Here is a 113502-nt window from a genome sequence, read left to right as displayed (position 1 = left end):
GCAACCGCCTCGGCCTCATCTCGCCGCTGACCGAGAATTTCTGTGCCGGCTGCAACCGCGTGCGCCTGACGACCGAGGGCAAGCTCTACCTCTGTCTTGGCCATGACGATCATGTCGACCTCAAGGATGCGCTGCGCACCGGCGGCATCGACGCGCTCGACGCCGCGCTCGACGCCGCGTTGCCCAGGAAACCCGCCGCGCACGACTTCCGTATCGAGGCCGGCGCTGCCCCCGCCGTCACCCGCCACATGAGCGTGACCGGCGGATGACCCGCCTCGCCTTGCTCGCCTCGCCCACCCCGCAAGCCCGCGCCGCCGAGGATATGCTGCGCGAACGCTACGAGTGGTGTGGGATCGAGGATGCCGACCTGATCGTCGCGCTGGGTGGTGACGGGTTTTTGTTGCAGGTGTTGCACACCCTGCTCGAACGACGGCGGACGGTGCCGGTGTTCGGCATGAATCTGGGCACCATCGGCTTTCTGATGAACGAATGGCGGCTCGACGATCTCGAGCGGCGGCTGAGCCGCGCCAAGCCGTTCCGCGTCTCGCCGCTCACCATGACCGCGACGACGATGGACGGCGAGGTCCGCGTGCTGCCGGCGATCAACGAAGTCTCGCTGCTGCGCGAAACCCGCCAGACCGCGAAGCTCGAAGTCGCGGTCAACGACCGCGTCGTGATGCCCGAACTGGTGTGCGACGGCATCCTCGCCGCCACGCCGGCCGGCTCGACCGCCTACAATCTGTCCGCCAACGGCCCGATCCTGCCGATGGGGTCGGCGATGCTGGCGCTGACCCCGATCAGCCCGTTCCGCCCGCGTCGCTGGCGCGGCGCGATCCTGCCCGACAAGGCGCGCATCTCGCTGCGTGTCCTCGAACCGGACAAGCGCCCCGTCTCGGCGGTCGCCGACCAGCGCGAGGTGCGCGACGTGGCGCAGGTCGACATCGTGATCGACCGGGTGCGCGACCTGACGCTGCTGTTCGACCCCGAACACGCGCTCGACGACCGCATCACCATGGAGCAGTTCGCCGGCTGATGCGTAAAAAGCAAAATTAGGCGTTGCAAAGCCTGATTCGGCTGCTAAAGACCCGGCCTCGCAGTTGTTCCCTGATAGCTCAGCGGTAGAGCTCTCGACTGTTAATCGAGCGGCCGTAGGTTCGAATCCTACTCAGGGAGCCAGCGACACCCCGGAAGACGCGATCTGTTCTTCCTTCCGGGCACAGCCGCACGACGGCGTTGTTACTCAATCCATGATATTGTCTGCGATTGCTTCGCCCGAACCTTCGGGATGCAGTCAAACGCCGGTATCGCGGACCTGCGCTCGCGCGAGTGCGACGAACAGTTCGTTGCAGGCCGCGTTGCCGACCCGGATACGGTCGCTGACATTCGGATGAACCGCGAAAAATTGCGGGCGAGGATCGTCCCGATCGTCAGCCGGTCTACCGGCCCTGCCGCCACGACCGGTGCCGACGCGGCGCGATGGCGGGCGAAAAGCTGCACGTCGAAATCATCATCCTCGATCGCGATCAGCCCCGAACTCGGGCCGATCTGCCGCTGGATTTCCTCGCGCAGCCGGCGCGCGGCTTCCCGGTCGCAGGGTTCGACCGTTACCGGTGTCTCTGCCATCGTTATGCGTCCCGCTCCCGTCGCCTGCCTCGCGACTCCCATAGACCGCGTCGGTTATCACGACGTTAACCATGAACAGCACCGTAGTTGAAGCAATTCGAACGCTGCAACGGATGCCGTTCAGCCACCGCTAATCTCATATCCTGCACGGTCCGCCGGTCCGGCCTACGGACCCGAACCGGCGACCATTCGTTTAAACGATCAGGATACTCGCCATCGGTCGGGAACCATGGCGGCATTGGAGAAACTGATGTTGCTGCACCCTACCCCCCGTGCCCGCCTCCGGGCGATCGGCATGACCTTTGCCGGAGCGCTGGCCCTTGCCGCCTGCGCCACGCCGACACCCTATCAGCCAGCGACCGGCACCGGCTTCTATCGCAACGGCTACAGCGATCAGCAGGTCGAGGCGAACCGCTTTCAGATCAGCTTTTCGGGCAACAGCCTGACGTCGCGCGAGACGGTCGAGCGTTATCTGCTCTATCGCGCGGCGCAACTGACGCTGGAGCGCGGCTTCGACAACTTCATCCTGGCCGACCGCGATACCAACCTGCGCAGCCGTACCTATTCGACGCCGGGCTTTGGCGGTGGCGGGTTCGGCCCCGGATGGGGCGCGGGCTTCGGCTGGGGTGGCTGGGGTCCGGCATGGCGCTATCGCAGCCGCGCGTTTGGCTGGCGGAGCTGGGACCCGTTCTGGGGCGATCCGTTCTTCGACCGCTCGGTCGATATTCGTACGGTCGACAAATATGAAGCGGTGGCCGAGATCGTGCTGGGCCGTGGTCCGAAACCCGCCGACAACATCCGCGCGTTCGACGCCCGCGATGTGTTGCGCAGCCTCGGTCCGACGGTGACGGCGCCGGTCGAACGGCGCTGATCTCCTTTCCCGATCGATAAATAAAAGGCCGCTGTCCATCGGGACAGCGGCCTTTTTTACGTCATAACGGGACGTTGTCGCCCCGCCCCCGTCCTCACGCCACCAGCGCGCCGTGGCAATGCTTGTACTTGCGCCCCGATCCGCACGGGCACGGCGCGTTGCGGCTGACCCGCCCTTCCCAGCTTGCCGGATCGTCGCCCAATGCTTCCGCGTCGCCGATCGGCATCTGCAGCGTCGGCACATGGGTGGAAATCAGTCCGCGCGTCGCCGCATCGATGTCCCAGGTGTCGTCCTCGCCGGTCAGCGGATCGATGTGCATCGTCAGGAAATCGGGCAGCTCGGGCAGTTCGGGCGGGGCGGAGAAATTGAAGTTCGCATGCGCCATCGTTCGCGTCACGTCCTCGCGAATGCCCGACAGCATCCGCTCGAACAGCGCGAACGCCTCCTGCTTATATTCGTTGATCGGCGTCTTCTGCGCATAGGCGCGCAGATGGATCACCGCCCGCAGCGCGTCGAGCATCGCCAGATGCTCCTTCCAGTGATGGTCGAGCGTCTGGAGCAGGATCGACTTCTCGATCTGCGTCCAGCCCTCGGGATCGAGTTCGGCCGCCTTCTGGTCGACCAGCGCGTCGGCCTCGACGCGGACCCGCTCCTCGATCGTCTCGGCGTCGAGCCCGTCCTCGTTGGCGACCCAGTCGGCGACCGGCGCGTCGACGCCCAGCAGTTCCTGCGCCTGCTCGCGCAGACCCTCGACATTCCACTGTTCGGGATAGCTGTCGGGCGGCACCGCCGCGCCGACCACCGAATTGACGACCGCATGGCGCATGTCGATCACCACGTCGCCCACTGCATCGGCATCCATGATGTCGGCGCGCTGTTCGTAGATGACCTTGCGCTGGTCGTTCATCACGTCGTCGTATTCGACGACCTGTTTGCGCACGTCGTAGTTGCGCGCCTCGACCTTGCGCTGCGCCGTCTCGATCGCGCGGCTCAGCCACTTGCTGCCAATCGCCTCGCCGTCCTCGATGTTGTTGCGCATCATCTTGGCGAACAGCGTGTCCGGCCCGAAGATGCGCAATAGATCGTCGTCGAGGCAGAGGTAGAAGCGCGACAGCCCCGGATCGCCCTGACGGCCCGAGCGGCCGCGCAACTGGTTGTCGATGCGGCGGCTCTCGTGCCGTTCGGTGCCGAGCACGAACAGGCCGCCGGCGGCGAGCACCGCCTGTTTTTCCTCGATGATCTCGGCACGGATACGCGCGGCGACCGCGTCATATTCGCTGGTGCCCTCGACCAGATCGGGATGCTCGTCGAGCATGCGGAATTCGAGGTTGCCGCCCAACTGGATGTCGGTGCCGCGCCCGGCCATGTTGGTCGCGATCGTCACCGCGCCCAGCCGCCCGGCCTGTGCCACGATATGCGCTTCCATCTCGTGATAGCGCGCGTTCAGGACCTTGTGATCCACCTGCTCCTGCGTAAGAAAGTCGGAGAGCAGTTCGGACTTCTCGATCGAGACGGTGCCGACCAGCACCGGCTGCCCCTGCGAGGCATGGTCGCGGATCTTCTTGGCGATCGCCCGGAACTTGTCCTCGAGCGTCTTGTAGAACTCGTCCTCCTCGTCGACGCGGCGGACGGGAACGTTGGTCGGAATCGACACGACGTTCATCTTGTAGATGTCGAAGAATTCGGGCGCCTCGGTCGCCGCCGTGCCGGTCATGCCCGACAGCTTGGGATACATGCGGAAATAATTCTGGAAGGTGATCGATGCCAGCGTCTGGTTCTCCGGCTCGATCGTCACGCCTTCCTTGGCCTCGGTCGCCTGGTGCAGACCATCGGACCAGCGGCGGCCGTCCATCATGCGGCCAGTGAACTCGTCGATGATGACGACCTTGCCGTCCTTGACGATATAATCGGTGTCGCGCTTGAACATGATGTTGGCGCGCAACGCCTGGTTGACGTGATGCACGACCTGCGTGTTCTCGAAATCATACAGGTTCGCGCCGATCAGCAGCCCGGCGTCCTCCAGCATCCGTTCGACCTTTTCGGTGCCGTCCTCGGTCAGCACGATCGACTTCTGCTTTTCGTCCTTCTCGTAATCGTCGGCCGACAGCCGCTGCACGACCTCGTTGACCGAGCGGTACAGGTCCGACTTGTCGTCGGTCGGACCCGAGATGATGAGCGGAGTGCGCGCCTCGTCGATCAGGATCGAATCGACCTCGTCAACGATCGCGAAGGCGAACGGCCGCTGCGTCATCGACGCGCGGTCGAACTTCATATTGTCGCGCAGGTAGTCGAAGCCGAACTCGTTGTTCGTGCCATAGGTGATGTCGCTGCCATAGGCGGCACGACGTTCGCCATCGCTCAGGTTCGGCACGATGACGCCGGTGGTGAGCCCCAGGAAGCCATAGACCCGGCCCATCTGCTCGGCATCGCGCCGCGCCAGATAGTCGTTGACCGTGACGACATGGACGCCGTCGCCGGGCAGCGCGTTGAGGTAACAGGCCAGCGTCGCGACCAGCGTCTTGCCCTCGCCGGTGCGCATCTCGGCGATCTCGCCACGGTGGAGCACGATGCCGCCGACCATCTGCACGTCGAAATGGCGCATGCCGAGCACCCGGCGCGACGCCTCGCGGACCGTCGCGAACGCTTCGGGCAGCAGCGAGTCGATCTTTTCGCCGTTCGCCAGTCGTTCGCGCAACTTCGGCGTCTGCGCCGCCAGATCCTCATCGGACAATGCGGTCAACCGCGCTTCGAACTCGTTGATCTTGGTGACGATCGATCCGAGCGACTTGACGTACCGGTCGTTGGATGACCCGAACAGGGATTTGGCGAGACCACCGAACATGGGCTGGTATTCCTTGAAATGGCGAGCGCGCACCGCAACGGGTTCGGCGGCTGCGCGGAAATAACGGGAGGACGAAAGGCGCCGGGTACGCGCTATTCGTGGGTGCGCAGCGTCCGCGCGCGCACCGCGACATGCGGCGCGGGCGTCAGGAACAGCGGTTGTGGATTGCGCAGCAATGGCTGATCGGGACGCGCGACGGCCATCGACGGTGCCTCGACGATCGCGACCGCGATCTGTCCGGCCACTGCCTGCGCCTCGGCTACCTGCCGCGCCTGAAGCGCGCCCACGCCCGGCAACAGGCCGGTCAGGCCCGTCAGCAGCGCAGAGAGAAACAGCAGCAAACGCAAGCAGGTCGTCCAGACGTTGTCGTTTCGCGACGGATGACCGGTCGCATAGGTTCGAGACATAGGGAAGCGGTGGCCCCGCGTCCAGCCGGGGCGCGTCACTTCGCGGGCTGGAAGGCCCAGCGGGTTTCGTAGGAAACCCGGTGCGGGCGGCCGTCCAGTGGCGGCGCATAGCTCCGCCCTGTCTCGCAGGGCACGATTCCCTTGCCTGACTCCCGCTGGGAACAATCGGCGACGACCCCGTCCGGTTGCAACGTGAAGCTGCGCTCAACCGTCCAGTTCGGTGGCACGTCGCTCGTGGGCGCGTTCAGCGGCATCGTGTCGCCTTCCACGATCTGCGTCACCATGCGCGTCGCCACCCCGTTACGGTATCGGCCGGTCATGAACTGGCTGACGGCCAATGAGTCGCCCACCCGCAGGCAAGCCGGCATTTCGGCACCGATGTCGCCGGACGCACGACCGGTACAGCCGACGATCTTGCCATCGCCATCGAACGTCAGTTGTTCGATCAGTGCAAAGGAGTGTGCCGGCGCCGGACTGGCGACAGTCGATGGCAGGGTCCATCGAACCCGCCGTGGCGAGGTGCCGGCAACCGCCTTGCCGCTCGCGTCCCTTGCCGGTTCAAAGCGGGCGCGGGGGATCATGGCGTTGCATGCGGCATCATCCAATATCGTGCTGCCGCTGGATATGACGATCGAGCAACCCGTTGCCCGGCCTGCCGGATCGACCGAAAAGGCAAGCTCGACCGTGCCGGCCAGATTTTTCGTCAGTGCCTCGGCCGGATAATCGTCGTGCGTTATCCACGACGCCGGATCGATCGGCACCGGCGCGCTTTGTCCCAAAGCCCCGCCACCCCAACAAAGCGTTGCAACCGCCGCGCCCATGCGTAGGAACCGCCGCATATCCATCCCCTGCCCCATATCCGGTGCAGGCTAGACCGGGACCCACGCCCATGTCGACTGCCACCTCCCCGCTCGCCACGCCGTTTCCCGCGCTGCCGCCGATCGGCGGGGTGACGCTGCGGGTCGCGCGCGCGCGCTACAAGACATGGGACCGCACCGACCTGACCTTCGCGACGCTGGCCGAGGGGACGGCAGTGGCCGGCGTGCTGACCAACAGCAAATGCCCCTCGCCCGAGGTCGAATGGTGCCGCCGGGCGCTGGTGCTGGGCCGCGCACGCGCGCTGGTGGTCAATGCCGGCAATTCGAACGCCTTCACCGGCGACCGCGGCCGTGCCGCCGTGGAGGCGATCGCCGCGCGCACCGCGCAGGCGGTCGGCTGCCAGCCGTCCGACGTGTTCGTCGCCTCGACCGGGGTGATCGGGGTGCCGTTGCCGATCGACAAGGCGGAGGCGGGACTCGACGCCGCCTTCGTCGCCAATCCGTGCGACTGGGAAGCGGCGGCCGAGACGATCGGCACCACCGACACCTTCACCAAGGGCGCGTTCGTCACCGCCAAGGTCGGCGACCGCACGGTGAAGCTGGCCGGCATCATCAAGGGGTCGGGGATGATCGCGCCCGACATGGCGACGATGCTCGGCTTCATTTTCACCGATGCGGCGGTCGATCCCGCCTTCCTGCAATCGGCGCTGGAAGCCGCCAATCGCCAGACCTTCTCGTGCATCACGGTCGACGGCGATACCTCGACCAGCGACACCGTGCTCGCCTTCGCAACCGGTGCGGCGGGCGGCGATCCGATCGCGTCGTTCGACGATGACGGCGCGGACGCGTTTGCCGCCGCACTGCACGACCTGTGCCGTCAACTCGCGCATCTGGTGGTCCGCGACGGCGAAGGCGCATCGAAGTTCATCGCCGTGACCGTCGAGGGGGCGAGCAGCGATGGCAGCGCCCACCGCATCGCGATGAGCATCGCCAACTCACCCTTGGTCAAGACCGCCATCGCCGGCGAGGACGCCAACTGGGGCCGCGTGGTGATGGCGGTCGGCAAGGCGGGCGAGCCGGCCGAACGTGACAAGCTCGCCATCCGCTTCGGCACGACGCAGGTGGCCGAAGGCGGTCTTGCTGTCACCGGCTACGACGAAGCCCCGGTCGCCGCGCATCTCAAGGGGCAGGACATCGAGATCGGTGTGAACCTGAACCTCGGCGAAGGCCATGCGACGGTATGGACCTGCGACCTGACGCATGGCTACATCTCGATCAACGCCGATTACCGGAGTTGATCGTGCGTAGGTCGAAGGCATCGGGTAGATAGCCGTCGTAGGTCGCGAGCTGATCGGCCGATACCAGTCGATCGATCAGCACCATCCGACGGCTCATGCCCATATGGCCATAGCGTCCCGTTCGTTTGGGTTCCCGACCAACAAAGCGAACACGCCAGACCCGGGTCCGGCCATCGCCTTTGTCCGTCCGCTGCATTCCGACGAGCGGTTCGATGCGAAGGTCAGACCGTTCATCCATGCTGAACCAGATTCGGGGAACCTGGTCATATCGTCCGTTCAGCCTTTCCTGCGGCACAAACCGCTGGCCCTCGAACTCGTCGATATAGATGCCATCATAGGATTTGGGCGGCGCGAAGTCGTAGCAGCGACGGGCACCGATGAAGGCGTCAAATTCGAATGAGCCGTCTCGTTCGCGTTTCCAACATCTGGTGAGAGGATCGTTCCCGGTCAGGAACAGGACGCTTCGGTCGTACAGCGCTTTGACCGAAGGCCTTTGGGTTCGTGACGCCAACGCCACGACCAGACACGCCAAAACCAGAAGGGCGAAGATCGCGGAACCGATCTTCGCCCTTCGTGTCATCAGCCCAGTTCACCCTCGAGCCACGCCTTCAACTGGCTCTTGGGCCGCGCGCCGAGCAGGTCGGCGACCGGCTGGCCGTTCTTGAAGAGCTTGAGCAGCGGAATCGACTGGACGCCCATCGACCCGGCAATTTCGGGGTTGGCCATGATGTCGACCTTGGCGATCGTCACCTTGTCGCCCAGTTCGTCGGCGATCTCTTCGAGCGCCGGGGCGATCATCTTGCACGGCCCGCACCAGTCCGCCCAGAAATCGACCAGCACCGGCTTGTCGGATTGCAGCACGTCGGCGGAAAAGCTGGTGTCGGTCACGGTCTTGGTCGGCATGGGAAATTCTCCTTCTTGACCCCGTATCTATGGGCGGCGGCGTGCGACCTCAAGCTTCGCCCGCGTAGCTTTGTTCCCCCGCGCGATAGCCCGGCTTGTGACGGGCAAGCAGCGCGTCGGGCAACACGAACATCGTCGGCCCGGCGGTGTAGAGCAGCGCCGCCTCGATCGCATGGTCGGGAAAGATCACCGTCAGCGCGGCGGCATAGGCCGCCATCTGCTTGAGATGATAGACCGGAATGTCCTCGATCGACGCGGGCACCCGCCGCCCGGTCTTGAAATCGACCACGCGGACCCGCGTGTCGCCGATGCACAGCCGGTCGACGGTGCCGGCAACCACGTCGCCGCCGGGCAACGCGGCGGCGATCGGCGCTTCGGCCAGCGCATCGGGGCCGAACAGGTCGGCGAACTGCGGATCGTCGAGGATCGCCATCGCGTCGCGCGTCATCCGTCGGCGCAGGCCGGCATCGCTCACCCCCGCCGCCCCGGCCAGCCAGCGCTCGGCCGCATCGGCACGCGCGTCGCGCGGCAGGTCGGGCAGGCGTTCGAACAACTGGTGGAGCAGCCGCCCGCGCTCCGCCGCCGCGCGCATCGTCGCCGATGGCGGCGGATCGGCCACCTCATCCTCGCCCAGCGCTGACGGGGCCAGCGGGCGCGATGGCCGCGCCTCGCGCGGGGCGGGCACATGCAGCCAGTCGGGAACGGCAGCCATGCCGGGCCGGCTCGCGGCACGCCGCAGCCGCGCGGGGGCTGGCGCTTCGTCGCGCGTGCCGGTGAACACCCGCTCGCCGTCCTGCTCCGCCGCGCCCAGCGAATCGAATGCCGCCGCCGCCGCGCTGTACCAACTGAGCGCCGGCGGAATGCCGGCGCATTGGGCCGAGGGTGCGCCGGCGATCACCAGCCGTTCCTCGGCACGAGTCGCCGCGACATAGAACAGCCGCCAATGTTCCTGAAGCTCGCGCGCGTCGACCGCCGCAGCGGCATCGTCGACCGGCGTGCCGAGTTCGGCGGGACGCGGACGAAACACCGGAAACGCCTCGCCATCGTGACCATCAGGGCGCCAACGGATGATGTCGCGCCGACTTTTGGCGGGATCGATCGCGGCATCCGCCAGCAACACCAGCGGTGCCTGCAACCCCTTGGAGCCATGCGCGGTCATTACCCGCACCGCGCCGCCCGCCGCACCTGCGTCGCGCTTGATCTCCACCTCGCCCCGGTCGAACCATTCGACGAAGCGTTGCAGCGACGGCGTCGCCACCGCCTCGAATGACAGCGCGGCATTGAGCAATTCGTCGATCGGGTCGTGCGCTTCCGCGCCCAGCCGCGCGACCAGCCGCCGCCGCCCGTCCAGCTCGCCCGACAGGATTTCCTCGAGGAAGCGATAGGGCGTGGTGAAATCGGCACGGCGCAGGATGCGCGACAACGGCTCGACCGCCTCGCTGTCGCGCTGGCGCAGGTGCCGCCACAGGCTCCCGCCCTCGCGCAGCGCGCCGGCCAGCAACTGCTCCTGCGTCCAGCCGATCAGCGGCGACACCAGCAAATTGGCGAGACTAAGGTCGTCGTCGGGCTGGAGCGCGAAGCGGATCGCCGCCAGCAGATCCTGCACCGCCAGCGGCGCGTCGAGCCGCAGCCGGTCGACGCCCGCCACCGGCACTCCCTCGGCATACAGGCGCGCGACGATCAGCGAGGCGAGGTCGCCGCGGCGCTTCACCAGCACCATCACGTCGCCCGCCTCCAGCATCCGCCCTTTCGACGCCAGCGGCAGCGTGCCGATCCAGCCCTTGATCGCCCGCGCGATGTCGCGGGCAATGACGCGGGTCGAATCGTCGATCCAGCCTTCCTCGTCGTCTCCCGCCGCCTCGACCACGGTCGGCGCCCACAGCGTTACGCTGCCCGGCCCCGGCACTTCGCTGGCGTGCGCCTCTGGCCGGTCGATCCCCATGCCGTTGCCCGGCAAGGCGGCAATCGCCGCGTCGACGAATTCCAGCACCGGCCGCGTCGTGCGGAAGCTGTGCGTCAGCGACAGCGTATCCAGCTCGCGGGCAGCGCCATGATAGCCCGGCGGCAGTTCGGCACGGCGGGTGAAGTCGCGGTGCGCCGCCTCGAAGAAGATCGGGTCGGTGCCCTGGAAACCGAAGATCGCCTGTTTGTAATCGCCGACGACGAATAGCGTCCGCATCCCCGCCGCGCGCACCGCGTCGCCGCTGAAATATTCCTCCACCAGCGACCGGACGATCGCCCATTGCTGGGGATTGGTGTCCTGCGCCTCGTCGATCAGGACATGTTCGGTCGTCTGGTCGAGCTTGAAGCGCACCCACTCGCCGATGCCGGGTTGCGCCAGCAGCTTCAACGTCTCGCGGATAAGGTCGTCGAAATCGACCCCGCCGACCCGGCGCTTGGCGCGGGCATAGGCATCGGCATAGGCCCGCCCCGCCTCCAGCGCGCCGGCCAGCGCATCGGCATAGCCCGCCTGGCCCCGCAGCGCGATCAGTTCGGCGGCGCGCGTCCCCACCCCGGTCGCCAGTTCGTTGTGATCGGGTTCGGCGGCCAGCACCTTGGGCTTGGCGACTTTCAGCGTATCCTTCTGGGTGAAGAACATCGCGCGGACCTCGTCCAGTCGCCGCGAACGGTCGTGCGGCGTCGACGCCAGCCAGCCCAGGATCGCGCCGGACAGTTTCGTCCCGGTCGGCGTTCCCCATGCCCGGTTGGCGGCGGCAAGCCGTTCGAGCGCATCGGTATCGAAGGCGTCGTCGCTGCATTCGCTCGCGATCACCTGCTCGATGTCGCCCATCGGCAGGTCGAACGCGCGGCGCAGGAACGGCTGGATGCCGCTCGGCAGTTCCGCCATCGCCTGCGGTTGCCTCGCACATTCGCGTAAGTACGTCTCGGCCGCGCCCTCGCCCATGCGCAGGCTCATCGCGGCGATCGCATCGCCGATCCGCGTCGATCCGCCGCGCTGTTCGGCGACCAGCAGTTCGGCCAGCGCCTCGCGCGCCATGCCCGCTTCCTCGCGCGCCTCCAGCGGACGGAAGCCCGGCACCAGCCCCGCCTCGACCGGGAAGCCGGCGAGCAGGCTCTGGCAGAAGCCGTGGATCGTCTGGATCCGCACGCCGCCGCCCGGCGCATCGAGCACCCGCGCGAACAGCGTCCGCGCGCGCGCGATCAGCGCGTCGTCGTTCACATCCTCGCCCAGCGCGAACAGATCGAACTTCAATTCCTCGCGCGGCAACCGTACCCAGCGGGCGAGGCGCGAGGAAATCCGCTCGGCCATCTCGGCCGCGCCCGCCTTGGTAAAGGTCAGACACAGGATCGCGGCGGGATCGACGCCGCGCAACAGCAGCCGGAACACCCGCGCCGACAGGACGTGCGTCTTGCCGGTCCCCGCCGAGGCGGAGAGCCACACATGGCGATGCGGATCGCTCGCCGCCGCCTGATCGTCCTTCAGACGCTGGAGCGCCTTTACCTCACTCACGGCCATACCATTCGTCACGACGCATCAACTGGTCATACTCGGCATAGGGGGCGTGTTCGGGGACCAGCTTGGCGACGAACGCCTCGTCACCGGTCAGGAAACGGCCGACCGCTTCCTCGAAATGGCGTTTGGCGAGGGCAACGAAGTCCGCGGTCGCCACCTTCCTGCCGCCCGATCCATCGGCCGATACCGGGGTCGCCATCTTGCCGAACCGGTCCTTGTCCTTGGTCAGCGACCAATATTCGAACGCCGCCGCCGTGCCCGTGATCCGCGGAAACGCCCCGCGCTCGGCCATCAACCCCAACAGCCCCAGTTGCAGGCTGTATCCTGCCGCTACTGCCTTCGCGCTCGGGGCCTTGCCGGTCTTGTAGTCGATGATCGCCAGCGTTCCGTCCGCCGCCCGGTCGATCCGGTCGGCCTTGCCGGTCAGCTCCACCCCGGCGATCTCCAGCCGGCCCGCCGCCTCGACACCGATGACGCTGCGCCCCTCGGCCAGCTTCTCGTGGGTGAACGCCGCCACCCAGTCGATCGCTTCGCGCAACCGTGGCACCCACAAGGCACGCAACAGCGGATGGGTGCGCGGATCGTCGCGCAGCGCGTCCAGCCTGCGCCCCAGCTTCACCGGGTCCAGCCCGTCCTCGACCGCCCAATGCTCCAGCACGCCATGCACCGCCGTGCCGCGCCACGCCGCGCTCGGATCGGCATCGACCGCGTCTAGCGGCACCAGCCGCAACATCCGCCGCGCATAAAAGGCGTACGGATCGGCCTTCAGCCGGTCCACTTCCGTCACCGAAATCCGCCGGGGCCTCAGCGCCACCGGCGGCCGTGGCGCCGGCCGGAGAGCGGCGGCGAACGCCGCCGGCGTATCGATCGCCCGCGCCCAGTCGCGCAACGCGGCCGCACGCTCCAGCCCGTCGTCGAGCGCCTGCAACCGCAGCCACAGCCGCGACGCGATCGTCGGCGCAGTCGCATCGCGCGCCGCCCGCGTCAGCACCACCTCGCGCCCGCCCAGCGCCGCCGCGAAATCGAACGCCGACAGCCCGATCCGCCGATCGAGGCCGGCCAGCCCCAGTTCCTGGCGGATACGCGGTGCCAGCCACGGATCGGGCGCGGGCAGCGCGGGCCACACCCCTTCGTTCAACCCGCCCAGGATCATCAGGTCGGCGCTCTGCAACCGCGCTTCGAGCAGCCCGAGGATCGCCAGCCGGGGATGCGCGCCCTGCGCCGGCCGTACCGCCACCTCGTCCAGCAACAGTCGCAGCAACATCGGCAACGCCGCCGGATCGATCACCGGCGGCCCGAGCGACGCCTGCGCCTCCAGCTCGGCGATGCGTTCCGCCGCGCCGCGCCCTTCGGGCCGCCGCCACGCCGCATCGCCCGCCAGCGCGGTCGCGCTCTCGCGCACCAGCGCCAGCAGATCGGCCAGCGGCTGCGGACCACCGGCAAAGGCGCGCGCCAAGGGCGTCAGCAACACCCGCGCCTCTTCCCAGAACGGCAGCGCCGCCGCGCGGATCGCCGCGTCGCGCGGATCGCCCTCGCTCAGATGCCGGTCGATGCCCGCCAGTCCCGCCGCCGGGCGCGGCCCCCTGAGTGCCCGGTCGAGCCGTCGCACCCCGTCGAGCCAGCCGATCCGGTCGCCGTCCTGCCGCACCAGCGGATGCTTGAGCAGCGCCAGCAGCGCGACCGGCGCGAACCCCTGCGTCGCCGCCTCGACCAGCGCCAGCAGCAGCGTGCCCGGCGCCATCAGCGACAGCGGCTGCCCCGCCGAATCGTCGATCGCGATGTCCCACCGCGCCATATGCGCCGCCACCCGGCGCGCCAGCGTCCGGTCGGGCGTCACCAGCGCGGCGGTGCGCGCCGGCGTCTCCAATGCCTCGCGCAGCGCGATGGCAATCGCCTGTGCTTCCTCGGCCGGGGTGGCGAGTTCGACCATCCGCACCCCCGACAGCCGCCGGTCGGCGGGCGGTACGTCGATCCAGTGGTGGGTACGATCGGCCGGGGCCAGCGCGGTGGCGATCGCCCGGCTGCGCGTCGGTGTCGCGTCATGCTCGCTCGCCGCCTGCCAGCGCAGGAATTCGTGCCGGCCGACCCGCATCCGGTCGAGCAGCAGCTTCAGGTGAAACTGCGGATGCGTCTCGATCGATCGCTTGCGCCGCCCCGTCACCGGATCGGGTTCATGCGGCCCGAGCGACGCCCATTCGCCGTCGTCCATCGCGGTATCGAGGCCGGGCAGCACCACCATGCCGCGCTCCATCCCCGCGATACAGCGCAGCAACTGCGCCACGGCGGGGGCATTGGTGGTGATGCCCGCCGAACACACGAACCCGCGCGGCGGCGTGGCGGTCCAGCGGGCGCACAACCGCCGCAAGAGCAGCGTGCGCCGCTCGGCCATGTCGATCTGCCCCAGCGCCGCCAGTTCGTGCGGCCAGCGATCGAGCACGATGCGGAACAGTTCGAGCGAGCGTTCCCAATGCGCCGACAGCGATTCATCGACGTCGAGCGTGGCCAGCCGCGCCGGATCGACTTCCTCGACCAGCAACTGGTCGAGCGTGTTGGCGAGATCGCCCGCCAGCCGCATCGCCTCCGCCCCGTCGACCGGGCGACCGGCGCGCGTCCGCTCCTCGCTGACCAGCCGGGCGAGGATCATCCGCCGTGCCAGCGGATCGACGGCGGGCGGCACCGGTTCGGGCGCGTCGGCCGGATCGGCGAAGGCCCCGGCGGCTTCCTCGACTTCGGGGTCGCCGATCGCGACCAGTCGGGGGAGCAGCAACCCGCCGCCACTGGCGCGGACGAATGCTTCCTGCACCGTCCGCTTGGCACGGTTGGTCGGCACCAGCACCACGCCCTGCGCCAGCCGCATCCGGTCGCCGCCGAACCGCCGGATCAGCCCGACCGCCAGCGCATCGGCGAATGCCCGGTGGATCGGGATGGTATAGAGGTTGAGGCGCTTCGCCTCAGCCATCAGCCAACACCGCTTCGGTGTACGGGATCGCCGCCGGCGTACCGACGTCGAACCACAGCCCCTGATGCACCGCGCCGAACGCGCGGCCCGCCTCGATTGCGCGGTTCCAGAACAGGTTGGTCGAGAACGCCCCTTCGGGCCAGTCGGCGATCACCCGCGGCGACAATATCTGCACGCCCGTGAACACGAACGGCGCCAGCCGCCCCGGCTTGCGCCGCCCGGTGATCCGCCCCAGCGCGTCGAGGTGAAAATCGCCCTGCCCGCGATGGCTCTGCGCCTGCGCCAGCGGCACCAACAGCAGCAGCGCATCCATCGTCGCGTCGTCCCACAGCGCGCTCAACAGCCGGATCGAATCGATCGGCCCGTCGACCCACAAATTGTCGCTGTTGACGCAGACGAACGGCTTGTCCCCGATGAGGTCCCGCGCCTGCACCAGCCCGCCGCCGGTTTCCAGCAATCGGCCCCGCTCGTCGGACACCGCGATGTCGATGCCCTTCACCCGGTGCTTCAGGTGCGCTTCCATCGCATCGGCAAGGTAATGGACGTTCACCACCGCACGCTTCACGCCCGCCCCGCGCAGCCGGTCGAACACATGATCAATCAGCGGCTTGCCCGCCACCTCGACCAGCGGCTTGGGTCGCATCGCGGTGAGCGGGCGCATGCGCTTGCCCAGCCCCGCCGCCATCACCATCGCGGTTTCGGGCACCGCTGCCTGCGGATTGGGGCGGATCGAACGAAGGGTAGTCATGCGATTTCCTGTGGGTTCCCGCGCCGGTCTGCCGGGATATTGTCGTCGAACCAGCGCGTGAGGTCTGCCAGCGCCGGATGCCGCAGATCGCGCTCCAGATACGCCCAGACGCGCGGGCACAGCACGCCATAGCGCAGCTTGCCGTCGCGCCGCCACAACCGGGTGAAGATGCCGAGAATCTTGGCGTTCCGCTGCGCGCCGAACAGGTGATAGGCCACGTCGAACCCCTCGCCCGCCCCGGTCGCGGCGCGATAGCGCGCGAGCATCGCCGTCTCGATTTCCGGGCTCACGTCGCGCCGTGCGTCCTGCAACAACGACATCAGATCATAGGCGGGATGCCCCGCCAGCGCGTCCTGAAAATCGAGCAGACCGAGCCGATCGTCGGCGAGCAGCATCAGATTTTCGGCATGATAGTCGCGCAGGACCGTCGTGACCGGCATCGGCTCGATCGCGTCGAACGCGCGGTCCCATGCCGCGCGATACCCCGCCGCATCGACGGTCAGGTTCAGCGCGCCGCAATACCATTCGATCATCAGATCGGCTTCGCGCAGAATGAAGGCACGGTCGTAGGGCGGAACCGGCGCGGCCTCATGCTGCTGCAACCGCAGCAACTGATCGACCGCCGCCGCATAGAGTTCGCCCCCACGCTCGGGGGCCACGTCGAGCGCCTCGCGCATCCGGTCGTCGCCGAAATCCTCGACCAGCATGAAGCCGGCGTCGGGATCGTCGGCGAGGATAGCGGGGGCAGGAAAATCCCGGTCGGTCAGCCATGCCGCCATGGTGGCGAACTTGCGCGTATCCTCGGGTGGCGGCGCATCCATCAGCACCGCGCTACGGGCACCGTCCTCGACTCGGTAATAGCGCCGGAACGACGCATCGACCGCCAGCGGCACGACGCGCGCGTCGCCCCAGCCAGCGGCGGTCAGGAAAGCGGATGCCGCGTCGCGCGGGTTCAGGTCAGCGGCCATCGGTGTTCCCAAGCGGGCGGCACCCGCGCTGTCAAGCTACGCCCGCCGCCATCGGCGAACGCCAGCGTCAGCCACAGCGCATCGTCCCATTCGGCATCGGGCAATCGTTCGGGCCATTCGACCAGCAGCACTGCATCGTCGCGCGCATCGTCGAGGCCCAGTTCGACGACCTCGCCGGGCGATTCGATCCGATACAGGTCGACATGCAGCACGCTGATAGCGACTTCGGGCGGATCATAGGGCTGCACGATCGCGAAACTGGGCGACGGCGCCTCACCCTCCAGCCCCAGCCCGGCAAGCACGCCGCGCGCGATGCTGGTCTTGCCCGCCCCCAGCGGCCCCGACAGCGCGACGACATCACCGGCACGCACCACCCGCGCCAGTCTGCCGCCCAGCGCCAGCGCCGCAGTCTCGTCCGGCAGAATCATGGTTCGCGCGGCAGGTCGATCGTGACCAGCGTCCCCACGCCCTTCTCCGACACCAGTTCGATCGTTCCGCCATGCGCCTCGACCGCCTGCCGGGCGAGCGGCAGGTCGACGCTCAGCGCGCGTTCGCCGACCCGCGACGCGCCGGCCTGCGCGAACCGGTCGAACGCGCGGGCCACCGCCTCGGGCGACATGCCGGGGCCATCGTCGGACACCACGATCCGCACCCGCGCCGCATCGCCGTCGATATGCAGCAGCACGCGCCCACCGGGCCTAAGCCCGGTGATCGCATGGTCGAGCAGATGCCCCATCGCCTGCCGCAACCGCCGCGCATCGCCCAGCATCACGCCGGCCGACGGCGCGATCTCGCTGACCAGTTCGATGCCCCGCGCCTGCGCATCGCCCTGCACCGCCTCGACCGCATGCCCCGCGATCAGCTTCAACGGCACCGTCGCCCGCGCGATCGGCGCGGTTTCGTTGGCGGTCAGGTCGAGCGTGTCGTCGATCAGCCCACTCAACCGCTCGACCGATTCGAGGATCGCGTCGGTATAACGCCCACCATCCTCGCTCAGCTTCCCCGCATAGCCGCCCTGCAACATCTCGGCGAACCCCTTGATCGAGGTGAGCGGGGTGCGCAGTTCATAGCTCATCGATGCCACGAACGCGGTCTTGACCCGGTCTGCCGCCTCCAGCGCCTCGTTGCGGTCGCGCAGCGCCTGTTCGACGCGGCGGCTGTCGGAAATGTCGAGCATCGTCAGCAACGCGTTGCCATCGGGCAGCGGCACCGCGCCGAATTCATAATGCCGCCCGTCGGCCATCGCGAACCGGCCCGATCGCTGCATTCGCTGTTGCGTGGCGAAGCGCACCAGTTCGGGAATCAGCGTCGCCCGCCCCGGATTGGCAAGGCTGTCCGCCACTCGTTCGGCCAGCGCGTCGACGCGCGGATGGCTGTCGAGAAACGCATCGTCCAGCCCCCATACCTGCCGGAACTTGGCATTCCAGATCTGCAACCGCCCATCGGCGGCGAACACGCCCAGCGCCTCGAACAGATTGTCGAACGTCGCGGTCCGCACGCGCAGCAGCGTGTCGCGCGCGCTGGCCAGTTGCACCTGTTCGGTGCGGTCCTCGAAGATCAGCAACAACCCTCCCTCGGGCAGCGGCTGCGCCACGACGCGCAGGTGCGTGCCGCCGGGCAGGTGCCATTGTTCCTCGATCGCGCCTTCGGCCGCGCGGAACCAGTCGCGCCGCTCGGCCTTCCAGCCGGGAAAATCGCGGACTTCGGGCAGGCGCTTGGCCTCGCGCATCCGCTCGAGCACCCGGTCGAACTCGGGCCGGTCGGCGAGCCATTCGGGGCGCATCGCAAACGTCCGCCGGAACGGCTGGTTGCAGAATTCCAGCGTCCGGTCGGCGGAGAATTGCGCGACCCCCGCCGATAGCCGATCGAGCATCGATCGCTGCGCATCGCGCGCGCGCTTCAATCCGCCGCGCGCCTCCTCGATCTCGTGGACGTCGATCGCGAAGCCGCCGGTGCCGCCATCGCGCAAGGGGGTATCGTGAACGCGCAGCATCCGCCGCGCACCACCGATCGTCGCCGGCATCGCCGCCGCCTGCGGCTGACCGGTATCGCGCGCGATCGACGCACTGGCCAGCGGCCCGCCCAGTCCGACACCCTCGACCAGCTCGACCTGCCGCCCGATCACCTCCGACGCATCGGCGGCGTCGACCGCGCGGACATAGGCGGTGTTGACCATCGCAAGGCGCAGCGTGTCGTCGCGATACCACATCGGGATCGGCGCGGCTTCGATCAGGCTGGAGAGCGCCTCGAACGCCGCGCGATATTCCTCCGCCTCATGGCCCAGCGTCGCGATCTCGTCGTGAAATTCGGTCGCGTCGAAGAACCACACCAGCACCCCACCGGGCGCATGGAGTTCGTCGGGCGCGCGGTCGCCGATCGCGAACAGCGAGCGCGCGGATCCGGTCGCGCGGACGACGGTGCGGAACGGCCGCCCCCCGCGCTGCGCGGAAGTGATCGCCTCGACCAGCCGGTCGGCGCTGCCCGGCTCCAGCCCATCCTCGCCGCCCGACAGGTCGCCGAGCATCGCCGGCATGGCCGCATGGCCCAGCCGGTCGGCCAAGGGCTGCGACAGATACAGCCGCCCGTCGGCGCGCACGATCATCGACAGCGCGGGCGACGCCGCCAACGTGGCCTGAAGCGAATCGAACAGCGCCGCCTGCGCCCGGCCCGCGCGGGCGGCGGCCAGCCCGCGCCACAACGCCCAGCCGGCGACCGCGACCAACACCGCCAGCACGACGCCGCACAGGATATTGACGAGCAGGGGCGTCATGACGGGTTCGTTCGCAAGGGCATGGCAACGATGCCTAGTCGAGCCGGTCGTCGGGAGAAAGGGGCGGCGTCACATCGGACGTCGCGCCTGTCGCCCTTCCGAGCGATCCGCGCGGTCGGGCGCAACGAAAAAGGGCCGGCCACCCGATATGGTGGCCGGCCCCTTCGATACTCGACGCGATGCCGCGCCGGATCAGTAGCGGTAGTGATCCGGCTTGAACGGCCCTTCGACCGGCACGCCGATGTAGCCCGCCTGCTTCGGCGTCAGCTTGCTGAGCTTCACGCCCAGCTTTTCGAGGTGGAGCGCCGCGACCTTTTCGTCGAGGTGCTTGGGCAGGACATACACTTCGTTGTTGTACTGCTCGCCCTTGGTCCACAGCTCGATCTGCGCCAGCACCTGGTTGGTGAACGACGACGACATGACGAACGACGGGTGGCCGGTCGCGCAGCCGAGGTTCACCAGACGGCCCTTGGCGAGCACGATGATCTGCTTGCCATCGGGGAACTTCACCAGATCGGTGCCCGGCTTCACTTCGTCCCACTCATAGTTGCTGAGCGCGGCGATCTGGATCTCGCTGTCGAAGTGGCCGATGTTGCACACGATGCTCATCGGCTTCATCGCCGCCATATGCTCGGCGGTGATGACGTCGGCGTTGCCGGTCGCGGTGCAGAAGATGTCGGCGCGGGTCACGGCCTCTTCCATCGTCACGACCTCGAAGCCCTCCATCGCCGCCTGCAACGCGCAGATCGGATCGACTTCCGTGACCATCACGCGCGCGCCGCCGTTGCGCAGCGACTGCGCCGAACCCTTGCCGACGTCACCGAAGCCCGCGACGCAGGCGACCTTGCCCGCCAGCATCACGTCGGTCGCGCGACGGATCGCGTCGACCAGCGATTCCTTGCAGCCGTACAGATTGTCGAACTTCGACTTGGTGACGCTGTCGTTGACGTTGATCGCCGGGAACGGCAGCTCGCCCTTCTTCGCGATCTCGTACAGGCGATGCACGCCGGTCGTCGTCTCTTCCGACACGCCCTTCAGGTTCTTGACCGTTTCGGTCAGATAGCCCGGACGCTTGGCGATATAGGCCTTGAGCGCGCGCTGGAACTCGACTTCCTCTTCGTTCTCCGGCTCGCCGAGCGTCGCGCCGGCTTCGAGCTTCGCGCCCCACAGCGCGAACATCGTGGCGTCGCCACCGTCGTCGAGGATGATGTTGGCGGTCTCGTCGCCCCAGTTGAAGATGTCGCCGACATAATCCCAGTAATCGGCAAGGCTCTCGCCCTTGATCGCGAACACCGGAATGCCCTTGGCGGCGATCGCGGCGGCGGCATGATCCTGCGTCGAGAAGATGTTGCACGTCGCCCAGCGGACGTCGGCACCGAGCGCGGTCAGCGTCTCGATCAGCACGGCGGTCTGGATCGTCATGTGCAGCGAACCGGTGATCCGCGCGCCTTTCAGCGGCTGCGACGCGCCGAATTCCTCGCGCAGCGCCATCAGGCCCGGCATCTCGGTTTCGGCGATCTCGATTTCCTTGCGACCGAAATCGGCGAGGCCGATGTCCTTGATGACGTAATCGGTCTGCTTGTCAGCGATGGCGGTGGCCATGGGAACTCCTGCGCGTGGGGCCATGGGCACGCCCATGGCGAATGCGCGGCCTCTACTAAGCCAATGGTCGAAACGCAAACCCTATATAAAGATTTCTTTATATCCGCTGCGCGGCCACCGGCCGCTCGACGTTCCGGCCGACCGCGCGATCGTAATAGGCCGGCAGCATCACCCAGTCGCGCAGGGTTCGCGGCTGATCGACCTCGGCGATGCCGGTATCGGGCCACTCGTCGCGCGCCGGCATCCATGCCGTGCCGAACAGCCGGTCCCACAATGTCGTGAACGCGCCGAAATTGCGGTCGAAATGTCGCTCCTCGACCGAATGGTGGATGCGGTGGAACCGGTTGTCGACCAGCACCGCCGCCGCCGGGCCGAAATGCCAGCGGGTCGGCGAATGGATGAACTGCGACTGGAGCTGCATCAGCATCAGCGCGACCGGCACGACCGGTGCCGCCTCGCTGGCGATCAGGCTGGTCGGGATGGCGATCAGCAGCACCTGGAGCAGCGGTTCAACCGGATGATGCCACGCATTGACCGCCGACATTTCGCGGATCGAATGATGCACCGCATGATAGCGCCACAGCCATCGATGCTGGGCACGGTGGCACCAGTAGAAGAAGAAGTCGTACACCAGCGCGCCGAGGATCGGCGCGACGACCACCGCGAGCGGTCCCGCCCACCGCGCGCCGGTCGGCAGGACGACCAGCGGCGGAACGCCGATCGTCGCCCAGATGCCGCGAAACAGCGCATAGGTCAGCGAACTGATCGCCAGCCAGATCGTCCAGAACAACAGCCCGTGCAGACGGCCGCCGACCGGGTAGCGGCTGCGCGGCGCGAGGAGTTCGATCGCGGTGACGATCGCGAAGCTGACGCCCCAGACGTGGAGCGATGCGACGAACGCGGTACGGGCCTGGTCGAGCAACGGTAGCACGCCCGGCGGCGTAGCACCGGAGCGTTGACGAAAACTGAAAGGATCAGGCCGTCCCGCCCTCGGGTGCCAGCAATTTCGGGTCGATTCCTGCGCGGGTGAAGCCCGCCTTCCAGCGGCCCTGCGTCGGCACGTCGAACAACAGCGCGGCATCGCCCGCGACGTTCATCCAGCCATGGCGCGACAGTTCGGATTCGAGTTGTCCTTCGCTCCAGCCGGCATAGCCGAGCGCGATCAGGAAGCGGCCCGGCCCGTTCCCTTCGGCGATCGCGCGCAGTACGTCGACCGATCCCGATAGCGCCCAGCGCCCGGCGACGTCGATCGTGTCCTGCCCGCCCCAGTCGGCATCGTGCAGCACGAAGCCACGCCGCGGCTCGACCGGCCCGCCCATATGCACCGCGACGTCGGGGGCCGCGCCCGGTTCGATGTCAAGCTGGTCGAGCAGCGTGTGCAGCGTCAACCCGTCGATCGTATCGCCGATGCCGACCCCCATCGCGCCGTCCGTGTCGTGGCTGCAAATGGCGATGGCAGCGTGATCGAACCGGCGGTCGCCGATACCGGGCATCGCCAGCAATATCTGTCCGGCTAGGAATCGCGTCTGGTCCATGGTCCGTGCGACGCTACCGTGCGGCACGACCGAGCGCCATGCTTGAAAACGGCGCGCGCCGCACCCAAGCTGCCTGTATCCCCCGTACCCGGAGACACGCATGACCATCCAGACCGGCGACCGCCTGCCCCATGCCACGCTCGCCAAGGTAACGCCCGACGGCCCCGATCAGGTGACGACCGGGGATTTCTTCGCGGGCCGCACGGTCGCGCTGTTCGCCGTGCCCGGTGCCTTCACCCCTACCTGCTCGGCCAAGCATCTGCCGGGCTTCGTCGGACAGGCGGCGGCGTTTCGCGCCAAAGGCGTCGACGAAATCGCCTGCACCGCGGTCAACGACGCCTTCGTGCTCGCCGCATGGGGCAAGGCGAACGACGTCGACGCCCGCGTGACGATGCTGGCCGACGGCAACGGCGATTTCGCCCGCGCGCTCGGGCTGGAGGTCGATTCGTCGGCCTATGGCATGGGCGTGCGGTCGAAACGCTATGCGATGCTGGTCGACGATGGCGTCGTTCGCCTGCTCCATGTCGAACAACCCGGCGCGTTCGAGGTCAGTTCGGCGGAGCATCTGCTCGCGTCGCTGTGACCCTGTCCGACGATCGGTACGGAACCGTACGACGACGATCGAGTTACGGAATGGTTACGCAACCATATCGAAGCGACAAGGAGCCATCATGACCAAAGTGCCCCCGGCCGATCCGCTGGCCCCGACCGAAAAGACGCTGGGCGAAAAGGCGTCCGAAGCGCTCGCCTCCACCAAGGAAAGCGTGAGCGACGCCGCCGCCCGGTCGCGCGACGCGGTGGCCGGTGCCGCCAAGTCGACTGCCGAGACGGTCAAGGCGCATCCCGGTGCCACCGCCGCGATCGTCGCCGGTGCCGCCGCCGCCATCGCCGGTGCCGCCTTCGGCGCATCGAAGCTGATGGAAAAGAAGCGCGAAGCGGATGCCGAACCGACGGTTCCGCCCCCGGCCATCTGATCCCCGGCCCCGGCACGCGCCCATCGCGTGCCGGGGCTTGCGTCGCACCGCGCGACGCCTTAGCCACGGTCGATGACGCAGGCTTCCCAGATCGTCGCCGAACTCGATCGGCTCTACACCGCTTCCGTCGCGCGGCTGCGCGCGGCACTCGACCGCTACCTGACCGATGGCACGCCGCCATCGTCGTCGGCGCGGATCGACGGATCGTTCGCCTATCCCGAAATCCGCCTGACCTATCGCGGCGGCAGCGACCGCCCGACGCCGTCGCGCGCCTATGGCCGGCTGACGACGCCTGGCGACTATCGCATCAGCGTGACCAAGCCGGCGATGTTCGCCGCCTATCTGACCGAACAGCTCGACCTGCTGATCGCCAACCATGACGTCAGCGTCGAAGCGGCACCGGGGCGGCAGGAAATCCCCTTCCCCTATGTGCTCGACGCCGGTCATGCGCTCAGCCTCGACGCGGTGTCCGCCACCGAACTGGCGCGCCATTTCCCCGCGACCGAACTGGCGCATATCGGCGACGAGATCGCCGATGGCCTGTGGGCGACGCAGGACGATCACCGCCCGCTGGCACTGTTCGACGGGTTGCGCACCGACTTCTCGCTCGCCCGCCTGCGCCACTATACCGGCACCCCGCCCGAACATATCCAGCGCTATGTGCTGTTCACCAACTATCACCGCTATGTCGACGAATTCGTCCGCTGGGCCGGCGAACAGTTGAAACCCGCCGCCGATGGCACGCCCAGCCGCTATACCGCGCTGTCGGGGGCGGGCGGTGTGCTGGCGACCGCCGACGACGATGCCGAACGCATGGTCAGCGACAGCGCGTGGCGGCGGCACCAGATGCCGGCCTATCACCTGATCGCGCCCGACGGCACCGGCATTACCCTGGTCAACATCGGCGTGGGGCCATCAAACGCCAAGACGATCTGCGATCACCTCGCGGTGATGCGTCCCGAGGCATGGCTCATGATCGGCCATTGTGGCGGCCTGCGTCCCAGCCAGCGGATCGGCGACTATGTCCTCGCCCACGCCTATCTGCGCGACGACCATGTGCTCGACGACGTGCTGCCGCCGGAAATTCCGGTCCCCGCCATTGCCGAGGTGCAGGTGGCGATGGCCCGCGCGGCGGAGATCGTGTCGGGCCAGTCGGGCGACGAGCTGAAACAACGCCTGCGCACCGGCACCATCGTCACCACCGACGATCGCAACTGGGAATTGCGTTTCAGCCGCTCGGCGCTGCGCTTCTCGCTGTCACGCGCGGTCGGCATCGACATGGAATCGGCGACGATCGCCGCGCAGGGTTATCGCTTCCGCGTCCCCTACGGCACGCTGCTGTGCGTCTCCGACAAGCCGCTGCACGGCGAACTTAAACTGCCAGGCCAGGCCAACCGTTTCTACGAACGCGCGATCAACGAACATATGCGCATCGGCATCGAGGCGTGCGAACAACTGCGACTGGAAGGCGCACGGCTCCACAGCCGCAAGCTGCGCGCGTTCAACGAACCGCCGTTCCGGTAAGCCGCTTCAATAATTCCACTGCAACTGGGTGCGCAGGAGGCTGCCCTCCGCGCGCCCGGTACGCCGCTCGTCGGCCTCGGCGCGGTCCATCTCGGCATAGGCGATCGTCAGTTCGAGCGGCGCGAACGGCTGGAATTCGATGCCCAGTTCGACTTCCTCGGTATCGAGCGGTGGGGCATTGAGCGCGGCTTTCCACCCGCCGCGATAGCGCTGCCAGCGGGCATAGGGCATGAACGGTCCGAGCGGGGAATGCTTCACCCGCGCCATCGCCTGGACATAGCCACCGCTCAGGTCCCGGTCGACGATGCGGCGCAGGCTGCGATCATATTCCGCCCCTCGCCCCCAGTTCCACTCGGCCTGCAACCCGAACGGCTTGGGGTACAGGATGGCATGAAGCGCCACGCGCTCCTCGGTGAACGGCGTGGCGCTGACCCCGCCGCTGCGCACTTCGGGCTGCACCCGGTTGTGCAGCGCCGATCCGCCCAACTCGACCACCTGTCCGCCGACCGCGAACGGCCATGTCGCCATCGCCGTCACCATCACCGCATCGTTGGTTTCCTCGCGATTGACCCCCTGCCCGTTGAACAGCCCCAGGCCAAAAGCCCCGTAATTGCCGAACAGTTTCTGACCATCGGCGTTCAGTGCGTCCCAGATCGCCTGGGTCCGCGCCGGGGTGTAATAAGCGATGACGCCAATATCGCGCTCGCTCGGCACCGCGCTGTTGATCGCATCCGCCCGGTCGAGCGTCAGGCGGTTGCCCGACGATTGCAGGTTTTCCCAGCCATAAGGAATTTTCGACTGGCCGAAGCGCAGCCGGAAACGCTTATCCTTGTCGAGAAACACATCGGCATAGGCGTCGCGCAACTGCACGAAGCTTTCGCGCCGCTCGCTGACCGACTGGTTGGCGACGTTCTGCGCGAAATCGGGCTGGAGGTAGAAGGATACCCGGTCGTTGAGATCGCCCTGCAACACCAGCCGGATGCGGCGGAAGGTGAAGCCGGTGTCGTCGCCGATCCCGCCGTCATGCACCGACCGCAGCCGGGCGATGCCGTCGGGCGCGGTGCGATCGCCGGAAATGATCTCGTTCAGCCGCAACTGGGTATAGCCGCGAACGCTGATCCGCTCATACCATGGCTTGCGCTTCGGTGCGGCGGGCGCGGCGGCAAGCTGTGGCGGGGGGGCAGAAACCACCGCCGGTGCTACAGTCGGAACGACGGCGACCGGTGCCGTGATCCGTGCCTGCTGCGCCTTCATTTCGGCGATGACCGCCTTCAACTCGTCGATCTGGCGCTGGAGTTCCTGCACCGTCTGCGCAGCGGCAGGCGGAGTGGCCATGAGCGATACGGCCAGGGTCGCCGGGAACAGATGCTTCATGGACCCGCGCCATGCCGTTGGGCACCGGCGCGGGTCAAGCGGTCAATATGACGTTGGCGTTACAGTTACATGTGCAGCGTGCGGCCGTAGGCGCCCAGCACCGATTCGTGCATCGATTCCGAAATCGTCGGATGCGCGAACACCGTCTCGGTCAGCTCCTTCTCGGTCGTCTCGAGCTGGCGGGCGATGACATAGCCCTGAATCATCTCGGTCACTTCCGCGCCGACCATGTGCGCGCCGAGCAGTTCGCCGGTCTTGGCATCGAACACCGTCTTGACGAAGCCTTCCGCCTCGCCGAGCGCGATCGCCTTGCCGTTGCCGATGAACGGGAATTTGCCGACCTTGACGGTGTAGCCGGCTTCCTTGGCCTTCGCCTCGGTGAAGCCGACGCTCGCCACCTGCGGACGGGCATAGGTGCAGCCGGGGATGTTGTTCTTGTCCATCGCGTGCGGATGAACGTCCTTGTTGCCCAGCGCCTTGGCGATCGCCTCGGCGGCGATCACGCCCTCATGGCTCGCCTTGTGCGCCAGCCACGGGGCACCGGTCACGTCGCCGATCGCCCAGATGCCGTCGACGTTCGTCTTGCCATAGCCATCGGTCTTGATGTGGCCGCGCTCGGTTTCGATCTTGAGCGCTTCCAGCCCGATATTCTCGGTATTGGGAACGATGCCGATCGCGACGATCGCATGGCTGAACTCGGCCTGTTCGACCTTGCCGTCCGGCCCCTTGATCGCGGCCTTGACGCCCAATGCGGTCGCTTCGAGTTTTTCGAGGCCCGACTTGGTCCTGATCGTCATGCCCTGCTTGGTCAGCGCCTTGTGCATGAACTCGCTGACCTCGGCGTCCTCGACCGGCATGATCCGGTCGAGCATCTCGACGATGGTCACGTCCGCGCCCATGTCGTTATAGAAGCTGGCGAATTCGACACCGATTGCGCCCGATCCGATGACGAGCAGCTTGGTCGGCATTTCGGGCGGCACCATCGCGTGGCGATAGGTCCATATCTTGGAACCGTCGGCCTTCGCGAACGGCAGATCGCGGGCGCGGGCACCGGTCGCGACGATGATGTGCTTGGCTTCGAGATCGGTCTTCTTGTCGCCCTGCGCGACGGTCAGCTTGCCCTTGGCCGTAATGGTGCCGATGCCCTCATGCACCGTCACCTTGTTCTTCTTCATCAGCCCCTTGACGCCGGCATTGAGCTGGCCCGCCACTTTGCGGCTGCGGTCGACCACCTTGTTCAGATCGAACGCCGGCTTCTCATTCGACAGGCCGTATTGCGCGGCGTGCATCATGTAATGATAGATTTCGGCCGAGCGCAGCAGCGCCTTGGTCGGGATACAGCCCCAGTTGAGGCAGATGCCGCCCAGCCGCTCGCGCTCGACGATCGCGACTTTCAGGCCCAACTGGCTCGCACGGATCGCCGCGACATAGCCGCCGGGGCCGGACCCGAGCACGATGAGGTCGTAAGATTCAGCCATCACTTTGCCTTTATGCTCGATGCTGCCCGGTCGAGCAGCGTGATCCAAGAAATGAAATTCAGGCGTCGATCGGCCTGGGTTTGCGGTCCGCGTCGATCGCGACGAACACGAATCGCGCCTGCGTCACCCGGTCAAGCGCCTCGCCGAAGCGGTCGCGACGCCATGCCTCGACCTCGATCGTCATCGACGACCGGCCGACCTTTATCAGATCGGCATAGACCGACACTTCGTCGCCGACCGCCACGGGGGCGTAGAACTGCATCGCGTCGACCGCGATCGTCACCGCCCGCCCCTTTGAATGGCGCGCGGCAACGAGGCCGGCGGCCATGTCCATCTGCGACATGATCCAGCCGCCGAAGATGTCGCCATAGGGATTGGTGTCCGCCGGCATCGCGGTGACGCGGAGCGCGGGCTGGCCGGTCGGCGGCGTGGCGCTGTTCTCAACCATCGCGGTCCGCTCCCTTCGCCCGTTCCTCGGCGATCGCGCGCTGCACCTGCCGCATGCCCAGCAGCGCGACGACCGCCATCGATACCCATGTCACCAGCCAGATGTCGCGCCGACCCAGCGGATAGGACCACGCCGACAGCGACCCGATCGCCCATGCCGCCGCGAGTCCCGCGACGGCAGCGACGATCTCGGTCAGCAGCCGGGCGCGCACGGTCAGGCGATCAGGCCCAGCGGCGATTCCACCAGTGCCTTGAACAGCTTCAGCATCTCGGCACCGTCGGCACCATCGATCGCCCGGTGATCGAAGCTGCCGGTCGCGGTCATCACCGTCGCGACGCCCAGCGCGTCGTCGACGATGTACGGCCGCTTCTCACCGGCACCGACCGCGAGGATCATGCCCTGCGGCGGGTTGATGACCGCTTCGAACTGCTTGATGCCGAACATGCCCATGTTCGAGAGCGACGCGGTGCCGCCCTGATATTCCTCGGGCTTCAGCTTGCCTTCCTTGGCGCGACGGCCAAGGTCCTTCATCTCGGTGCTGATCTTCGCCACGCCCTTGTTGGCGGCGTCGCGGATGATCGGGGTGATGAGGCCGGTCGGCGTCGACACCGCCACCGACACGTCGGCGCGGCTGTACTGCACCATTTCGTTGCCGAGGAAGGTAACGTTGCACTTCGGGCTGTTTTCCAGCGCGACGCCCAGCGCCTTGATAAGCAGGTCGTTGACCGACAGCTTCACGCCGCGCGCATCGAGCGACTTGTTCAGATCGCCACGCAGCTTGAGCAACGCATCCAGACGGATGTCGACCGTCAGATAGATGTGCGGCACCTGCTGCTTCGATTCGGTCAGGCGACGCGCGATCGTCTTGCGGATGTTCGACAGCTTCTCGACCGTGTGCGGGATCGAATCGTCGAACCACACGGCGGCGGGCTTGGGCGCTTCGGCGGCGGGCGCCGGTGCGGCTGCGGCGCTCGGCGCGGGAGCGGACACGGCGGCTTCGGCCTTGGGCGCGGTCTTTTCGCCGGGCTTGGCGCTTTCGACATCGGCCTTGACGATACGGCCGTTCGGGCCGCTGCCGGTCACGTCGGACAGGTCGAGGCCCTTGTTGGCGGCGATCCGGCGGGCGAGCGGGCTGGCCTTCACGCGACCGCCATCGCCCTGCGCCGCGCCGGCACCGGCGGGACGGCCATGATCCGACGTGCCGGCGGGCGCGGGCTGCGCCTCGCTGCCGGTCTTGTTGGGATCGGTGGCGTCGGGCTTGCCCTTGAACTGGTCATCGGCGGGCTGCGGCGTTGCCGACTTGGCGGGAGCGGCGTCGACTGCCGAAGCGTCCTCGCCCTCTTCGAGCAGGATGGCGATCACCGCGCCAACCTTCACATTGTCGGTCCCTTCGGCGATCAGCACCTTGCCGATCACGCCTTCGTCGACCGCCTCGAACTCCATCGTCGCCTTGTCGGTTTCGATTTCCGCCATGATGTCGCCGGATTTGACGGTATCGCCTTCCTTCACCAGCCATTTGGCCAGCGTCCCCTCTTCCATCGTGGGGGACAGGGCGGGCATCTTGATCTCGATCGGCATGGGGCAGATTGGTCCTCTCAGGCTCGTCGCGCCTCTTCGCCGCCGGGCGCGTCCGGGTCAAGCCCTGCGCGCCGTCTTGCGTGAGCGGCAGGGTCGTGCGCATGAATATCGGCTTAAGGGGAGCGATGGATGCGGACCTATCTGGTGGTGGTCGACGAGAACCCGGAAAGCGCGGTCGCGCTGCGCTTCGCCGCCCGCCGCGCGGTGAAGACCAACGGCGGCGTCGAGGTGCTGGCGCTGGTCGAACCGCAGGAGTTCGCGCCGTGGGGCGGCGTGCAGGCGACGATCGAGGAGGAAGCCAAGGAACGCGCCGAGGCATTGTTGCAGGCGGCGGCGGGAACGCTGATCGCCGAATCGGGGCTGCAACCGCATCTGACCGTACGGATCGGTGATGGCGCGCGAATCGTGCGCGAGATGATCGCCGCCAATCCCGAGATCGCCGCGCTGGTGCTGGGCGCCGCCGCGACCGGTGCGCCCGGACCACTGGTCAGTCATTTTTCGGGCACCGATGCCGGCGCGCTGCCGGTGCCGGTGATGATCGTCCCCGGCAGCCTCGACAGCGACGCGATCGACCGGCTGAGCTGATTCGTTCGGGCGGGGTTCAGGTAGAACCGCTGAAGATGAATGGTGGGAGATGCCGTGCGGGGGAGAGCCGCGGAACGCCATTCGCGCTCGATCCCCCGCAAGCTGCTGCTGTTTGCCGGAATTTCCGGCCGCATCCTCTATTATTATCAGCGCAGCGCTGGCGAGAGGTCCGTTAGCGCCACGCGCGCACAAAAAAAAGGGCCGGCGAAGCCGACCCTGAAAGTTTTTAGGAGAGGATGCCTGAAAGGCACAGTCGTTGTGCATCGCACGCGGTCCGTTAGCAATTGCAAAAAACGAAACCAAACATTCTATTTCTGCATCAACCCTAGTTCGATAGTAGGTTTTGGCATGCCATGGGTATCGCATGAAACCGGTTGAGCTTCGCGACGCGCGGCGGCATCCTGTTCAAATGCGCCACTTTCTCCTGCTGCCCGCCCTTGCCCTTTCGTTCCCTGCGATCGCCCGCGATGCCCCCCGCCCCGAACGGCTCCGTGCCGATGTGGCAACGCTCGTCGGATTCGGCACGCGGCACACCGCGTCGGACCCCGATCATGCGACCCGCGGGATCGGCGCGGCGCGGCGCTGGTTCGCCGATGCGCTGACCCGGATTGGCAGCACCTGCGGCAATTGCATCACCGTCGCCAATATCGCGCGGGGCTTTTCGGGACCGCGCGCGCCGAACGGGGTAAACGTCGTCGACGTGCTGGGCTTTCAGCAGGGTCGCGATCCGAAACGAGTCGTGATCGTGATGGGCCATATCGACAGCCGCGTCAGCGACGTGATGAATGCGACCAGCGACGCGCCCGGTGCCAACGACGATGCGTCGGGCGTGGCGCTGGTGCTGGAGACGGCACGCATCCTGTCGAGGGAAAAGTTCGACGCGACGATCGTCTATGCCGCGCTGTCGGGCGAGGAACAGGGGCTGTGGGGCGCGCAACTCCTTGCCGACACCGCGAAGGAACGTGGCTGGACCGTTACCGCGGTGCTCAACAACGACATTGTCGGCAATACGATCGGGCAGGACGGCCGCCGGATCGCCGACCGGGTGCGGGTCTTTTCCGAAGGGATTCGCGCGTCCGAATCGATCGAGCAGCAGATCGCGCGGCGTGCCGCCGGCGGCGAGGATGACGGCCCGTCGCGGGCGCTGGCCAAGACGGTGGATACGGTCGCCGCCACGTTGCCCGGCGGGCTCGATGCGTTTCTCGACCGGCGGCCCGACCGGTTCGGGCGGGGCGGCGATCATGAACCGTTCCTCAAACTCGGCTATCCGGCGGTCCGCTTCTCGGTCGGGGTCGAGAATTACGATGCCCAGCATCAGGACCTGCGCCGCGACGGCACCCGTATTTATGGCGATACGATCGACCGGATGGACTTTCCCTATCTGGCGAAAGTGACCGCGCTGAACGTCGCGACGATCGCCCGGCTGGCCGCCGCCCCGGCGGCACCGGCCACCGCGTCGATCGAGGGGGCGCTGGCGACCGATACGACGGTGCGCTGGGCCGCGGTGCCGGGTGCGGCGGGCTATCGCATCCGCTGGCGGCGCAACGACGCGCAGGACTGGCGCGAAAGCCACGACGTCACCGGCACCGAGGCGGTGCTCAAGGGCGTGATCGTCGACGATCATTTCGTCGCAGTATCCGCGCTGTCCGCATTGGGTGCGGAGAGCATCGCGACCTTCGCCGGGCGGGGCAGCCGCTGAACGGCCGCCCCGCCCGCCCGGTCAGCAGCGGCAGAGCGTCTTGGACGGCCGCGCGCGATAGGTCGCGCGGCGCTTGACGGTGCGTGGGCTCGAATAGGTCACGATCTCTTCGGTCGTGGTCGTCGTGGTGACGGTGGGCGAACCGACCGTGACCGTCGTCACCGTCGCCGGCGGATAATAATAGCCGTTTGCGACATAGCCGCCCGCCGCGCCATAGCTGCTGGTCGTGGTGGTATAGCCACCGACCTGCGGATGCGTTTCGACATAGCCGCCGCGCACCGGGCCGCGTTCGACATAGCGGCGCTCGACCCGGCGGTCGTACGACCGGCCGATTGGCTGCACCTGTTCGCGTGGGGGCGCATAGACAACGTCGGGCGCGCCGCGATCGTCGTAATAGCCGTCGTCGGGGGCAACCGGCACGTCGTCGCCCAGCACGGCATAGGGCGCGCCATATTCGGGCGGCGGCGGGGGCATGCGGCGGCCGCGATCTTCCGCGCGGTCGATCGCGGTGCCGGCCAGCGCCCCTACCCCCGCGCCGAGGATCGTGCCGCCCAGCCGGTTGCCGCGTCCAGCGATGACGTTGCCCGCCACCCCGCCGACGACCCCGCCGATCACCGCACCGCCGACGCCGTTGTCGCGGCGGGTGACGACGCGCTCACCCTCGTACCGGTCGTCGTAATAGCGATCGTCGCGGACATAGCGTCCGTCGTCGCGTGCATCCCAGTCGATGCCGCCGCGATAGTCGTACACCCGGCCATCGCGATCGGCGAGCACGGCGTCGTCATAATAGCGATACCAGCCATAGCCCGCCTGCGGCTGGGCGAGGCCGTAGGTCGACCAGTCCTGGACATAAAAGCTCGGCGCGACCCAGTAGCGCGGCATGATCCAGCCGCGCGCCGGCTGGCGATAGGCGTTCCAGCCGCCCGGCGCGTAATGGCCGCCGTACCAGCGCCCGCGCACCTTGCCGCCCCAGCGCGGACCGGGCAGATTCACGCGCGGATGGCCGCCGGGCACCATGCGGGGCGCATGCCCCCGCTGGCCATGGGCGACGACCTGCGCATCGGCCACGCCGGTCGGCAGGGCGGTCGCGGCGGCAAAGGCTATGGTGGCGGCGATCAACGGCGTGCGCATCGGCCAAACGGCTCCCTGATTGGCTGCGGGCTGGAACCGCCCGCGAATATGGTTGCCGAAACCTTACCACGCGCGCCGGTTCCCCGCCAACGCGGCAAACGTCGCGGCGATCGTCCCGCCTTGGAGCAATCAGGCGATGCGCGGGGCCAGCATCGCTATCAGCGCCTCGCACCCCGCCTGATCGGCCGCATCGAACCGGCCAGCGACCGGGCTGTCGAGGTCGAGCACGCCGACCAGCCGGTCGCCGACCACGATCGGCACGACCAGTTCGGCGCGGCTGTCGGCGTCGCAGGCGATATGGCCGGGGAAGGCGTGGACGTCGGGCACCAGTTGCGTCGTGCGGTTGGCGGCGGCGGTGCCGCACACCCCCTTGCCCAGCGCGATGCGGATGCACGCCGCCTTGCCCTGAAACGGCCCCAGCACCAGTTCGTCGTCGACCAACCGGTAGAAGCCCGACCAGTTGAGGTCGGGCAGATACTGCATCAGCAACGCCGAGGCATTGGCCATGTTGGCGATCGCGTCGCCCTCGTCGGCGGTCAGCGAATCGAGCGCCGACAGGAGATCGCGGTAGAGGTCGGCCTTGTCGGCGGCGGAGATGTCGAACTGGTACATGGCCGCGATGTAGGGGTGCGGGGTGGCGGGGCCAATGGTGTCAGTTGTCGCGGCTGCGATCGAAACGCCATTTGCGGATGGCTTGCACCAATGCCGTAACGACAAGACCTCCGGCGAAGATCGTCCACCATGAGTCCATGCCTTTCGATATTAAGATCAACGCGGCGCCTATCAGGCCCAGAACCAGTTGACCGTAGGTCATCTCTTCCAGGGCCCGGCGGCGCATCTCCGCTTTCGACCGGGGCAATCCCATGACGAGGCGGCGCTCCAACGCCCGTGCCGGGGCTGCCCATGCCAAATAGCCGGCCCCAAGGCAGAGCGTCAGGATGCCACCGACGCCGATGCCGATAACAGTCTTTTGGATTCCTTCATCAGTATCCGGGGCGATCAGCACAGGAACGACGCATAACAGGACCGTCGCGACCAGCAGCGCCCAAACGATATGTTTCACGCGCCGCACGAAATCCGCCGCGAACGCATCGCGTTCGATCGCGGTGACGCGGATCGGCGGCTCCTTCATGTTCTTGCGGAAAAGATAATCGCGACCCTCCACCTCGAACTGGTCGAGGAACAGCGATCGCATCCGCTCCAGATGGCGTTTGAAGAACATCGCTGACGCATATCGGGTTCGCGCCTTGCAGGACAGCGCCGTTCCGCCGTCCCTCAATCCATCCGCACCTTGCCGCGCCCGGCCTTCACCTGTGCCCGGCCCTTCTTGCCCTCCACCCGGCGGACCTGCGAGGCCTTGGTCGGTTTGGTCGGGCGGCGTTTCTTGGGTACGATCGTCGCTTCGCGGATCAGCGCGAACAGGCGTTCGCGCGCCTCGCGCCGGTTCAGCTCCTGCGAGCGCGAGGCGTCGGCGCGCAACGTCAGCACGCCGTCCTTGCTCAGCCGCGATCCGGCGAGCGTGGCGAGACGCAGCTTCACCGCGTCGGGCAGGCCGGGCGAGGCCATGACGTCGAAGCGCAGCAGCACCGCGCTGTCGGTGGTATTGACGTGCTGCCCGCCCGGCCCGGAGGCGCGGGTAAAGCTTTCCTCCAGCTCGCCGCTGTCGATCGCGATGGCGCGGGTGATCGCGATGCGCGGCACCTACCCCTCGTCGAAGCCGGCGGCGACGAAGCTTTGCGGCCATGGCGCGGTCACGTCGATCGCGGGCTTGTTGTCGCGCGGCACGACCAGCCCGGCGGCGTGGAGCAGCATGAGCCCCTCGCCCCGGCCATAGACCGGGTCGCCCGCGACCGGGCAGCCCAGCCCTTCGGCCATATGCACGCGGATCTGGTGGGTGCGCCCGGTTTCGGGGAACAGCGCCACCAGCGCGCGCCCGTCGATGGTGCGCAGCAGCCGCCAGTTGGTCCGCGCCGCCTTGCCCCGCGGATCGCCGACCATGCGCCAGCCGTCCTCGACGCTGCTGACCTTGGCCAGCGGCAGGTCGATCTCGCCGGATTCGGCGTCAGGCACGCCGTCCAGCACGGCGAGATAGCGTTTCGTCACCCGGCCCTGTTCGAACGCCTGCTGGAAGCGGGCATGCGCCTTCGGGTTGCGCGCCAGCAGCAGGCAACCGCTGGTATCGCGGTCGAGGCGGTGGACCGGCGTGGGTTCGCGCTGGAAGGTGAAGCGCAGTTCATCGGCGCGCCCGGCGATGCTGGGCGAACCGTCGCGCGGGGGATCGACCGGCAGGCCGGCGGGTTTATCGAGGACGATCGCTTCGCCATCGATGAACAGGACAAGGTCATCGAGCATTTCGTCTCCTTGCCATCCTTGGCCGTACCATGCCAGTGGTTGCCCGAGGCGAGAGGATGCGACCCGGGAGAAACTTGTGCGTCGTTCGCTGCCTGTCCTCGCCTGCTTGATGCCCATTGCCTGTACGCCGGTGGCGACGCCGCCTGCCGTACCGCCGGTCGTGGTGCCCATAGCGACGCCGACCCCGGTCGTGCCGCCGGTGGTGATGGTGCCACGCCAAGTGGTGCAACCGGTCGCGCTGTGCGGGCGGGGCATGGTGCAGCCGGGTGCCGACGGGCGGCTGTTCAACCACTTCGCCTATCCCGACACGCCGGCGAGCGCGCTGGTCGACGCGCCGGCGTCGCTCGGCGGCGGCAGTTGCAAGGTGCATCCGGCGATGCTGGTTGACCTTGGGCGGCTGCTGGCGGCGGCCGACGCCGATCCGGCGGTGCGCGGCACGCTGCGCGCGGTATCGTGCCACCGGTCGGAGGCGCTCCAGCGGCAGACCTTCTGCGGCGGAATCGGCCGTGACGGATCGGGCAGTTTTACCGAGCGGGCATGGGCCTCCGCGCCGCCGGGGCATAGCGAGCATGCCACCGGCTATGTCATCGATTTCGGGACCAGCACCTCGCGGGCATGCGATGCCGAGGCGTGTTTCGCCGCGACCCCGGCGGGGCGGTGGCTGCGCGCCAATGCGGCAAGCTTCGGCTTCGAAATGTCGTTTCCCGCGGGAAACCACCAGCAGGTGAAGTGGGAGCCGTGGCACTGGCGCTGGGTCGGCACGGCGGCGGCGCAAGCGGGTGCGCCGGTGGCGCGCGGCCTGTTCGCCGAAGCGCGGACGCGGTTTCCGGCCGAGCCGGGGGTGCGGTAGCGGGGCGTTTACCGAAGGTTGCGCTTCGGTTTTTCGGGCGGGCAGTTGGTTCGCGCGGAAACGCGGAGGGGGTGCGTTTCGGGGTTCGGTTGGTTCTTCTCCCGGGCGGTCGTAATGCCTGTGGCGCTGGCACGCGGAATCTGGATTCAGGATGAAACCGGGCGGGACGTACCCATGGCCTGAACCGTATCAGCATGCAGCGATGCCGTTGCCAAACCCGTCACCCCGGACCCGCAGCGCCGCAATCGACACCGCTGGACGGGCGAACGCCATTGCCGGTGGAACGGTAGCCCCCGGAACAGGTCCGGGGTGACGACGGATAGAGATTGGAAAGATCCTCCGGGATCGTTGCATGTAGATCTTGGCCTGACATTTCGGCCCGGTCGCAGGACAGTGCTTGCCGGGGTGAGCGGCGGGTGCGAGCATGTCTTTCAACCTCAGGAGAAAACCGGTTGATCGGGGCTGCACTGTCGCTGATCCTTGGCGCGCAGGCCGCCGCCCCTGTCCCGCCCCGGCCGGTCGCTCCGGTGATTCGCCTGCCGCCGGCGGCTGCGCGCCGGCCGGTCGTATATGAGGACGTCGGCGGGCTGGTGGTGTTCCGCGTGCGGATCGCCGGGCGCGAGGCGTGGGCGCTGCTCGACAACCGGGCGGAACGCAGTTTCGTCGATCTGGGCTTCGCGCGCGCGGCGGGGCTGACGATCGATCCGCGCGCGTCGGTACGGGTCGATGCCGGCACCGCGCTCAATGGACAGCGGGTCGAGCGGGTGGCCGTGGCGGTCGCCGGGCAGTTCGCGGTGACGCTGCCGTCGATGACCGGAATCGATCTGGTGCCGATGTCGCGATCGATCGGGCGGCCGATCGCGCTGGTCGTCGGAGCCGATTTCTATCGCCGGTTCGCAGTCGCGACACGGCCGGGCGCGCGCACGATTGCGTTCCTGCCGGGCGGGACGGTCGAGCGCACGGCGCGCGCGGTCGATCTGCTCGACGCGCGGCCGCGTATCGCCATCACGCTGGGCGGCAAGCGGATGATCGTGACGGTCGATACCGGGCTGAGCGGCGCGCTGATCCTGACGCCGGCGGCATGGGCGCGGCTGGGTATGGCCGATGCCGCATGCGAGGACAGCAGCTTCCGCACCGGCGACGGCCGCGCGCGAACCGGGCGGCTGTGTACCGGACCGGCAGTGAGCGTCGGGCCGCTGGCGCTGCCCTCGACCCGGGTGTTCATCGACGCGGTCGACGGCGCGAACGGCGACGGGCTGATCGGCATGGGTCTGCTCGGGCTGGCCGGGGGGATGACGCTCGATGTCTCGGCGCGGAAACTATGGCTGGTGCCGCCGGGGGAGATGGTACGGTAGCGGGCTTGCCCGGACGGGTCGTTTGGCTGACGCTGAACGCGACGACATCTGGCCCGGATATGGGATGCACGACGATTCTTCCGGCACGATCCCCAGGGTCGTCATGGACACCTCCGTCTTACCGGTGGCCGAACAATTTGCCTATTGGGCGGCGCATACGCGCGGTGCGCGGCTGTCTCAGCCCGAACCCGGCCCGTTTCTATGCCGGGGCGACATGTGGAACCTCGGCGCGTTGCAGATGACGCTGGTCGACGTCGATCCGTTCGTCGCGGTGCGCGACCGTGCGCTCGTCAACGCGGTCGACGCCGATTACATTCAATATTGCCAGTTGCTCGACGGTACGATGACCTTCGAGGCCGATGGCGCGACGGCGGTGCTGACCGCCCCCGCCGCCTTCCTGCGCGACTCCAGCCGGCCAAGCACCGTGACGGCGACCCGCACCCGCTGCCTCATCCTGTATTTTGCGCGGGGGTTTCTTGAGGAAGTGACCGGTCCGATCGATTTCCAGGGGCCGCTGCCTCCCGTTGCCGAGCTGACGCTGCTGCGCGATGTCGGTGTCGGGCTGGTCGGCTTTTTCCCCAACGCGGCGGCGAGCGCCGCGCCGCTCTATGCGGCGATCCTGCGCGATCTTGCCGCCGCCGCGATGCTGCGCGCCGGGGCGATCCAGCGTACCGGAACGTCGTCGCTGCTGGCCGCCGCGAAGGATCATGTCGCGACGCAGCCGCCCGGAACCCTGTCGATCGAGGGCATCACCGCCGCGCTGGGGGTGTCGCGATCGGTGGTGTATCGCCTGTTCGAGCGCGATGGCGGCGTGCTTGCCTATGATCGCATGCGCCGGCTGCGCGCGCTCCACCGGGCGGTGTCCAACCCGCGCAACACCAGCACGCTGGCCGAGCTTGCCCGGCGCTATGGGTTTCGCGACCCGGCGGCGCTGTCGCGCAGTTTCCGCAAGGCGTTCGGGGCGACGCCGGAAGCGGTGCGGCGGCGACACGCCGATTTCGTGCCGGGGTCGGCGAGTTCGGCGCCGTTCGAGATTCGACGGGCATTCGATAGCTTCGAGTAGTATCGGCTGGTTGTCGGTGACGCCGGAATTATCGGCGCGGGGTTTGCGGACGTTGAGTGGATCGCCGCTTCGTGGCAACCTTCGCAAACGGCAATCGGACCAGCATCAACCCTATTGGACGGCGAAACTGCGCTTCGCGCGATGTGCGCTTAACGATCCCGCCACGCCTGACGATTGGGCCGATGCGGTTCGGCAAGCCGTCCGCTAACGCTCAATTTCGGACATGAGGCTACCTCTCGCTCGAAGGTGGCTCGGCGGCAAACCCCACATCTTTGAAACCCGCCATCTGTAGCGTGTATATCGCGCCACCCAAGCATCGGTAAGGCGTTTCCGTTATATTGGCATCGATATGGGCTCGCCGCCCTAACCTCGCTTCCGGTCGCGCGATCGCCAGTAACTCGTCCGTGGTGACTTTGCGTCTGTTTACTTCGATGCTGCACGCCGTTGCAGGACCTCGAACGATCACATTGAACGGCACTGTCGTCGTGCGGCTTGCGCATCCCGCTCCGGCCATCAGAAAAGCGGCCGCCGTTGTTCGCCAGAATGATAGCTTCATACCCCAACGATGCCGAAGCAGTGTCCGTGGTGCAACACCGCTACCCACCAAACTCCGCCGTTCGCACGACAGCGGCACGGTCGGTCGCGCCAAGAAATTCCTGTGGCGCACCACCGGTGTAGCGCTTTGACGCGGCTACGCGATGCCGTGGAACCAGCCTGGTTCGATCGGGACCGACCCCCTTACTCGAACAAGGGCCGCTCACGCGATCAGGCGTAGCGGCACTTCGACCGGCAGCATCGGGGTCGGCAGCGTTCGGAACCCCGGGCGGGCGAACAGATAGCCCTGCATGTAGCGCACGCCCATGGCGCGCAGCGCGCCATATTCCTCGCGGGTTTCGATGCCTTCGGCGACTACAGTGATGCCGAGGCGGTGGAGCATCGCGACCAGATATTCGGCGATGATCCGGCGCGGCTGGCTGGTATCGATGTCGCGGATCAATTCCATGTCGAGCTTGATGACATCGGTTTGCAGCCGGGCCAGCAGCGCGAGGCCGGCGTGGCCCGCCCCGAAATCGTCGAGCGCGGTGGCGAAGCCCATCCGGCGATAGGTATCGATGATATTGCCCAGATGCCCGGTGTCGCGGATTTCCTCATTCTCGGTGAATTCGAAGATCAGGCGATCGGTCGGGAAGCCCGCCGCAGCGGCGGTCTGCAACGTCAACTGGATACAGGCGACCGGCGAATAGACCGCGTTCGGCAGGAAGTTGATCGACAGTCGGGCACCGGTCGGCACGATGCCGGCGGCGACGGCCTGGGTGATCGCCGCCACCCGGCATTGCTGGTCGAACGCATAGCGGTTGGCGTCGGTGACGGTCGCGAGCACCGTTGCCGCCCCCTCGCCGTTCGGGCCGCGTACCAGCGCTTCATAGGCCCATGGCGTGCCGGTTTCGACATCGACGATCGGCTGAAACGCCATCGCCAGATCGAACTGGTCGGCGGCGTTTCGGCAGCCCTCGCAGCGGTTCATCGCAGGGTATCCATCCGGCGGTTCTGCGACGCCAATTCCTAATTTCCGGTATTTAACATATGTTATGCTTGCTATTGTCGCGCAGGGCGACCCGCGCGATCGGGGGGCAGGGGGCGGCCCGGCGGAGCGCCCCCTGCCCTGTCTTACCCGAAGACCTTGGTCGCGAGTTCGGCAATGCGCTTGCCCTGATGGCGGGCGCCGCCCAGCTCGATCTCAGTCGGCTGGCGGCTGCCGTCGCCCGCCGCGATGGTCGAGGCGCCATAGGGCGTCGAGCCGTTCACTTCGTCCAGTCCGCCATGGCCGTCATAACCATAGTCGAGGCCGACGATCGTCAGCCCATGGTGCAGCAGGTTGGTGATGATCGAGAACAGCGTCGTCTCCTGCCCGCCATGCTGGGTCGCGGTGGAGGTGAACGCGCCGCCGATCTTGCCGACGAGCCCGCCCTTGGCCCACACGCCGCCGGTCGTGTCCCAGAAGGCGGCCATCTGGCTCGACATCCGACCATAGCGGGTGCCGGTGCCGACGATAATCGCATCGTAGTGGGTCAGTTCGTTGGGATCGGTCAGCAACGCGTGATGATCGGCGACGACGAAGCCCGCCGACTTGGCGACCTCGTCGGGCGCGGTTTCACGCACGCGGCGCACATCCACCTCGGCCCCGCCGGCGCGGGCACCCTCGGCGATGGCGTCGGCCATCTTCGCGATATGACCGTAGGACGAATAATAGAGGACCAGAACCTTCGACATGCAGGCATACTCCCTTGGGAAAGACGTTGCTTATTCGGCGTCGACGAGAACGAGTTCGCTGTCCTCGATCGCGGTGATGGTAACGGTCTGCCCGCCCGAGAGCGCCGCCCCGTCGCGTGCCTGAAAGGCGACGCCGTCGATGGTGAACGCGCCGGTCGCGGCGACCAGATAAGCGTGACGCCCCGCCCCCACGCTATGTTCCACACTCTCGCCGGCACGCAGCGTGGCGCCGAGCACGCGGGCGTCGGCGCGGATGCGCAGCGCATCCTCGTCGTCCGCACCGCTGGCCAGCGTCACGAACTTGCCCGAGCGCTCGCCCTTGGGGAACGGCTTGGCTCCCCATGACGGGGTGCCGCCCTTCTGGCGCGGTTCGATCCATATCTGGAAGATGCGGGTCGTTTCGGGTTCGAGGTTGTATTCGGCGTGGCGCACGCCCGAACCGGCGCTCATCACCTGCACGTCGCCAGCCGACGTGCGGCCCTTGTTGCCCATCGAATCCTGATGGGTGATCGCGCCCGAGCGGACATAGGTGATGATCTCCATGTCCTTGTGCGGGTGCGGCGGGAAACCCGAATTGGCGGCGATCTCGTCGTCGTTCCACACCCGGATCGCGCCCCAGCCCATGCGGGCGGGATCATAATAGTTCGCGAAGCTGAAATGATGGCGGGCGTTCAGCCAGCCGTGGTCGGCGTGGCCGAGGCTGGCGAAGTCACGTTTGTCGATCATTCGAAGTCTCCTTGCTTGACGATCAAGATAGGCGGCGTGACAGTCGCGTAAACGGAAACGTCGGAAACCGATCGTTTCGGGAACGAGGAACATCCATGCGGCTGCCGGATTTCGAGGCGTGGGCGATGTTCGCCTGCGTGGTGGAGCATCGCTCGTTCAGCGCGGCGGCGGCATCGATCGGCGTGTCGAAGGCGACGGTGTCGAAGGCGGTCGCCCGGCTGGAGGTGTCGCTCGGCACCACCTTGTTCCACCGGACGTCGCGGCGGCTCGCGTTGACCGATGCCGGCCAGTCGCTGAGCGAGCGGGCGGCGCGGATATTGGCCGAGGCGCAGGGGGCGGAGGAACAGGCGCGCGATGCCGCCGCCGCGCCGACCGGTCTGGTGCGGGTGGCGGCGCCGATGTCGTTCGGCCTCGCCCATGTCGCCCCGGCGATCGCCGATTTCCTTGCGGCGCATCCCGGCGTCGAGATCGACCTGACGCTGTCCGATGCCAAGGTCGACATCGTGGCCGACGGGATCGACGTGGCGCTGCGCATCGCCGACCTGCCCGACAGTTCGCTGCGCGCGCGGCGGCTGGCCCCGGTGGCGATACGGATCGTCGCCGCGCCGGCCTATTGGGAGAAACACGGCCGACCGACGCATCCCGCCGACCTCGGCCATCATGCCTGTTTCGGCTATACCAACCTGCCCAACGCGATCTGGCATTTCCGGCAGGGCGCAGAGGAAGTGGCGGTCCGCCCGGCGGGGCCGCTGGCGACGAACAACGGCGAGGCGATGCTGCCGGCGCTGCGCGCGGGACTGGGCGTGGCGCGGCTGCCCGATTTTCTGGTCGATGCCGACATCGCCGCCGGGCGGCTGGAGCCGGTGCTGGAGGCATGGACCGGGGCCGGGGTGGCGTTGCACCTGCTGACCCCGCCCGGCACGCTCAGGCCCGCGCGGGTCGAGGCGCTGATCGAGTTTTTGTCCGAACGATTCCGGCGCTTATGCCAGTCACGTTAACCGCTCATCCTAACGAATCGTTCTGGCTTAAGCGGAAATTAACCTTTTGCCTTCAGAAAGGTTTACAGTAATTGTTCTCGCTTGCGCGCCGACAGGGAAGAGCGTGCCGCGAAACGGGGGACTGCCGGATGCGCGTGCTGCTGATCGAGGACGAGCCGACGACCGCCAAGGCGATCGAGCTCATGCTGACCACCGAGGGTTTCAATATCTATACGACCGATCTGGGCGAAGAAGGCCTCGATCTGGGCAAGCTGTACGATTACGACATCATCCTGCTCGACCTGAACCTGCCCGACATGCACGGCTATGACGTGCTGAAGAAGCTGCGCGTGGCGCGGGTGCAGACGCCGGTCCTGATCCTGTCGGGCATCGACGAGATGGACAGCAAGGTACGCTCGTTCGGCTTCGGCGCCGACGATTACGTGACCAAGCCGTTCCACCGCGAGGAACTGATCGCGCGCATCCATGCGGTGGTGCGCCGGTCGAAGGGCCATTCGCAGTCGGTGATCCGCACCGGCAAGCTGGCGGTGAACCTCGATGCCAAGACGGTCGAGGTCGACGGGTCGCGCGTCCACCTGACCGGCAAGGAATATGCGATGCTCGAGCTGCTTTCGCTGCGCAAGGGCACGACGCTGACCAAGGAAATGTTCCTGAACCACCTGTACGGCGGCATGGACGAGCCCGAGCTGAAGATCATCGACGTCTTCATCTGCAAGCTGCGCAAGAAGCTCAGCACCGCCTGCGATGGCGAGAATTACATCGAAACGGTGTGGGGCCGCGGCTACGTGCTGCGCGAGCCCGACGAGATGGGTGAGGCGGCGGTCGCCTGAGACGGCAACCGCCGGCCGCGCCGCCGATCACCGTTTGCCGGTAATCTGGCCAATGAGCGAAAAGGAGTGTTTTTCGGGAGTCTGGCCCGTGATCGAAAACAGCACCGCGGTTTCGGCGAACATGGGCCCGAAGAAAGTGCCGGATACCTGGAGCTGACCGGTGGAGCCGCTCGGTACGTCGCGGTAGAAGGCGTCTTCATACAGCGGGATCGTCTGGCTGAAGGTTCCCAGCGACAACTCGGGCAGGTTTGTGTCACGCGTCGGCGTTCCCTTGAGCGTCACGCTGACCGTGACCTGCCGCTGGACCGGATCGAAAGCGATCGAACTCTCGCTGATCGACATATTGTATCCGCGCGATACCGTAGGGCTTTCCGTGACCGAGGCAATACCCGTCACCCGCCCCGTAATCTGGATCACCGACGTGGGCTGGTCCGTCGTCAGAGTCGGGGCACCGTACAGGCAGCCGTAGGAATAACCGTCGCTTCCTCCGGTAGAGCGCCGATAGAGATCGAGCCGGCCGACATAATCGTACAGCTGCTGGTTGATGCGTAATGGGCGCAGCGACAGGACCGTCCGCTCGGTTCCGTCGAATGGCAGCGAATATTCCCGTACCGGAAGGTCGATGCCGGGCGTGCGGTCGGCCGCTCCGAAGGTCAGACGACCACTCCAAGGGCTTTCGACAATCTGAACATCGTTGACCAGATCGCCAAGCAGTCGGACGCCGTCGCCCAGACCGAGTAGCCTAAGCCCGACACGCGGATCGTTGCAGATGGCGGAATACTTCGTCGGCACGGCGGCTTCCGCGATCTTGGTGTAGAGCGCGGCGGGCGATGGCGAGGGTGACGGCGTAGGGGTCGGCGTAGGCGATGGCGGCGGACCCGACACCGTCCCGCCCCCGCTGCTACCGCCCGCACCGCCGCAGCCGACAACGAGCAATGCCGCCGCCGCAACCATCATCATTCGCATTGCAACCCCCGGTCCTCGTTTGGTTCGGCGTACCAGAAACTGCCCGCGTCGGCCACCGCCGGTCCGCCGGGCACTAAACGTCAGCGGCGGGCGATCGCCGCGCCCATCGCCAGCCGTTTGCCGTTGGTGATGATGACGCGGTCGCCGAGTTTCACCGCCGCGAACAGCTTGCGGGCGAAGGCGGTGGGGACACCGATGCAGCCATGGGTCGCGCCGCCGGGCTGCACGTCGCTGCCGTGGATCGAGATGCCGTCGTTGGTCAGCCGGAGCATGTACGGCATCGGCGCGCCGTAGAGGTTGCTGACATGGTCGGCGTCCTTCTGAGTGATCTTGAGCGCGCCGAGCGGCGTGGGTTTCCAGTCGGCGCCGTACAGCACGACCGCCGTGCCAATCTCATAGCCGTCACGGAAGATCGAGAGGACTTGTGCGTCCAGATCGACGGTGATGACGATCGGGCCGGTTTTGGGCGCGGCGCTTTCGTCCCACAGCCAGCGGCCGTGGGTGAACGGACCGTCGATGGTCAGGATGTGGCGGACGACCATCGCCTCGGGCGCGGGAGTCGCGGCGGGGGTCGGCGTCGGGCGGATGGTCGCCGGAGTCGGGCGGGCGGACGGCGTGGGCGTGACGCGGATGACCGGCAGCGGCGGGGCGGCCGGTGCGGCGGGGTGCGCGCCAATCAGCATCAACGCTCCCCCCGCCGTCGCGCCGATCGCGCCCAGCAGCAGCGTCACTCCCAATGCGGTTCGCAGCTTCGCGGCCATGGGCAGGTCCTACCCCGGATCGGGCGCGGGTACACCCGTGGATTCGGGGGCGTTCCGCGATGGGACAGAGTCGGCGTTGGCCAAGTCGAGCCTGACGTCATCCCGGCGACAAAGCGTGGCAGGAAGCGCTTGAGGCTCCAGCTTTCGCCAAAGGGACGATTGGCTGCGCAGAGAGGCCGGACGGCGACCCCTTACCGCCCCGCCGCCACCTCCGGCTTGTCCTTGAGCGGCCATGCCCTGTAGCCGCCGACCCAGGTTTCGAGCACCTTCGTCGCGCGGAGTTCGGCCGGGGTCGCCGCCACCGGATCGCGGTCGACGACGAGGAAATCGGCCTTTTGTCCGGGCAGCAGCGAACCGAAGCGTTGTTCGGCGAAGCCGGCATAGGCCGCGTCCTGGGTAAAGGCCTTCCACGCCTGTTCGCGCGTCACCCGCTCTTCGGGGCGCCATCCGCCCGGCGGCTGGCCGTTGGCATCCTCGCGGGTGAAGGCGGCGGCCCAGCCGACGAACGGGTTCGGGCTCTCGACCGGATAGTCCGAGCCGAACGCCAGCCGCCCGCCGCCCCGCAGCACGGTCGCCCACGCATAGGCCCCTTTGAGCCGCGCCTCGCCCAGCCGTGCCTCGGCCATGGTGCGGTCGCCGGTAGCATGGACCGGCTGCATCGAGGCGATGGTGCCGTTGCGCCCCAGCGCGGGGAGGTCGGCGGGGTCGATGACCTGCGCATGTTCAATCCGCCAGCGGCGATCGTCCTTGTACGACGAGGCGATCTCGGCGATCGCGTCGAGCACCTGCCGGTTCGCCTGATCGCCGATCGCGTGGATCGCGAGCTGGAAATTGTCCATCGTCGCGCGGCTCATGACGTTGAGCAACGTGGTATCGCCGATGAACGAAAGGCCCCGCTGGCCCGGCGCGTCGCTGTACGGCGCTTTCAGCCATGCCCCGCGCGAGCCCAATGCGCCATCGGCGTAGAGCTTGATCCCGCCCATGCGCAACCGGTCGCCGTAAAGCCACGGCGTCGGTCCCGATCCGGCCACGCTCAGCGCGGTGTCGAGCCCCATGCCATAGCTCATGATCCGCACGCGCAACTGGCCGATGTCGCCCATGCGGCGGAACACCTGCCAGTCGTCGACGGTGGTGCCCATGTCGGCGGTGGCGGTGATGCCGTTCGACAGCAGCGTGTCCTGTGCTTTCAGAAACGCGGCGTTGCGTTCGCGCGGCGACGGTTTGGGCTTCGCGGCGTCGAACAGCGTCGCGGCGGAATCGACGAACACGCCCGAGGGCTGGCCATTCGCCAGCTCGATCCGGCCGCCGGGGGGCGACTTGGTCTGGGCGGTGATACCCGCCGCCTTGATCGCCGCGCTGTTGGCCCACACCGCATGGCCGTCGGCGCGTTCGAGCAGCACCGGCTTGTCACCGACCGCCGCGTCGAGTTCGGCGGCGGTCGGGAAGCGGCCGAGGCCCCATGCCTCCTGATTCCACCCGCCGCCGACGATCCACGGCCGGTTGCCGTTGGCACGCGCATAGGCGCGGATCGTCGTCTGCGCGTCGGCGAGCGAGCGGGTGGCCGACAGGTCGATCTCCAGCCCGCGATAGCCGAGCGCCATGACGTGGCCGTGCGCGTCGATCATCCCAGGCATAACAGTGCGCCCGCCCATGTCGGTGCGCCAGTCGGGGCGCTTGGGCGGCTTCTCGCCCTTGGGCACCAGCCGGACGACCTTGCCTTCCTTGTCGATGACGATCGCCGAGAAGCGGACGACCTGCCCCCGCGAATCGAGCGCGACGCCGTTGACGTTGTCGACGAGGCCGTCGGCCAGCGCAGGGGCGGCGGCGAGGAGCGCGGGGATCAGGAGCAGGCGCTTCACTTGGCCAGTCTCCGCACCAGCGCGCTGGTATCCTGTCGCCCGCCGTCCATCGCCTGTACCTCCGCATAGAATTGGTCGACCAGCGCGGTAACGGGCAGCGTCGCCCCCTGCCGCCGTGCCTCGTCGAGCGCCAGCCCGAGGTCCTTGCGCATCCAGTCGATCGCGAAGCCGAAGTCGAACCGGTCCTGTGCCATCGTCGGCCAGCGGTTGACCATCTGCCAGCTTTGCGCCGCGCCGCCGGAGACGGCGTCGAGGACCTTGTCCAGATCGAGATCGGCCTTTTGCGCGAAGCGCAGCGCTTCGGCGAGGCCGCCCAGGACGCCGGCGATGCAGATCTGGTTGACCATCTTGGTCGTCTGCCCCGCGCCCGCCTCACCGACATGGACGATGCGCTGGGCATAGGCGGCCATGATCGGCTCGGCGGCGGCGAAGGCCTGGCTGGAGCCGCCGCACATGATCGAGAGCTTGCCGTTCTCGGCCCCTGCCTGTCCGCCCGAAACCGGGGCATCGAGGACGAGCAGGCCGCTTGCCGTGCCGGCATCGGCCAGTTCACGGGCGATCGCGGCGGAGACGGTGGTGTGGTCGGCGAACAGCGCACCCGACGCCATCGCGGCGAACGCGCCGTCGTCGCCCAGCGTTACGGCGCGCAGATCGTCGTCGTTGCCGACGCAGGCGAACACCGCATCCGCGCCCTTCGCAGCGGCGGCGGGTGTGTCGGCGACGGTGCCGCCGTGCCGTTCCGCCCAAGCGTCCGCCTTGGCGCGGGTGCGGTTGTAGACGACCACCCGGTGCCCGGCGGTGACGAGATGCCCGGCCATGGGCGCGCCCATGACGCCGGTGCCGATGAATGCGATGGTTGCCATGGCGGGGGTTTAGGGGGTGTCGCGGATTCGCGAAAGGGGCCGTACGCCCAACCACAGCAACCTTTGCTATTGATAACGACTCGCATTGTCCTTAGAGGCAGCGCCGACCGTAGCGGCACGATGCCGACCGACGCAGGCAAGGATGCGCGGGCAGGAGGAACGGCACGAAATCGCGATACGGGGGCAGGGATTTGACGAGGCGTTTGGTTGCATGGGGTTTCGTCGCGCTGGCCGGACCGCTGCCCGCCGCCGCACAGGACGCCACGTTGATCGACGAGCTGCTGGTCGTCGGACGGCGCCATAGCATCCGCCCCGAAGTCGCGACCGGCGCGACGCGGACGCAGACCGCGATCGAGGACATTCCGCAGGCGATACAGGTCGTCCCGCGCGAGACGATCGACGAGCAGCAACTGCTGCGGCTGGCCGATGTGGTCGCCAATGTGTCGAACGTGCAGCCCGGCGGCACGCAGGGCAACCGGACCGAATTGTTCGTCGTGCGCGGGTTCGAGCTGTCGTCCTATGCGATCGACGGCATTCTTGCCAACCCGGCGCAGAACTTCACCGAAACGGTCCGCGACCTCGCCAATGTCGCGCAGGTCGAGGTGCTGAAGGGACCGGCGTCGGTCCTGTACGGGCGCGGCGAACCGGGGGGCACGATCAACATCGTCACCCGTCGCCCGGCCTTCACCTTCGGCATGGAAGGTCAGGTGCAGGGCGACGGCAACGGGCTGCGCCGGGTGCAGGCGACCGTGACCGGCCCGGCGAGCGAGGTGCTGGCGGCCCGGTTCAGCATCGCCGCGCAACGCAGCGGCAGCTTCCGCGATTTCCAGATCGACGGCAGCCGCGTGTTCTTCTCGCCCTCGATCGCATGGCGGCCCGATGCCGCGACCCGCGCCGATGTGGATTACGACTATACCGATCAGGTGACGCCGGGGGATCGCGGCCTGCTGGTCGTGAACGGCGCGGTGCGGGGGCCCGCGTCGCGCAGCTATGGCGAGCCATGGTCGCGCAATTTCGGGCGGCAGCACGGGGTACGCGGGCGGATCGAGCATGACCTGACCGACTGGCTGACGCTGCGCCAGATCCTGTCGCATCAACGCGGCGAGAGCGGGCGGACCGTCGCCGATTTCACCGGCTTCAACACCGCGCGCACGCTGTTGCAGCGGCGCGGCGTCCGCCAGTCGCAGACGGTGGCGACGACGACCAGCCAGAGCGAGGCGCTGTTCCGCTTCGATACCGGGCCGCTCACCCACCTGCTGCTCGCCGGGTTCGAGGCGGTCGATGCGCGCCGCACGACCAGCGAATGGCGCGCGCCGCTGGCATCGATCCGCGTCGCCGATCCGGTGCAGGGGGCGCTGCCCGGCACCTTCGCCTTCTTCCGCACGGTCGACGTGCGCGCGCGGTTCCTTGCCCCCTATGTCCAGGACCAGATCGGCATCGGCGACCACGTCGACATCGTCGCGGGCGTCCGCTGGGACGATGTCGACCAGACGACGACCACCGCCGGGATCGCCACCGCCGAGGACGGACGGCGCGCATCGCCCCGGCTGGGGATCGTGTGGCATGCCGTGCCGTCGGTCGCGCTCTATGCCAACTGGTCGACGTCGTTCCGCCCGCGCACCGCCGCGCAGGCCGACGGCGGCACCGCGCCCCCCGAAACCGGACGGCAGTATGAGGCGGGGATCAAGTTCACCCCCGTCGGCGGCCGCCTGATCGCCAGTGCCGCGATCTTCGACATCGTGAAGAACAACGTGGCCAGCGCCGATCCGGTCAACAACGGCTTCGTGATCGTCACCGGCCAGCAACGATCGCGCGGAGCCGAGGTCGACCTGAGCGGCGAGGTGCTGCCCGGATGGCGCTGGATCGTCGGGGCGGGCTATCTGGATGCCACGTTGACGCGCGATACGGTGATCCCGGTCGGCAACCGGTTGCGCGGGGTGCCGGAATGGAGCGGCAATCTGTGGACCACCTATCGCATCCCCGCCGGGCCGCTGGGCGGCGCGATGCTGGGCGGCGGCGCGATCCGCGTCGGCGCGCGGGCGGGTGATCTGGCCAACAGCTACTCGGTCCCCGGCTATACCCGCTTCGACTTGACGGCGGGCTATACCATCGCCGATCGATACCGGCTGGGCGTAGTGGTGCGCAACGTCACCGACCGCTTCTATGTCGAACAGCCGGTCGCGCTGACCACCAATTATCCCGGCAGCCCGCGCACCGTGTCCGCCACGCTGTCGATCGAATGGTGAGCCGGTTTGTCCGCCGCCTTTCCCCGCTGCGTCTAATCGGCTAGGCGCGGAACCCTATGGCTACCAACCCGATCGCTTCGCCCGCCCTGCCCCTTTCGCTCGACGATGTACGCGGCGCGGCGATGCGGATTTCGGGGTCGATCGTGCGCACGCCGACGCTCATCAGCCGCACCCTGTCCGAACTGACCGGGGCAACCGTCTATCTGAAGTTCGAGAATCTCCAGTTCACCGCCGCCTACAAGGAGCGCGGCGCGCTCAACACGTTGCTGCAACTGGACGAGGCGACCCGCGCCAAGGGCGTGATCGCGGCATCGGCGGGCAATCACGCGCAGGGCCTCGCCTATCACGGCAACCGGTTGGGGGTGCCCGTCACCATCGTGATGCCCAAGCCGACGCCGACCGTGAAGGTGATGCAGACGCAGAGCCACGGCGCGACCGTGGTGCTGGAGGGCGAGACGTTCGACGCGGCATACGACCATGCCCGCAAGCTGGAAGCCGAACAGGGGCTGACCTTCGTTCATCCGTTCGACGATGCGCGGATCATGGCGGGCCAGGGCACGGTCGCGCTGGAGATGCTGGAGGACGTGCCCGCCATCGACACGCTGGTCGTGCCGATCGGCGGCGGCGGGCTCATCAGCGGCATGGCGACCGTCGCCCGCGCGTCGGGCCGCGCCATCGAGGTGATCGGCGTGCAGGCCGAGCTGTTCCCGTCGATGTACAACCGGCTGCACGGCACGACGATGGACTGTGCCGGCGATACGCTGGCCGAGGGGATCGCGGTCAAGCAGCCCGGCGGCCTGACCGCGCAGGTGGTCGAGGCGCTGGTCGACGACATCGTGCTGGTCAGCGAACGCCAGTTGGAGGAGGCGGTCAGCCTGCTCGTCCAGATCGAGAAGACCGTGGTGGAGGGCGCGGGCGCGGCGGGGCTAGCCGCGCTGCTGGGGCACGGGGACCGGTTCAAGGGCAAGACCGTCGGCATCGTGCTGTGCGGCGGCAATATCGACACGCGGCTGCTCGCCAACGTGCTGCTGCGCGATCTGGCGCGGTCGGGACGGCTGGCGCGGCTGCGCATCCGGTTGCAGGACCGGCCAGGCGCGTTGTTCCACGTCGCCAAGATCTTTCACGAACAGGCGGTCAACATCATCGAGGTGTATCACCAGCGCGTGTTCACCACCCTGCCCGCCAAGGGGCTCATCACCGACATCGAATGCGAGACGCGCGACCGCGCCCATCTCGACCGGCTGGTCGAGGGACTGCGCGATGGCGGGTACGAGGTCAGCACGGTGGAACTGGCATAGCGGGCGGGGCGATGTTTGCTTCTCCCCTCCCTGACAAGGGAGGGGTTGGGGGTGGGTCGGTTCGAGGAAGGCGCGACGTTCCCTCGCGTGCCTACCCACCCCCGACCCCTCCCTTGTCAGGGAGGGGAGAAACGGGACTGACGGCGCGCCGCATCATCCAAAGGGACCACCGGCGTGACGATTAACCGTCATTGATGCTCAAGCCGCTTTTCACGATGCGGCTTCCGCGCCATATCGGCGTTCGACACCATTAGCTGGACCGCTGGACGAAGGATCGCCGGGTGACTGCGCCGTTTCGTTTTCCCCGTTTCTTCGTCACCGCCCCCTCGCCCTGCCCGTATCTGCCCGGGCGGCAGGAGCGCAAGGTGTTCACCGAGCTGAACGGCCCCAATGCCGACGAGCTGAACGATGCGCTCGGCCGGATCGGGTTTCGTCGCAGCCAGTCGGTCGCGTACCGGCCGAGCTGCGTAGGGTGCAGTGCCTGCATCTCGGTGCGCGTGGTCGCGGGGGCGTTCGCGCCCAACGCCACGCAGCGCAAGCTGCTGCGCCGCCACGGCGACCTCGAAATCCGCACCTGCAAGCCATGGGCGACCGACGAGCAGTTCCGCCTGCTGCGCCGCTATCTGACCGCGCGGCATCCCGGCGGCGGCATGTCGGCGATGGACGAGAGCGACTTCGCCGACATGGTCGAACATTCGCCGGTGACGTCGTGGATCGTCGAATATCGCGAACCGACGCTCGACGGGCGGCCGGGCAAGCTGGTCGCGGCGTGCATCACCGACGAACAGGCCGACGGGCTGTCGATGGTCTACAGCTTCTTCGAAACCGAGGACGACAGCCGGCAGGGGCTGGGCACCTTCGTCGTGCTCGACCATATCCGCCGCGCGCGGGCGGCGGGGCTGCCGCACGTCTATCTCGGCTATTGGGTGAAGGGGTCGCCGCGCATGGCGTACAAGACCCGGTTTCGCCCGATGGAGGCGCTGGGGCCGGCCGGCTGGGCGGTGCTGGGCGACGTGCCGCCGATCGACACGACGGTCGCCGCCTGAGATTCATGCGAAAGGGCGCGGCCGCCATGCCGGCAACCGCGCCCTTTCGTGCGACCGGCCGGGGACGATGCCCCGGCCGCCGTGCATCAGCCCTGGCGGGCCTTGAAGCGACGGTTGGTCTTGTTGATGACGTAGATGCGGCCGCGACGGCGGATCACGCGGTTGTCCCGGTGGCGATCCTTGAGCGACTTCAGCGAATTGACGATCTTCATGGTTTCGGCTCTCAACACGGCAAAAGGGCCGCTCGCACGGCCGGAAACGAAGCGTCGCCTATCGGCCGGTATCGGATTCGTCAAGCGTCCGGGCAAATTTGACCACCGAAACGCTACCGCAATGAACCCAATCGCCCGCTCTGCACGTTGAACCGCACGAAAAGCGCTGAAAACGGGACGAATGGACATGAAGCGGACGATCGGACTGGGCCTTGCCGCACTGGCGGCCATCGCGACTTCGGGTTGCGCCACCACCGGATCGGGTATCGCCCCGGTCGATGTGACGCGGTTCCACCTGAACCAGCCGATCGCGCGCGGCAGCTTCTCGGTCGAGCCGCTGTCGACCAACGCCGTCGTCAGTCCCGAATTCCAGACCTATGGCGAAGCAGTGGCCCGCGAGATGACGAAGCTGGGCTTTGCGCGTGGGGCCTCGGGCAGCGGCGACATGATCGTCGCGGTGGCGTTCACCCGCGCGTCGCGCGGTTTCGTCGAGCAGCGCCCGCCGGTGTCGATCGGCGTCGGCGCGGGCGGCGGCGGGGGCGGCTGGCGCGGCGGTGGCCTGGGCGTCGGTGGCGGCGTGGGCTTCGGCCTTGGCGGCGGGGGCCAGCGCGAGGTCGTCGGTTCCGAACTGGCGGTGCAGATCCGCCGGCGCAGCGACGGCACCACTATCTGGGAAGGCCGCGCGCTGACCAGCTCGCTCGAACGGACGGCGGGGGCGCAACCGGTATTTCAGGCCGACCGGTTGGCGAATGCGTTGTTCCGCAACTTCCCAGGCGAGTCGGGAATCACTACCACGGTGAAATGAGCATCAGCATCAGCATCAACGCCGCGTTCGACAGCGGCAACATCCGTGTGGTCGCTTGCCAAGGCGACGTGATCGACCTCGAGATCGTCGCCGACCATCTGTCGGACTTCTATCAGTGGTTCCACTTCCGCATCGCCGGGGCGCGGGGGCGGACTCTCACCTTCCGCATCGTGAATGCCGGGGGTGCCGCCTATGCGTTTGGCTGGCCGGGCTATCGCGCCCGGATGAGCACTGATCTTCATGCGTGGCGGCAGGTCGAAACCGGCTATGCCGATGGCGTGCTGACCTTCACCGCTACGATCGACAGTGAACTGGCATGGTTCGCCTATTTCGCGCCCTACACCCTCGAACGGCACGACGATCTGGTCGCGCGGATCGCCGCGAAGCCGGGGGTCGCGCACCGCGAATTGGGGCAAAGCCTCGACGGGCGGGCGATCGATTATCTGACGCTCGGCACCGGCCCCCGCCAGGTGTGGGCCTATGCCCGGCAGCACCCCGGCGAATCGATGTGCGAATGGTTCATGGAAGGGCTGCTCGAACGGCTGACCGATCCGGGCGATGCGATCGCCGCCGATCTGCGCGAGCGGTTTACCTTTCACTGCGTGCCGAACATGAACCCCGACGGGTCGTATCGCGGACATCTGCGCACCAATGCGGCCGGCGTGAACCTCAACCGCGAATGGCATGCGCCCACGGCGGAGCGCAGCCCCGAGGTGCTGTGCGTGCTGGGCCGGATGGACGAAACCGGGGTCGACATCGCGATCGACGTGCATGGCGACGAGGCGATCCCCGCCAATTTCATCGCCGGTTACGAGGGGATTCCCAACTGGACCAATGAACATGGCGCACGCTTCACCGCGTTCGGCGCGGCATGGGCGGCGGCCACCCCCGATTTCCAGACGAAGCTCGGCTATCCGGTCGCAGCGGCAGGGCGCGCCAATCTGGCGATGTCGACCAACCAGGTCGCCAACCGCTTCGGCGCGCTCGCCATGACGCTGGAGATGCCGTTCAAGGATCATGACGAGAACGCCGATCCCGAATTCGGCTGGTCGCCCGAACGCTCGAAGGCGCTGGCGCATGACTGGCTGGAGGTTCTGGCAGAATTCGAGCAGGCGGGCTGATCGGGCGTCCCTCCGCTTCTTGACAACGGAGAAGAGCAAGCCGACGCGACCGACTTCAACCGGTTCCTCTGCCGGACGCTTTAGGCTAGGCGGACGGCCGACAACTGCAACGGAGGTTCCATGCCCACGCTCGTCCTGATCCGCCATGGCCAGTCGGCCTGGAACCTCGAGAACCGCTTCACCGGATGGTGGGACGTGAACCTGACCGAACAGGGCGAGGCGGAAGCCAAGGCGGCGGGCGAGTTGCTTAGCGCCAAGGGCCACGACTTCGACCAGTGTTTCACCAGTTTCCAGACGCGGGCTATCAAGACGCTGAACCTCGCGCTAGAGGCGATGGGCCGGTTGTGGCTGCCGGTGGAGAAGGACTGGCGGCTGAACGAGCGGCATTATGGCGGTCTCACCGGGCTGGACAAGGCCGAGACAGCGGCGCTGCACGGCGATGCGCAGGTCAAGGTATGGCGCCGCAGCTTCGACGTGCCGCCGCCGTTGCCCGAAGCCGACAGCCCGTGGGACCTGTCGGCCGATCGCCGCTATGCCGGAATCGACATTCCGCAGACCGAGAGCCTGAAGGACACGATCGACCGCGTGCTCCCCTATTGGGACAGCCGGATCGCGCCCGAACTGAAGGCGGGCAAGCGGGTGCTGATCTCGGCGCACGGCAATTCGCTGCGCGCGCTGGTGAAGCATCTTTCGGGCATTCCCGACGACGAGATCACGGGCCTCGAAATCCCGACCGGGCAGCCGATCGTGTACGAGCTGGCCGACGATCTGACGCCGACCGACCGCTATTATCTGAACGAGCGGTAAGTCTCGTTTTTCGTCATTCCCGCGCAGGCGGGAATCCATAGACGCAACGTCGGTGGCTTGAACCGCAGCGTCAGTGTGTATGGATTCTCGCCTGCGCGGGAATGACGATGGATGGGAGGACGCCTTACCGACCCAATACGCGGAACGTTGTACGCTCCCCGCTTGCCCTGCCCCGCCCCCTTGCCTAAGCAGCGCGCTTCTCCAAGCGCTACGGGCCAAGCAATGAACGACGCACCGCTGGTCGGCATCATCATGGGCAGCACTTCCGATTGGGAGACGATGGCCCATGCCGCCGAGATTCTCGGCAAACTGGGCGTGGCGCATGAGACGAAAGTGGTGTCGGCGCACCGCACTCCCGCCCGGCTGGTCGACTATGCCACCACGGCGGTATCGCGCGGGCTGAAGGTCGTGATCGCGGGCGCGGGCGGCGCGGCGCATCTGCCGGGCATGGTCGCGTCGATGACGCGGTTGCCGGTGCTGGGCGTGCCGGTGGAATCCAAGGCGTTGAAGGGCATGGATAGCCTGTTGTCGATCGTGCAGATGCCCGGCGGGGTGCCGGTGGGGACGCTGGCGATCGGCAAGGCCGGGGCGATCAATGCCGGGCTGCTCGCCGCCTCGATCCTCGCGACCGCCGATCCGGCGCTGGCCGAGCGGCTGGATGCGTGGCGCGCGGCGCAGACCGATGGCGTGGCGATCGACCCGCGATGAGCGTGCTGCCCCCCGGTGCCACGATCGGCATCATCGGTTCGGGCCAGCTCGGCCGGATGATCGGCATGGCGGCGGCGCAGCTCGGCTATCGCATCCATGTCTATGCGCCCGAGACGGGGCCGGCGAACGACGTGGCGTTCACCCATAGCCGTGGGGCGTATGACGACATCGACGCGCTGCGGGCGTTTGCGCGCCAAGTCGACGTCGTCACCTATGAGTTCGAGAATATCGCCGCCGCGCCGATCGCGGCACTGGGCGACAAGGTGCGTCCCTCCGCGCAGTCGCTGGAGATCGCGCAGGACCGGGTGCGCGAGAAGCGCTTCGTCGAGGCACTGGGCGGCACCCCGGCGCGCTGGGCCGAGGTAGCGGATCGCGCCGCGCTGGACGCGGCGATCGCCAGCGTCGGATGCCCGGCGGTGCTCAAGACCACGCGCTTCGGCTATGACGGCAAGGGGCAGGCGCGGTTGATGGCGGCGGGCGATGCCGATGCGGCGTGGGACGCGATCGGCGGCGGGCCGGCGGTGCTGGAAGCGTTCGTCGATTTTTCCGCCGAGTTTTCGGTAGTGCTGGCGCGGGGGAGCGATGGCGCGATCGCGATGTATCCTTCACCGGCGAACGTCCACAAGGACGGCATTCTCGACACCTCGACCGTGCCCGCCCCGGCGATCGAGCCGTGGCGCGCACAGGCGGAGGCGCTGGCGGCCAAGGTCGCCGAGGCGCTCGACCATGTCGGCGTGCTGACGCTGGAGTTCTTTTGCGGACCCGACGGAGCGGTGTTCAACGAAATGGCACCGCGCGTGCACAATTCGGGACACTGGACGATCGAGGGTGCCGAAACCTCGCAGTTCGAGAACCATGTGCGCGCGGTGCTGGGCCTGCCGCTGGGCGGGGTCGGCATGACCGCCGAGCGTGCCGAGATGACGAACCTGATCGGCGACGATGTCGCGGCATGGCCCGCGCTGATGGCCGAGAGCGGCGCGCATCTCCACCTGTACGGCAAGCGCGAGGCGCGGCCGGGGCGCAAGATGGGGCATGTGACGCGGATCGAGCGGTAAACCGCTCTCCCCTTCGTCGCTCCCGCGAAGGCGGGAGCCCATAGACGCAGCGGTCGTGATCTAAGGCGGAACGGCAGCGTGTATGGATTCCCGCCTTCGCGGGAATGACGAAGGAACGGTGGAGGTCTTACCCCTCCACCCCCAGTTGCCACAGCACGAACGCCATTTCCTCCGCCGCCTCGCGCAAGGATTCCCAGCGGCCGGACTTGCCGCCGTGGCCCGCGCCCATGTTGGTCTTGAGCAGCAGGACATTATGGTCGGTCTTGGTCGCGCGAAGGCGGGCGGCCCATTTGGCCGGTTCCCAATAGGTCACGCGGGGATCGTTCAGCCCGCCCGAGATGAACACCGGCGGATAACCCTGCGCGGTGACGTTGTCATAGGGGCTGTACGAGGCGATCAGCTCGAACGCCGCCTTGTCCTCGATCGGGTTGCCCCATTCGGGCCATTCGCCCGGCGTCAGCGGCAGGCTGTCGTCGAGCATGGTGTTGAGCACATCGACGAACGGCACGCTGGCGACGACCGCGCCCCATAGCTCGGGATCGGAGTTCATCACCGCGCCCATCAGCTCGCCGCCCGCCGATCCGCCGGCGATGGCGATCCGGCCCTTGTCCGTGAAGCCCAGCTCGATCAGCCCCTTCGCCACGTCGACGAAATCGGTGAAGGTGTTGGTCCGCTTGTCGAGCTTGCCGTCGAGATACCATTGCTGGCCGAGATCGTCGCCGCCGCGGATATGGGCGATGGCAAACGCCATGCCGCGATCGAGGAACGACATGCGGCTGGTCGAGAAGCCCGGCGGGATCGCATAGCCATAGGCACCGTAGCTGTAGAGATAGAGCTTGCCGGTGCCGTCACGCGGAAAGTCCCTGGGATACACCACCGAACACGGGATGGCGGTGCCGTCGCGCGCGGGGATGTTGAGCCGTTCGGTCGCGTATTTCGCCGGGTCGTAGCCCGAGGGGATCGTCTGCACCTTGCGCACGGTCAGCTCGCCCGAGGCGACGTCATAGTCGTAGACGGTGCCCGGCGTGACCATCGATTCATAGCCGAGCCGCAGCGTGTCGACGGCATATTCGGGATTGTCGCCAAGACCGACGACGAAGCTCGCTTCGGGAAAGTCGATCGGCTTGGGCGCGCCGCCGGCATAGTCGTGGAGGCGAATCTGGTCGAGGCCGTCCAGCCGCCCCTCGATCACGAAGAAACCGGCGAAGGTGGTCACCCCCGTCATGTAGAAATGCGGGTCGGCAGCGATCACCTCCTCCCATACGTCCGGGGTTTCCAGCGCGGCTTTCGCGAGGCGGAAGTTGGGGTGGGTGTCGTTGGTGTGGATGTAGAGCGTGGCGTCATGCTCCTCCACGTCATATTCGACATGTTCCTCGCGCGCGCGGACGAGGATCGGGGCGGCGGTCGGATCGTCGGCGGGGATCAGATACACCTCGCTAGTAACGTGATCGCCCGCCGAGATGACGAGGAAGCGGCGCGATTGCGTCTCGCCGACCGATACGCGCCAGCCCTCGTCGGCCTCATGATAGAGTTCGATGTCCTGATCGACGGGCGTGCCGATGCGGTGGAGCCGGGCGTTGTCGGTGCGCCACTGGTCGTTGGCGAGGCCGTAGAGAAAGCCGGTCGAATCGGCGGTCCACACCAGTTCGGACAAAGTGCCGGGGATGGTGTCGGGCAGCAGTTCGCCGGTGGCGAGGTCCTTCACCCGCGCCTCGAACCGTTCGCCGCCGTCGTTGTCAATCGCATAGGCAAGCAGCCGGCCATCGGGACTGACCGACAATGCGCCCAGCCGGAAATATTCTTTGCCGTCGGCGAGTGCCGGTTCGTCGAGGATCAGTTCGTCGTCACCACCCGCGACGGGTTTGCGCCACCAGCGGCGATATTCGCCGCCGGTCTCGAAGTCGGACCAATACCACCAGTCGCCGTCGCGCTGGGGGACGGTGGCGTCGTCCTCCTTGATCCGCGCCCGCATTTCCTTGAACAGCGTGTCGACCAGCGGAGCGTGCGGGCGCATCACCGCATCGAAATACTCGTTCTCGGCCTTGAGGTAGGACAGCACGTCCTCATCCTCGACCTTGGGATAATTCGGGTCGCGCAGCCAGTTCCACGGGTCCTGCACGGTGATGCCGTGATGGTCGTAAGCATGGGCGCGCTGTTCGGCGATGGGCGGGATCGGGTTCGTCATGGCGCGTCATTTGGGGCGGGTGGTTCGGGAAGTCGAGGCGTCTTGCCGGGTTTTGGTTCACGCGACGGCGTGAAGGGCGCGAAGAAGGTTGGTTCACGCGGAGGCGCGGAGACGCGGAGGAAAGAAGAAGGAGGGATGGTCGCGCAGAGGCGCAGAGATCGCCGAGGGAAGGCGTTCGCGGTGACGTTCGCCGCGACAGCGGCTGTCACTCCTGCGGCAACCGCAGGCTTGCGGGTTCCGCTGACGCGGAACGGTCCAGCGGATACGCCTTCTCTGCGATCTCTGCGCCTCTGCGCCTCTGCGCGAAAAATCCTTCTGCTGCTTCTTTCCTCCGCGTCTCCGCGCCTCCGCGTGAACCCACCTGCTTCTTCGCGCCCTTAGCGCCTTCGCGTGAACCAATCTTCCGCACCCCTGCCCCGGATGGTATCGCCCGTGACATGATCGACCATCACGCCCGCCTGACCGCCCTTCGTGCCCACCTCGCAAAGCAAAACCTGACCGGCTTCGTCGTGCCGCTGACCGACGAGTTCATGAGCGAATATGTCGGCGCCTATGCCCAGCGGCTGGAATGGCTGACCGGGTTCAAGGGGTCGGCGGGCAGCGCGGTAGTGCTGCGCGATACCGCCGCGATGTTCACCGACGGGCGCTATACGTTGCAGGTGCGCGAGCAGGTCGATGGCGACGACTGGCAGTTCGTGCAGGTGCCCGCGACCGCGATGACCGACTGGCTGGCGGCGAACACGGTCGAGGGCGACCGGATCGGTTACGATCCGTGGCTGGCAACGACCGGCTGGGTCGTGGCGGCGGACGCCGCGCTGGGCGCGAACGGCGCGGCGCTGGTCGCGGTCGACGCGAACCCGATCGACGCGCTGTGGGAAGACCGCCCTGCCCCCTCGCCCGCCGCGATGAGCGTATACCCGGACGACCTCGCCGGGCGGACCTCGGCCGACAAGCGCGCGGGGATCGGCGAGTGGCTGGGCGAACGGCGTGCCGATGCGGTGGTGCTGTCGGCGCTCGATTCGATCGCATGGGTCTTCAACGTGCGGGGCGAGGATGTCGCGCGAACGCCGGTGGCGCTGAGCTATGCGATCGTCCGGGCCGATGGCACCGCCGAGCTGTTCGTGGCCCCCGGCAAGGTCGGCGAGGACGTCGCCCGGCATCTGGGCAATGCGGTGACGGTGCGCGACATCGCCAGTTTCGCGGACGTGCTCGGCCGGTTCGCCGGCAAGCGCGTCGCCGCCGATCCCGACCGCGCGGTCGCCGCGATCCATGGCGCGCTGAGTGCCGGCGGTGCCACGATCGTCGCGACACGCGATCCGAGCGTGCTGGCCAAGGCGATCAAGAACCCGGTCGAGATCGCGCATCACCGCGCCGCGCAAGCGCGCGACGGGGCGGCGATGGTCCGCTTTCTCAAATGGTTCGAGGAAACCGCGCCCTCGGGTACACTGACCGAACTGTCGGCGTCGGACCGGCTGGAGGCGATCCGCGGCGAAACCGGCCTGCTGCGCGACCTGTCGTTCGACACGATCAGCGCGACCGGAGCCCACGCCGCCAGCCCGCATTACAAGGCGACCGTCGAGAGCGACGCGCCGATCCTGCCCGGCCAGCTCTACCTGATCGATTCGGGCGGGCAATATCAGGACGGCACGACCGACATCACCCGCGTCATGCCGGTGGGACCGGTGTCCGACGAGATGCACGACCGCTTCACCCGCGTGCTCAAGGGCCATATCGCGATCGATACCGCCGTGTTCCCCGACGGCACGCTCGGCGGGCATATCGACGGTTTCGCCCGACGGCCGCTATGGGAAGCGGGGCTCGATTACGCGCATGGGACGGGCCACGGCATCGGCGCGTTCCTGTCGGTGCATGAAGGGCCGCAGCGGATCGGCGCACCGAACTATCCGGGTGGCGGGCCGCTCGAACCGCTACGCGCCGGCATGATGCTGTCGAACGAGCCGGGCTATTACAAGGCGGGCGAATACGGCATCCGTATCGAGAATCTGCTGCTGACGGTGGAGCGCGACATTCCCGGCGGCGACCTGCCGATGCTGGGGTTCGAGACGCTGACCTTCGTGCCGATCGAACGCTCGCTGATCGTGCCCGCGCTGCTGACCGGGGCCGAGCGGGCATGGGTCGACGCCTATCACGCGAAGGTCGCGGCGCTGCTGGTGCCGTTGCTCGATGGCGAGACGGCGGCATGGGTCGAGGCGAAGTGCGCGCCGCTGGGTTGATCTGACTCCCCTCCCTGACAAGGGAGGGGTCGGGGGTGGGTCGGCCTGCGAGGGAGCGGTGCGTCCGCCACGGACCTACCCACCCCCAGCCCCTCCCTTGTCAGGGAGGGGAGCAAGTATCGTCAGGCCGAGTCGCGTTCCACCAGCACCGGGGGCAGGACCAGCGATGGCGCATCCTCTCCCGCGATGCGGCGGAACAGCGCGTCGATCATCGCATTGGCGCCGGTCGCGAGGTCCTGTCGCACCGTCGTGATGCGCGGCACCGCGCTGATCGCGATCGGCAGGTCATCATAGCCGACCACCGGCATGTCGTCCGGCACGCGGATGCCGCGATCCGCCAGCACCCGCAGCGTCGTCATCGCGATCACGTCCGACGCGGCGGCGATGCCGTCGATCGTGCCGCCGACCCGGTCGAGGTGGCCGGCGATCTCCTGCTCCATGATGTCCGAGGCGAGGTGCGTGTCGAGCTGGACCGGCGGATGGTCGATCCCCGCCGCCGCCATCGCCTGCGCCACGCCGTCGTAGCGGTCGCGGATTTCGGGCGCGCGCATCTCCCCCAGAAAGGCGACCCGGCGGCAGCCGCGCGCGATCAGCCGCGCGCCCGCCAGCCGGCCGCCGGCGACATTGTCGGTGCCGACCGCGCAATGCACCTGCCCGTCGAGGTTGCTGCTGCCCCATGCGACCAGCGGGCGATAGCGTTCGGCGACCCGCTCGATCGTCGGGATCTGGTCCGACTGGCCGATCAGCAGCACACCGTCCATCATCCCCGAATCGACGATCTGTTCCAGCCAGTCGGCGGCATCGGGAATGATGCGCGACAGCATCAGGTCATAGCCATTCTCGGTCAGCCGGTCGGCGAGAAAGCCGAGCATCGTCATGAAGAACGGGTCGGACAGATGCTGGCGCCGTTCGTGCCCCAGCGGCACGACGATGCCGATCACCCCGGTGCGCTGCGTCCGCAGCCGGCTGGCCATCTGGTTCGGGCGGAAACTATGTTCGGTGGCCAGCGCCTGGATCCGGTCGCGCGTCTCGGCATTCACCAGCGACTTGCCGGCCAACGCGCGCGAAACGGTGCCGGCGGACACCCCCGCCAGCCGGGCGAGATCGGCAATGGTCCGCACGCGAGGGGTCGTGGATCGATTTTGCTCCATCCCCATGCTTGTACGAGAAAATATCGCCGTGCGCCTAGCGAAAATCTTTGCGGTGCGGCAAAGCGTACAATCGTTTGCAGTATCCGATATGCCATCGTGTACGGTAGGCGTACTTGCCGGGGGCCCGGCGGGTGCGCCACTATCGGCAATAACAGGGAGAGGAAGCATCATGGGCAGCGAAGCCGTCGTCGCGGGCGTCGAACTGGGCGGCACGAAATCGATCGCGGTGATCGGGCGGGGTCGGGAAATCCTGGCGCGGTATCGCGTGCCGACGACGACCCCCGGGGAGACGCTGGGCGCGCTGTCGCGGCAACTGGCGGCGTGGCGGACCGAATATCGACCGCGTGCGATCGGCATCGCCAGCTTCGGGCCGGTATCGGTGCGCGAGGGCGTCATGCTGCCCACCCCCAAGCCGCACTGGGCCGGGGCCGATATTGTCGGGCCGCTGGCGGAAGGGTTCGGCGCGGTCGCGTTCCATACCGATGTGACCGGCGCGGCGCTGGGCGAAGGGCGGTTCGGCGCGGGCGTCGGACTGTCCGACTTCCTGTATGTCACGGTCGGCACCGGGGTCGGCATGGGGCTGATCGTCGGCGGCCGGCCCGTCACCGGCATGATGCACCCGGAAGCCGGGCATATCCGCGTGCGCCGCAGCCCGGGCGACGATTTCGCCGGCGCCTGCCCCTTCCATGGCGACTGCCTCGAAGGGCTGGTCAGCGGCCCGGCGATCGCGGCGCGGTGCGGGCATGGCGCGCATCTGCTCGCCGTCGACGATCCGCGTTGGATTTATATCGCCGATGCGCTGGGCGAGGCGTTCGCGACCCTGTTCCTGACGCTGTCGCCGGCGCGGATCATCGTCGGCGGCGGCGTGGGGCTGGGGCAGCCGCATCTGCTCGACCTCGTGCGGACGCGCACGGTCGCGGCGCTCGGCGGGTATCTCGGCTATGTCGATGCGGGCAATATCGGCGAGCGGATCGTGCCGGCGGCGCTGGGCGACGAGGCCGGGCCGCTCGGCACGCTGGTGATGGCGCAGGACCGCATCGCCGCTGGACCGGGCGCGGCGGGGTGATAAGGACCGCGCGATGAGCGAGCCGACCGACGAACCCTCCACCGCATCGCGCGGTACGCAGACGCTGATGCGCGGCCTCGATCTGGTCGAGGCGCTGCGCGACGCGCCGCTGCGCGTCGCCGAACTGGCGCGGATGCTGGGGCTCAGCCGGACGACCACCCACCGGCTGGCGGCGGCATTGGTCGAGCGCGGCTATGTCGCGCAAGGAGAGAAGGGCCAACTGACGCTGGGGCCGATGCTGCTGCAACTGGGGTTCACCGCGCATCGCCGGATCGACATCGTCCGCGTCGCCCGCGCGCGGATGGAGGCGCTGTCGGCGGATAGCGGGCTGTGCGTGTTCCTCGGCCGGCGCGAGGGCGATCATTCGCTCCACCTCGACCGCGCGGCGGGGCGGCAGCGGCTGGAAGTATCGACCCGGCCGGGCGACCGGCGGCCGGTGGCGCAGACCGGGATCGGCAAGGCGCTGCTGTTCGACGAGGACGCCGCCGGGCTGGCGCGGCTGTATCACGCCGTCCGCCCCGGTACGGAGGATGCGGCGGTCGAGGCATGGGTCGCCGACATGCGCACCAATGCGCGGCGGGGGCACGTGATCCACGACAGTATCGGCAACGACGGCATCCGTTCGGTCGCCGCACCGATCCGCGACGTGACCGGCGGGATCGTCGCCGCGATCGGCATCGCCACCGCCGCGCAATATCTGACGCAGGACAAGGTCACGGCGATCGGCCCGCAGGTCGCGGCGACCGCGCAGGCGATCAGCCGCGACCTCGGCTATGACGACGCCGGTCAGTCGGTCCCGGCGGCCTGATTGTCGGCCCCGCCGGGGCCGCCGTGATAATCCTTCAACGTCTGACCGCCATCGAACCGGCCACCCTCCTTGCCCGTCTGCGGGTTGGGATAGGCCTCGCCGTTCGACTGACCGCCCGAGGGGGTCGAATTGACGCCGTCGGGCTTCGCCGCGCCCTTTTCGCCGGGCATCGCCTGATTGGGTTGCTTGTCGGTCATCGGGGCATCCTTCGTGTCTGGTTACCGCTCTAACGCGCGGGCAGACGCGAAGGATGCCCGATGCTTCAGGCGACGGTGAAGCTGCCGTTCACCCCCTCGGCTTCGGCAGACGGCGCGATCCACAGGCGGAAGCTGCCCGGCTCCGTCACCGGCCGGTTGGCGGTGCCGATGAAGGCGAGGTCGGCGGGTTTCAGCGTGAACGTCACCAGCTTCGATTCACCGGGCGCCAGCGTGACGCGCTGATAGGCTTTCAGCTCGCGCACCGGGCGGGTGATGCTGGCGGCGACGTCGTGGATGTAGAGCTGCACCACTTCGGTCGCGGCGCGGGTGCCACTGTTGGTGACGCGGGCGCGCACGCTCAGCGTGCCGTCGAGCGCCATCCGCCCGCCGCCGAGATCGAGGTCGCTGTACGCGATCCGGCCATAGGTCAGGCCATGGCCGAACGCGAACAGCGCGGCGTTCGGCCCTTCTCGATACCGTGCCTTGTATTCGGCAAGCGGCCCCGGCGGATTGGGCCGGCCGGTGGTCTTGTGCGCATAATAATAGGGCGACTGCCCGGTCGCATAGGGGAAGCTGACCGGCAGGCGCGCCGAGGGTGACATGTCGCCGAACAGGATGTCGGCGGTCGCCGGGCCGCTCTGCGAGCCGAGGAACCAGGTGACGAGGATCGCCCGCGCGTCCAGCACCGGCTTTTCCAGCACCATAGCCCGGCCGTTGCGCAGCAGCACGACGGTCGGCTTGCCGGTGGCAAGCACTGCCTGCGCCAGATCGAGCTGCGCCTGGGGCACGCCAATGTCGGTGCGCGACTGCGCCTCGCCCGACATGCGTTGCGATTCGCCGATCGCCAGCACGACGATGTCGGCAACGGCGGCGGCGCGGACCGCCGCGTCGATGCCGCCGGGAATCGGATCGGTGATGCCCGATCCATCGACCGCGCTGACCAGCGCCGGATCGGCGACGGCCGCGCGCACCCCGGTCAGCAAGTCGACCGCCTCGGCGTCCGATCCATAGACGTTCCACGTCCCGATCAGCTCGCGCTGGCCCTGCACGAACGGGCCGATCAGCGCGATGCGCTTGCCCGTTTTTGGCAGCGGCAACAGATCGCCGTCGTTCTTGAGCATCACGATCGACTTCGCCCCCGCCTCGCGCGACAGCTTGAGGTGTTCGGGGGTGCGCACCCGCGTCTTTTCGCGGCGCGGATCGATGCGGCGGAACGGGTTGTCGAACAGCCCCAGTTGCACCTTCATCGCCAGCACGCGCCGCACCGCCTGGTCGAGCCGTGCCATCGGCACCTCGCCCTTCGCGACCAGATCGGGGAGATGCGTAAGGTAGAAGCCCGACTGCATCGACATGTCGACGCCGGCCATGAACGCCAGTTTCGTCGCCTCGCGTGCGTCCGCCGCGAAGCCGTGGGCGATCAGTTCCTCATCGCCGGTATAATCGGAGACGACGAGGCCGCTGAACCCCCATTCCTTGCGCAGCACGGTGTCGAGCAGCCACGGATTGGCGGTGGCGGGCACGCCCGACAGTTCGTTGAACGACGCCATCGTCGTCGGCGCGCCGGCGGCGAACGCGGTCTGGAACGGCGGGAAATAGGTTTCGCGCAAAGTCCGTTCGGACACGTCGACGGTATTATAGTCGAGCCCGCCCTCGCCCGCGCCATAGGCGGCGAAATGCTTGGCGCAGGCGGCGACCGCATCGTCGGCCATCAGCCCGCGCCGGCCCTGAAACCCACGCACCCGCGCCTCGGCCATGACCTTGCCAAGCAAGATGTCCTCGCCCGCCCCCTCGATCCCGCGACCCCAGCGCGCGTCGCGGGCGATGTCGACCATCGGCGCGAAGGTCCAGTCGATGCCGGCGGCGGATGCCTCGACGGCGGCGGCGCGCGCGGTGCGCTCGGCAAGGTCGGGGTCGAAACTGCCCGCTTCGGCCAGCGGCATCGGGAACACGGTGCGGAAACCGTGGATGATGTCGGCGGCGAACAGCAACGGCACCTTGAGGCGCGCCTCGCGCATCGCCACCGTCTGCATCCGCCGCGCCATTTCCGCGCCATTGCCGTTGAACACGCCGGTCAGCTTTCCGCCACGCACCTGCGCCAGTTGTTCGTCGAACGTCGCGGTCGCGCCGATCGGGTTCAGCGCATTGGCCGCCCCCCCGGCCCATGCGGCAGCCATCAGCGTCAACTGCCCGGCCTTTTCCTCGACCGTCATCTGGCCGATCAGCGCCTCGACCGACGCCGGCAGCGCGGTGGTGGCCCCTTGCGCCAGCAGCGCGCGCGCGGGCGATGCCTGCCATGCGGCGACGGCGCCTGCGCCCATCATCAGTGCGCGCCGCGAAATGCGGATGTCTTCCATGCGATCCCCTCTCCTGCCTGCCCGCCGGCCTGTCAGCGGCGGCGATGCGAATCCTGGTTGAAGCCCGTTGTAGTTTGATGTAACCGGTTACATCAAGAGCGATCGGCATCCGGCCGACGAAAAGCCGCTGGTACGAATCGCAGCGGCGCAGGGAGTGGATTGCAAAGGCGATGGCGAATGCCACGATCCGCGATGTAGCCCGGGTGGCGGACGTGTCCGTCGCATCGGTATCGCGCGTGCTGAACGGCCTGACCAACGTCCGCCCCGCGCTGCGGGAGAAGGTGGAGGCCGCCGCCGCGCAACTCGGCTATATCCCGCATGCCGGGGCACGCTCGCTCAGCCTCGCGCGGTCGAACGCGATCGGCGTGGTGCTGCCCGACCTGCACGGCGAATTCTTCTCCGAACTGCTGCGCGGCATGGACCGCGAGGCATCGGCGCGCGGCCTGCAACTGCTGCTGTCGAACATGCACGACGATCCGGCACGCGGGATCGAGGCGCTGCACACGATGCGCGGCCGGGTCGACGGGCTGGTGGTGATGGCCCCGCATATCGATCCCGACCGGCTGTTCGGCCATATGCCCGCCGGCGTCCCCACCGTGCTGGTCAACTGCGCGCCGCATCACCAGCCCCGCCCCGAACTGCGGATCGACAATGTCGCGGGCGCGCGGATGATGGTCGACCATCTGGTCGCGACCGGGCGGCGACGCATCCTGCATCTGGCCGGCCCGGCGGGCAATATCGACGCCGACGAACGGGTCGCGGGCTACTGCGCCGCGATGGCCGACGCGGGCCTGGAACCGATGATCGAGCGCGGGACCTTTCTGGAGGAATCGGGCGTCGCGGCGGCGGAACGGCTGATCGCGCGCGACGGCGACGTCGATGCGGTATTCGCCGCCAACGACATGATGGCGATCGGCCTGTTGATGACGTTCCGGCGCGCCGGAATCGACGTGCCCGGCCGCATCGCGGTCGCGGGATTCGACGACGTACCGCTCGCCCGCCTGATCTCGCCCGCCCTCACCACCTTGCGCATCGACATCGCGCGGCTGGGCGAACGCGCGGTCGCGCGCCTGATCGACCTGATCGGCGGCGGCGACGACTGCTCCATCGAACATCGCGCACCGGTCCTGGTGGTGCGTGAGACAACGACATCCAGGGACGGCCCGGACCCACGGGCAGCAAGGGGAATATTTCCATGAAGAAGTCGATGTTCCGCGCGGCGCTGGTCGCCGCGACGACGCTCGCCAGCGGCATGGTGGCCATCGCGCCGGCCGCCGCGCAGACGACGACCGCGTCGATCCGCGGCACGGTGCGCGATGCGTCGGGTGCGGCGGTGGCGGGGGCGAGCGTCGTCGCAACCTCGGCCGGCACGAACCAGAGCTATCGCGCCACGACCGATGCCAACGGCCGCTACACGCTGAACGGCATCCGTCCGGGCGGCTATGCGATCGCGATTACCGGCCCGAACGGCGAAAGCGCGTCGCAGGAAGCGACCGTCGGCATCGCCCAGTCGGCCAGCCTCGACATCACGCTGGGCGCCGCCGCCGCCCCGGCCGCCGACGGCACCGCCGCCGCTCCTGCGGCCGAAGGTGACGACAGCGACGTCATCGTCGTGACCGGCAGCCGCCTGATCGAAAGCCGGACCAGCGAGATCGCGACCAACGTGACGCAGGAACAGCTCCGCACCCTGCCGCAGACCGATCGTAACTTCCTGTCGTTCGCAGCGCTCGCGCCGGGCGTCCGCTATAACGACAGCGAAACCAACAAGGGGTTTCAGGCCGGCGCCTCGACCGCTTCGCAGGTCAATGTCTTCATCGACGGCGTGTCGCTCAAGAACAAGCTGCGCGAAGGCGGCGTGGCCGGGCAGCAGAACAGCCGCGGCAATCCGTTCGGCCAGTTGGCAGTGCAGGAATTCCGCGTCCTGACGCAGAATTACAAGGCCGAATACGAGCAGGCCGGATCGGCGATTATCACCGCCGTTACCAAATCGGGCACCAATGATTTCCATGGCGAAGTCTTCGGTCAGTACACCGACCGCGGTTTGACCGAGCGCAGTTACCTCGACCGCATCAATGGCCGCGACAAGCCGGCGTTCGAGCGCAAGCAATATGGCGTGTCGCTCGGCGGGCCGATCATCAAGGACAAGCTGTTCTTCTTCGGCGCGTATGAAGGCAACGATCAGGACCGCGCGTTCATCGTCGACTCCACCGGCACGGCGGACAATATCCGCGCGTTCGAGGCTGCATCGGGCCGCCGGATCAGCGAGTTCGAAGGCAATTTCGTCAGCCCGTTCCGGGGCGATTTCTACTTCGGCAAGCTGACCTTCACGCCGGACGACGCGCAGACGTTCGACTTGTCGTACAGCCGCCGCGAGGAAACCGACATCCAAGGGTTCGGCGGCAACGTTGCCTATGAATTCGCGGAGAACAAGCGCAACACGGTCGAGACGTATCTGCTGAAATGGACCTATCGTGGCGACAGCTTCATCAATGAAGTCAACCTCAACTATCTGAACTATAATTTCAGCCCGACGTCGCTGAATCCGGGTCAGTCGAGCTTCAACTATGACACGGTGTTGCAGTTCGGCGGGCGCGAGGCATCGCGGCGGGAAATCCAGCAGGGCTATACGCTGCGCGACGACTTCACCTATTCGGGTATCGACAATCACGCGATCAAGGTCGGCGCGCGGGTCGAGGTGACGGACATCGAATTCTCGAACCTCGCCTTCCTGCAACCGGGCTATACCTTCCGCATCGATACGGTCGAAAACCCCAACACCAACCTCGCCAACGACACCGATTTCAGCTTCCCCGCCGAGGCGCGGCTGGGGCTGGGGAACGGCACGGTGCGGGGGTCGAACACGCAGGTCGGCCTGTACGTCCAGGACGACTGGGACGTGACCGACCGGCTGCAACTGAACCTCGGCCTGCGCTGGGATTATGAAACCAACGGCAACAACAATGATTTCGTGACGTCGGCGAACGCCGCAGCGGCGCTCCGTGCGTTGCCCGCGACCAGCTATTTCGATCCCGAAAACTACATCAGCACCGGCAGCAATCGCAAGCCGTTCGCCGGGGCGTTCGCGCCGCGCTTCGGCTTCTCCTACGACATCAAGGACGACGCCACGACCGTCGTGTTCGGCGGGTTCGGACGCTATTATGATCGCAACAACTTCAACAACACCGTCGACGAACAGTCGCGGACGATCAACCCGATCGGCGTGTTCCGCTTTTCGCGCGATGGCCAGCCGCGCAACGGACTGCAGACCGTCGTCTGGAATCCGCGCTACCTGACGCGCGAGGGGCTGCTCGAACTGCGTGCCACCTCGACCAGCGGTACGCCGGAGTTGTTCGCGGTCAAGAACGACACCAAGCCGCCGGTCAACGATCAGGTCAGCCTCGGCGTGCGCCAGCAGGTCGGCCGGTGGCAGTTCGCCGTGACGGGATCCTATCAGCGTGGCCGCAACGGCTATACCAACCTGTTCGCCACGCGCCAGAACAACGGGATTGGTCCGTGCTGCACCACCGCGCCGCTGGTGCCGTTCGGCTTCTCGAACGCGCTGATCGGCTATGACGGGCTCGATACCCGGTACAAGGCGCTCTACGTCACCGCCGACAAGCCCTATACCCAGACGTCGGGCTGGGGCGTGAACATCGCCTATACGCTGTCGAAGGGCGAGCAGAACGGCGGCGATCTCTTCAGCCTCGATGCCGTCACCCCCGACGATTACGGCTGGCGGCCGCGCGACGGCGACGAACGGCACCGGCTGGTCCTGTCGGGGATCGTCGACCTGCCGCTGGGCTTCCAGTTCTCGACGCTCAGCACGTTTGGCAGCGGTCAGGCGTTCCGCGTCACCGACGGCACGAACGGCGCGACCTCCGGCTTCAACGAGTTCAGCGCACGCTATCCCGACAAGAACTGCATCAAGGGCGTATTCGCGTTCTGCGAGGTGAACCTGACGCTGGCGAACAAATTGAAGATTTTGGGCGGCGAGACGGAGATCGCGGTCGATCTGCTCAACGCCTTCAACAACAACAACTTCTCGGGCTTCGACGACTTCTTCAACAACCAGGTCAACCCGGCGACCGGCCGGCCGGTCGACACGCTCGATTCGGCGCGAATCGGCCGCGACCTGCTCACCCTGCCCCGGCGCATCCAGTTCCGCGTCGGCTATCGCTTCTGATCTTTCCCTTCCTGCCGGATCGGGCGCCCCCCTTGCCCGATCCGGCTTTTTTATATGGACGTAAGGCCAGCCCATGATCGACCGCCGCCACTTCCTCGCCGCCGGCAGCGCCGCGATCGTCGGGGCATGCGCCGCGCCGGGCGGCATGGGCGCGCTCGCCACCCCCGATCTTCTGTCCGACGTGCAGGAACGCGCGTTCCGCTTCTTCTGGGACACGACCGATCCCGTGACCGGGCTGGCGCCCGATCGCTGGCCGACGCCCAGCTTCGCCTCGATCGCGGCGGTCGGCTTCGCGCTGACCAGCTATGGCGTCGGCGAAAAACATGGCTGGATCACCCGCGACCAAAACCGCGACCGCACGCTCGCGACGCTGGAATTCTTCGCGCGCGCGCCCAGCGGCCCTGCCGCGTCCGGCACCAGCGGGCACAAGGGCTTCTTCTACCACTTCCTCGATGCGAAGACCGGCACGCGCTTCGGCCGGACCGAATTGTCGACGATCGACACATCGCTGCTGCTGGGCGGCGTGCTGTTCGCGCAAAGCTGGTTCGATCGTGCCGATCCAAAGGAATCACGGATCCGGGCATTGGCCGAACAGCTTTACCGGGCGGTCGAATGGGACTGGATCACGCCGCGTGGCACCTTCGTGTCGATGGGCTGGCATCCCGAAACCGGGTTCATCCGGTCGGACTGGGATATTTATAACGAGGGCATGATCCTCTATGTGCTGGCGCTAGCCAGCCCAACGCATCCGCTGCCGCCGGCGACATGGGCCGCGCTGACGAAGCGGTTCGAGGCGAGCTGGGGCAATCGCTGGGGCGAACCGCATTTGCAGTTCGCGCCGCTGTTCGGCCATCAGTACAGCCATATGTGGGTCGATTTCCGTGGCATCCGCGATTCCTATATCGCGTCCAAGGGCATCGATTATTTCGAGAACAGCCGCCGCGCGACCCATGCCCAGCGCGCCTATGCGATCGAGAATCCGGGTCGCAAGACGGGGTATGGCGCGGATTGCTGGGGGCTGACCGCCTGTGATGGTCCGGGCGACTTCACCGTGACCATCGATGGAAGCCCACGCGAGTTCTTCAGCTATTCGGCACGCGGTCCGGGCGAACGCGACGATGGCACGATCGCGCCCACCGCCGCGCTCGGATCGATCGCGTTCGCGCCCGAGATCGTCGAGCCGATGATCGCGAAGCTGCACGCGCGCTATGGCGCGGGCATCTATGACCATTATGGCTTTCGCGATTCGTTCAACCCGACGCTGACCCGCAGCGACCGGCCGTTGCAGCATGGGCGGATCGTGCCGGGTATCGGCTGGGTCGACGGCGATTATCTCGGCATCGATCAGGGGCCGATCGTGCTGGGGATCGAGAACCGCCGGTCGGGAATGATCTGGGAGGTCATGCGCCGCAATCCGCATATCCGGCGCGGGCTGGAGCGGGCCGGATTCACCGGGGGCTGGCTGGCATGATGCTGCCATGGTTGCTGGCGTGACCGCGCGCCCGGCGGTCGCCGACGGGCTGCATGTTCCGGTACGCCCCGGTCCAATCGCGATCGTGATGGAACGCTAGGCGGCAATACTCGTTTCGCTGCCGTGCCGTATACCCCAATGGAGCGGCACGAAGGGGGATCATGCGGCGGTTCAGCGCCTCAATCGGATTAGCGGCGTTCGCCGCACTTGGCGCGTGCAACCGGCATCAGTCGGCGTTGACGGTATTTGGCGAGGAGGCGGCGACCGTTCGCCACCTGACCGTCATAATGCTCGTCGGCGCGGTCGTCATCGCCGCCGGTGTCGCCGGATTGATGATCGCGGCGGTGCGCGCGCCGGAAGGCAAGCTGACGCTGTCGGGTGGCATGCGCATGGTCGGCTGGCTCGGCGGAGTCGTACCGGTCATCGTGCTGCTGTCGCTGCTGCTCTACAGCCTGCCGGCGATGCGCCCGCTGCCAGTGGCCGACAGCGATCTGCGGATCGCGGTGGAGGGCGAGCAATTCTGGTGGGCGGTCCGTTACCAGCCGCCCGGTGCCGCGCCGGTCATGTCCGCGAACGAAATCCGCATCCCCGTGGGCCGCACCGTGCAGTTGGACCTGACCGCCGGTGACGTGATCCACAGCTTCTGGATACCCGGTCTTGCCGGCAAGATGGACATGATCCCCGGCCGCACCAACCGGCTGGTGGTCCGCGCGACGAAGCCGGGCAAGTTCCGCGGCGTCTGCACCGAATTCTGCGGGCTCAGCCACGCGCTGATGGCGTTCGACGTCGTGGCGATGGAGCCGGTGGCGTTCGACGCATGGCTCGCCGCCGAGCGCCGCCCGGCGATCGTGCCGCCTGCCGGCAGCGTCGCGGCGGCCGGGGCGCAGGCGTTCGTCGCCGATGGCTGCGCCGGATGCCATGCGATCGCCGGCACCGAAGCGGTGGCGCGGATCGCGCCCGACCTGACCCACTTCGGCAGCCGCACCTCGCTTGGCGCGGGAACGCAGCCGATGACCCGCGAGGCGCTGGTCGCCTTCATTCTGAACGCGCCGTCGGTGAAGCCCGGCGCGCGGATGCCCGCCTACACTCATCTGCCGCCCGCCGAGGCGCAGGCGATCGCCGCCTATCTGGAAAGTCTGAAATGAGCCTCCACGCGCAAGACGATCCCGCGCTCCGCGCCGCGCAGGAGGAACGGCTGCGTGCGGTGTGGAAAGCACCGCAGGGCATTTTCCTGCGCTGGACCGATTGCAACAACAACCGCGTCGGCGCGTGGTACACGCTGACCGCGTTCGGCTTCATGCTGTTCGCGGGCGTGCTGGCGCTCATCATGCGCACCCAGTTGGCGGTGCCCGACAACGACCTCGTCTCGGCGAACAGCTTCAACCAGTTGTTCACGCTGCACGGCTCGATGATGATGTTCCTGTTCGCCGTGCCGATGTTCGAGGCGGTGTCGATCATCCTCCTGCCGCAGTTGCTCGGCGCGCGCGACCTGCCGTTTCCGCGGCTGTCGGCGTTCGGTTACTGGTCGTTCCTGATCGGCGGGGTATTCGTCGGCGGATCGATCTTCTTCAACGCCGCGCCCGATGGCGGGTGGTTCATGTACCCGCCGCTTACCACCCGTACCGACCTGTCCGGCCTCGGTGCCGACATCTGGATGCTGGGGCTGAGCTTCATCGAGGTGTCGTCGGTCGCCGCCGCCGTCGAGCTGATCGTCGGCGTGCTCAAATGCCGCCCGCCCGGCATGCGGCTCAACCTGATGCCGCTCTATGCGTGGTATATCCTCGTCGTCGCGGTGATGATCCTGTTCGCCTTCCCGCCGCTGATCGCGGGCGACGTGCTGTTCGAGATGGAGCGGCTGCTCAACTGGCCGTTCTTCGATGCGGCGCGCGGCGGCGATCCGCTGCTGTGGCAGCACCTGTTCTGGATCTTCGGCCACCCCGAAGTCTATATCGTCTTCCTGCCATCGATCGCGCTGTTCGCGATGATGATCCCGACCTTCGCCCAGCGCCATCTGCTCGGCTATCCGTGGATCGTGCTGGCGGCGGTCGGCACCGCGTTCCTGTCGTTCGGCCTGTGGGTCCACCACATGTTCGCGACCGGCCTGCCCAAGATCAGCCTCGCCTTCTTCTCCGCCGCGTCCGAAGCGGTGGCGATCCCGACCGGCATTCAGATCTTCGCGTTCATCGCGACGCTATGGGCGGGCAAGGTCAAATGGTCGACGCCGCTGCTCTATGCCTCGGGCAGCCTCGCCATCTTCGTGATCGGCGGCCTGACCGGCGTGATGGTCGCGATCGCCCCGTTCGACTGGCAGGCGCACGATACCTATTTCGTGGTCGCGCATCTCCATTACGTGCTGATCGGCGGCACGCTGCTGCCGTTGTTCGGCGGGCTGTATTATTACTGGCCGCTGATTACCGGTAAGAAACTGTCGGACCGGATGGGGCGCACCGCGTTCTGGATGTTGTTCGTCGGCGCGAACCTCACCTTCTTCCCGATGCACTTCAGCGGGTTGTTCGGCATGCCGCGCCGGGTGTTCACCTATCCGGCGGAACTCGGCATCGGCTGGCTGAACCTTGCGTCGACCGCCGGGGCGTATCTGTTCGCGCTCGGCACGCTGATCGTCTGCATCGATCTTGCTCGCTCGCCGTGGCGGGCCAAGGCGGTGCGCAATCCGTGGAACGCCGGCACGCTCGAATGGCTGGCGCATCCCGATGACGAGGATTGGGGCATCCGTTCGGTCCCGCTGATCGAGAGCCGCTACCCGATCTGGGACCAGAAGGATTTCGTGAAGAAGGTCGACGAGGGTCGCTTCTTCCTGGCGGATGCCGAGGAAGGCCGGCGCGAGACGATCGTGACGAGCGTGCTCGACGCGCGCCCGCTCTATGTCGTGCGCCTCGGCACGCCAAGCTGGGTGCCGATGATGACCGCCGTCGCGCTGGGCAGCGTGTTCATCCTCACCACCTATCACCTCTACTGGTGGTCGCTCGCCGGGGCGTTCGTGACGCTGGGCTGCGTCCTCTACTGGCTGTGGACCGGCACCGCCGAAATCCCGGAGAAGGACAGCAAGCCGATCGGCCATGGCATCGAGCTGCCGCTCTATGTCTCCGGCTCGGCGGCGCCGGGATGGTGGGCGATGTTCATCACGATGATGGCCGATGCGACCGCCTTTTCGGGGCTGGTGTTCGGTTATTATTTCTTCTGGACGGTGCATCCCGAATTTCCGCCATCGGGTCCGGGCATGGATGGGCCGGGCACCTTCTGGCCGATGGTCGCGCTGGCGCTGGCGGCGGCGAGCTGGCTGGCGACGGTGGGCGCGCGCGGGTTCAACCGGCGTGGCGGGGTGGGTGCGGCACGGGGGCTGCTCGCGCTCGGCATCGCCGCCAGCCTCTGCGGCATCTGGGCCGGGTTGCAGGGGCCGCTGACGACCGGGCTCGACCCCGAACTGCACAGCTATCCCGCAATCGTGTGGGTGCTGGTGATCTGGACTACCGCCCATGCCGGGATCGGCGCGATCATGCAGAGCTATACGCTGGCGCGCAGCATCGCCGGTCGGATGACGCCGCGCTATGATGCCGATCTGCGCAACATCACCGTCTATCAGCACTTCATGGCGCTCACCGCCATCGTCACCTATGCGACGATCGGCCTGTTCCCGGGGGTCGCATGAAACGCGGGTTGCATGGCATGGTCGGCCGGCTGAAAGTCACCCTGTGGTCGCTGATCGTGCCGCCGGTCGCGTGGGCGGTGCATTTCCTCTTCTCCTATCTGTGGGCGGCGATTCATTGCGCGAAAGTCGGCGGTTTTCCGCGATTTCCCATCCTCTACGCCGTCGGCACGCTCGCCGCGCTGGCGGTGATCCTCGCGGCGGGGATCGTCGCGCATCTGCAATCGCGGGTGCCCGGCGACGATCCCCCGCACGAGGAGAGCACCGACCGCGACCGGATTCGCTTCCTCGCCTTCTCGACCGTGCTGCTGGCGGCGTTGAGCTTCGTCGGCGTGCTGTTCACCGCTGCGCCGGTGCTGTTTCTGACGGATTGCCGGTGAAGCGCGCGGCGTTCCTCATCGGCGGCGCGCTACTGCCCGCCGGCTGGCTGGCGGCGGCGCAGGCGGGAATGGTCGGCCATATGGCGGGGCATATGATCGCCGTCGCGATCGCTGCGCCCTTGATCGCGTTCGGCCTGAGCGACGGACGGTTTGACCCGGCACGGCGCTGGCCGACGATCGTCACGCCGCTTGGCATGTCGCTGGTCGAGCTGGTGACGGTGTGGGGCTGGCATCTGCCCGCGCTGCGCCTGCTCGCCGATCGGTCGATCGTGGCGATGGTCGTCGAACAGGCGTCGTTCCTCGCCGCCGGGCTGCTGCTCTGGGCCGCCGTGCTCGGCACCGGGCGCGACCGGCGCGCGGGGGGGGTTGGTGCGCTGCTGCTGACCTCGATGCACATGACGTTGCTCGGCGCGCTGATCGGCCTTGCCCCCCGCCCGCTCTATCCGGCGATGGCGCATGGGATGCACGATCCGCTCGCCGACCAGCAACTGGGCGGCGTCGTGATGCTGATGGTCGGGGCGGCCAGCTATTTCCTCGGCGGCCTGGCGCTTCTCGCGACGCTGCTACGTCAACCGGAGCCGCAGCCATGACCATCCGCCTGACGTGGAAGCGCGTGATCGTGACGCTGCTGGGCATTTTCGCGCTCGGCATGGCCTATGCGTGGTCGGGGGCGTTCAATGTCGCCGCCTCGTCGGGGCACTGGGCAGTCACCGACTGGTTCCTGCACTGGGTAATGCGCAATTCGGTGCAGACCCGCGCTGCGCTGACCGTGCCCGACGATGCCGCCGACGCCAGCGGGCTGGTGAGCGCGGCGGGCTATTACGCCACGTCCTGCGCGTCGTGCCACGGCGCGCCGGGCGTCCGGCCGCTGCCGTTGATGCAGAAGGCCACGCCGCCCGCGCCCGATTTGGCGAAGAACGCCAAGGAATGGACCGACAAGCAGCTCTACTGGATCCTCGAACATGGCGTGAAGTTCAGCGGCATGCCGGCATGGGGTGCCAAGGACCGGCCCGACGAGGTGCGCCGCATGGTCGCCTTCGTCCGCCGCCTGCCGAAGATGAGCCCGCAGGAATATCGCCTGCTCGCGGGCAGCAATGCGCAGGGGTTCGGCGCGGCGAACGGCCGCTTCGACAGTTGCGCGGGATGCCATGGCAGCGACGGGCTGGGCCGGGGACAGAAGGATATTCCGGTCCTCGCCGGGCAGAACCCGGGCTATCTCGCCGCAGCACTCGAAGCCTATGCCACCGGCCGCCGCCAGAGCGCGGTGATGGGGAATGCCGCCGCGCAATTGACGCCCGAGGAACGGGTCGCGCTTGCCCGTCGCTTCGCGGCGATGCCGAACGGGATCGGCGGTGCCGTGCGGCCGACGCGCGATGCGGCGGCGCTGCGGATCATCGAGCGCGGCCTGCCCGACCAGCAGCTCCCCGCCTGTCGCAGTTGCCACACACCGGGCATGGCCAACCGCTATCCGGTGATCGACGGGCAGCGGGCGGGCTATATCGCGGATCGGCTGCGCCAGTGGCGTGGCCAAAAGGAAGTGGTCGACGCGCGTAAGAGCCAGGCGACGATGCCGGTCATCGCCCGGCGCATCCCCGAGGACATGATCGAACCGATCGCCCGCGCGCTGGCGGGGAAATGAACCGATAGCGCCTCGACGCGGCGATGCGGGGTGATAGGGTGGGCCGGCCATGCCGACCGCCCCTGCCCTTCGTATCGCCGCATCGCACGGCCATCCGTTGTTCGCGACCGGTGCGGTCCTGTGAGCGATAGCGACCGCCTCGACCCGGCAATGGTGCTGCGCGCCTATGCCGCCGGGATCTTCCCGATGGCCGATACGCGCGACGCGCCCGGCGTCTATTGGGTCGAACCGAAATATCGCGGCGTCCTCCCGCTCGACGGGTTTCACCTGTCGCGCACGTTGCGCAAGCTGATCGTGCGCGACCGCTACCGCGTCACCGCCGATCGTGCCTTTGCCGATATTCTTACGCTGTGCGCCGAAAGCGCGGCCGATCGCACCGAAACATGGATCAACGGACCGATCGAAGCGGTTTTTCTCGAACTGCACGCGCTGGGCTTCGCCCATTCGGTCGAGGTGTGGGACGGCGATCGGCTAGCGGGCGGCCTATACGGCCTTGCGATCGGCGGTGCGTTCTTCGGCGAAAGCATGGTCAGCCGCGCGCCCAGCGCCTCCAAGGTCGCGCTGGCGTGGCTCGTCGCGCGACTGCGGGCGGGCGGCTATCGGCTGCTCGACTGCCAGTTCCAGACCGACCATCTCGAATCGATGGGAGCGGTCGAGATACCCCGCGCGCGCTATTCGGCGTTGTTGTCCGACGCGATCGGGGTCGATTCGGCCGGTGTCGTCACCGGTGCCGATTTCGGTGCGCTCGACCGCCTGACAGTTGGCGACGGTGTCGCGCCGCCGCCCGCCGATACGGTTTCCGGCCCTTCCTCGGGGAAGGACATCGTGCAGCTCTTGGGCCACACGTCGTAGATCGGGTGGAGCACGACGTTCAGTGCCGGCCGTTCCTTGAACAGCCAGCCCGAAAATGCCCGGCGCCATTTGGTGTCGGCGCCGCGCACGTCCAGTTGCACGAACGCGCCGGTATATTGCTCCTGCTCCCACGGCGCGGTGCGCTCGCACCCGCGCAGGCGGACGACGACATCGCCGACCCGCGTCGCCTGTCCGGGTTTCAGCGTCAGGTCGCGGGTTTCGCCGTTGCGCTTGTTGAGCAACCCGACCACCGCGACGCGCTGCGCCATCGGCGTGGCACCGGCCAGCAGCCGTTCGTCCAGCCCGGTGTCGACACTGACGACTTCGGTACCACCACCGGTGCGCGGACGCGCGGCATCGGGCACGGCGACCTCGGCGGCGACCGGTGCGGTGGCGGTGCGGCTATCCTGCCACCGCGTCCAGCCCAGCCAGCCGATCAGCCCCGCCACCACCACGATCGCCAGCCCGACCAGCCAGCGACGCGGGGTCATGCGTCGGGGTTCCACGCCTCATAATCGCCGGTGGCGCGGACCCGCGCGCCGCCCTTGTCGAGCACGCCGGGCGGGCGATAAGCGAGCGCGGTGCCGGTCTGGTTCTCGATCGGGACCTGCTGCCACTGGCGCACCGGCGGCAGCGATTCGTCGGGTGTCCCCTCGATCTGGTGGTGCAGCCAACTGAACCAGTCGGGCGGCACGCGGCTGGCATCGTTCGAGCCGGAATAGATGACCCAGCGGCGCGGCTGCCCCGCGGTATCCTTGCCGCCCTGATAATAGACGTTGCCGAGATGGTCGGAACCGACCTTTGCCATGCCGCGCAGGCCCATCCAGGTGCCAAAGGTGGCACCGTTCCACCAGGTGAAGATGTTCGCGAGGATACCCATGGTGGTCCGCTTAGCGCCCCGATGCGGATGGGGCAACGGTGCCGATCATTTCCACGTCACCTTGTCGCCCGCCGCGATGCCCAGTTCGGCGGCGCGGCCACCGGCCAGTTCGAGGACGGCCGACACCGGCTCGCCCGATCCGACGGGGATTTCGGAATAGGGAATGGTGTCTTCGGCGATGGTCGCCACGGTGCCGTCGGGACGGATGAACAGGATGTCGAGCGCACTGGGCGTGTTCTTCATCCAGAAGCTGGCCGGTTTGGGCGGGCCGCCGTCGGGCGGATAGGGCGCGAACAACATGCCGCCATCGGCGGGAATCGACGGGCGGTACATCAACCCGCGCTGCTGCTGCGCTTCGGTCGCGGCGAGTTCGACGGTGAAGTCATGGGTCTTGCCGGCGGCGGTCGTGATGGTGACGCGCTTCGTCGCGACGCCGGCCTGGGTGGCGGCGTCGCTCCCGCCCGACTGGCAGCCGCCCGTCGCGGCGGCGAGCGCCAGTGCCGCCGCGGCGGCCATCCGTTGCAATGTCACGCGCTTACTCGCCTTTTTCGACCACGATCGCCAGCGGCCCCTTCTGCCCATCGACGATCCTCGCGACAAGCCGCTCCTCGGGATCGACTTCCTCAATCCCGCCGCGCCGCAGCGTTTCCATATGGACGAACACATCGCCGGGTTCGTTAATGCGAACCAGAAAACCATAGCCTTTCAGGCGGTTGAACCACTTTACCGTCACCGGCTCGAACGGTCCCGCCTGATCGGCCAATGCCATGCGGTCGGGGCGGTCGGCGGGGCGACGCACCGGTTCGATCGCGCTCGACAGGTCGATTTCGAGAATTTCGGTCGCCTGCATGCCGCGCGCCTTGCGTACCGCGTGGCAGATGATCCGCGCCCCTTCGGGAAGGGTCCGGCGGCCATGATCCTGAAGCACCGAAAAATGCACGAGGACATCACCGACGTCCGGATCGTCGGCGACCACGAAACCGAAGCCGCGGGTCACGTCGAACCATTTGACGACGCCGCCGATCGCGATTCCCGGCTCGGCATCATCGTCGAACGGCACGACGCCCGACGAAACGACGGAGAAATCGTCTGCGGTGGTTCGAGCCTCCATGCGCATATATTTGCAATCCCCCTGCCCGCATCCTAACACGATCTTTCACGAACGCGACGATTTCTTTGCGATTAAGCATGGTCTTCACGCAAGTCCGGGACGTCGTCGGCGGTCATCGACGCGATTCGCCGGGCGAGCGACGGTGCATGACCGGCGCGGACCATCGCCGCGATCTGTCGTTCGCGCTGGTCGCGCTCGACCGGTTCGGGTGCGAACGGGCCGATCCGGCGGCGCCGGGCAAAGGCCATGGCGGTCGCCTCCGCCCCCTCGTCGATCGCCTCGTCCAGCGTGCTACTGTCCTCGCCGGCCACCCCGGCGTGGCGCAGCGCATCGCGCACCCGGCGTGGCCCCAGCCCCCGCCGGGCCATCGCCGCCACGCGCGATTCCGCGAACGCCAGATCGTCGACATAGCGCAGTTCGACCATGCGATCGGCCAGCGCTTCGGGGTCGATCACCCCTTCGCTGCCGCGTTCGCGCAGCTTGCGGCGCAGATAATCGAGCAGCTTGGCGCGGGTCGTCGCGAAGCGTTCGACATAGCGTAGCGCAAGGCGTTCGAGTGCCGGCTGGGTCAGCGCGGGCGGCGGGCGGCGGGGTTCACGGGGCATGCGCCATGTTTGTGCCATAGTGCGCCGCGATTTTGAAACGGACTGTGCCGCGCGGCCGGTTGTCGCTATGGCGATCCGCTTGGGAGCCGCGTGTTACCCGCCATGGTGCCGTGAGTTGGACAAGAATGACGACGAATATTGAAGGAACTGTTGCAGCGACGCCGGTGGCGACACCGACCATGGACGCGCTCCCCCGCCGCTTCGCCGATTTCGCGACGCTGGGCGAAGCGATGGACTATGCCGCGACGGGGACACGCGGGCTGAACTTTCACGACGCACGCGGCACGCTCACCCGCCCCTACCCGTTTCGCGAGATGCGCGAGGATGCGCTCGCGCAGGCGCACCGGCTGATCGCGCATGGCGTGCGGCCGAAGGACCGCATCGCGCTGATCGCCGAGACGGGGCCGGAGTTCGCCGCGCTGTTCTTCGGCGTCGTCTATGCCGGGGCGTGGCCGGTGCCCCTGCCGCTGCCCACGTCGTTCGGCGGGCGCGACGCCTATGTCGAGCAGCTCCGCGTGCAGTTGGCGAGCTGCGATCCCACGACCTTGCTCTATCCGGCCGAACTGGAAGCGATGGCGGGCGAAGCCGCGCGGGTCGCCGGGGTCGAAGGGATTGACTGGGAACGCTTTTCCGCCAGCGACGCACCGGTCGGCGATCTACCGCAGGCCGCCACCGACGATGTCTGCTACCTGCAATATTCGAGCGGTTCGACCCGTTTCCCGCACGGGACCGAGATCACCCACGCCGCGCTGCTGAACAACCTGTCGGCGCACAGCCATGGTATGGAAGTGAACCCCGAGGACCGCTGCGTGTCGTGGTTGCCATGGTATCACGACATGGGGCTGGTCGGCTGCTTCCTGTCGGTCGTCGCCAACCAGGTGTCGACCGACTATCTGAAAACCGAGGATTTCGCGCGGCGGCCGCTGGCGTGGCTCGACCTTATCACCCGCAACACCGGCAGTTCGATTTCCTACTCGCCCACCTTTGGCTACGACATCTGCGCCCGGCGGATGTCGAGCCAGACCAAGGCGGCCGACCGGTTCGACCTGTCGCGCTGGCGGCTTGCCGGCAACGGCGCGGACATGATCCGGCCCGACGTGATGCAGTCGTTCGTCGATGCCTTTGCCGATGCCGGGTTCAAGGCGTCGGCGTTCCTGCCGTCCTATGGCCTTGCCGAAGCGACGCTGGCGGTGGCGATCATGCCGCCGGGCGAAGGGATCATCGTCGAACTGGTTGAAGAGACGGAACTTTCCGGTCACGCGGGGCGCGCCGACCGGCCGCAGCGGTATCGCGCGATCGTGAATTGCGGCAAGCCGGTGAAGGACATGGCGATCGAAATCCGCGAGGAGGACGGCACGTTGTTGCCGCAGCGCGCGATCGGCAAGCTGTGGTGCAAGGGCCCGTCGCTGATGAGCGGTTATTTCCGCGATCCCGAGGCGACCGCGGCGTGCATGGCCGATGGCTGGCTCGACACTGGCGACATGGCTTATATGTCAGAGGGTTACGTCTATATCGTCGGCCGCGCCAAGGACATGATTATCGTCAATGGCAAGAATCACTGGCCGCAGGACATCGAATGGGCGGTCGAGCAACTGCCCGGATTCAAGGCGGGCGACATCGCCGCCTTCGCGATCACCACCCCGGGCGGCGAGGAAACCCCGGCGGTGCTGGTGCAATGCCGCGCGTCGGACGAGGCCGAGCGGCAGCGGCTGCGCGAGGAAATTCGCGAGCGTGTCCGGTCGGTTACGGGGATGAACTGCGTGATCGAGCTGGTGCCGCCGCGCACGCTGCCGCGCACGTCATCGGGCAAGTTGAGCCGGGCCAAGGCGCGCAAACTGTATCTGGAAGGCGAGATCAAGCCCTACGCGATCGCGGCCTGAACCCGCAAGTTTTCGTTGTCCTACAGACCGCCCGATCGGCTATCCAATAATCGGCCTTGTGCTTCCGGTTGGACCGGGATAGAGGCCGCCTCCGCACACGAGTGTAGCTCAGCTGGTAGAGCATCGGTCTCCAAAACCGAGGGCCGGGGGTTCGAATCCCTCCACTCGTGCCAGCGCACCCCGCGCGCCCTTCCCCCATCTGGACGCCGACGATGTTCCGTGCGCTGTATGACTGGACGCTTCGCCTTGCCAACCATCGCCATGCGGTGCGCAGCCTTGCCGTCGTGTCGTTTTGCGAAAGCTCGTTCTTTCCGATCCCGCCCGATGTCGTGCTGGTGCCGGTCATCCTGCAGCATCGTACCCGGGCGTACCGGATCGCGGCGATCTGCACGATCGCGTCGGTGCTGGGGGCGATGGTCGGCTATGCGATCGGGTATTTCCTGTTCGACACGGTTGGGCGCTGGGTGATCGAGCTGTACGGGTTGCAGGACAAGGCGACCGCGTTCCAGGCGTCGTTCGCCAAATACGGCGCGGCGATCATCCTGCTGAAAGGGCTGACGCCGATCCCGTTCAAGCTGGTCACGATCGCGTCGGGGCTCGCCAAGTTCAATTTCGGGATGTTCGTGCTGACGGCGGCGATCACCCGCGCGTTCCGGTTTTTCCTGATCGCGTTCCTGCTCAAGCGCTATGGCCAGCCGGTGCAGGACTTCATCGAGAAGCGGCTGACGCTGATCGGGACGTTGCTGGTGGTGGCGCTGGTCGGCGGGTTCGCGGCGGTCAGCCTGCTCTGAGCGACGCCGCCCGGCATTGCTTGCATGGGGCGGCGTTCGTCGCTAGATACCATGCCCAATCCGACAGCGTGGATGGGCCGCGCCGGTTCTTGTAAGGGACCGGACGGGGCCTTGTGTCCAAATGTCGATCAACCGCAACAAGGGTGCGCGCGTGGCCAAGGTTACTCCAGTCGAATTCATGCGGCAGGTTAAGGCGGAAACCGCGAAGGTGACGTGGCCGACGCGCAAGGAAACGGTGATGACCGCGGTGATGGTGGTCATCATGACCTCGTTGCTCGCGATCTTCTTCCTTGGCGTCGATTCGATGTTCGATGCGATCGTGAAGGCGCTGCTGCGCCTCGCCCAGTAACGCCTCGACCCCGCACTCCCACGAGCTTCAAAGGACTTTCATGTCGCGTTGGTACATCATTCACGCCTATTCGGGGTTCGAGGGCAAGGTCCGCGATTCGATCATGACCGAGGCGACGCGCCTTGGCCTTGACCATGCGGTCGAGGCGATCGAGGTGCCGACCGAGAACGTGACCGAGGTGCGGCGCGGCAAGAAGGTGCAGTCCGAGCGCAAGTTCATGCCCGGATACGTGCTGGCGAAGCTGGACCTGAACGATCAGGTCTATCACCTCGTCAAGAACACGCCGAAGGTGACGGGCTTCCTGGGATCATCGGGCAAGCCGCAGGCGATCAGCGAGGCGGAAGCCACGCGGATGCTCAACAGCAAGGAAGAAGCCGCCGCCTCGCCCACCAAGCAGAAGATCAAGGTCGATTTCGAGATCGGCGATTCGGTCAAGGTGCTCGACGGCCCGTTCGCGAGCTTCAACGGCGTGGTCGAGGAACTGGACTTCGACAAGTCGAAGGTGAAGGTTTCGGTGTCGATCTTCGGGCGGGCAACCCCGGTGGAACTGGACTTCGAGCAGGTGGAACGAAGCAAGTAAGGCAAAGCCTGACTTGCTGTCCGCACGCGGTTAGCGCCAGCTAACTGCGAGACGGCGGACACCGGCCGGCGGGTGCAACCCGACCGACGTTAGCGGCGTAGGGCGAAGGCCCTGCGCCGTTTTTGGTTTGGGAAAAGCTCTTGATACGCTTCGGACACCCCCTTGACTTCCGACGAGTATCCAGTTGAATTAAAGACATGTGCGGGACGCACTAGCCACGTCGGGATACTTACTTTGCAGTCGAGTTCTGCCGAACTCGTTCGCCAATCGCAAAAGAAACCCTGACTCTCCGATTGTGGTGGCCGCCCCCGTGCCTTGCACGGGGGCGCGTTACTCGGAAGGGGATACAATTTTGCAAGAACTGATTGAAGAAGCGATTATTCGCAAAGCTCAATCTGTTTTACGTAATCGTAGAATTGATCGCGCCATTTCATTCAAAAATGCTGATCGATATCGTAAGCGAACTGGGCTGGTTCCTGGTATTCCATCAGAAGCAGACCCTGCTTGGTGGAATTACCACCCTCATTTCGATCCAGCATATTGCATTCGGCATGCTCGATACCTGAGCCGAACCATATGGCGCAAGCTACAGGATAATCTGTATCATCCAGTTCCGGCTATTCAATTCGACCTTCCAAAACCAGATGGTTCGCATCGAAAGATCATGGCCTTTGCAATTCCCGACTCTGCTCTTGCAAATTTAGTTCATCGTAAGGCTACGAAAAGGAATATAAATCTTTTTTCACGCCTGAGCTACGCCTATCGTCCTGACCAAAATGTTTTTGACGCTATACTAAATTTATCAAAATCCCTCGACTCTCCAAAATCGTATATAGTTCAGTACGATTTTTCTAAGTATTTTGATACTATTGATCATTCTTATATTAGAAAAGTTCTATTTGAGCGGCAATTATTCTTACTTCCGGAAGCTGAGCGAAATGCTATAAATTCTTTTCTCAAGCATGAATATGCTCATATTTCTACCTATAGTCACAACGTGTTTGATGTCAGAGATTCTGGGGTCCCGCAAGGTAGCTCACTGTCATTGTTCTTATCAAATGCGGCAGCCCACGAATTAGATTTAGCACTTGAAAAATTAAACGGAACTTTTGTACGTTTTGCTGATGATGTTGTCGCAGTAGCTCACTCATATTCCGACGCGCTGGCGATTTCAGCAGCATTTCGGGACCATTGCAATTTGGCTGGCCTGAAAATAAATTATGATAAATCTCCGGGCATTTTACTATTTGGCGGAAGTCCAGAACGTGAAATGCGGACCTTTACCATTGATACTGACGATGGCGATCAATTAGAAACTATTTCTAAAATAGATTATCTTGGTCATAGCATTACTGCTTGTGGCGTAAACATTCCGTCTAAATCAATAAAACGAATAAAGTCAAAAATTTCGAGTATAGTTCATAAAAACCTTTTCCTTCATCGAAGAAATTTAGGCGACTCCTTTAATCCGTTACGCGTAGGTCCCGGATTTACAGATTGGGACTTAACCACGTGCATTAACGAAATACGTAAATATATTTATGGAGGGTTGAGAGAAAGTCAGATCGATGGATTCTTATCGGATGCCAGCAAACCCCCATACATGCGTGGACTAATGGGATTTTTTCCGCTCATTACGGACCCAAAAACTCTTATAGAATTGGATGGCTGGCTGTTAAATATCATTGCTAGGGCGCAGCGAGAAAGACGCCGCATGCTTTCTAGTAATTTTGGAGTATCTATTCCGGTATTGACCAAAAAAGAATTAATATCTGGAAGTTGGTATCAATACCCAGAAATTAGAAACGATGCGTCACTTCCTAGCTTTGTTCGTGCTTGGCGCGCAGCGCGGAAATATTATCGGCGTTACGGGCTTTCGGGAATTGAACCTCCTCGTTATTATTCTTTGAACGAATATTAAATTTCTTAATAGGCAACTGATAGTGGCTATCTTGATGCTTTCCCCCACCTCACCCGTTTAATCGCCGCCAGCAAATCCTCATCCGGCGTAAGCGGCTCCCACTCCTCCCGCCTGCCCCCGCGCCGCCACTCCAGTTGCGCGTAGCTCACCAACAGCCGGTCCTCCTCGTCCAGCAGCCACGCCACGCGGCATTCCCGCGCGCACCGGTCCTTCCACGCGGCGTTGCTCTCGCCGCGCTTCGGCCCGAACGCCGGATTGACCAGTTCCTTCTGCCGCCGGTCGTTCCAGCCGATCAGTTGCATCGCCTGCTGCACGGTCATCGGCTCAATCGGCGGGGGATCGTTGTGGCGCCACTGGTCGTGGACATTGGCTTCGGGCAGGCCGGATTCGAGCAGCGCCATCTCCAGCCGTTCGGCGCCCACCGCCAGCGCGAGGCGCATCTCGCGGGCGAAGCCGGGGTGGCGGCGGGCGCGGGCGTAGAAGCTCGAATGGGCGAAGCCCGCCGCGCTCGCCGCGAGGCGCACGTTGGCGGTGGCGGTGAGCGCGCGCAGGAAGGCTTGCTCGGCGGCGGTGTCGATGTGGCGGGCCCTGGTGGCGCGCAGTTGCAGGCGGCCTTTCGAGCGGACGAGGCGGGCGTCGTCGGGCGAGACATTGGTATCGGCGAGGGCGGCGGCGGCGAGCGCCAGCGCGCCTTCCCAGCGCTGGGCGAAGTCGGGGTCGGCGTTGCGGCGCTTGGTCAGCATCGAGCGGTTGAGGCCCAGCGTGCGCGCGGCGTCGCGGGCGTTGCCGGTGCGGGCGAGTTCCTTGAGGAAGGCGGCGTTCTGGAGCGCCTGCGCGCGGCTATAGGGTCTGGCCATGGCGCGGAGCGGATCATTGTAAGTCCAACATTGCAAGCGGCGGCGCTTTCGACTATGCGCGCACGCTTCCGATACGACAGTTTTGGAAAACCATGGCGGGAGGCGCTCCGGCAACGGATGCGCCGCACGGACCGCTAAACTTGAAAGAGAGTGAACATGGCCAAGAAGATTACCGGCTATATCAAGCTGCAGGTGCCGGCGGGCGAAGCCAAGCCGTCGCCGCCGATCGGACCTGCGCTGGGTCAGCGCGGCGTGAACATCATGGAATTCTGCAAGACCTTCAACGCGCAGACCTCCAGCGGCGACATCGCCAAGGGCACGCCGCTGCCCACGATCATCACCGTCTATGCCGACCGGTCGTTCAGCTTCGAGACGAAGACGCCGCCGGCGACGTATCTCATCAAGCAGGCGATCAACCTGAAGTCGGGTTCGAAGGAGCCGGGCAAGTCGGTTGCCGGCAAGATCAAGCGTTCGCAGCTGAGCGAGATCGCGACGATCAAGATGAAGGATCTGAACGCCAACGACATCGACGCGGCGACGAAGATCATCGAAGGTTCGGCCCGCGCGATGGGCCTCGAAGTCACGGAGGGTTGAGATCATGGCCAAGCTGACCAAGAAGGCGAAGACCCTCGCCACCGCCGTCGACACGCTGAAGCTGCACGGCATCGATGAAGCCATCGCGCTTGCCAAGACCCACGCCACGTCGAAGTTCGACGAGACGATCGAAGTCGCGCTGAACCTGGGTGTCGATCCGCGTCACGCCGACCAGATGGTCCGCGGCGTGGTGACGCTGCCCAAGGGCACCGGCAAGACCGTGCGCGTCGGCGTGTTCGCGCGCGGCGCGAAGGCGGACGAAGCCACGGCGGCGGGTGCCGACGTGGTGGGTGCCGAGGACCTGATGGACGCGATCCAGGGCGGCAAGATCGACTTCGATCGCTGCATCGCGACGCCGGACATGATGGGCCTCGTCGGCCGTCTCGGCAAGATCCTGGGGCCGAAGGGCCTGATGCCGAACCCGAAGCTGGGCACGGTGACGATGAACGTCGCCGCCGCCGTCGAAGCCGCCAAGGGGGGTCAGGTGGAGTATCGCGTCGAGAAGGCCGGTATCATCCATTCGGGCATCGGCAAGGCATCGTTCCCGGCCGAAGACCTGCGCGCGAACTTCGACGCGCTGGTCGATGCGGTGGTGAAGGCCAAGCCGTCGGGCGCCAAGGGCAAGTATGTGCGCAAGGTCGCGCTCAGCTCGTCGATGGGTCCGGGGATCAAGGTCGATACGGCCGAGGTCGCAGGCGCGTAAGCGCCGCAGCCGTGCCGCAGGGCACGGCCCGAGGCCGGCCGGCGGGAGCGCAGGCTCCCGACCGACGACGCGGGATTAATTCCCGTGTCGGTTGCCAGAAGAAAAGGGGTCGGAGGCTTTACGCTTCCGGCCCCTTTTCCTTGGCCCCCACCCCGCTTACAAATTCAGCAGCGCAGGATCGCCGCCCTTGGCCATGATGTTGATCGAGGTCGAGCGTTCCGCTGCATAGCGCAGCAGCGCGTCGGGGCCGCCGGCCTTGGGGCCGGTGCCCGACAGGCCCTCGCCGCCGAAGGGCTGGACGCCGACGACCGCGCCGATGATCGAGCGGTTGACGTAGACGTTGCCCGCCGGGACCAGCGCGGCGACTTCCTCGGCAAAACGGTCGATGCGGCTGTGGATGCCGAGGGTCAGGCCATAGCCGCGTGCGGCGAGGGCGCCGGCGACCTGCGGCAGATCGGCCGGGTCGTAGCGATGGATGTGGAGGATGGGCCCGAACACCTCGCGTTCGAGGAAGTCGGGGGTCGGGATTTCGGCGATGACCGGGGCGAAATAGGTGCCCTTGGCCGCCCATTCCTTCGCATCGGCGCGGAAGAGGATTTTCGCCTCGCGCTCCAAGCGGGCGACGTGCGCGTCGAGCGCATCACGTGCGTCGCCGTCGATCACCGGGCCGATGTCGGTGGCGGGGTCGGCGGGGTCGCCTACGCCCAAACATCTGGCCGCGCCGATCAGCGTCTCGATCACCGCATCGGCGGTATCCTTCGGCAGATAGAGCAGACGGAGCGCCGAGCAGCGCTGGCCGGCCGAGCCGAAGGCGGAGAGCAGCACGTCGTCGACGACCTGTTCGCGCAGCGCGCTGGTGTCGACGAACATGCCGTTGAGGCCACCGGTCTCCGCGATGAACGGCAGGATGGGGCCGCGCCGGTCGGCCAACTGGCGGTTGATCGCCCATGCGGTGTCGGTGCCGCCGGTGAAGGCGACGCCGGCGATCGACGGATGGCCGACGAGTTTCGCGCCGACGTCCGCGCCCTCGCCGGGCAGCAGCGCGAGGAGATCGGGGGCGAGGCCGGCGGCGTGGAACAGGCGGACGGCTTCATGCGCGACGAGCGGTGTCTGTTCGGCAGGCTTGGCCAGCACCGCGTTGCCGGCGGCGAGGGCGGCGGCGACCTGTCCGGTGAAGATCGCCAGCGGGAAATTCCACGGACTGATGCAGACGAAGGTGCCGCGCCCGTGGAGTTCGATCTGGTTCACCTCGCCCACCGGGCCGTGCAGCACGGTCGGCCCGGCGAAGCGGGTTTCGGCGAGCAGCGCGTAATAGCGGCAGAAGTCGATCGCCTCGCGCACTTCGGCGACGCCGTCGTTGAGCGTCTTGCCGGCCTCGGCCGACAGGATGGCGATGAAGCGGTCCATCTGGGTGTCGAGCGCGTCGGCCATGGCGCGCAGCACCTTGCCGCGCGCTAGGCCGCCGGCGGCGTCCCATGCCGGTTGCGCGGCACGGGCGCGGCGGGCGGCTTCGTCGATGTCGGCGGCGGTGGCGTTGCTGACCGATCCGATGATGCGGGCGTGATTGACCGGGCTGGCCATCGGCGTCGCCCCTGCCCCGGTCTGCATCCGGCCACCGACGATCGGGCCGGCGGTGATCGGGGCATAGGCGGCGCGGGCGCGATCGGCCTCGGCACGGACGGTGGCGATCGAATAGTCGCGGCCGAGCGGGTTGGCGCGGCCGTGATAGATCGCGGCGGGCGATGGCAGGCGGGGGTGCTGGTGCGGCTGCGCGGCGACCGCCGCCACCGGATCGGCGACGATGGTTTCCGGCGCAATCTCCTCGTCGAGCAGCGCGTTGACGAAGCTGGAGTTCGCGCCGTTTTCCAGCAGGCGGCGCACCAGATAGGGCAGCAGCTCCTCATGCCCGCCGACCGGGGCATAGGCGCGGAGCACCAGCCTGTTGTCGGTGCCCGCTCCGGCGGCGCGGTACAGCCCCTCGCCCATGCCGTGGAGACGCTGATGTTCGATCGCCACCCCGGCGCGCGCCGCCATGTGGCGGACCGCGACGAGGGTGTGGGCGTTGTGGGTCGCGAACTGCGGATAGAGCGCGGGGGCGGCGGCGATCAGCTTGTGTGCGCAGACGAGGTAGCTGAGATCGGTCGCGGCCTTGGAGGTGAACACCGGATAGCCGGGGTGGCCGGCGATCTGCGCGCGCTTCACCTCGCTGTCCCAATAGGCGCCCTTGACCAGCCGGACCATGATCCGCCGCCCGGTGTCGCGCGACAGGCGTTCGAGGCGGTCGATGACGCCGCGCGCGCGCTTGCCATAGCCCTGCACGACGACGCCCAAGCCGGTCCAGTCGCCGAGATCGGCTTCGCGCGCGAGGGTGTCGACGAGTTTCAGCGACAGCGCGAGGCGATCGGCCTCCTCGGCATCGATCGCGAGGTTCAGGGCATGGCCGGCGGCGATGCGGGCGAGGCGGTGGAGGCGCGGGTAGAGATCGGCGATGACCTCGCCCTCGCGCACCGCTTCGTAGCGTGGGCAGAGCGCGGAGAGTTTCACCGAGACGCCGTGGCCCTGTTCGGGGGTACTGCCCGGTGCGCGGGCGCGGCCGACCGCGTCGATCGCGGCGGCATAGATGGCTTCGTAGCGGTCGGCGTCGGCCAGCGTGCGCGCGCCTTCGCCGAGCATGTCGAACGAGCAGAGATAGTTTTCCTTGGCGGCGCGCTTCAGCGCGTCCTCGATCGTCGCGCCCAGCACGAACTGGTCGCCCATGATGCCGACGGCGGCGGCGAGCGCGCGGCGGATGACCGGTTCGCCCAGCCGCCCGGCGAGGCGACGGATCGTCTCGCCGATCCCGGCGCTGCCCGCGTCGCCGACCAGCTTGCCGGTGAGGGTCAGGCCGATGGTCGAGGCGTTGACGAACAGGCTGGACGACTGGCCGAGATGCGCCGCCCAGTCGGCCGCGCCCACCTTTTCGGCGATCAGCCGGTCGCGGGTCGCGGCGTCGGGGGTGCGCAGCAGCGCTTCGGCGAGGCACATCAGCGCCAGCCCTTCCTGCGTACCGAGCGAGAATTGCTGGAGGAAGCCTTCGACTACGCCGGGCTTGGCGGCGGCGGCGCGGGTGCGCGCTACCAGCTTGGCGGCGTCGGCAACGATTTGCGACCGGTCGGCGGTGGTCAGCGGGACCTGTGCCAGCAATTGCGGGAGCAACACCGCTTCGTCGGTGAACTTGTCGGCGTCCAAGGCATCCCAGTCGATCGCGGGCATCGGTTTCTCCATGTGGTATCGACGGTATAGGGCGGGATCGGGTGAAGGTGTGTCGGTTGTTGCGGGGGATGGCCGATGATTTTTGTTATTTGGTACGTAGCGGGAATGGATTATTCACCACCCGTCACCCCGGACCTGTTCCGGGGTCCACCGGGCGGCAGGCGATGCGTTTGAGGATCGGGCGATACCGTTTGTGGACAGGTGGACCCCGGAACAGGTCCGGGGTGACGATGGGTGTGGGGCGGCCGGCGTGGCGGACCGCGACCGTTGGCCGGGGAAACAGGATCATGGACCAGACCGACCGCAAGCTGCTGCGGGTGTTGCAGGCCGATGGGCGGATAACCAATCAGGCGCTGGCCGCGCAGTGCGGGCTGTCGCCCGCCGCCGCATTCGAGCGGGTGCGGCGGTTGCGTGAGAGCGGGGTCATCCGGGGCTATGCCGCGCTGCTCGATCCGGGCAAGCTCGACCGGTCGCTGCTGGTGTTCATCGAGGTGCTGCTCGACCGGACGACGGCCGACGTGTTCACCGCGTTCGGCAACCATGTCCGCGACCTGCCCGAAGTGCTGGAGTGCCATATGGTCGCGGGCGGGTTCGATTATCTGCTGAAGGTGCGGATGGCGGACATGGACGCCTATCGCGCGTTCCTCGGCCGCACGCTGACGACGGTGCCCGGCGTGCGCGAGACGCGGACCTATGCGGTGCTGGAAGAGGTGAAGGCGACGACGGCGTTGCCGCTGTGAGTCGCTCCCCTCCCTGACAGGGAGGGGTTGGGGGTGGGTCGGTCTGCGAGGGCACCGGAGCGCTCGCCTCAAGCCTACCCACCCCCGGCCCCTCCCTTCCAGGGAGGGGAGCAGTCTGAACAACACGATATTGCGTGGCATTGCTGCGGTATGAACGATTGCGTCGTTCGTGCGCTGTGATAGCCTGTGCGACGGTTCGACGTGGAGACGACCGATGGTTGCGATCGCTGCCCCTGCTGGCCCGAGAATCCTGGCGTTGATCGATGGCGCGCCGCCGATGGCGATGGCGGACGCGATCGACCGGTTGCGCGCGACATTGCTGCCGATCGGGCGGGCGACCGATGGCGACCGCAACATCCTTGGCGCGAAGATCGACCGGTTCGTCGGCGATGACGATGCGCCGGTGATCCTGATGGCGCATGGCGCGGGCTGCCGCGCGGCGGCGTGGTGGGCGCGGCTGTCACCGGCGCATTATGTCCAGCGGGTGGCCGGGGCGATCCTCGTCGATCCGGTGGCGGAGGCCGGGCATGACCGCTTCGCCTCGCCCAGCATCGTGCTGCCGTTCCGGTCGGTCACGGTCGATCATTCGCCGCCGGCAATGATCGCGGCGCTGGCGCGCGAATGGGGCAGCGAACTGGTCGACGATCGCGAGGAAGAGGCGGCACGCGGCGGGCGATTGCTCAAGATCATCGAGCGGCTGAGCGGCGCGGTGGTGGCGCATGACGTGCGCACCGCGCGGAAATTGGCGCGGTTGGGGTAGGACGGACGATCGTCATCCCGGCGGAGGCCGGGATCCATGGTCTTGGGACGTATTGCTGGAGTCGCTCCGGCTTGTATCCGTGGATTCCGGCCTTCGCCGGAATGACGATAAGGGGATTAGCCCCGCCTTCTTGGCATCAGCGCGTTGCGCATCGCGAAGCTGGAGTTGATGCGCGTCACGCCGGGCAGGCGCGACATGATGTCGGTGTGGAGCGCCTCGTACGCGCCGGCGGATTCGACCGCGACGCGCAGCCAGTAATCGGACTGGCCGGTCATCAGCCAGCATTCCTGGATTTCGGGGTGGCGCCGCACCGCCGCTTCGAAGCGCGAGAGATATTCCTCGGTCTGACGCTCCAGCGTCACCTGCACGATCACGGTCGCGCCGTGATCGGCGGGGTCGGCGCGGGTGACGACGGTATAGCCCCGGATCGCGCCGCCGTCCTCCAGCAGCCGGATGCGGCGCAGGCAGGCCGACGGCGACAGGCCGACCTCGGCGGCGAGCGCATTGTTGGGGCGGCGGGCGTCCTGCCGCAGCAGGCTGAGCAATTTGCGGTCGATCGCGTCGAGGGTCATGGTTGCGATTCCGTCGTCGCTTGTTGCGTTCGATACAATCTATGGCAGATCATGCGACAATCGCGAACAATCTGCCGCGCCGACTGTAGTAGCGTCGTGGACGGGCAAGGAGCCGACGACGGGCATGGGTTTGCTGACGATCGATCTTGACGCACTGGTCGCCAATTACCGGACCATCGCCGGCCGGGTCGCGCCGGCGCGCGCGGCCGGGGTGGTGAAGGCGGACGGCTATGGGCTGGGCGCGGGGCTGGTCGCCGATGCGCTGTACGCGGCGGGATGCCGCGACTTCTTCGTCGCGCTGACCGGGGAGGCGGTGGCGTTGCGCCCCGCCCTGCCGGCCGATACGCGGCTGTTCGTGCTGAACGGGATCGCGCCGGATGAGGAAGCGGCACTGATCGCGGCGGAAGCGATCCCGGTGCTGAACGGTCCGATCGACATCGCGCGGTGGCGGGTCGCGGCATTGCGCGCCGGGCGGCGGTTGCCGGCGGCGGTGCAGGTCGACAGCGGTATGTCGCGGCTGGGGCTTGCCCCGGCGGAAGTGGCGGAGATCGCCGCCAGGCCGGCGCGGCTCGACGGGATCGAGGTGGTGCTGGTGATGAGCCATTTCGCCTGCGCCGACGAACCGGATGCGGCGGCGAACGACGCGCAGCGCGCGCGCTTCGCCGAGCTGGCGGCGATGCTGCCCCCTGCCCCGCGCTCGCTGTCCAATTCGGCGGGCGCGTTCCTGCCCGGCGATCAGGGCGATGTCGTGCGACCGGGAATCGCGCTGTACGGCGGTGCGCCGCAGATGGGGGTGGCCAATCCGATGCGGCCGGTCGTCACGCTCGATGCGCGGATCGTGCAGGTGCGCGACGTGCCCGCCGGGACCGGGGTCGGCTATGGGCTGACGTCGGTCGCGTACCATGACCGGCGGATCGCGACGCTGTCCTATGGCTATGCCGATGGCTGGCCGCGCGCCTTGAGTAACCGGGGCATGACCTGGGTCGGCGGCCATGCCGCGCCGATCGCCGGGCGGGTGTCGATGGACAGCATCTGCATCGACGTGACCGGCGTGCCCGACGACGTACTCGCGCAGGCGAGCCATGCCGAACTGATCGGCCCGAACCAGACGATCGACCGCGTCGCCGCCGATGCGGGCACGATCGCCTATGAAATCCTGACCGGACTGCGCCATCGCCATGCGCGGCGCATCCTGCCCGTGGCGGGCGAGCGAGAGGCAAGCACATGCGGATCGTGATTCTCGGCGCGGGAGTGATCGGCGTCACTTCCGCATGGTATCTGGCGCAGGCGGGGCATGAGGTGGTGGTGATCGACCGCCAGCGCGGCCCGGCGCTGGAGACGAGCTTCGCCAATGCGGGTGAGATTTCGCCGGGCTATGCCTCGCCATGGGCGGCGCCGGGTATTCCGCGCAAGGCACTCAAATGGCTGTTCATGGAACATGCCCCGCTGATCCTGCGCCCGAAGGTCGATCTGGCGATGCTGCGCTGGCTGGTCGCGATGCTCGGCAACTGCAACGCGCGCGACTATGCGGTGAACAAGGGGCGGATGGTGCGGCTGGCCGAGTACAGCCGCGATAAGCTGATCGAGCTGCGTGCCGCCACCGGCATCGCCTATGACGAACGGTCGCAAGGCACGCTGCAACTGTTCCGCGAGGAAAAGCAACTGGCGGGGATCGACAAGGATACCGCGGTGCTCAAGGCCGATGGCGTGGCGTTCGAGGTGCTCGACCGTGCCGGCTGCATCGCCGCCGAGCCGGGGCTGGCGGGCAGCAACATGGACATCGCCGGGGGGCTGCGGCTGCCGGGGGACGAGACGGGCGACTGTTTCAAGTTCACCAATGCGCTGGCGGACATGGCGGCGACGGCGGGCGTCGAGTTCCGCCTGGGGGAGACGATCCGCCGGCTGGTGCGCCAAGGCGACCGGGTGACGGGAGTCGAGACCGACCGGGGCACGGTGAGCGGCGATGCCTATCTGGTGGCGCTGGGCAGCCATTCGCCGCGCCTTGTCGAGCCGCTCGGACTGCGGCTGCCGGTCTATCCGGTGAAGGGCTATTCGATCACCGTGCCGATCGTCGACGAGGGGCGCGCGCCCGTCTCGACGCTGCTCGACGAGAGTTACAAGGTCGCGATCACCCGGCTCGGCGATCGCATCCGCGTGGGCGGGATGGCGGAGATTTCGGGGTTCAACAACGACCTGCCCGATGCGCGCCGCGCGACGCTGGAATATTCGCTGGGCTCCCTGTTCCCCGGCGCGGGCGACGTGTCGCGGGCGAGTTTCTGGAGTGGACTCAGGCCGATGACGCCCGACAGTACCCCGGTGGTGGGGGCGACCAAGCTGTCCAACCTGTGGCTGAACACCGGCCATGGGACGCTGGGGTGGACGATGGCGTGCGGATCGGCGGCAGTGATCGCCGACCTGATGTCGGGGGGCCAAGCGGCGATCGAGACGGGCGATCTGGCGCTGTCGCGTTATCGCTAGCGGCCGCGTCGCGGTTGCCGTCGACCGGTCGTCCTCCTAGACGACGGGGATGACACCGTTTGCGACCGCGTGATGCGCGAGGGGCTCGATACGCTGACCGAACGCGAGAAGGAGGCGCTGCGCCTGCTGCTCGCCGGGCATGACGCCAAGTCGATCGCGGCGCATCTGAACCTGTCGATCCACACGATCAACGAGCGGCTGCGCGACGCGCGGCGCAAGCTGGCGGTATCGAGCAGCCGCGAGGCCGCAAGGATTTTGGGCGATGCCGAGCGCGGTGCCCCCCAAACCATGGGGGACAAGCAATTGGGGGTGTCCCCCAACGCCGTTCCGGGTGCTTCCAGTGGTCCGCCGCAGTCGACCCGACTGCTCTGGCTCAGTGGAGGAATGCTCACCATGTCGATCCTGATCGCCGCCGTCATCGCGGCCGCTACCGCCTTCAACACCGCCGCGCCGACACCCGCCGCCACCGAACAGGTCGCGAGCGATCCGGCGGGGCAGCAGGTCGCACGGCAATGGCTGACGATCGTCGACCAGGAACGCTGGCAGGATAGCTGGCAGGCCGCCGGGGCGACCTTCCGCGGTGCCGTGACCGCCGATCAGTGGACGGCACAGGTCAAGCCGGTGCGCGCGCCGCTGGGCGCGGTTCGATCGCGGACCGTCCAGCGGGCGACCACGACCACGTCGCTGCCGGGCGCCCCGGCGGGCGAATATCAACTGGTCGAGTTCCGCACGACCTTTGCCAACCGCGCCGGTGCGACCGAAACGGTGGTGCTGGCGAAGGACGGCGGCCGGTGGGGCGTCGTCGGCTATTTCATCAAGTAACGCGGGGTCACACCTTGTAGCGGTCGGTCGGCAGGTGCGCCTCGCCGGCCGCCGCGCTCTTGTGGAACAGTGCCTTGTCCTCCGGGCGGAAGGCCCAGCGCCACAGGATCGCGAAATAGGTGGCGAGGATGATCGGGATGCCGAACAGCATCTCCGCCCATTCATAGCGGCGCGGCAACTGCATGATCGCCGAGCCGACCAGCGCCGCCGCCAGCACCGCCCAGACGAACGCCGGGCGGAAATCGCGCACGCTATGGCCGAGCAGCTTCGAGAGGAGCCCCGACTTGACGACCGAGCCGATAGAGACCGAGGTGACGAGCGCCACCGCCGGCCCCGCCGCCGCCCATGGCTCGGGCCAGCCCAGCCGCCGCATCAGCGCGACCAGCGCGAAGCTCAAGGCCACCTGAAACGCGAGCAGCGCCAGCGAAATCATCAGGTTGCGGTGGCGCGCGATATAGACCAGCGCGGCTTCGGACACCGCGCCCTTTGCGGCGAACACCTCGGCGATCAGCAGGAACGACAGTGCCCCTGCCCCGCTGACGAATTCGCGGCCGACGACGCCCATCACGCCCGAGGCGGGGATGCTGCCCGCCAGCGCCAGTGCGGCCTGCGCGGTGATGATCCAGAAGCCGACCTGCCGCACCTGTCGTGCGACCGCCGCCTTGTCGCCATCGGCAAGGCTATGAGTGATGACCGGCCCCAGCACCGGATCGAAGCTGGTCTTGAGCTTTTGCGGCAGCGAGGCGACCTGTTGCGCCATATAATAGACGCCGACCGTCGCCGGGCCGAACAACAGGCCGAGGATGAAGCGATCGACGTTGCGCGTGCCCCATTCGATCGCGTCGGCCCCGGCCAGCGGCATGTTGCGCTTCACCAGCGCCAGCATCGGCCCCAGATGCGGCGACCAGCCGACCGGCAGGCCATAGCTGCGGACGAACGGGATGATCGAGGCGGCAAGCGCCGCCGCCATCGCCAGCACGTACGACATGATGAGCCCGTCGCGCGTCGAATAATAGCTCAGGCACCATGCGGCGATCGAGATCGTCCACGGCTCGACCACCGCGCGCGCGGTCACTGCCGCCTTCACGTTCAACCGGTAGGCGAGCGCGGCCAGACTGACGTCGGACCACGCGATGGCGAACACGACCAGCGGCAGCAGGCGTTCGAAGCCGATCACCTGGCTGTTGGGATACATGATCTGCGGAAAGACGAAGAGCAACGCACTGGCCGCGACCGAGAGGATGAAGGCGACCGCCAGCGCATCCCACACGACATGCGCGTGCGGCCGGGTGGTCGACGACAGCGCCTGCGCCAGCCCGCGTTTGAGGCCGAGCGTCGCGATCAGCGCCGCCAGTTCGACCACCAGCACGGCGAGCGCGAACCGGCCGACGATCTCCGGCCCATAGACGCGACCGGCGATGAACAGGAACGGCAGCCGCGCGACGAGGCGCAGGACGAAGCCGAACACGTTCGTCCGCCCACCCTTGGCGAGTGCGGCGATGTCGTCGGTCGGCGGGGTCGGCGCGTCGGTCATGCGCCGCGCGGGGGGCAGGTCATCGCCGCGTCATAGGGGATGCCGCCGCCGCGCCATAGCCCCTCGTTTACGCTTTGCACGCCGGGTGCGGCTTGCGGGCAACGCTTTGGAACGATCGCCGCGGTCGACGACTTGACCGGACTCCAGATTGATACGGAGAGGCAGCCGATGCGGGCGATGATAGCGATGACGGCGGCGGCACTGACCGCCTGTTCCCCCCAGCCGGACGCGACCGACGCGACCGCCGGCAACGGGCACGCCATGGCGATGGCGTCGATGACCCCGGCCGAGGGTGACAGCGCGGCGACGAAGGCCTTCAAACAGTCGATGGCGGCGATGATGCACGACGCCCCCGCCTATACCGGCGATGCCGATGTCGACTTCATGCAGCAGATGCGGGTGCATCACGTCGCGGCGGTCGCGATGGCGCAGGCGCAGCTTCGCCATGGCAGGGACGCGGACGCACGACGGCTGGCGCAGGCGGTGATTGACGCGCAGCAACGCGAGATCGGGCAGATCGATCGGTGGCTGGCGGCGCGGCGGGGGTAGACGCCCCTTTCCCGGTCAGATTCGACTTTCACGCCCCATCGTCACCCCGGACTTGTTCCGGGGTCCACGGCTCGGCAATCGGTGCGGCTTGAGGCTCTGTCGACGGCGACTGCGGCTCGGTGGACCCCGGAACAAGTCCGGGGTGACGATGCGCAATGCCCATCTACGCAAGAGCAACACCGTGAATAGCCGAATGTCGATCGGTCCTAGTGCGCCGCCCCCCAGCTCTTGCCCGTCCCGATCTCGACGCCCAGCGGCACCGACAGGTCGACCAGCGGTTCGGCTGCCGTTTCCATCACGCGGCGGATGACGGGGGTCGCCGCCTCGACCAGCGCTTCGGGCAGTTCGAAGACCAGTTCGTCGTGGACCTGGAGCAGCATCCGCACCTCGCCCAGCCCGGCCTGCGCCAGCGCCGGTCCCATGCGGGTCATCGCGCGTTTGATGATGTCGGCGCTGGTGCCCTGTACCGGCGCGTTGATCGCGGCGCGTTCCGCCCCCTGGCGTTCGTGCTGCACCTTCGACTTGATGCGCGGGAAATGGGTCTTGCGGCCGAACAGGGTGGTGGTGAAGCCGGTGGTGCGCACGGCCTGCGTGGTTTCGGCGATGTAGCGGTTGATGCCGGGGAAACGATCGAAATAGCGGTCGATCATCGCCTGTGCTTCCTCCGCGCTGACGTCGAGCCGCCCGGCGAGGCCCCAGCGGCTGATGCCGTAGAGGATCGCGAAGTTGATCGTCTTAGCGCGGCCGCGGGTGTCGCGGTTGACCTCGCCGAACAGTTCCTGCGCGGTGATGCTGTGGATGTCGTCACCGCGCGCGAACGCCTCGCGCAACTGCGGCACGTCGGCGATGTGGGCCGCTAGGCGCAGTTCGATCTGCGAATAGTCGGCGGCGAGGATGACGTTGCCCGGCTCGGCCACGAAGGCGTCGCGGATCTGGCGACCGATTTCGGTGCGGATCGGGATGTTCTGGAGGTTGGGGTCGGTCGACGACAGGCGGCCGGTCTGCGCCCCGGTGAGGCTGTACGACGTGTGGACGCGGCCGGTGGCGGGGTTGATCTGCGCCTGGAGCGCGTCGGTATAGGTGTTCTTGAGCTTGGTGAGCTGTCGCCAGTCGAGCACGCGCCCGGCGATCTCGGCACCGGCCGATGTCCTGTCGGCGGCGATGCGTTCCAGTTCGGTGACGTCGGTCGAATAGACGCCCGACTTGCCCTTGCGCCCGCCCTTGATCCCCAGCGTCACGAACAGCACGTCGCCGAGTTGCTTGGGCGAGCCGATGGTGAATTTCGTGCCGGCCAAGTCGTGGATCTGGGTTTCGAGGTCGGCGATGCGCGTGGAAAATTCGTCCGACAGGCGGGCGAGGACCTTCGCGTCGACCTTGATCCCGGCCTGCTCCATGTCGGCGATCACCTGCACCAGCGGGCGATCGACCCGTTCGTAGACGGTCGTGACCGATTCATACGCCAGGCGCGGCTTGAACCGGCGATGGAGCCGGAGCGTCACATCGGCATCCTCGGCGGCGTAGCGGGTGGCGGTCTTGAGGTCGATCTCGCCGAAGCCGACCTGTTTCTTGCCGGTGCCGACGACGTCCTTATAGGCGATGCAGCTATGGCGCAGGTGCGTGGCGGCGAGTTCGTCCATGCCGTGACCGTGGTTGCCCGCGTCGAGCGCGAAGCTCATGACGATCGTGTCGTCATAGGGCGCGACGGTGAGGCCCAGCCGCGCGAGCACGACCATGTCGTATTTCAGGTTATGGCCGATCTTGAGCACCGACGGGTCGGCCAGCAGTGGTTTCAGCGCGGCGACGGCGGCGTCGCGATCGATCTGGACCGGTTTCTCGGCGAACATGTCGGTGCCGCCATGGGCGATCGGCACATAGCAGGCGCGGTTGGGGGCGAGCGCGAGGCTGAACCCGACGAGGTCGGCGCGGGTGGCGTCCAGCCCGGTCGTCTCGGTATCGATCGCGACATGGCCCAGCGCCGTCGCCTCGGCGATCCAGCGGTCGAGGGTGGCGAGATCGGTGACGGTTTCATAGCCGTCGTGGTTGCACGGCACCTCGTCATCGTCCGCCACCGGTGCGGCCGGGGTGTCGGGGGCTGGATCGGCGACGGTGGCGAGCTTGGTCAGCAGCGTGCGGAAGCCGTGATGTTCGAGGAACGCGCGGAGCGGTGCCTCCGGGATGCCCTGCATCGCCAGCGCGTCGAGCGGTTCGGGCAAGGCCCCGTCGCATTTCAGCGTCACCAGCACCTTCGACAGCCGCGCGGCATCGGCATGGTCGATCAGATTGTCGCGCAGCTTGCCCTTCTTCATCTCGGGTGCGGCAGCGAGGACCGCTTCGAGATTACCGTGTTCGTTGATGAGCTTGGCCGCCGTCTTGGGGCCGACGCCGGGGACGCCGGGGACGTTGTCGACGCTGTCGCCCATCAGCGCCAGCACGTCGCCCAGCTTGTCGGGGGTCACGCCGAACTTCTCGACGACATGCTCGGGGCCGAGCGTGCGGTTGTTCATCGTGTCGAGCATGTCGACCGACGGGTCGGTCATGAGCTGCATCAGGTCTTTGTCGGCGCTGACGATCGTCACCTGCCAACCCTGTGCCAGCGCTGCCTGGGTATAGCAGGCGATGATGTCGTCGGCTTCCAGCCCCGCTTCCTCAATGCACGGCAGGCTGAACGCGCGGGTCGCATCGCGGATCATCGGGAACTGGGGGACGAGGTCCTCGGGCGGCGGCGGGCGGTGCGCCTTATACTGGTCGTACAGGTCGTTGCGGAAGGTCTTCGACGATTTGTCGAGGATGACCGCCATGTGCGTCGGCCCGTCCGCCTTGTGCAGCGCATCGGCGAGCCGCCACAGCATTGAGGTATAGCCATAGACCGCGCCGACCGGCTCGCCATGGATGTTCGTGAGCGGCGGCAGCCGGTGATAGGCGCGGAAGATATAGCCGGAGCCGTCGACGAGATAGAGATGGGGCATGGGGTGCGGGATAGCAGCGCGGGGCATGGCGCGGCAACGGCTTGACGAAATCCGTGGTTCGGCGAATCCTGTGCGCCGGGGGGATATACTATATGCTGAAATGGATGTTGCCGCTGCTCGCCGCCGCCGCGATCGCCACGCCTGCCGCCGCCAAGGAATTGAAGGTCGGGCAGGTCGCGCCGCCGATCGAGTTCACGCTGGCCGATGGGACCAAGACGACGCTGGCCGAGCATCGCGGCGAAGTGGTGCTCATCAATTTCTGGGCGACGTGGTGCGTGCCATGCCGCGTCGAGCTGCCGCTGCTCGATGGCTATTACCGGCAGGTCAGCAAGCATGGCATGCGGGTGTTCGCGGTGACGACCGAGGGATCGGTGCCGATCTTCAAGATGAAGGCGCTGTTCAACACGCTGGCGATCACTCCGGCCAAGCGGATCAGGGGGATCGACGACGCGACGGCGGTGCCGACCAACTACATCGTCGATCGCAAGGGGGTGGTGCGGTATGCCAAGGCTGGGGCGATGACGCTCGACGATTTGAACCGCGAGCTGGTCCCGTTGCTGAACGAGCGGGTGCCGGTGGGCTGACGGCATCGCATCGCCGATCGAATCGCCTTCGTAACGATCGTATTGCCGGCTGAAATGGAGTAAGGTGCCGGTCCATGGGTTATCGGGGGAATAACACATGGCTACACGGTCAATGCCGCAGTCGGTCGCGACGCGGGAACATCGGTTCTTTCTCTACTCGGCGATTGCGATGGCGGCCGTGCTGGTCGCCGGATTTTCGCTAAACCTCGCCGCAGGACGCTCGTCCTTCGCGCTGCCGCTCGTCTACCACGTCCACGGCCTCGTCTTTTTGGGCTGGATCGCGCTGTATGTGACGCAGACCGCCCTGGTCGCCGGTCGAGCACTCCATTGGCATCGGCGGCTTGGCTGGCTCGCGCTGATATGGTTGCCGGTCATGGTCACGCTGGCCATTGCGATTACCTTGCATGCCGTGCGCGACCATGGCGGACCGCCGGTGTTCGACGTCAACTCCTTCCTGATCGGCAATCCGGCCGGCATCCTGACCTTCGCCCTGCTGACGGGTGCCGCCATCGCGCTGCGGCGGCGGACCGACTGGCATCGCCGGCTGATGTTCTGCGCCATGGCCGCGATTACCGGGCCGGGGTTCGGACGCCTGCTGCCGATGCCGTTCCTGATTCCGTGGGGCTGGTGGATCGCGGCGCTGATCGCGCCGTCGATCTTCCCGATCCTCGGCGCGATCGCCGACTGGCGGCGAACCGGCCGGGTTCATGTCGCATGGGCTTGGGGCTGGGGCTTCTTCGTCGCGATGTTCCTGCTGGCCGAACTGTTCGCCTACAGCAGCGCAGGCATGGCACTGACCCATGCGGTGATCGACGGCACACCCGGCGCGGCGCGGCCGATCAAGGCGTTCTTCCCACAATAGGAAACGGCCCCGGGATCGCTCCCGGGGCCGTTCTTTTTTCTGTCGCCCGACGTGGCGAAGCCACGTCGTCGGTCCTTGCCTTTAGCAAGGCCGGCCGGGCGGGCCTTGTGCGGCTTGGCGTAGCATTCGCTACGCCTTTGCCCGGCCCGCCTTGCCCGGCCCCGCTATTCTCAGGCGGCCTTCGCCCGGCTCGCGCGCTTGCGCTCGTTGGGGTCCAGATGCCGCTTGCGCAGGCGGATGTTCTTCGGCGTCACTTCGACCATCTCGTCGTCGTCGATGTACGCAATCGCCTGTTCCAGCGTCATCTTCTTCGGCGGAGTCAGGCGGATCGCGTCGTCCTTGCCACCCGATGCGCGGAAGTTGGTGAGCTGCTTCGCCTTCATCGGATTGACCTCAAGGTCATCCGTCTTGGCGTTCTCACCGATAATCATGCCCTCGTACAGCGCCTCGCCGTGGCCGACGAACAGGATGCCGCGCTCTTCGAGCGGACCCAGTGCATAGCCCTGCGCTTCGCCGGCGCCGTTCGAGATCAGCACGCCGTTCTTGCGGCCTTCGATCTGGCCCTTGTGGGGGCCGTACTTCTCGAACAGCCGGTTCATGATGCCGGTGCCGCGCGTGTCCGACAGGAACTCGCCGTGATAGCCGATCATGCCGCGCGACGGCGCGGAGAAGGTGATGCGGGTCTTGCCGCCGCCCGAGGGACGCATGTCGGTCATCTCGGCCTTACGCAGGTTCATCTTCTCGACGACCGTGCCCGAATATTCCTCGTCCACGTCGATGATGACGGTTTCGTACGGCTCGGTCTTCTTTCCGTCCTCATCCTCGCCGAACAGCACGCGCGGACGCGAGATGCCCAGCTCGAAGCCTTCGCGGCGCATCGTCTCGATCAGCACGCCGAGCTGCAATTCGCCGCGACCGGCGACTTCGTAGCTGTCGCGATCGGCGGCTTCCGTGACCTTCACGGCGACGTTCGATTCGGCTTCGCGGAACAGGCGGTCGCGGATCATGCGCGACGTGACCTTGGTGCCCTCACGCCCCGCCATCGGCGAATCGTTGACGGCGAAACGCATCGACAGCGTCGGCGGATCGATCGGCTGCGCGTGCAGCGGCTCGGTGACCTGCGGGTCGCAGATGGTGTTCGACACGGTGGCGACGGCGAGGCCGGCCAGCGAGATGATGTCGCCCGCCTTGGCTTCGTCGACCGGCACGCGCTCCAGCCCGCGGAACGACATGATCTTGGACGCGCGGCCCGTTTCGATGATCTTGCCGTCGTTGTCGAGCGCGTGGATCGGCTGGTTCAGCTTGATCGTGCCCGAGTTGACGCGGCCGGTCAGCACGCGGCCGAGAAAGTTGTCACGGTCGAGCAGGGTGACGAGGAAGGTGAACGGAACGTCCTCCACTTCCACCTTGGGCGCGGGAACGTGCGACACGATCGTCTCGAACATCGGGATCAGCGTGCCTTCGCGCGCGTCCATGTCGGTCGAGGCATAGCCGTTGCGGCCCGAGGCGTACAGCACCGGGAAGTCGAGCTGTTCGTCGTTCGCGTCGAGCGAGACGAACAGGTCGAACACTTCGTCGAGCACTTCCTGGATGCGCGCGTCGCTGCGGTCGACCTTGTTGACGACGACGATGGGCTTGAGGCCCAGCGCCAGCGCCTTGCCGGTCACGAACTTCGTCTGCGGCATCGCGCCTTCCGACGAATCGACCAGCAGGACGACGCCGTCGACCATCGACAGGATGCGTTCGACTTCGCCGCCGAAATCGGCGTGGCCGGGGGTGTCGACGATGTTGATGCGGATCGATTCATCGCTGCCCGGCGGGGTCCAGTCGACCGAGGTCGGCTTGGCGAGAATGGTGATGCCACGCTCTTTTTCGAGGTCGTTCGAATCCATCGCGCGTTCCTCGACGCGCTGGTTGTCGCGGAACGTGCCGGACTGACGGAACAACTGATCGACGAGCGTGGTTTTGCCGTGATCGACGTGGGCGATGATCGCCACGTTGCGAAGGCTCATACTATTTCCTGGATCGTGCGGGAGTGCAGTTGGGCGCGCGCTTAGCGTATTTATCACGATTCCGCAAAGGGGGCGTTTTTGCGGTGCAGCGTGTTGGCGTAAAATACGCTGGAATTTTTTTCACGCGGAGGCGCGGAGACGCGGAGGGGTTGCGCTTGCGGCACCCGGTTCGCGTCCGGGAGACGGTGCGCTACCGGAAACGCAGGCAAGAAGCTGCTGGCGCGGATGACGGACGCCACGACCGGAACCCCTCCGCGCCTCCGCGCCTCCGCGTGAACCAACCTTTCTTCTTCCTGATCGCAGTAGAGAAGAAGGAGTTTTCGCGCAGAGGCGCGGAGGCGCAGAGAGGGGGCGTTCGACGCTGTCGTTGTAATAGCCAAGCGACAGCGTCTCCTGATCTCGCCCTTCCCTCTGCGGCCTCTGCGCCTCTGCGCGAAAACCCTCTTCTACTTACCCGGCATGATACGGACCATGACGACGCCGTGCGCCGGGACGGTCGCGGCGACCTTGCCCGCCATGCGGCCGAGCGATTTGTGCGCCCACAGGTCGCGCACTTCGGCCGTCACCCCCGCCGGATAGCCGATTTCGGGCCAGGTCGCGGTGATCGGCGCGGGCGTCTCGCCGCGGTTGAACAAGATCACGGCACGCGATCCGTCGGACAGCGTGCGCGACCAGACTTCCCGGTCGCCGTCGTCGCGGACGCGGCGGCCCTGTGCGCCAAGCGCGTCCTGATCGACCGCGATGACCTCGTGGTTCAGCAGGATCGCCTTCGTCGCGTCGTTCATCGTGGCGATGTCGTTGCCGGCGATCAGCGGCGCGGCCATCATCGCCCACAGGCTGAAATGCGCGCGATATTCGGTGTCGCTCATGCCGCCGTTGCCGACCTCGAGCATGTCGGGGTCGTTCCAGTGGCCGGGGCCGGCGTGCGGATAGAGCGGTTCGTTGATGTCGACGATGTCGGTCATGCCGATCGACCATTTCTCGCGGCCCTTCCATCCATCACGGATGTCGGACGACGTGCGCCACAGATTGCCGATCTTCTTGGCCCATTCCCACGGGCGGTTGTTGCCCCATTCGCAGATCGCCAGCACGATCGGCCGCCCGCTGGCCTTCAGCGCGTCGGCCATCAGCGCATAGGCTTCCTCGGCATTGCGCACCCCGGTCGAGCACCAGTCGTATTTCAGATAGTCGACGCCCCAGCGGGCATAGGTCAGCGCGTCCTGATATTCATGGCCCTGGCTGCCGGGCTTGCCGCCGCAGGTCTTGGCACCGGCGTCCGAATAGATGCCGAACTTCAGGCCCTTGGCGTGGATGTAGTCGGCGAGCGCCTTGATCCCGCTTGGGAATTTGGCGGCATCGGCGGTGATGAAGCCGTTGGCGTCGCGTTGCCCATGCCAGCAATCGTCGATGACGATATAGCTATAGCCCGCCGCCTTCATGCCGTTGCCGGCCATGGCGTCGGCCATGTCGCGCACGATCTTTTCGGTGATGGTGCAGCCGTATTTGTTCCAGCTGTTCCAGCCCATCGGCGGGGTGAGCGCGAGGCCGTTGGCGGTCCGCGTCGGATCGAGCGACGGCCGCAGCGTGTTGGGATCGATGAACTGGTCCTGTGCCTGCGCCGCCTGCGTCACCAACGCGAGCGACAGGGCGGCGGTCCGCAACAGGCCGGATAAACGCTTCGTCATGGCAATCCCCTCTGCCGGGCTGGCTATCGCGTTTGACAACGTGGGACAAGAGGTTGCATCACCGTGGTGTATTATCTAAATACCACAGTTGAACCCGGTGACGTTCCCCGGCATCTAGGGCGGGACGACCGTTGGAGGGATTATGGCGACGTTGACGATCGACGAACCGACGCTGGTGCTGACCCCGCCCGATCCGGTGCCGACGGTGGCCCCGGCCAAGGCCGCCGGGCTGGTGCCGGTGGACGACACCAAGAAGACCGAGTTGCAGACCCGGGTCGACGACTTCATCGAGCAACTGATCGCGCAGGACACCAATTCGCCCGAATTCGGCAAGCGGGTCGATGCGATCAGCAACCTTGGCGCGCGCGAGATCCGCGAGGCGGCGGGCCAGTCGAACCGCTTCCTCGACCGGCCGGTGCGGGCAATGGACCAGGAAGCGGGCGTCGGCACCGATCTGGCGCAGCTTCGCCGCACGATCGAGGATCTCGATCCGGGCCGTCAGGGCAATCTGATGGAGCCGAAAAAGCTGTTCGGGATGATCCCGTTCGGCAGCAAGGTCCGCGACTATTTCGACGGCTATAAATCCGCGCAGAGCCACATCGCCGAAATCCTGAAACGTCTGCAGTCGGGCAAGGACGAGCTGTTGATGGACAATGCCGCCATCGACACCGAACGCGCCAATCTGTGGACCGCGATGGGCCGGCTCGAACAGATGATCTATCTGTCGAAGGAGATGGACCAGAAGCTGGAGGACAAGGCCAACGAGCTGGACCACAGCGATCCGGCCAAGGCCAAGGCGGTGCGCGAAACCGCGCTGTTCTATGTCCGCCAGCGTAGCCAGGACCTGCTGACGCAGATGGCGGTGACGGTGCAGGGCTATCTCGCGCTCGATCTGGTCAAGAAGAACAATGTCGAGCTGGTGAAGGGCGTCGACCGCGCCAGCACCACCACGGTCGGTGCGCTGCGCACGGCGGTGACGGTGGCGCAGGCGCTGACCAACCAGAAGCTGGTGCTCGAACAGATCACCGCGCTCAACACCACCACCGCCAACATCATCGATTCGACCAGCAAGCTGCTCAAGAGCCAGACGGCGACGATCCACGAACAGGCGGCATCGGCGACGATTCCGGTCGAGGTGCTGCAACGCGCGTTCCAGAATGTGTACGACACGATGGACGCGATCGACACCTTCAAGCTGAAGGCGCTCGATTCGATGAAGACCACGGTCGGCACGCTGTCGAGCGAGATCGAGAAGTCGAAGGGCTATATCGCGCGGGCCGAGGGCGCGTCGCAGAATGCGGCGGGCAAGGGCGAGACGTTCAAGCTGGAGGCGATGTAACCGCAATGGCCCGTGCCGAGGAAACGCTGGAGCGCGCCGAACTGACGCTGGAGCGCGTGCGCGAGCGGCACGGCGCGGTCGCCCCGCGCGCACGGCGGCGGCGCGAGGCGGAGGTGCTCAAGCGGCTGGGCCGGATCGCGGCGGCGGACGGCGCGATCATCGTCGGCGCGCTGCTGATCGGGTGGTTCATGCCGCTGGGTTTGGGCGGGGCGATGCTGGTGATGGCGTTGCTGATCGCCGCCACCGCGCTGTTCGCGTTGATGCCGGTGACGCGCGAGGTGGTGGTCGAGCAACTGGGGCAGGCGCCCCTGAAATCGCTGCCCGCGCAGACCGAGCGCTGGTTATCGGCACAGCGCCCCGCCCTGCCCGCGCCCGCCATGACGCTGGCCGATGCGATCGGGATCAAGCTCGATACCTTGTCGGCACAGCTCGTCGGGCTGAACGAGGGCGAGCCGGCGGCGGCCGAGGTGCGCAAGCTGGTGGGCGAGCAACTGCCCGAACTGGTGCGCGGCTATCAGCGCGTGCCCGAGCCGCTGCGCCGGGTGGCGCGCAACGGGCGCACGCCGGACGAACAACTGGTCGAGGGGTTGAAGGTCATCGACGGCGAGATCGCGGCGATGACGCAGCAACTGGCGCAGGGCGATCTCGACAGTCTGGCGACACGCGAGCGGTATTTGCAGATCAAGTATCAGGGCGAGGAGTAGGCTAAATATTTATTCGCTTCGATGCTTCGCTGGAATAATTTACAGTTCCCATGAGACGCTCGGATTCATCAAATAGGTGAGAAGTTCCTTTAAATACAAGAAAAGCCTTCCGCGCTGCGTCCTTGGTGACAGAATTTTCTGAGTCTAAAATATTTCTTATATTCGTCATACTCCAAGCCGCGATATTGAGATCGTTGATTGCCAAATGAAGATGATCTTTTCTAATAACCTTCACTTTGCGAATGTAACGTACTGTCGCGTTGAACGTTTCCAACGTGGTATAACCTTCAACGTGAAGGAATTTTCCTCGTACCATCTGTAAACGCGATTCTTCGTCTAGCTTCGAAAATATTACTGCTCCAGAATAATTTTCGGAAGTTGCCCAAATTTCATGGGATAAAGTGTTTCTTAATTCGTACAAATCATAGAATACTTTTTGAACATGATTGAAAACAGTATCAACCACATAGTCATTAGATTTGAAGTCAAATTTCACTAAAAAATCAAATCTATCCTTAGGATTTGGAAAATCTTTTAGTGCTTTTTTTGCGCCTAATAGATTACTTCCATGCACTACATATATCATTTCCTGAAGCAGACTTTGAAGATAGGATGTTTTTGCGATTGTTACTGATGATAAATTATAAAATCCTTCGGGTATTTCGGCAGAATCATTGATTTTGCGGCTTAGATTTGTTTCTATTTCAATAGAACTGTAGTATTTTGCCATATGCTTCACCATACCTAAGGTTGTTTCACCAATTGTAAGAAGCTATTGCTACTCCCGCTCCACATCCCATTCGTGGCGCTGGACCATGACCGACGCCACCGGCTGGCCGCGTCCGTCGCGTGAGGGGCGGAAGCGGAAGGCGCGTTCGATCTGGCGGCAGGTGGCGAGGTCGATCGCGCGGTTGCCGCTCGAGCGGCGGATGCGGCAGTCGGTCGCGCGGCCGTTCGGTTCGACGACATAATCGACCTCGACGGTACCCTCGAAACCGTTTTCCTCCAGATCGGGGGGCAGGCGCGCGCCTTGCAGCGAGCCGCCGATCTGTTCGGGGGGAGTGTCGCCGCCGCCCGACCCGTCGCCATCGCCCGCGCCGCCGCTGCCCAACCCGTCGCCGATCCCGCCCGCGCCGGTGCCCGGCCCGACCGTGTCGGTCGCGCCCGATGAGGCGTCGTTGCCCGGACCGGCGACCGGTGCGGCGACGACCGGCGGGGGGACGGGAAGCGGCACGACCGGCGGGGTCGCGACGATCTCGGTCGCTTTCGAGCGGATATTGGGCGGCGCGGCGCGGCCTTCGGGGCGGCCCTGACGCACCACTTGCGGGACGGGTGGCGGGGGTGGCGGATCGGGCGGCGGCGGCAGGATGTCGAAGGTCGCCAGCGCGCCTTGCGCGGCGCGGGGAATGTCGACGCCCAGCCCGATAATCAGCGCCCAGCCGAGCAGGACGTGCAGGCCGATCGTCACCGCCAGCGCGGTGCCTTTTGTCCGGTCGGGGAGCGTCGCGGTCATCGCCATCGTGATGGCATAACGCCGATGAATGGCGGCTGATCCGGGGTTCAGGTCATGTCGTAGGGATCGGCGATGTAGCCGGCGACGAAGTCGGAGAAACTGGCGGCCACGATACAGTCGTCGTTCTCGCTGAGGATCACGGCGACCTTCCCCCAATCGGGTCCGGGTTCGCAGCAGATCGCCCACGCCCAACTCCAGATCAAATGGTCGACGAAGAAGAGCCAAGGCCGGCCGCCATCGGAAATCACCGGGCCGACCGGATGCTCATACTCGTCGGGCAGGTTGCGAATGCGATCGAGGTGCCACCATGTTCCCATCCCGGCATCCATCTCTTCCTCGCGCGACGGAATTGCGTTGGTGAGATATGCGCGGAAGTCGGGCGGCAAGACGATGTCGTAGCGGCGTTCCAGCGTTTCGATCGCTTCGTCGGAAGCCCCACCGATCGGGATGTCGCTCCGGGTCCGGTCCCACCATGCGACCAGCGTCCGCCATGCCCAGCCGGGATCATCGGCCGCTTCGAGCGGCGCGACCGGGCGCGGTTGCGCCTTGCTACGGTCAACCTTGAACCACTCGAACGGCTTGCGCCGCTCCCGCCCGAACAACCGCGCCAGCCACCCCATCCTACCGCTTGCCCAGCGCCACGATCGCCCGGTCGCGCAGCCGTTCCACCGCCGCCGCGTGGATGCCCGGCGCGGCGGCCATCACCCCGAAGAATTGCGGGCGCGGCTGGTTGAAGCGCAGCTTGCGGCCGATCGCGTCGGTGACGGTCGCCCCTGCCTCGCGCGCCAGCAATATGCTGGCCGCGACGTCCCATTCATTGCCCCAGCGCAGGGTTGCCAGGAAATCGGCGTCGCCGCTCGCGACCATCGCCAT

Annotated in this window: 103 protein-coding genes, 2 tRNA genes and 1 pseudogene (2 of these 106 running past the window's edge); 54 read left to right on the top strand and 52 right to left on the bottom strand. The window is 66.8% G+C overall.

Annotation, left to right across the window (positions count from 1 at the left end):
* The 5 genes from moaA to ASG37_RS02590 all read left to right on the top strand — a co-directional run.
* Positions 1-269, top strand: the 3' portion of a protein-coding gene (moaA, locus tag ASG37_RS02610; protein WP_055755787.1) for a GTP 3',8-cyclase MoaA. 733 nt of this gene lie to the left of the window's left edge; only the last 269 of its 1002 coding nucleotides appear in the window; its start codon lies off the left edge, out of view; the stop codon is at positions 267-269.
* Positions 266-1033, top strand: a complete 768-nt coding sequence (locus ASG37_RS02605) for an NAD kinase (protein ID WP_055755785.1) — start codon at positions 266-268, stop codon at positions 1031-1033. The genes moaA and ASG37_RS02605 overlap by 4 nt, the downstream gene beginning before the upstream one ends.
* A gap of 68 nt (positions 1034-1101) precedes the next feature.
* Positions 1102-1176: transfer RNA gene (locus ASG37_RS02600), tRNA-Asn, on the top strand.
* 109 nt (positions 1177-1285) lie between these two features.
* Positions 1286-1714 carry a hypothetical protein gene (locus tag ASG37_RS17820; protein ID WP_156349026.1) on the top strand — a complete coding sequence of 143 codons (429 nt, stop codon included), beginning with the start codon at positions 1286-1288 and terminating at the stop codon, positions 1712-1714.
* A gap of 159 nt (positions 1715-1873) precedes the next feature.
* Positions 1874-2494: a CC0125/CC1285 family lipoprotein gene (locus tag ASG37_RS02590; RefSeq protein WP_414887791.1), complete on the top strand. Its 621-nt coding sequence runs from the start codon at positions 1874-1876 to the stop codon at positions 2492-2494.
* Between the two features lie 94 nt (positions 2495-2588).
* Here the strand turns inward: ASG37_RS02590 and secA are convergent, their stop codons facing one another.
* The 3 genes from secA to ASG37_RS02575 all read right to left on the bottom strand — a co-directional run bounded on the left by secA (position 2589) and on the right by ASG37_RS02575 (position 6504).
* On the bottom strand, positions 2589-5336 hold the full coding sequence (gene secA / locus ASG37_RS02585) for a preprotein translocase subunit SecA (RefSeq protein WP_055755779.1): 2748 nt from the start codon (positions 5334-5336) through the stop codon (positions 2589-2591).
* Between the two features lie 92 nt (positions 5337-5428).
* A complete protein-coding gene (locus ASG37_RS02580) occupies positions 5429-5683 on the bottom strand; it encodes a hypothetical protein (RefSeq protein ID WP_156349025.1) in 255 nt (84 codons plus the stop codon).
* 95 nt (positions 5684-5778) lie between these two features.
* Positions 5779-6504 carry an energy transducer TonB gene (locus tag ASG37_RS02575; RefSeq protein ID WP_162233447.1) on the bottom strand — a complete coding sequence of 242 codons (726 nt, stop codon included), beginning with the start codon at positions 6502-6504 and terminating at the stop codon, positions 5779-5781.
* Positions 6505-6632: 128 nt separating this feature from the next.
* Here ASG37_RS02575 and argJ point away from each other — a divergent pair, with 128 nt between their 5' ends.
* Complete coding sequence (argJ, locus tag ASG37_RS02570; protein WP_055755773.1) at positions 6633-7859, top strand: bifunctional glutamate N-acetyltransferase/amino-acid acetyltransferase ArgJ; 1227 nt, start codon at positions 6633-6635, stop codon at positions 7857-7859.
* Here the strand turns inward: argJ and ASG37_RS17540 are convergent.
* From ASG37_RS17540 to ASG37_RS02515, 11 genes are all read right to left on the bottom strand, one after another.
* Positions 7837-8439 carry a hypothetical protein gene (locus ASG37_RS17540; RefSeq protein ID WP_156349024.1) on the bottom strand — a complete coding sequence of 201 codons (603 nt, stop codon included), beginning with the start codon at positions 8437-8439 and terminating at the stop codon, positions 7837-7839. The two genes, argJ and ASG37_RS17540, sit on opposite strands and share 23 nt — an antisense overlap.
* Positions 8439-8762 carry a thioredoxin gene (gene trxA, locus ASG37_RS02560; protein ID WP_055755769.1) on the bottom strand — a complete coding sequence of 108 codons (324 nt, stop codon included), beginning with the start codon at positions 8760-8762 and terminating at the stop codon, positions 8439-8441. Before trxA ends, ASG37_RS17540 begins: the two co-directional genes overlap by 1 nt.
* Positions 8763-8811: 49 nt before the next feature.
* A complete protein-coding gene (addA, locus tag ASG37_RS02555) occupies positions 8812-12240 on the bottom strand; it encodes a double-strand break repair helicase AddA (RefSeq protein WP_055755766.1) in 3429 nt (1142 codons plus the stop codon).
* Positions 12227-15196: a double-strand break repair protein AddB gene (gene addB, locus ASG37_RS02550; protein WP_055755765.1), complete on the bottom strand. Its 2970-nt coding sequence runs from the start codon at positions 15194-15196 to the stop codon at positions 12227-12229. Before addB ends, addA begins: the two co-directional genes overlap by 14 nt.
* Positions 15189-15944, bottom strand: a complete 756-nt coding sequence (locus ASG37_RS02545; protein ID WP_055755763.1) for a nucleotidyltransferase family protein — start codon at positions 15942-15944, stop codon at positions 15189-15191. Before ASG37_RS02545 ends, addB begins: the two co-directional genes overlap by 8 nt.
* The gene (locus ASG37_RS02540; protein ID WP_055755761.1) at positions 15941-16912 is read right to left on the bottom strand and encodes an aminoglycoside phosphotransferase family protein; all 972 of its coding nucleotides are present in this window, start codon (positions 16910-16912) and stop codon (positions 15941-15943) included. The genes ASG37_RS02545 and ASG37_RS02540 overlap by 4 nt, the downstream gene beginning before the upstream one ends.
* Complete coding sequence (tsaE, locus tag ASG37_RS02535; RefSeq protein ID WP_055755759.1) at positions 16897-17340, bottom strand: tRNA (adenosine(37)-N6)-threonylcarbamoyltransferase complex ATPase subunit type 1 TsaE; 444 nt, start codon at positions 17338-17340, stop codon at positions 16897-16899. Before tsaE ends, ASG37_RS02540 begins: the two co-directional genes overlap by 16 nt.
* Positions 17337-19682, bottom strand: coding sequence for a sensor histidine kinase (locus tag ASG37_RS02530; RefSeq protein WP_055755756.1), 2346 nt, complete (start codon positions 19680-19682; stop codon positions 17337-17339). Before ASG37_RS02530 ends, tsaE begins: the two co-directional genes overlap by 4 nt.
* Before the next feature lie 192 nt (positions 19683-19874).
* A complete protein-coding gene (ahcY, locus tag ASG37_RS02525) occupies positions 19875-21284 on the bottom strand; it encodes an adenosylhomocysteinase (RefSeq protein ID WP_055755755.1) in 1410 nt (469 codons plus the stop codon).
* A gap of 97 nt (positions 21285-21381) precedes the next feature.
* Positions 21382-22206 carry a sterol desaturase family protein gene (locus tag ASG37_RS02520; RefSeq protein ID WP_162233446.1) on the bottom strand — a complete coding sequence of 275 codons (825 nt, stop codon included), beginning with the start codon at positions 22204-22206 and terminating at the stop codon, positions 21382-21384.
* A 52-nt stretch (positions 22207-22258) separates the two neighbouring features.
* Positions 22259-22819, bottom strand: a complete 561-nt coding sequence (locus ASG37_RS02515; RefSeq protein ID WP_055755751.1) for a YqgE/AlgH family protein — start codon at positions 22817-22819, stop codon at positions 22259-22261.
* A gap of 100 nt (positions 22820-22919) precedes the next feature.
* On the opposite strand from ASG37_RS02515, the gene ASG37_RS02510 reads away from it, so the two are divergent.
* From ASG37_RS02510 to ASG37_RS02500, 3 genes are all read left to right on the top strand, one after another.
* Positions 22920-23402: a peroxiredoxin gene (locus ASG37_RS02510; protein ID WP_055755749.1), complete on the top strand. Its 483-nt coding sequence runs from the start codon at positions 22920-22922 to the stop codon at positions 23400-23402.
* 88 nt (positions 23403-23490) lie between these two features.
* Positions 23491-23793: a hypothetical protein gene (locus ASG37_RS02505; protein WP_055755746.1), complete on the top strand. Its 303-nt coding sequence runs from the start codon at positions 23491-23493 to the stop codon at positions 23791-23793.
* Between the two features lie 72 nt (positions 23794-23865).
* Positions 23866-25317: an AMP nucleosidase gene (locus ASG37_RS02500; RefSeq protein ID WP_055755744.1), complete on the top strand. Its 1452-nt coding sequence runs from the start codon at positions 23866-23868 to the stop codon at positions 25315-25317.
* Between the two features lie 6 nt (positions 25318-25323).
* On the opposite strand, the gene ASG37_RS02495 is transcribed toward ASG37_RS02500, so the two are convergent.
* The 5 genes from ASG37_RS02495 to ASG37_RS02475 all read right to left on the bottom strand — a co-directional run bounded on the left by ASG37_RS02495 (position 25324) and on the right by ASG37_RS02475 (position 30195).
* Positions 25324-26691, bottom strand: a complete 1368-nt coding sequence (locus ASG37_RS02495) for a porin (protein ID WP_055755743.1) — start codon at positions 26689-26691, stop codon at positions 25324-25326.
* A gap of 65 nt (positions 26692-26756) precedes the next feature.
* Complete coding sequence (gene lpdA / locus ASG37_RS02490) at positions 26757-28169, bottom strand: dihydrolipoyl dehydrogenase (RefSeq protein ID WP_055755741.1); 1413 nt, start codon at positions 28167-28169, stop codon at positions 26757-26759.
* Between the two features lie 58 nt (positions 28170-28227).
* Positions 28228-28617, bottom strand: coding sequence for an acyl-CoA thioesterase (locus ASG37_RS02485; protein ID WP_055755739.1), 390 nt, complete (start codon positions 28615-28617; stop codon positions 28228-28230).
* Positions 28610-28828, bottom strand: coding sequence for a hypothetical protein (locus tag ASG37_RS02480; RefSeq protein ID WP_055755737.1), 219 nt, complete (start codon positions 28826-28828; stop codon positions 28610-28612). Before ASG37_RS02480 ends, ASG37_RS02485 begins: the two co-directional genes overlap by 8 nt.
* 2 nt (positions 28829-28830) lie before the next feature.
* Positions 28831-30195 carry a pyruvate dehydrogenase complex dihydrolipoamide acetyltransferase gene (locus tag ASG37_RS02475; RefSeq protein WP_055755735.1) on the bottom strand — a complete coding sequence of 455 codons (1365 nt, stop codon included), beginning with the start codon at positions 30193-30195 and terminating at the stop codon, positions 28831-28833.
* A gap of 129 nt (positions 30196-30324) precedes the next feature.
* On the opposite strand from ASG37_RS02475, the gene ASG37_RS02470 reads away from it, so the two are divergent.
* Positions 30325-30780: a universal stress protein gene (locus ASG37_RS02470; RefSeq protein WP_055755733.1), complete on the top strand. Its 456-nt coding sequence runs from the start codon at positions 30325-30327 to the stop codon at positions 30778-30780.
* A 409-nt stretch (positions 30781-31189) separates the two neighbouring features.
* Complete coding sequence (locus ASG37_RS02465) at positions 31190-32479, top strand: M20/M25/M40 family metallo-hydrolase (protein WP_055755731.1); 1290 nt, start codon at positions 31190-31192, stop codon at positions 32477-32479.
* Positions 32480-32500: 21 nt separating this feature from the next.
* Here the strand turns inward: ASG37_RS02465 and ASG37_RS02460 are convergent, their stop codons facing one another.
* The 5 genes from ASG37_RS02460 to ASG37_RS02440 form a co-directional block, all read right to left on the bottom strand.
* A complete protein-coding gene (locus ASG37_RS02460; RefSeq protein WP_055755729.1) occupies positions 32501-33610 on the bottom strand; it encodes an RcnB family protein in 1110 nt (369 codons plus the stop codon).
* Positions 33611-33739: 129 nt separating this feature from the next.
* Positions 33740-34222 carry a GAF domain-containing protein gene (locus tag ASG37_RS02455; protein ID WP_055755728.1) on the bottom strand — a complete coding sequence of 161 codons (483 nt, stop codon included), beginning with the start codon at positions 34220-34222 and terminating at the stop codon, positions 33740-33742.
* 40 nt (positions 34223-34262) lie between these two features.
* Positions 34263-34832 (bottom strand): hypothetical protein, encoded by a 570-nt coding sequence (locus tag ASG37_RS02450; protein ID WP_055755726.1) that lies wholly within the window; start codon positions 34830-34832, stop codon positions 34263-34265.
* A 53-nt stretch (positions 34833-34885) separates the two neighbouring features.
* Complete coding sequence (gene arfB, locus ASG37_RS02445) at positions 34886-35311, bottom strand: alternative ribosome rescue aminoacyl-tRNA hydrolase ArfB (protein WP_055755724.1); 426 nt, start codon at positions 35309-35311, stop codon at positions 34886-34888.
* On the bottom strand, positions 35312-35962 hold the full coding sequence (locus ASG37_RS02440) for an RluA family pseudouridine synthase (RefSeq protein ID WP_055755722.1): 651 nt from the start codon (positions 35960-35962) through the stop codon (positions 35312-35314).
* 109 nt (positions 35963-36071) lie between these two features.
* Between ASG37_RS02440 and ASG37_RS02435 the strand changes: the two genes are divergently transcribed.
* The 3 genes from ASG37_RS02435 (at position 36072) to ASG37_RS02425 (ending at position 39230) form a co-directional block, all read left to right on the top strand.
* A complete protein-coding gene (locus ASG37_RS02435; protein ID WP_055755720.1) occupies positions 36072-36812 on the top strand; it encodes a M15 family metallopeptidase in 741 nt (246 codons plus the stop codon).
* Positions 36813-37264: 452 nt separating this feature from the next.
* Positions 37265-38167 (top strand): aspartyl protease family protein, encoded by a 903-nt coding sequence (locus tag ASG37_RS02430; protein ID WP_055755719.1) that lies wholly within the window; start codon positions 37265-37267, stop codon positions 38165-38167.
* A gap of 103 nt (positions 38168-38270) precedes the next feature.
* Positions 38271-39230, top strand: a complete 960-nt coding sequence (locus tag ASG37_RS02425) for an AraC family transcriptional regulator (protein WP_162233445.1) — start codon at positions 38271-38273, stop codon at positions 39228-39230.
* 757 nt (positions 39231-39987) lie between these two features.
* On the opposite strand, the gene ASG37_RS02420 is transcribed toward ASG37_RS02425, so the two are convergent.
* The 3 genes from ASG37_RS02420 to ASG37_RS02410 all read right to left on the bottom strand — a co-directional run bounded on the left by ASG37_RS02420 (position 39988) and on the right by ASG37_RS02410 (position 42227).
* Positions 39988-40755, bottom strand: a complete 768-nt coding sequence (locus ASG37_RS02420) for an EAL domain-containing protein (protein ID WP_082447940.1) — start codon at positions 40753-40755, stop codon at positions 39988-39990.
* 143 nt (positions 40756-40898) lie between these two features.
* Positions 40899-41501, bottom strand: coding sequence for an NAD(P)H:quinone oxidoreductase (gene wrbA, locus ASG37_RS02415; RefSeq protein WP_055755717.1), 603 nt, complete (start codon positions 41499-41501; stop codon positions 40899-40901).
* Between the two features lie 30 nt (positions 41502-41531).
* Positions 41532-42227, bottom strand: coding sequence for a pirin family protein (locus ASG37_RS02410; protein ID WP_055755715.1), 696 nt, complete (start codon positions 42225-42227; stop codon positions 41532-41534).
* Positions 42228-42322: 95 nt separating this feature from the next.
* Here ASG37_RS02410 and ASG37_RS02405 point away from each other — a divergent pair, with 95 nt between their 5' ends.
* Complete coding sequence (locus ASG37_RS02405; protein WP_055755713.1) at positions 42323-43225, top strand: LysR family transcriptional regulator; 903 nt, start codon at positions 42323-42325, stop codon at positions 43223-43225.
* A 128-nt stretch (positions 43226-43353) separates the two neighbouring features.
* Entirely contained in the window at positions 43354-44055 is a 702-nt protein-coding gene (ctrA, locus tag ASG37_RS02400; protein WP_055755711.1) for a response regulator transcription factor CtrA, read from the top strand.
* Between the two features lie 27 nt (positions 44056-44082).
* On the opposite strand, the gene ASG37_RS02395 is transcribed toward ctrA, so the two are convergent.
* The 4 genes from ASG37_RS02395 to ASG37_RS02380 form a co-directional block, all read right to left on the bottom strand.
* On the bottom strand, positions 44083-45015 hold the full coding sequence (locus ASG37_RS02395; protein WP_055755709.1) for a hypothetical protein: 933 nt from the start codon (positions 45013-45015) through the stop codon (positions 44083-44085).
* Between the two features lie 86 nt (positions 45016-45101).
* Positions 45102-45782 (bottom strand): L,D-transpeptidase family protein, encoded by a 681-nt coding sequence (locus ASG37_RS02390; protein WP_055755707.1) that lies wholly within the window; start codon positions 45780-45782, stop codon positions 45102-45104.
* Between the two features lie 191 nt (positions 45783-45973).
* Complete coding sequence (locus ASG37_RS02385; RefSeq protein WP_055755706.1) at positions 45974-47641, bottom strand: amidohydrolase; 1668 nt, start codon at positions 47639-47641, stop codon at positions 45974-45976.
* On the bottom strand, positions 47638-48504 hold the full coding sequence (locus ASG37_RS02380) for an NAD(P)-dependent oxidoreductase (RefSeq protein WP_055755704.1): 867 nt from the start codon (positions 48502-48504) through the stop codon (positions 47638-47640). The genes ASG37_RS02385 and ASG37_RS02380 overlap by 4 nt, the downstream gene beginning before the upstream one ends.
* 191 nt (positions 48505-48695) lie before the next feature.
* On the opposite strand from ASG37_RS02380, the gene ASG37_RS02375 reads away from it, so the two are divergent.
* The 3 genes from ASG37_RS02375 (at position 48696) to ASG37_RS02365 (ending at position 53094) form a co-directional block, all read left to right on the top strand.
* Complete coding sequence (locus tag ASG37_RS02375) at positions 48696-50750, top strand: TonB-dependent siderophore receptor (RefSeq protein ID WP_055755702.1); 2055 nt, start codon at positions 48696-48698, stop codon at positions 50748-50750.
* A 56-nt stretch (positions 50751-50806) separates the two neighbouring features.
* Entirely contained in the window at positions 50807-52048 is a 1242-nt protein-coding gene (locus ASG37_RS02370; RefSeq protein ID WP_055755700.1) for a threonine ammonia-lyase, read from the top strand.
* A gap of 281 nt (positions 52049-52329) precedes the next feature.
* On the top strand, positions 52330-53094 hold the full coding sequence (locus ASG37_RS02365) for an arginyltransferase (protein WP_055755697.1): 765 nt from the start codon (positions 52330-52332) through the stop codon (positions 53092-53094).
* Positions 53095-53180: 86 nt separating this feature from the next.
* Here ASG37_RS02365 and ykgO read toward each other — a convergent pair whose 3' ends face one another.
* Entirely contained in the window at positions 53181-53306 is a 126-nt protein-coding gene (gene ykgO, locus ASG37_RS02360) for a type B 50S ribosomal protein L36 (protein WP_055755695.1), read from the bottom strand.
* 187 nt (positions 53307-53493) lie between these two features.
* On the opposite strand from ykgO, the gene ASG37_RS02355 reads away from it, so the two are divergent.
* The 5 genes from ASG37_RS02355 to ASG37_RS02335 all read left to right on the top strand — a co-directional run bounded on the left by ASG37_RS02355 (position 53494) and on the right by ASG37_RS02335 (position 57802).
* Positions 53494-54111: a DUF4136 domain-containing protein gene (locus ASG37_RS02355; RefSeq protein WP_235525102.1), complete on the top strand. Its 618-nt coding sequence runs from the start codon at positions 53494-53496 to the stop codon at positions 54109-54111.
* Positions 54112-54113: 2 nt separating this feature from the next.
* Positions 54114-55232 carry a M14-type cytosolic carboxypeptidase gene (locus ASG37_RS02350; RefSeq protein WP_414887927.1) on the top strand — a complete coding sequence of 373 codons (1119 nt, stop codon included), beginning with the start codon at positions 54114-54116 and terminating at the stop codon, positions 55230-55232.
* A 120-nt stretch (positions 55233-55352) separates the two neighbouring features.
* Positions 55353-56039 (top strand): 2,3-diphosphoglycerate-dependent phosphoglycerate mutase, encoded by a 687-nt coding sequence (gene gpmA, locus ASG37_RS02345; RefSeq protein WP_055755684.1) that lies wholly within the window; start codon positions 55353-55355, stop codon positions 56037-56039.
* A gap of 222 nt (positions 56040-56261) precedes the next feature.
* Positions 56262-56747: a 5-(carboxyamino)imidazole ribonucleotide mutase gene (gene purE, locus ASG37_RS02340; protein WP_055755682.1), complete on the top strand. Its 486-nt coding sequence runs from the start codon at positions 56262-56264 to the stop codon at positions 56745-56747.
* Positions 56744-57802 carry a 5-(carboxyamino)imidazole ribonucleotide synthase gene (locus tag ASG37_RS02335; RefSeq protein ID WP_055755680.1) on the top strand — a complete coding sequence of 353 codons (1059 nt, stop codon included), beginning with the start codon at positions 56744-56746 and terminating at the stop codon, positions 57800-57802. Before purE ends, ASG37_RS02335 begins: the two co-directional genes overlap by 4 nt.
* A gap of 127 nt (positions 57803-57929) precedes the next feature.
* Here the strand turns inward: ASG37_RS02335 and ASG37_RS02330 are convergent, their stop codons facing one another.
* Positions 57930-59987: a S9 family peptidase gene (locus ASG37_RS02330; RefSeq protein WP_055755678.1), complete on the bottom strand. Its 2058-nt coding sequence runs from the start codon at positions 59985-59987 to the stop codon at positions 57930-57932.
* A gap of 437 nt (positions 59988-60424) precedes the next feature.
* On the opposite strand from ASG37_RS02330, the gene ASG37_RS02325 reads away from it, so the two are divergent.
* The gene (locus tag ASG37_RS02325) at positions 60425-62221 is read left to right on the top strand and encodes an aminopeptidase P family protein (RefSeq protein WP_055755676.1); all 1797 of its coding nucleotides are present in this window, start codon (positions 60425-60427) and stop codon (positions 62219-62221) included.
* Between the two features lie 122 nt (positions 62222-62343).
* Here ASG37_RS02325 and ASG37_RS02320 read toward each other — a convergent pair whose 3' ends face one another.
* Complete coding sequence (locus tag ASG37_RS02320) at positions 62344-63372, bottom strand: LacI family DNA-binding transcriptional regulator (RefSeq protein ID WP_055755674.1); 1029 nt, start codon at positions 63370-63372, stop codon at positions 62344-62346.
* A 169-nt stretch (positions 63373-63541) separates the two neighbouring features.
* Here ASG37_RS02320 and ASG37_RS02315 point away from each other — a divergent pair, with 169 nt between their 5' ends.
* Together ASG37_RS02315 and ASG37_RS02310 are read left to right on the top strand one after the other, a co-directional pair.
* Positions 63542-64438, top strand: coding sequence for an ROK family protein (locus tag ASG37_RS02315; RefSeq protein ID WP_055755672.1), 897 nt, complete (start codon positions 63542-63544; stop codon positions 64436-64438).
* A gap of 13 nt (positions 64439-64451) precedes the next feature.
* Positions 64452-65246 carry an IclR family transcriptional regulator gene (locus ASG37_RS02310; protein ID WP_055755670.1) on the top strand — a complete coding sequence of 265 codons (795 nt, stop codon included), beginning with the start codon at positions 64452-64454 and terminating at the stop codon, positions 65244-65246.
* Here ASG37_RS02310 and ASG37_RS02305 read toward each other — a convergent pair.
* Together ASG37_RS02305 and ASG37_RS02300 are read right to left on the bottom strand one after the other, a co-directional pair.
* A complete protein-coding gene (locus ASG37_RS02305) occupies positions 65225-65443 on the bottom strand; it encodes a hypothetical protein (RefSeq protein WP_055755668.1) in 219 nt (72 codons plus the stop codon). The genes ASG37_RS02310 and ASG37_RS02305 overlap by 22 nt on opposite strands.
* Positions 65444-65508: 65 nt before the next feature.
* Positions 65509-67797 (bottom strand): glycoside hydrolase family 3 N-terminal domain-containing protein, encoded by a 2289-nt coding sequence (locus ASG37_RS02300; RefSeq protein WP_055755667.1) that lies wholly within the window; start codon positions 67795-67797, stop codon positions 65509-65511.
* 170 nt (positions 67798-67967) lie between these two features.
* On the opposite strand from ASG37_RS02300, the gene ASG37_RS02295 reads away from it, so the two are divergent.
* From ASG37_RS02295 to aat, 9 genes are all read left to right on the top strand, one after another.
* The gene (locus ASG37_RS02295) at positions 67968-68996 is read left to right on the top strand and encodes a LacI family DNA-binding transcriptional regulator (RefSeq protein ID WP_055755665.1); all 1029 of its coding nucleotides are present in this window, start codon (positions 67968-67970) and stop codon (positions 68994-68996) included.
* Positions 68993-71980: a TonB-dependent receptor domain-containing protein gene (locus ASG37_RS02290; protein WP_055755663.1), complete on the top strand. Its 2988-nt coding sequence runs from the start codon at positions 68993-68995 to the stop codon at positions 71978-71980. Before ASG37_RS02295 ends, ASG37_RS02290 begins: the two co-directional genes overlap by 4 nt.
* Positions 71981-72053: 73 nt before the next feature.
* Positions 72054-73451, top strand: a complete 1398-nt coding sequence (locus tag ASG37_RS02285) for a glucoamylase family protein (protein WP_055755661.1) — start codon at positions 72054-72056, stop codon at positions 73449-73451.
* Between the two features lie 161 nt (positions 73452-73612).
* Entirely contained in the window at positions 73613-74596 is a 984-nt protein-coding gene (gene coxB / locus ASG37_RS02280) for a cytochrome c oxidase subunit II (protein ID WP_055755659.1), read from the top strand.
* Entirely contained in the window at positions 74593-77118 is a 2526-nt protein-coding gene (locus tag ASG37_RS02275; protein ID WP_055755657.1) for a cbb3-type cytochrome c oxidase subunit I, read from the top strand. Before coxB ends, ASG37_RS02275 begins: the two co-directional genes overlap by 4 nt.
* Positions 77115-77495, top strand: coding sequence for a hypothetical protein (locus tag ASG37_RS02270; RefSeq protein WP_055755655.1), 381 nt, complete (start codon positions 77115-77117; stop codon positions 77493-77495). Before ASG37_RS02275 ends, ASG37_RS02270 begins: the two co-directional genes overlap by 4 nt.
* Complete coding sequence (locus ASG37_RS02265) at positions 77492-78085, top strand: cytochrome c oxidase assembly protein (RefSeq protein ID WP_055755653.1); 594 nt, start codon at positions 77492-77494, stop codon at positions 78083-78085. Before ASG37_RS02270 ends, ASG37_RS02265 begins: the two co-directional genes overlap by 4 nt.
* Positions 78082-79134, top strand: a complete 1053-nt coding sequence (locus ASG37_RS02260; RefSeq protein WP_055755651.1) for a c-type cytochrome — start codon at positions 78082-78084, stop codon at positions 79132-79134. Before ASG37_RS02265 ends, ASG37_RS02260 begins: the two co-directional genes overlap by 4 nt.
* 150 nt (positions 79135-79284) lie before the next feature.
* Positions 79285-79986 (top strand): leucyl/phenylalanyl-tRNA--protein transferase, encoded by a 702-nt coding sequence (gene aat / locus ASG37_RS02255; protein ID WP_055757214.1) that lies wholly within the window; start codon positions 79285-79287, stop codon positions 79984-79986.
* Positions 79987-80021: 35 nt separating this feature from the next.
* Here the strand turns inward: aat and ASG37_RS17970 are convergent.
* The 5 genes and pseudogenes from ASG37_RS17970 to ASG37_RS02235 form a co-directional block, all read right to left on the bottom strand.
* A pseudogene (locus ASG37_RS17970) lies at positions 80022-80255 on the bottom strand (DUF2155 domain-containing protein); the annotation flags it as partial.
* A gap of 218 nt (positions 80256-80473) precedes the next feature.
* Complete coding sequence (locus ASG37_RS02250) at positions 80474-80866, bottom strand: NADH:ubiquinone oxidoreductase subunit NDUFA12 (RefSeq protein WP_055755650.1); 393 nt, start codon at positions 80864-80866, stop codon at positions 80474-80476.
* A gap of 45 nt (positions 80867-80911) precedes the next feature.
* A complete protein-coding gene (locus ASG37_RS02245) occupies positions 80912-81382 on the bottom strand; it encodes a DUF192 domain-containing protein (RefSeq protein WP_055755647.1) in 471 nt (156 codons plus the stop codon).
* A gap of 19 nt (positions 81383-81401) precedes the next feature.
* A complete protein-coding gene (locus ASG37_RS02240) occupies positions 81402-81983 on the bottom strand; it encodes a cold-shock protein (protein ID WP_055755645.1) in 582 nt (193 codons plus the stop codon).
* A 65-nt stretch (positions 81984-82048) separates the two neighbouring features.
* The gene (locus ASG37_RS02235) at positions 82049-82582 is read right to left on the bottom strand and encodes a regulatory protein RecX (RefSeq protein ID WP_055755644.1); all 534 of its coding nucleotides are present in this window, start codon (positions 82580-82582) and stop codon (positions 82049-82051) included.
* Positions 82583-82707: 125 nt separating this feature from the next.
* Here ASG37_RS02235 and ASG37_RS02230 point away from each other — a divergent pair, with 125 nt between their 5' ends.
* The 6 genes from ASG37_RS02230 to ASG37_RS17235 all read left to right on the top strand — a co-directional run bounded on the left by ASG37_RS02230 (position 82708) and on the right by ASG37_RS17235 (position 88103).
* The gene (locus tag ASG37_RS02230) at positions 82708-84462 is read left to right on the top strand and encodes a fatty acyl-AMP ligase (protein ID WP_055755642.1); all 1755 of its coding nucleotides are present in this window, start codon (positions 82708-82710) and stop codon (positions 84460-84462) included.
* 97 nt (positions 84463-84559) lie between these two features.
* Positions 84560-84635: transfer RNA gene (locus tag ASG37_RS02225), tRNA-Trp, on the top strand.
* Between the two features lie 39 nt (positions 84636-84674).
* Positions 84675-85253 carry a YqaA family protein gene (locus ASG37_RS02220; protein ID WP_055755640.1) on the top strand — a complete coding sequence of 193 codons (579 nt, stop codon included), beginning with the start codon at positions 84675-84677 and terminating at the stop codon, positions 85251-85253.
* Between the two features lie 121 nt (positions 85254-85374).
* A complete protein-coding gene (gene secE / locus ASG37_RS02215) occupies positions 85375-85602 on the top strand; it encodes a preprotein translocase subunit SecE (RefSeq protein ID WP_055755638.1) in 228 nt (75 codons plus the stop codon).
* 40 nt (positions 85603-85642) lie between these two features.
* On the top strand, positions 85643-86182 hold the full coding sequence (nusG, locus tag ASG37_RS02210; protein ID WP_055755635.1) for a transcription termination/antitermination protein NusG: 540 nt from the start codon (positions 85643-85645) through the stop codon (positions 86180-86182).
* 298 nt (positions 86183-86480) lie between these two features.
* Complete coding sequence (locus ASG37_RS17235) at positions 86481-88103, top strand: reverse transcriptase domain-containing protein (RefSeq protein ID WP_156349023.1); 1623 nt, start codon at positions 86481-86483, stop codon at positions 88101-88103.
* Positions 88104-88129: 26 nt separating this feature from the next.
* Here ASG37_RS17235 and ASG37_RS02205 read toward each other — a convergent pair whose 3' ends face one another.
* Positions 88130-88960 (bottom strand): hypothetical protein, encoded by an 831-nt coding sequence (locus ASG37_RS02205; protein WP_055755633.1) that lies wholly within the window; start codon positions 88958-88960, stop codon positions 88130-88132.
* A 156-nt stretch (positions 88961-89116) separates the two neighbouring features.
* Between ASG37_RS02205 and rplK the strand changes: the two genes are divergently transcribed.
* Together rplK and rplA are read left to right on the top strand one after the other, a co-directional pair.
* Complete coding sequence (gene rplK, locus ASG37_RS02200) at positions 89117-89554, top strand: 50S ribosomal protein L11 (RefSeq protein WP_055757213.1); 438 nt, start codon at positions 89117-89119, stop codon at positions 89552-89554.
* Positions 89555-89558: 4 nt separating this feature from the next.
* Positions 89559-90257, top strand: a complete 699-nt coding sequence (gene rplA / locus ASG37_RS02195) for a 50S ribosomal protein L1 (RefSeq protein WP_055755631.1) — start codon at positions 89559-89561, stop codon at positions 90255-90257.
* A gap of 156 nt (positions 90258-90413) precedes the next feature.
* Here the strand turns inward: rplA and putA are convergent, their stop codons facing one another.
* On the bottom strand, positions 90414-93509 hold the full coding sequence (gene putA, locus ASG37_RS02190; protein WP_055757211.1) for a bifunctional proline dehydrogenase/L-glutamate gamma-semialdehyde dehydrogenase PutA: 3096 nt from the start codon (positions 93507-93509) through the stop codon (positions 90414-90416).
* A gap of 287 nt (positions 93510-93796) precedes the next feature.
* Here putA and ASG37_RS02185 point away from each other — a divergent pair, with 287 nt between their 5' ends.
* Both ASG37_RS02185 and ASG37_RS02180 read left to right on the top strand, forming a co-directional pair.
* Positions 93797-94249 carry an Lrp/AsnC ligand binding domain-containing protein gene (locus ASG37_RS02185; protein WP_055755630.1) on the top strand — a complete coding sequence of 151 codons (453 nt, stop codon included), beginning with the start codon at positions 93797-93799 and terminating at the stop codon, positions 94247-94249.
* A 256-nt stretch (positions 94250-94505) separates the two neighbouring features.
* Positions 94506-95009, top strand: coding sequence for an alpha/beta hydrolase (locus tag ASG37_RS02180; RefSeq protein WP_055755627.1), 504 nt, complete (start codon positions 94506-94508; stop codon positions 95007-95009).
* A gap of 116 nt (positions 95010-95125) precedes the next feature.
* On the opposite strand, the gene ASG37_RS02175 is transcribed toward ASG37_RS02180, so the two are convergent.
* Positions 95126-95581, bottom strand: a complete 456-nt coding sequence (locus ASG37_RS02175) for an Lrp/AsnC family transcriptional regulator (protein ID WP_055755625.1) — start codon at positions 95579-95581, stop codon at positions 95126-95128.
* A 124-nt stretch (positions 95582-95705) separates the two neighbouring features.
* Here ASG37_RS02175 and alr point away from each other — a divergent pair, with 124 nt between their 5' ends.
* From alr to ASG37_RS02160, 3 genes are all read left to right on the top strand, one after another.
* Entirely contained in the window at positions 95706-96818 is a 1113-nt protein-coding gene (gene alr, locus ASG37_RS02170; RefSeq protein WP_055757210.1) for an alanine racemase, read from the top strand.
* A complete protein-coding gene (locus ASG37_RS02165) occupies positions 96806-98059 on the top strand; it encodes a D-amino acid dehydrogenase (RefSeq protein WP_055755624.1) in 1254 nt (417 codons plus the stop codon). The genes alr and ASG37_RS02165 overlap by 13 nt, the downstream gene beginning before the upstream one ends.
* A 72-nt stretch (positions 98060-98131) precedes the next feature.
* Complete coding sequence (locus ASG37_RS02160; protein ID WP_055755622.1) at positions 98132-98881, top strand: helix-turn-helix domain-containing protein; 750 nt, start codon at positions 98132-98134, stop codon at positions 98879-98881.
* A gap of 7 nt (positions 98882-98888) precedes the next feature.
* Here the strand turns inward: ASG37_RS02160 and ASG37_RS02155 are convergent, their stop codons facing one another.
* Positions 98889-100415 carry a lipopolysaccharide biosynthesis protein gene (locus tag ASG37_RS02155; protein ID WP_055755620.1) on the bottom strand — a complete coding sequence of 509 codons (1527 nt, stop codon included), beginning with the start codon at positions 100413-100415 and terminating at the stop codon, positions 98889-98891.
* Between the two features lie 168 nt (positions 100416-100583).
* Here ASG37_RS02155 and ASG37_RS02150 point away from each other — a divergent pair, with 168 nt between their 5' ends.
* Entirely contained in the window at positions 100584-100964 is a 381-nt protein-coding gene (locus ASG37_RS02150; protein ID WP_055755618.1) for a DUF305 domain-containing protein, read from the top strand.
* 206 nt (positions 100965-101170) lie between these two features.
* On the opposite strand, the gene polA is transcribed toward ASG37_RS02150, so the two are convergent.
* Positions 101171-103930: a DNA polymerase I gene (gene polA / locus ASG37_RS02145; protein WP_055755616.1), complete on the bottom strand. Its 2760-nt coding sequence runs from the start codon at positions 103928-103930 to the stop codon at positions 101171-101173.
* 92 nt (positions 103931-104022) lie between these two features.
* Here polA and ASG37_RS02140 point away from each other — a divergent pair, with 92 nt between their 5' ends.
* Complete coding sequence (locus ASG37_RS02140; protein ID WP_156349021.1) at positions 104023-104514, top strand: TlpA family protein disulfide reductase; 492 nt, start codon at positions 104023-104025, stop codon at positions 104512-104514.
* 97 nt (positions 104515-104611) lie between these two features.
* Entirely contained in the window at positions 104612-105376 is a 765-nt protein-coding gene (locus ASG37_RS02135) for a hypothetical protein (protein ID WP_156349020.1), read from the top strand.
* A 170-nt stretch (positions 105377-105546) separates the two neighbouring features.
* Here the strand turns inward: ASG37_RS02135 and typA are convergent, their stop codons facing one another.
* Positions 105547-107388 carry a translational GTPase TypA gene (gene typA / locus ASG37_RS02130; RefSeq protein WP_055755614.1) on the bottom strand — a complete coding sequence of 614 codons (1842 nt, stop codon included), beginning with the start codon at positions 107386-107388 and terminating at the stop codon, positions 105547-105549.
* 446 nt (positions 107389-107834) lie between these two features.
* A complete protein-coding gene (locus ASG37_RS02125; RefSeq protein ID WP_055755613.1) occupies positions 107835-109073 on the bottom strand; it encodes a glycoside hydrolase family 27 protein in 1239 nt (412 codons plus the stop codon).
* 142 nt (positions 109074-109215) lie between these two features.
* Here ASG37_RS02125 and ASG37_RS02120 point away from each other — a divergent pair, with 142 nt between their 5' ends.
* Complete coding sequence (locus ASG37_RS02120; RefSeq protein ID WP_055755612.1) at positions 109216-110412, top strand: toxic anion resistance protein; 1197 nt, start codon at positions 109216-109218, stop codon at positions 110410-110412.
* Between the two features lie 5 nt (positions 110413-110417).
* The gene (locus ASG37_RS02115; RefSeq protein WP_055755611.1) at positions 110418-111116 is read left to right on the top strand and encodes a hypothetical protein; all 699 of its coding nucleotides are present in this window, start codon (positions 110418-110420) and stop codon (positions 111114-111116) included.
* A gap of 1 nt (position 111117) precedes the next feature.
* Here ASG37_RS02115 and ASG37_RS17535 read toward each other — a convergent pair whose 3' ends face one another.
* The 4 genes in view from ASG37_RS17535 to ASG37_RS02100 are tightly spaced (at most 48 nt apart) and all read right to left on the bottom strand, a layout consistent with a single transcriptional unit that may run on beyond the window.
* Positions 111118-111846 carry a hypothetical protein gene (locus tag ASG37_RS17535; RefSeq protein ID WP_156349019.1) on the bottom strand — a complete coding sequence of 243 codons (729 nt, stop codon included), beginning with the start codon at positions 111844-111846 and terminating at the stop codon, positions 111118-111120.
* 48 nt (positions 111847-111894) lie between these two features.
* Entirely contained in the window at positions 111895-112629 is a 735-nt protein-coding gene (locus tag ASG37_RS02110) for an energy transducer TonB (protein ID WP_082447993.1), read from the bottom strand.
* Between the two features lie 47 nt (positions 112630-112676).
* Positions 112677-113249, bottom strand: a complete 573-nt coding sequence (locus tag ASG37_RS02105; RefSeq protein ID WP_055755610.1) for an SMI1/KNR4 family protein — start codon at positions 113247-113249, stop codon at positions 112677-112679.
* Position 113250: 1 nt separating this feature from the next.
* Positions 113251-113502, bottom strand: partial view of a 3'(2'),5'-bisphosphate nucleotidase CysQ gene (locus tag ASG37_RS02100; protein ID WP_055755609.1) — the 3' portion only. The gene runs 534 nt beyond the window's last position; the window shows 252 of its 786 coding nt (coding positions 535-786); its start codon lies off the right edge, out of view — the gene reads right to left on this strand; it ends in the stop codon at positions 113251-113253.

Source organism: Sphingomonas sp. Leaf407 (genome assembly GCF_001425385.1).
Taxonomy (GTDB): domain Bacteria; phylum Pseudomonadota; class Alphaproteobacteria; order Sphingomonadales; family Sphingomonadaceae; genus Sphingomonas.
This window is presented reverse-complemented; position numbering and strand designations above follow the sequence as displayed.

What these genes read in the sequence shown, in the direction of transcription:
- polA (WP_055755616.1), bottom strand. Translation starts at nt 103,930, where the DNA reads ATGCCCCATCTCTATCTCGTCGACGGCTCCGGCTATATCTTCCGCGCC.
- rplA (WP_055755631.1), top strand. Translation starts at nt 89,559, where the DNA reads ATGGCCAAGCTGACCAAGAAGGCGAAGACCCTCGCCACCGCCGTCGAC.
- ASG37_RS02185 (WP_055755630.1), top strand. Translation starts at nt 93,797, where the DNA reads ATGGACCAGACCGACCGCAAGCTGCTGCGGGTGTTGCAGGCCGATGGG.
- ASG37_RS02270 (WP_055755655.1), top strand. Translation starts at nt 77,115, where the DNA reads ATGAAACGCGGGTTGCATGGCATGGTCGGCCGGCTGAAAGTCACCCTG.
- ASG37_RS17820 (WP_156349026.1), top strand. Translation starts at nt 1,286, where the DNA reads ATGCAGTCAAACGCCGGTATCGCGGACCTGCGCTCGCGCGAGTGCGAC.
- ASG37_RS02295 (WP_055755665.1), top strand. Translation starts at nt 67,968, where the DNA reads ATGGCGAATGCCACGATCCGCGATGTAGCCCGGGTGGCGGACGTGTCC.
- ASG37_RS17535 (WP_156349019.1), bottom strand. Translation starts at nt 111,846, where the DNA reads ATGGCAAAATACTACAGTTCTATTGAAATAGAAACAAATCTAAGCCGC.
- wrbA (WP_055755717.1), bottom strand. Translation starts at nt 41,501, where the DNA reads ATGTCGAAGGTTCTGGTCCTCTATTATTCGTCCTACGGTCATATCGCG.
- aat (WP_055757214.1), top strand. Translation starts at nt 79,285, where the DNA reads ATGGTGCTGCGCGCCTATGCCGCCGGGATCTTCCCGATGGCCGATACG.
- ASG37_RS02390 (WP_055755707.1), bottom strand. Translation starts at nt 45,782, where the DNA reads ATGGCCGCGAAGCTGCGAACCGCATTGGGAGTGACGCTGCTGCTGGGC.
- ASG37_RS02110 (WP_082447993.1), bottom strand. Translation starts at nt 112,629, where the DNA reads ATGACCGCGACGCTCCCCGACCGGACAAAAGGCACCGCGCTGGCGGTG.
- ykgO (WP_055755695.1), bottom strand. Translation starts at nt 53,306, where the DNA reads ATGAAGATCGTCAATTCGCTGAAGTCGCTCAAGGATCGCCACCGGGAC.
- ASG37_RS02455 (WP_055755728.1), bottom strand. Translation starts at nt 34,222, where the DNA reads ATGTACCAGTTCGACATCTCCGCCGCCGACAAGGCCGACCTCTACCGC.
- ASG37_RS02515 (WP_055755751.1), bottom strand. Translation starts at nt 22,819, where the DNA reads ATGGACCAGACGCGATTCCTAGCCGGACAGATATTGCTGGCGATGCCC.
- ASG37_RS02470 (WP_055755733.1), top strand. Translation starts at nt 30,325, where the DNA reads ATGCGGACCTATCTGGTGGTGGTCGACGAGAACCCGGAAAGCGCGGTC.
- ASG37_RS02315 (WP_055755672.1), top strand. Translation starts at nt 63,542, where the DNA reads ATGGGCAGCGAAGCCGTCGTCGCGGGCGTCGAACTGGGCGGCACGAAA.
- ASG37_RS02175 (WP_055755625.1), bottom strand. Translation starts at nt 95,581, where the DNA reads ATGACCCTCGACGCGATCGACCGCAAATTGCTCAGCCTGCTGCGGCAG.
- ASG37_RS02260 (WP_055755651.1), top strand. Translation starts at nt 78,082, where the DNA reads ATGACCATCCGCCTGACGTGGAAGCGCGTGATCGTGACGCTGCTGGGC.
- trxA (WP_055755769.1), bottom strand. Translation starts at nt 8,762, where the DNA reads ATGCCGACCAAGACCGTGACCGACACCAGCTTTTCCGCCGACGTGCTG.
- ASG37_RS02105 (WP_055755610.1), bottom strand. Translation starts at nt 113,249, where the DNA reads ATGGGGTGGCTGGCGCGGTTGTTCGGGCGGGAGCGGCGCAAGCCGTTC.
- ASG37_RS02440 (WP_055755722.1), bottom strand. Translation starts at nt 35,962, where the DNA reads ATGCTCGATGACCTTGTCCTGTTCATCGATGGCGAAGCGATCGTCCTC.
- ASG37_RS02335 (WP_055755680.1), top strand. Translation starts at nt 56,744, where the DNA reads ATGAGCGTGCTGCCCCCCGGTGCCACGATCGGCATCATCGGTTCGGGC.
- ASG37_RS02425 (WP_162233445.1), top strand. Translation starts at nt 38,271, where the DNA reads ATGGACACCTCCGTCTTACCGGTGGCCGAACAATTTGCCTATTGGGCG.
- ASG37_RS17540 (WP_156349024.1), bottom strand. Translation starts at nt 8,439, where the DNA reads ATGACACGAAGGGCGAAGATCGGTTCCGCGATCTTCGCCCTTCTGGTT.
- ASG37_RS02240 (WP_055755645.1), bottom strand. Translation starts at nt 81,983, where the DNA reads ATGCGCATGGAGGCTCGAACCACCGCAGACGATTTCTCCGTCGTTTCG.
- ASG37_RS02495 (WP_055755743.1), bottom strand. Translation starts at nt 26,691, where the DNA reads ATGAAGCATCTGTTCCCGGCGACCCTGGCCGTATCGCTCATGGCCACT.
- ASG37_RS02125 (WP_055755613.1), bottom strand. Translation starts at nt 109,073, where the DNA reads ATGACGAAGCGTTTATCCGGCCTGTTGCGGACCGCCGCCCTGTCGCTC.
- ASG37_RS02605 (WP_055755785.1), top strand. Translation starts at nt 266, where the DNA reads ATGACCCGCCTCGCCTTGCTCGCCTCGCCCACCCCGCAAGCCCGCGCC.
- ASG37_RS02320 (WP_055755674.1), bottom strand. Translation starts at nt 63,372, where the DNA reads ATGGAGCAAAATCGATCCACGACCCCTCGCGTGCGGACCATTGCCGAT.
- ASG37_RS02245 (WP_055755647.1), bottom strand. Translation starts at nt 81,382, where the DNA reads ATGGCCGCCGCGGCGGCACTGGCGCTCGCCGCCGCGACGGGCGGCTGC.
- addA (WP_055755766.1), bottom strand. Translation starts at nt 12,240, where the DNA reads ATGGCCGTGAGTGAGGTAAAGGCGCTCCAGCGTCTGAAGGACGATCAG.
- secA (WP_055755779.1), bottom strand. Translation starts at nt 5,336, where the DNA reads ATGTTCGGTGGTCTCGCCAAATCCCTGTTCGGGTCATCCAACGACCGG.
- ASG37_RS02590 (WP_414887791.1), top strand. Translation starts at nt 1,874, where the DNA reads ATGTTGCTGCACCCTACCCCCCGTGCCCGCCTCCGGGCGATCGGCATG.
- alr (WP_055757210.1), top strand. Translation starts at nt 95,706, where the DNA reads ATGGGTTTGCTGACGATCGATCTTGACGCACTGGTCGCCAATTACCGG.
- ctrA (WP_055755711.1), top strand. Translation starts at nt 43,354, where the DNA reads ATGCGCGTGCTGCTGATCGAGGACGAGCCGACGACCGCCAAGGCGATC.
- ASG37_RS02355 (WP_235525102.1), top strand. Translation starts at nt 53,494, where the DNA reads ATGAAGCGGACGATCGGACTGGGCCTTGCCGCACTGGCGGCCATCGCG.
- ASG37_RS02395 (WP_055755709.1), bottom strand. Translation starts at nt 45,015, where the DNA reads ATGATGATGGTTGCGGCGGCGGCATTGCTCGTTGTCGGCTGCGGCGGT.
- ASG37_RS02475 (WP_055755735.1), bottom strand. Translation starts at nt 30,195, where the DNA reads ATGCCGATCGAGATCAAGATGCCCGCCCTGTCCCCCACGATGGAAGAG.
- ASG37_RS02135 (WP_156349020.1), top strand. Translation starts at nt 104,612, where the DNA reads ATGGCTACACGGTCAATGCCGCAGTCGGTCGCGACGCGGGAACATCGG.
- ASG37_RS02310 (WP_055755670.1), top strand. Translation starts at nt 64,452, where the DNA reads ATGAGCGAGCCGACCGACGAACCCTCCACCGCATCGCGCGGTACGCAG.
- argJ (WP_055755773.1), top strand. Translation starts at nt 6,633, where the DNA reads ATGTCGACTGCCACCTCCCCGCTCGCCACGCCGTTTCCCGCGCTGCCG.
- ASG37_RS02305 (WP_055755668.1), bottom strand. Translation starts at nt 65,443, where the DNA reads ATGACCGACAAGCAACCCAATCAGGCGATGCCCGGCGAAAAGGGCGCG.
- ASG37_RS02330 (WP_055755678.1), bottom strand. Translation starts at nt 59,987, where the DNA reads ATGACGAACCCGATCCCGCCCATCGCCGAACAGCGCGCCCATGCTTAC.
- secE (WP_055755638.1), top strand. Translation starts at nt 85,375, where the DNA reads ATGTCGATCAACCGCAACAAGGGTGCGCGCGTGGCCAAGGTTACTCCA.
- ASG37_RS02230 (WP_055755642.1), top strand. Translation starts at nt 82,708, where the DNA reads ATGACGACGAATATTGAAGGAACTGTTGCAGCGACGCCGGTGGCGACA.
- ASG37_RS02115 (WP_055755611.1), top strand. Translation starts at nt 110,418, where the DNA reads ATGGCCCGTGCCGAGGAAACGCTGGAGCGCGCCGAACTGACGCTGGAG.
- ASG37_RS02485 (WP_055755739.1), bottom strand. Translation starts at nt 28,617, where the DNA reads ATGGTTGAGAACAGCGCCACGCCGCCGACCGGCCAGCCCGCGCTCCGC.
- ASG37_RS02160 (WP_055755622.1), top strand. Translation starts at nt 98,132, where the DNA reads ATGCGCGAGGGGCTCGATACGCTGACCGAACGCGAGAAGGAGGCGCTG.
- tsaE (WP_055755759.1), bottom strand. Translation starts at nt 17,340, where the DNA reads ATGATTCTGCCGGACGAGACTGCGGCGCTGGCGCTGGGCGGCAGACTG.
- nusG (WP_055755635.1), top strand. Translation starts at nt 85,643, where the DNA reads ATGTCGCGTTGGTACATCATTCACGCCTATTCGGGGTTCGAGGGCAAG.
- ASG37_RS02410 (WP_055755715.1), bottom strand. Translation starts at nt 42,227, where the DNA reads ATGATCGACAAACGTGACTTCGCCAGCCTCGGCCACGCCGACCACGGC.
- ASG37_RS02500 (WP_055755744.1), top strand. Translation starts at nt 23,866, where the DNA reads ATGACGCAGGCTTCCCAGATCGTCGCCGAACTCGATCGGCTCTACACC.
- ASG37_RS02120 (WP_055755612.1), top strand. Translation starts at nt 109,216, where the DNA reads ATGGCGACGTTGACGATCGACGAACCGACGCTGGTGCTGACCCCGCCC.
- ASG37_RS02370 (WP_055755700.1), top strand. Translation starts at nt 50,807, where the DNA reads ATGGCTACCAACCCGATCGCTTCGCCCGCCCTGCCCCTTTCGCTCGAC.
- ASG37_RS02405 (WP_055755713.1), top strand. Translation starts at nt 42,323, where the DNA reads ATGCGGCTGCCGGATTTCGAGGCGTGGGCGATGTTCGCCTGCGTGGTG.
- ASG37_RS02460 (WP_055755729.1), bottom strand. Translation starts at nt 33,610, where the DNA reads ATGCGCACGCCGTTGATCGCCGCCACCATAGCCTTTGCCGCCGCGACC.
- ASG37_RS02300 (WP_055755667.1), bottom strand. Translation starts at nt 67,797, where the DNA reads ATGGAAGACATCCGCATTTCGCGGCGCGCACTGATGATGGGCGCAGGC.
- ASG37_RS02290 (WP_055755663.1), top strand. Translation starts at nt 68,993, where the DNA reads ATGAAGAAGTCGATGTTCCGCGCGGCGCTGGTCGCCGCGACGACGCTC.
- ASG37_RS02205 (WP_055755633.1), bottom strand. Translation starts at nt 88,960, where the DNA reads ATGGCCAGACCCTATAGCCGCGCGCAGGCGCTCCAGAACGCCGCCTTC.
- ASG37_RS02325 (WP_055755676.1), top strand. Translation starts at nt 60,425, where the DNA reads ATGATCGACCATCACGCCCGCCTGACCGCCCTTCGTGCCCACCTCGCA.
- ASG37_RS02505 (WP_055755746.1), top strand. Translation starts at nt 23,491, where the DNA reads ATGACCAAAGTGCCCCCGGCCGATCCGCTGGCCCCGACCGAAAAGACG.
- typA (WP_055755614.1), bottom strand. Translation starts at nt 107,388, where the DNA reads ATGAGCCTTCGCAACGTGGCGATCATCGCCCACGTCGATCACGGCAAA.
- ASG37_RS02155 (WP_055755620.1), bottom strand. Translation starts at nt 100,415, where the DNA reads ATGACCGACGCGCCGACCCCGCCGACCGACGACATCGCCGCACTCGCC.
- ASG37_RS02380 (WP_055755704.1), bottom strand. Translation starts at nt 48,504, where the DNA reads ATGGCAACCATCGCATTCATCGGCACCGGCGTCATGGGCGCGCCCATG.
- ASG37_RS02220 (WP_055755640.1), top strand. Translation starts at nt 84,675, where the DNA reads ATGTTCCGTGCGCTGTATGACTGGACGCTTCGCCTTGCCAACCATCGC.
- ASG37_RS02285 (WP_055755661.1), top strand. Translation starts at nt 72,054, where the DNA reads ATGATCGACCGCCGCCACTTCCTCGCCGCCGGCAGCGCCGCGATCGTC.
- lpdA (WP_055755741.1), bottom strand. Translation starts at nt 28,169, where the DNA reads ATGGCTGAATCTTACGACCTCATCGTGCTCGGGTCCGGCCCCGGCGGC.
- coxB (WP_055755659.1), top strand. Translation starts at nt 73,613, where the DNA reads ATGCGGCGGTTCAGCGCCTCAATCGGATTAGCGGCGTTCGCCGCACTT.
- purE (WP_055755682.1), top strand. Translation starts at nt 56,262, where the DNA reads ATGAACGACGCACCGCTGGTCGGCATCATCATGGGCAGCACTTCCGAT.
- ASG37_RS02140 (WP_156349021.1), top strand. Translation starts at nt 104,023, where the DNA reads ATGCTGAAATGGATGTTGCCGCTGCTCGCCGCCGCCGCGATCGCCACG.
- ahcY (WP_055755755.1), bottom strand. Translation starts at nt 21,284, where the DNA reads ATGGCCACCGCCATCGCTGACAAGCAGACCGATTACGTCATCAAGGAC.
- ASG37_RS02420 (WP_082447940.1), bottom strand. Translation starts at nt 40,755, where the DNA reads ATGAACCGCTGCGAGGGCTGCCGAAACGCCGCCGACCAGTTCGATCTG.
- gpmA (WP_055755684.1), top strand. Translation starts at nt 55,353, where the DNA reads ATGCCCACGCTCGTCCTGATCCGCCATGGCCAGTCGGCCTGGAACCTC.
- addB (WP_055755765.1), bottom strand. Translation starts at nt 15,196, where the DNA reads ATGGCTGAGGCGAAGCGCCTCAACCTCTATACCATCCCGATCCACCGG.
- ASG37_RS02150 (WP_055755618.1), top strand. Translation starts at nt 100,584, where the DNA reads ATGCGGGCGATGATAGCGATGACGGCGGCGGCACTGACCGCCTGTTCC.
- ASG37_RS02165 (WP_055755624.1), top strand. Translation starts at nt 96,806, where the DNA reads ATGCGGATCGTGATTCTCGGCGCGGGAGTGATCGGCGTCACTTCCGCA.
- ASG37_RS02545 (WP_055755763.1), bottom strand. Translation starts at nt 15,944, where the DNA reads ATGACTACCCTTCGTTCGATCCGCCCCAATCCGCAGGCAGCGGTGCCC.
- ASG37_RS02540 (WP_055755761.1), bottom strand. Translation starts at nt 16,912, where the DNA reads ATGGCCGCTGACCTGAACCCGCGCGACGCGGCATCCGCTTTCCTGACC.
- ASG37_RS02450 (WP_055755726.1), bottom strand. Translation starts at nt 34,832, where the DNA reads ATGTTCTTCAAACGCCATCTGGAGCGGATGCGATCGCTGTTCCTCGAC.
- putA (WP_055757211.1), bottom strand. Translation starts at nt 93,509, where the DNA reads ATGCCCGCGATCGACTGGGATGCCTTGGACGCCGACAAGTTCACCGAC.
- ASG37_RS02275 (WP_055755657.1), top strand. Translation starts at nt 74,593, where the DNA reads ATGAGCCTCCACGCGCAAGACGATCCCGCGCTCCGCGCCGCGCAGGAG.
- ASG37_RS02530 (WP_055755756.1), bottom strand. Translation starts at nt 19,682, where the DNA reads ATGACGCCCCTGCTCGTCAATATCCTGTGCGGCGTCGTGCTGGCGGTG.
- ASG37_RS02435 (WP_055755720.1), top strand. Translation starts at nt 36,072, where the DNA reads ATGCCCATTGCCTGTACGCCGGTGGCGACGCCGCCTGCCGTACCGCCG.
- ASG37_RS02510 (WP_055755749.1), top strand. Translation starts at nt 22,920, where the DNA reads ATGACCATCCAGACCGGCGACCGCCTGCCCCATGCCACGCTCGCCAAG.
- ASG37_RS02465 (WP_055755731.1), top strand. Translation starts at nt 31,190, where the DNA reads ATGCGCCACTTTCTCCTGCTGCCCGCCCTTGCCCTTTCGTTCCCTGCG.
- ASG37_RS02235 (WP_055755644.1), bottom strand. Translation starts at nt 82,582, where the DNA reads ATGCCCCGTGAACCCCGCCGCCCGCCGCCCGCGCTGACCCAGCCGGCA.
- rplK (WP_055757213.1), top strand. Translation starts at nt 89,117, where the DNA reads ATGGCCAAGAAGATTACCGGCTATATCAAGCTGCAGGTGCCGGCGGGC.
- ASG37_RS02250 (WP_055755650.1), bottom strand. Translation starts at nt 80,866, where the DNA reads ATGGGTATCCTCGCGAACATCTTCACCTGGTGGAACGGTGCCACCTTT.